This is a genomic window from secondary endosymbiont of Ctenarytaina eucalypti, assembly GCF_000287335.1.
Lineage (GTDB): Bacteria > Pseudomonadota > Gammaproteobacteria > Enterobacterales > Enterobacteriaceae.
The window spans coordinates 980418-1095760 of record NC_018419.1 but is presented as its reverse complement, the minus strand read 5'-3'; the positions used below and the strand labels follow the sequence as shown (position 1 = coordinate 1095760).

Annotated in this window: 47 protein-coding genes, 14 tRNA genes, 1 rRNA gene and 3 pseudogenes (2 of these 65 cut by a window edge); 35 read left to right on the top strand and 30 right to left on the bottom strand. The window is 41.6% G+C overall.

Features of this window, described 5'->3' with window-relative positions; genetic code table 11:
• Both deoD and nadR read left to right on the top strand, forming a co-directional pair.
• Window positions 1-72, top strand: partial view of a purine-nucleoside phosphorylase gene (deoD, locus tag A359_RS03100; RefSeq protein ID WP_014888401.1) — the 3' end only. It extends 648 nt beyond the left edge of the window; 72 of the gene's 720 nt are visible here — the last part of the coding sequence; the start codon falls outside the window, past its left edge; its stop codon occupies window positions 70-72.
• Window positions 73-1593: 1521 nt separating this feature from the next.
• Window positions 1594-2868, top strand: a complete 1275-nt coding sequence (gene nadR / locus A359_RS03095; RefSeq protein ID WP_014888400.1) for a multifunctional transcriptional regulator/nicotinamide-nucleotide adenylyltransferase/ribosylnicotinamide kinase NadR — start codon at window positions 1594-1596, stop codon at window positions 2866-2868.
• Between the two features lie 76 nt (window positions 2869-2944).
• On the opposite strand, the gene ettA is transcribed toward nadR, so the two are convergent.
• The 6 genes from ettA to lolC form a co-directional block, all read right to left on the bottom strand.
• Window positions 2945-4612, bottom strand: coding sequence for an energy-dependent translational throttle protein EttA (ettA, locus tag A359_RS03090; protein ID WP_014888399.1), 1668 nt, complete (start codon window positions 4610-4612; stop codon window positions 2945-2947).
• Window positions 4613-5779: 1167 nt separating this feature from the next.
• A tRNA-Trp gene (locus tag A359_RS03085) sits at window positions 5780-5855 on the bottom strand.
• Window positions 5856-5863: 8 nt separating this feature from the next.
• Window positions 5864-5940: transfer RNA gene (locus A359_RS03080), tRNA-Asp, on the bottom strand.
• Between the two features lie 3868 nt (window positions 5941-9808).
• Window positions 9809-11053, bottom strand: coding sequence for a lipoprotein-releasing ABC transporter permease subunit LolE (gene lolE / locus A359_RS03075; protein ID WP_044104570.1), 1245 nt, complete (start codon window positions 11051-11053; stop codon window positions 9809-9811).
• Window positions 11050-11739 (bottom strand): lipoprotein-releasing ABC transporter ATP-binding protein LolD, encoded by a 690-nt coding sequence (lolD, locus tag A359_RS03070; RefSeq protein WP_014888396.1) that lies wholly within the window; start codon window positions 11737-11739, stop codon window positions 11050-11052. Before lolD ends, lolE begins: the two co-directional genes overlap by 4 nt.
• On the bottom strand, window positions 11732-12937 hold the full coding sequence (gene lolC, locus A359_RS03065) for a lipoprotein-releasing ABC transporter permease subunit LolC (protein ID WP_014888395.1): 1206 nt from the start codon (window positions 12935-12937) through the stop codon (window positions 11732-11734). The genes lolD and lolC overlap by 8 nt, the downstream gene beginning before the upstream one ends.
• 207 nt (window positions 12938-13144) lie before the next feature.
• On the opposite strand from lolC, the gene mfd reads away from it, so the two are divergent.
• Both mfd and A359_RS03050 read left to right on the top strand, forming a co-directional pair.
• Entirely contained in the window at window positions 13145-16594 is a 3450-nt protein-coding gene (gene mfd / locus A359_RS03060; RefSeq protein ID WP_014888394.1) for a transcription-repair coupling factor, read from the top strand.
• Between the two features lie 2992 nt (window positions 16595-19586).
• Window positions 19587-19658, top strand: a tRNA-Arg gene (locus A359_RS03050).
• A 3532-nt stretch (window positions 19659-23190) separates the two neighbouring features.
• On the opposite strand, the gene A359_RS03035 is transcribed toward A359_RS03050, so the two are convergent.
• Complete coding sequence (locus A359_RS03035; protein ID WP_014888387.1) at window positions 23191-23397, bottom strand: hypothetical protein; 207 nt, start codon at window positions 23395-23397, stop codon at window positions 23191-23193.
• A 4676-nt stretch (window positions 23398-28073) separates the two neighbouring features.
• Between A359_RS03035 and fpr the strand changes: the two genes are divergently transcribed.
• The 18 genes and pseudogenes from fpr to truA all read left to right on the top strand — a co-directional run bounded on the left by fpr (window position 28074) and on the right by truA (window position 51462).
• A complete protein-coding gene (fpr, locus tag A359_RS03030; protein ID WP_014888384.1) occupies window positions 28074-28820 on the top strand; it encodes a ferredoxin--NADP(+) reductase in 747 nt (248 codons plus the stop codon).
• Between the two features lie 678 nt (window positions 28821-29498).
• Complete coding sequence (gene tpiA / locus A359_RS03020) at window positions 29499-30266, top strand: triose-phosphate isomerase (RefSeq protein WP_014888382.1); 768 nt, start codon at window positions 29499-29501, stop codon at window positions 30264-30266.
• A gap of 1289 nt (window positions 30267-31555) precedes the next feature.
• Window positions 31556-32521, top strand: coding sequence for a cysteine synthase A (gene cysK, locus A359_RS03015; protein WP_014888381.1), 966 nt, complete (start codon window positions 31556-31558; stop codon window positions 32519-32521).
• Window positions 32522-32927: 406 nt separating this feature from the next.
• Window positions 32928-33185 (top strand): phosphocarrier protein Hpr, encoded by a 258-nt coding sequence (gene ptsH, locus A359_RS03010; RefSeq protein ID WP_014888380.1) that lies wholly within the window; start codon window positions 32928-32930, stop codon window positions 33183-33185.
• Between the two features lie 48 nt (window positions 33186-33233).
• Window positions 33234-34961, top strand: coding sequence for a phosphoenolpyruvate-protein phosphotransferase PtsI (gene ptsI / locus A359_RS03005; RefSeq protein WP_014888379.1), 1728 nt, complete (start codon window positions 33234-33236; stop codon window positions 34959-34961).
• A gap of 40 nt (window positions 34962-35001) precedes the next feature.
• Window positions 35002-35540, top strand: a pseudogene (gene crr, locus A359_RS03000) (PTS glucose transporter subunit IIA).
• Window positions 35541-36575: 1035 nt separating this feature from the next.
• Window positions 36576-37169: a D-glycero-beta-D-manno-heptose 1,7-bisphosphate 7-phosphatase gene (gene gmhB / locus A359_RS02995; protein WP_014888377.1), complete on the top strand. Its 594-nt coding sequence runs from the start codon at window positions 36576-36578 to the stop codon at window positions 37167-37169.
• 317 nt (window positions 37170-37486) lie between these two features.
• Window positions 37487-39028: ribosomal RNA gene (locus A359_RS02990) — 16S ribosomal RNA — on the top strand.
• A gap of 63 nt (window positions 39029-39091) precedes the next feature.
• Window positions 39092-39168, top strand: a tRNA-Ile gene (locus tag A359_RS02985).
• A 64-nt stretch (window positions 39169-39232) separates the two neighbouring features.
• Window positions 39233-39308 (top strand) — tRNA-Ala (locus tag A359_RS02980).
• A gap of 1825 nt (window positions 39309-41133) precedes the next feature.
• Window positions 41134-42540 (top strand): replicative DNA helicase, encoded by a 1407-nt coding sequence (gene dnaB, locus A359_RS02970; protein ID WP_014888375.1) that lies wholly within the window; start codon window positions 41134-41136, stop codon window positions 42538-42540.
• A 1396-nt stretch (window positions 42541-43936) separates the two neighbouring features.
• Window positions 43937-44013: transfer RNA gene (locus A359_RS02965), tRNA-Arg, on the top strand.
• A gap of 61 nt (window positions 44014-44074) precedes the next feature.
• Window positions 44075-44150: transfer RNA gene (locus A359_RS02960), tRNA-His, on the top strand.
• A gap of 14 nt (window positions 44151-44164) precedes the next feature.
• Window positions 44165-44251 (top strand) — tRNA-Leu (locus tag A359_RS02955).
• 88 nt (window positions 44252-44339) lie between these two features.
• Window positions 44340-44416, top strand: a tRNA-Pro gene (locus A359_RS02950).
• A 451-nt stretch (window positions 44417-44867) separates the two neighbouring features.
• Window positions 44868-45563, top strand: a complete 696-nt coding sequence (gene queC, locus A359_RS02945) for a 7-cyano-7-deazaguanine synthase QueC (RefSeq protein ID WP_014888374.1) — start codon at window positions 44868-44870, stop codon at window positions 45561-45563.
• 1850 nt (window positions 45564-47413) lie between these two features.
• The gene (locus A359_RS02940; RefSeq protein ID WP_044104556.1) at window positions 47414-48541 is read left to right on the top strand and encodes a 4-phosphoerythronate dehydrogenase; all 1128 of its coding nucleotides are present in this window, start codon (window positions 47414-47416) and stop codon (window positions 48539-48541) included.
• A 2135-nt stretch (window positions 48542-50676) separates the two neighbouring features.
• Entirely contained in the window at window positions 50677-51462 is a 786-nt protein-coding gene (gene truA, locus A359_RS02935; RefSeq protein ID WP_014888372.1) for a tRNA pseudouridine(38-40) synthase TruA, read from the top strand.
• Window positions 51463-52467: 1005 nt separating this feature from the next.
• Here truA and map read toward each other — a convergent pair.
• Window positions 52468-53256, bottom strand: a complete 789-nt coding sequence (gene map / locus A359_RS02930) for a type I methionyl aminopeptidase (protein WP_014888371.1) — start codon at window positions 53254-53256, stop codon at window positions 52468-52470.
• A 333-nt stretch (window positions 53257-53589) separates the two neighbouring features.
• Between map and rpsB the strand changes: the two genes are divergently transcribed.
• The 4 genes from rpsB to frr all read left to right on the top strand — a co-directional run bounded on the left by rpsB (window position 53590) and on the right by frr (window position 56785).
• Window positions 53590-54315: a 30S ribosomal protein S2 gene (gene rpsB, locus A359_RS02925; protein ID WP_014888370.1), complete on the top strand. Its 726-nt coding sequence runs from the start codon at window positions 53590-53592 to the stop codon at window positions 54313-54315.
• Window positions 54316-54431: 116 nt separating this feature from the next.
• Window positions 54432-55289 (top strand): translation elongation factor Ts, encoded by an 858-nt coding sequence (gene tsf, locus A359_RS02920; protein WP_014888369.1) that lies wholly within the window; start codon window positions 54432-54434, stop codon window positions 55287-55289.
• Window positions 55290-55430: 141 nt separating this feature from the next.
• Entirely contained in the window at window positions 55431-56165 is a 735-nt protein-coding gene (pyrH, locus tag A359_RS02915) for a UMP kinase (RefSeq protein ID WP_014888368.1), read from the top strand.
• A gap of 62 nt (window positions 56166-56227) precedes the next feature.
• Complete coding sequence (gene frr / locus A359_RS02910; protein WP_014888367.1) at window positions 56228-56785, top strand: ribosome recycling factor; 558 nt, start codon at window positions 56228-56230, stop codon at window positions 56783-56785.
• Between the two features lie 446 nt (window positions 56786-57231).
• On the opposite strand, the gene A359_RS02905 is transcribed toward frr, so the two are convergent.
• The 4 genes from A359_RS02905 to A359_RS02890 all read right to left on the bottom strand — a co-directional run bounded on the left by A359_RS02905 (window position 57232) and on the right by A359_RS02890 (window position 58522).
• Window positions 57232-57306: transfer RNA gene (locus A359_RS02905), tRNA-Gln, on the bottom strand.
• Between the two features lie 956 nt (window positions 57307-58262).
• A tRNA-Gln gene (locus A359_RS02900) sits at window positions 58263-58334 on the bottom strand.
• A 20-nt stretch (window positions 58335-58354) separates the two neighbouring features.
• A tRNA-Leu gene (locus A359_RS02895) sits at window positions 58355-58439 on the bottom strand.
• Between the two features lie 6 nt (window positions 58440-58445).
• Window positions 58446-58522, bottom strand: a tRNA-Met gene (locus A359_RS02890).
• Between the two features lie 1493 nt (window positions 58523-60015).
• On the opposite strand from A359_RS02890, the gene A359_RS02885 reads away from it, so the two are divergent.
• The gene (locus A359_RS02885; protein WP_160142732.1) at window positions 60016-60477 is read left to right on the top strand and encodes a TonB family protein; all 462 of its coding nucleotides are present in this window, start codon (window positions 60016-60018) and stop codon (window positions 60475-60477) included.
• A gap of 746 nt (window positions 60478-61223) precedes the next feature.
• On the opposite strand, the pseudogene spoT reads toward A359_RS02885, so the two are convergent.
• The 3 genes and pseudogenes from spoT to gmk form a co-directional block, all read right to left on the bottom strand.
• Window positions 61224-63074, bottom strand: a pseudogene (gene spoT, locus A359_RS02880) (bifunctional GTP diphosphokinase/guanosine-3',5'-bis pyrophosphate 3'-pyrophosphohydrolase); the annotation flags it as partial.
• Between the two features lie 20 nt (window positions 63075-63094).
• A complete protein-coding gene (rpoZ, locus tag A359_RS02875; protein ID WP_014888363.1) occupies window positions 63095-63370 on the bottom strand; it encodes a DNA-directed RNA polymerase subunit omega in 276 nt (91 codons plus the stop codon).
• Window positions 63371-63400: 30 nt separating this feature from the next.
• Window positions 63401-64048 (bottom strand): guanylate kinase, encoded by a 648-nt coding sequence (gene gmk, locus A359_RS02870; RefSeq protein ID WP_044104742.1) that lies wholly within the window; start codon window positions 64046-64048, stop codon window positions 63401-63403.
• A gap of 1439 nt (window positions 64049-65487) precedes the next feature.
• Between gmk and recC the strand changes: the two genes are divergently transcribed.
• Window positions 65488-68868, top strand: coding sequence for an exodeoxyribonuclease V subunit gamma (gene recC / locus A359_RS02865; protein WP_014888361.1), 3381 nt, complete (start codon window positions 65488-65490; stop codon window positions 68866-68868).
• A 2301-nt stretch (window positions 68869-71169) separates the two neighbouring features.
• Here recC and A359_RS02860 read toward each other — a convergent pair.
• The 11 genes and pseudogenes from A359_RS02860 to rpmH form a co-directional block, all read right to left on the bottom strand.
• A complete protein-coding gene (locus A359_RS02860) occupies window positions 71170-71418 on the bottom strand; it encodes a hypothetical protein (protein ID WP_014888360.1) in 249 nt (82 codons plus the stop codon).
• Window positions 71419-71613: 195 nt separating this feature from the next.
• The gene (locus A359_RS04570) at window positions 71614-71727 is read right to left on the bottom strand and encodes a hypothetical protein (protein ID WP_407635084.1); all 114 of its coding nucleotides are present in this window, start codon (window positions 71725-71727) and stop codon (window positions 71614-71616) included.
• A gap of 3168 nt (window positions 71728-74895) precedes the next feature.
• Window positions 74896-75252, bottom strand: coding sequence for a dihydroneopterin aldolase (gene folB, locus A359_RS02855; RefSeq protein WP_014888356.1), 357 nt, complete (start codon window positions 75250-75252; stop codon window positions 74896-74898).
• 737 nt (window positions 75253-75989) lie between these two features.
• A complete protein-coding gene (gene tsaD / locus A359_RS02850) occupies window positions 75990-77015 on the bottom strand; it encodes a tRNA (adenosine(37)-N6)-threonylcarbamoyltransferase complex transferase subunit TsaD (RefSeq protein ID WP_014888355.1) in 1026 nt (341 codons plus the stop codon).
• Window positions 77016-78242: 1227 nt separating this feature from the next.
• Window positions 78243-78319 (bottom strand) — tRNA-Pro (locus A359_RS02845).
• 3745 nt (window positions 78320-82064) lie between these two features.
• A complete protein-coding gene (gene recB, locus A359_RS02840; RefSeq protein ID WP_014888353.1) occupies window positions 82065-85637 on the bottom strand; it encodes an exodeoxyribonuclease V subunit beta in 3573 nt (1190 codons plus the stop codon).
• A 1315-nt stretch (window positions 85638-86952) separates the two neighbouring features.
• Window positions 86953-88320 (bottom strand): tRNA uridine-5-carboxymethylaminomethyl(34) synthesis GTPase MnmE, encoded by a 1368-nt coding sequence (gene mnmE / locus A359_RS02835; protein ID WP_014888352.1) that lies wholly within the window; start codon window positions 88318-88320, stop codon window positions 86953-86955.
• A gap of 95 nt (window positions 88321-88415) precedes the next feature.
• The gene (yidC, locus tag A359_RS02830) at window positions 88416-90053 is read right to left on the bottom strand and encodes a membrane protein insertase YidC (protein WP_014888351.1); all 1638 of its coding nucleotides are present in this window, start codon (window positions 90051-90053) and stop codon (window positions 88416-88418) included.
• 19 nt (window positions 90054-90072) lie between these two features.
• Window positions 90073-90312 (bottom strand): annotated as a pseudogene (yidD, locus tag A359_RS04240) (membrane protein insertion efficiency factor YidD); the annotation flags it as partial.
• Window positions 90276-90635, bottom strand: coding sequence for a ribonuclease P protein component (gene rnpA / locus A359_RS02825; protein WP_014888350.1), 360 nt, complete (start codon window positions 90633-90635; stop codon window positions 90276-90278). The pseudogene yidD and the gene rnpA, both read right to left, overlap by 37 nt.
• 17 nt (window positions 90636-90652) lie before the next feature.
• Window positions 90653-90796 (bottom strand): 50S ribosomal protein L34, encoded by a 144-nt coding sequence (gene rpmH / locus A359_RS02820; protein ID WP_014888349.1) that lies wholly within the window; start codon window positions 90794-90796, stop codon window positions 90653-90655.
• Window positions 90797-92174: 1378 nt separating this feature from the next.
• Here rpmH and A359_RS02815 point away from each other — a divergent pair.
• Complete coding sequence (locus A359_RS02815) at window positions 92175-92411, top strand: hypothetical protein (RefSeq protein ID WP_014888348.1); 237 nt, start codon at window positions 92175-92177, stop codon at window positions 92409-92411.
• 389 nt (window positions 92412-92800) lie between these two features.
• Here the strand turns inward: A359_RS02815 and plsB are convergent, their stop codons facing one another.
• Window positions 92801-95254 (bottom strand): glycerol-3-phosphate 1-O-acyltransferase PlsB, encoded by a 2454-nt coding sequence (plsB, locus tag A359_RS02810; protein WP_014888347.1) that lies wholly within the window; start codon window positions 95252-95254, stop codon window positions 92801-92803.
• Between the two features lie 1637 nt (window positions 95255-96891).
• On the opposite strand from plsB, the gene parC reads away from it, so the two are divergent.
• From parC to fbaA, 5 genes are all read left to right on the top strand, one after another.
• Complete coding sequence (gene parC / locus A359_RS02805; RefSeq protein ID WP_014888346.1) at window positions 96892-99162, top strand: DNA topoisomerase IV subunit A; 2271 nt, start codon at window positions 96892-96894, stop codon at window positions 99160-99162.
• 143 nt (window positions 99163-99305) lie between these two features.
• On the top strand, window positions 99306-100040 hold the full coding sequence (locus tag A359_RS02800) for a 1-acylglycerol-3-phosphate O-acyltransferase (protein WP_014888345.1): 735 nt from the start codon (window positions 99306-99308) through the stop codon (window positions 100038-100040).
• Between the two features lie 1126 nt (window positions 100041-101166).
• A complete protein-coding gene (gene ugpQ / locus A359_RS02790; protein ID WP_014888343.1) occupies window positions 101167-101916 on the top strand; it encodes a glycerophosphodiester phosphodiesterase in 750 nt (249 codons plus the stop codon).
• 3171 nt (window positions 101917-105087) lie between these two features.
• Complete coding sequence (locus tag A359_RS02780; protein ID WP_014888341.1) at window positions 105088-106251, top strand: phosphoglycerate kinase; 1164 nt, start codon at window positions 105088-105090, stop codon at window positions 106249-106251.
• Window positions 106252-106375: 124 nt separating this feature from the next.
• Window positions 106376-107467, top strand: coding sequence for a class II fructose-bisphosphate aldolase (fbaA, locus tag A359_RS02775; RefSeq protein ID WP_014888340.1), 1092 nt, complete (start codon window positions 106376-106378; stop codon window positions 107465-107467).
• A gap of 1874 nt (window positions 107468-109341) precedes the next feature.
• Here the strand turns inward: fbaA and purC are convergent.
• The 3 genes from purC to dapA all read right to left on the bottom strand — a co-directional run bounded on the left by purC (window position 109342) and on the right by dapA (window position 112061).
• Window positions 109342-110055 (bottom strand): phosphoribosylaminoimidazolesuccinocarboxamide synthase, encoded by a 714-nt coding sequence (purC, locus tag A359_RS02770; protein WP_014888339.1) that lies wholly within the window; start codon window positions 110053-110055, stop codon window positions 109342-109344.
• A 73-nt stretch (window positions 110056-110128) separates the two neighbouring features.
• Window positions 110129-111166 (bottom strand): outer membrane protein assembly factor BamC, encoded by a 1038-nt coding sequence (gene bamC / locus A359_RS02765; RefSeq protein WP_014888338.1) that lies wholly within the window; start codon window positions 111164-111166, stop codon window positions 110129-110131.
• 16 nt (window positions 111167-111182) lie between these two features.
• Window positions 111183-112061, bottom strand: a complete 879-nt coding sequence (dapA, locus tag A359_RS02760) for a 4-hydroxy-tetrahydrodipicolinate synthase (protein ID WP_014888337.1) — start codon at window positions 112059-112061, stop codon at window positions 111183-111185.
• Window positions 112062-114992: 2931 nt separating this feature from the next.
• Between dapA and A359_RS02750 the strand changes: the two genes are divergently transcribed.
• Window positions 114993-115343, top strand: the start of a protein-coding gene (locus A359_RS02750) for a DUF481 domain-containing protein (RefSeq protein WP_014888336.1). The gene runs 396 nt beyond the window's last position; 351 of the gene's 747 nt are visible here — the first part of the coding sequence; the start codon lies at window positions 114993-114995; the stop codon falls past the right edge of the window.

Sequence of the window (115343 nt, the reverse complement as noted above, 5' to 3'; positions counted from 1 at the left end):
GATCGCCAAAGCACGTTTAATAATATGATTGAACTGGCGCTAGAGTCTGTTTTGTTAGGAGATTCATGCTAAAGCCTTGTAACGAAGGATTGCTTCCCTACGCAGGGCATGTATTATTTTTTATATGATGATAAATAATTCTATTATATTCAGAATGTTGAGTAAAGCATACTTTTTATTATTGGCATTAAAAATGCACCAATAGTTTTTAATTCTAAAAGTTTTTTTACTATCGACTTGGTGATAGTGCTCCGATTAAAGTATACGTATGTCATTGCCTGATCGGTTTAAGAGATTATTCTCCGCTCTTGTACGCCAGTATGGTTACGTATACGGGGATGATGCATACGATGATTTAAGACAATCACTGTATTTTTAACACGCTATTATTGCATTACTTCTCTTTCTCTTCTAAGACAATAGACCCCCCGAGATTAACATTGCTGCATAACATGATACGAGCATTAGCCACTTTGGCTATTGCCATCGCTTCGATTTAGTAGCATGCTAATCACGTAAAGTCAGATCACATGTCAAAATGACCATGAACGAAAAGAGCTTTTCCGGGGAAGCGTCATGACTGGATAATAGCGCTTATTATGCTACCGCAGCAGGATAAGGAGCTGTATTTTCTTTTTCAACACAGAACTATAGAAGTTAGGTTTTTATTCAGAATCATCCTATCCAGCGCTGAAAAGATTAACCTGCAGATTTTACTCTATTACATACCGAAAAGTACCTGCATCATTAGTACTGCTATCTCATCAATCAGAAGAAACTATTTTATCTATTCAGTTTTTTGACCTCTTGATCCTGACTAGGCCCACTACTATGCGTGTTACGATACTATCCTGTGCTGCACGCCTTATGGTGCTTTCTCAAAAAACTTAAGCTCGGTTCCCTCAATGACTGAAGGGGTTATATCAGGACGTGTTGAGTTTGTTCGTGGATAACATATTACTTCATACGCAAAGAATACAACGGGCCGTTGTGCGGCAGATCCATATATTGCAACATCCAGTCAAGGAATGTTTGTAATACCCTTGGCAAACAATAAAATACCCCATAGCATTATTATCGCAGGTTGATAATGTTTTCATCTGAATACCGACGTGTTAGGAGAGGGTATCTAAGGGCGGCCTGCACTATCTATACAGAAAAATTGCTGACGCATGTCTCTATTCCCACCAGAGAACTATACTGGTGAATGATTTAATTTTAAGTAAACTCGTGCATAGTTATACACTTTTCTTTTTTAGAAAAGACTATCTATAAATTTATTGAATAATAAAACACCATCCTGTTCTTCTATGAAGATTTATTAAAAAATGATCATTATATTAGTTGCATATTTTTCTTAATGAGATCTAACTGTATAATGTTGCGTTAAAAGGATCAATCGGTTCACTCTTTTAGGCAATATACAATCTTTTATAACATCACGATGTGTAAGCGAAAAACATCATTTCTCTACCTCACCTTGCTACAGCTAAACATCTTGCAATAAAGGAAGAAGCGATGTAGATCGTCGCCATAAGAAAACTAAACAGCGCGCGCTGGCGATACTGGAAGCACTCTGATATTGAGGGAGATATGTCGTCTTTCAACTACCTGAATAGCGCTATCAATAAGCATAAATGCATCTTAAAAAAGATGACTGGAGCCTATGGATTCACTAATCGCCCTCTCATCCAGCTAGTGACCGAGAATATCCAGAACCAGAGCACTCAACAACCTGTAGCTATTAACAATTTTCTTGGAATAAAATTTCCCCCAAAGCAGAAAAAAATAGGGATGATATTCGGTAAGTTTTATCCACTGCATACCGGGCATATCTATTTAATTCAACGTGCTTGCGGTCAGGTAGATGAGCTGAATGTGATCCTTAATTATAATGATCAACGCGACCTTAGGTTATTTGAAAATAGCGCCATGTCCAAGCAACCCACACTCAGTGATAGGCTTCGCTGGCTTCTGCAGACTTTTAAGTATCAAAAAAATATCCGCATTCATGCGTTTAATGAACAAGGTATAGACCCCCACCCACATGGCTGGGCTATCTGGAGCCAACGCGTAAAAAGTTTTCTAGTTGAAAAAGGCATTGAGGCTAATGTTATTTACTCAAGCAGACAACAAGAACTAGTCAATTATCGAGAACATCTAGGACTTAAAACTGTTATTATCGATCCTGATCGCTTATTTATACCCATTAGCGGAGAGAAAATTCGCCACAATCCATACCGATATTGGAAATATATTCCTGCAGCAGTTAAGCCGTTCTTTGTCCGTACTGTGGCACTCATTGGCGGCGAATCCAGCGGGAAATCAACTATCGTGAGTAAACTAGCCAGTTTATTTAATACTACCAGTGCCTGGGAATATGGCCGTCATTATGTTTTTACCTATCTTGGAGGCGATAACATGGCACTACAGTATTCTGATTACGATAAAATTGCATTAGGTCACGCTCACTGCATTGACCGTGCAGTGAAATGCGCCAATAAAGTCACTTTTATCGATACTGATTTCGTGACCAGCCAGGTTTTTTGCAAAAAATATCACGGCCGAGAGCATCCTTTTGTGCAGGCAATGATTGATGAATATCGTTTCGATTTAGTTATTCTTATGAAAAACAATACCCCCTGGGTCGCAGATGGTCTCCGCAGTCTTGGAACCCCAAGAGATCGTGATGAGTTTCAGCGCTTGCTTGAGGCATTACTGCACGAAAATCACATTCCATACGTTCGAGTAGATGTTCCGGATTATGACCAGCGTTTTTTAAAGTGCATCATGTTAGTACAAGAGCTGTTAGGAGAACAGCTGACGGTAGTGCAGGAAACACTCTGTCGGCATTCGCCAGATTCGTAGCTAAATAGGTAACCAGCTGGATATCGGGCGTAAAAACCCGCCATCGATCAATAAGTACTTAATAAAAGGAATATTACTATGAGGCTATTTTCTTGTACTTAATGCGATGCCGCTTTAGCGATTCTTCACATAACGTTTTTTTCTTATACTCTTCGTATTCACTGAAGTTGCCTTCAAAAAACCTAATCTTGCCCTCACCATAATAGTCAATAATATGAGTTGCGATGCGGTCTAGGAACCAGCGATCATGAGAAATGACCATAGCGCATCCGGGGAACTCTAATAAAGCATTTTCAAGTGCGCGTAGCGTTTCGACATCTAAATCATTAGTCGGCTCATCTAGTAGAAGCATATTGCTTCCTATCTGCAATAGTTTAGCTAGATGCACGCGACCACGCTCTCCTCCGGACAGCTCACCGACGCGCTTGTTTTGATCCGCGCCTTTGAAATTAAAACGACCCACATAAGAGCGACTCGGAAGTTCAAAGTTCCCGATGCGCATTATCTCCTGCCCGCCAGAGATCTCTTCCCATACTGTTTTAGAATTATCTATTTTATCACGAAATTGGCCTACTGAGGCCAACTTCACAGTATCCCCTAGCACAATACTCCCGCTGTCTGGCCGTTCCTCGCCAGACAGCAGCCGGAATAAGGTGGATTTACCTGCCCCGTTGGGACCGATGATACCGACAAGCGCTCCTTTAGGAAGACAGAAAGACAAATTATTAATCAAAAGACGGTCGCCATAAGATTTACAGAGTTGAATTACTTCGAGTACCTTCTCACCAAGACGGGGGCCGGATGGGATAAACAATTCGCTGGTCTCGTTTCGTTTTTGATACTCCACATTGTTTATTTCTTCAAATCGAGCGAGCCGAGCTTTATTTTTCGACTTGCCGCCTTGAGGGCTTGATTTTACCCATGCTAATTCCTTTGCAATCGATCTGCGCTTTGCCGCATCAGATGAGACCTGTTGAGCGAGGCGATGAGATTTTTGCTCTAGCCAAGAAGAATAATTTCCTTGCCAAGGAAGCCCCTCACCTCGGTCTAGCTCTAGGATCCAGTCGGCAACGTTATCTAAGAAATAGCGGTCATGGGTAATTGCTACGACTGTCCCTGCATATTCACGCAGGAAACGCTCAAGCCAGGCAACAGATTCTGCATCTAAATGGTTTGTTGGCTCATCAAGAAGCAGCATATCGGGTTTCTCTAACAACAATCGACAAATAGCAACCCGACGGCGTTCGCCACCGGATAGGCTGGCAATTTTTGCATCCCACGGTGGAAGGCGCACTACATTAGCCGCGCGTTCCAGCTGATTCTCTATATTATGGCCATCATAAGTCTGGATAATGGCTTCTAATTTCTCCTGCTCTTGGGCTAGTTTATTACAGTCTGCATCAGGTGATGCATAGGCGGAATATACTGCGTCCAGCCTTCGCAGTACCTGCTTTACCTCTGCAACGGCAGGTTCAATTTCTTCGCGTACAGTTTTTGTTTGATCAAACTGAGGTTCTTGCGGCAAATAACCGATATTAATACCGCGTTTCGAACGGGCTTCTCCCTCGATCTCGGCATCAAGTCCGGCCATAATGCGTAATAGTGTCGATTTCCCTGAATTGTTAAGACCTAGTACGCCAATTTTTGCACCCGGGAGGAAATTCAGCGAAATGTTTTTTAATATATAGCGTTTTGGCGGCACTATTTTCCCGACGCGGTGCATGGTGTAGACGAATTGAGCCACGTTGCTATAATTCTCCTATTAATAGGGCCGTGAACTCTTTATTCCACTCAAGGAAGGGAATGAGCCTGGCATTATGACGTTAGTGAGATCAAGCACTTAATATATACTACTGAAACAAGCAATCACAAGCTAAAAATCAGGCGGTAGATATTAAGAAAACTGAGAACCAAGAGCACGGTGGAATAGATGATGCGTTACGGCCCAGCTCTATCGGCCATTTAGTAAAGAGGACCCCAGCCTCTCCCACGAACATAGGAGAGGCTGGGGTTAGCTTCGGCTAGCCGAAATCAATTACAGCCTATAAAAATTAATCGCTACTAACTATATTTCTTTCAAGACATGATCCGTATGAGAGGCATAATTTTAAACTATCTCTTCACGTAAATAGGCTCCATCGACAGCATATATCGATGCGTGAACTCTTTCTACATAGAAAGAGAATTTCGGCTCTTAGAGATGGTGGTTAATGACTCGTCTACTCAGATAGTGCCGTCAAAAAATTGCTAATAATGCAATAGATTATTAGACATGAACGCATAGCTCGCCAAAGATTATTATTTTCATTTTTACACTTATCGGGTTATCGTAAAGCTCTTTATGCTACGATTTTATTAGTAAAAAACTATACTGACTATTAGGAAAAGAACGTTAAAAACGACGAAATCATGAATACAGTCATTAATTACATAAGTGTTAAAATTTAAACTTTCACCATTCCACTTCATTTTCTCAAAAGATAGAAAATAGAATAGCCCTACTATCTAGGAGATAGTAACGCGATACATGACATTACCTATGCTAATTATCCTACGGCGGTGCTGCTGATACGACCCTATTTCAGGACGTCATATAGCAAAATTAGGAGAAAATCTCAGCATCATTGGATGATCAATCTTCCGACAAAAATGCTGGCTAATTCCTTGCGATGCGCACGAGTAAATGAGGTTATTATCATGTTTTCGTATAACCTCATGGCAGAAAAAAAATTTTTTATACTTTAGCGCATTGGATTGTTATGCACCGAACTGACTCAGTTCACCGTATCTACTAATAGACACCTTATGATTTAGTAAAACGTTTTTATATATTTAGCTAATGCAGCGTAGCCTTTTAGAAAATAGGCGAAAATAGTTGCACTTTTATTATTTTTTAGGCCACTCTATGGAGTGGCAGGGGCGGAGAGATTCGAACTCCCAACACCCGGTTTTGGAGACCGGTGCTCTACCAATTGAACTACACCCCTAAATAGGGTGGCGGTGCGGACGGGACTCGAACCCGCGACCCCCGGCGTGACAGGCCGGTATTCTAACCAACTGAACTACCGCACCACCGAATTATGATATACACCAGATGTAACAATGATTAGAATTAAAAGACTAGTAATTCTTTTATGTTTGTATTGTAACTATTATATTTTTCGTCTTGGCATAAAGCGAAAAAGTTTTTTAGATGCCAAATATTTGATTACGCTCGCATGGAAAGCAGGCTCTCCGGCTATCATGATAGCTAGAAAAAAATTTCTGGCTATAATTTATAATTAAATCACGTTTTACTGTAAATAACAACATGTGTGTTGTTAAAGACTACATCAACTCGAGGCTCTAATGAGCGCAATCAAAAGACGGAAAAGACTGTTGAGATAAACTCTTTAATCATCTCATCATACGCTCTTTACAATCACCAAGATCCTCGCAAGATAACTTTTTCATTCAGAATGGCTCTGCTGAATAAAAAAATTGTACTTTCTTTTGTTATCGTACTTCTCTGTTATAAAAAGTTGTCCACATATGCTATGTGTTTCAGACACGTCATGTTCTGATCAGTGACAACTGATTCATTTTACGTTGTAGAGGTCAAGTCATTCACTACACTGATGGCATGAAAGTTTTTACTCAAAAAGCTTTCAGCAGCAATCATATATTGCAACCAGCTTTCTCACCTATTCAAACCTAAGATCTCGAAGTACATCTAGATTATGTGCGTTCACTAACTTGACCACATACTGCGTTGATGCACTAACTCGTAGTTTTTCTTAGTCATATGTTGATGGGGCTGCTCAAGCACAATTACATAGCGGACATACTGCTCAGTTTATGTAACTCGGCTGGGTGAGCTGATCAGCTATACAAGGATTGTATCTCAATAACATTAAAATTTAAACGTGACTTAATATGCGTAACTTCCTGATGGTCAATGTTTAATAACACTAAAGTTAGCAGTAAGCGCCCCTTGATAACATTAGAAAATATTCTAATTTTTTAAATTCTATCACGGGTTAAACATCATTTGCAATAAATAACTTGTAAACATCGAACACTTATACCAGAAAAACTTTGCCTATCGTGCAGTTAAATATACTACCTATAGACGCCGACGATAAAAAACATCTCGACAATTAAGAAGCGTATTTATCAGCTGTTTCCCCCTTGCTGTAAAATACATCATCTTCTACGTTCGCTTTTATATGTTGAAAGTAATATTTTGTATAGTTACATAACATCTACAATCATTCGCAGTCTCGACTTCGCTTATGAAGCACTTTATGCTATTAAATCCGCTCTCTAATTTCAAGCACTATCATTCTCTGATGTGATTACAACTAAACCGATATGAAAATCATGTACTTATCAGTGCATAAAAACGCTCTAATCTAACATCATCAGTTGTTTTTTAGACTTTAGGTAAAGATGATAGTTTAATCTCTAGAGTTAAGCCCGGAGATATAAAACCAGCATTTATTATGCCGTGTCGCAATAGTTGTTGCTTATCATGAGGGCGCTGATGCAGTTCCCTATTATTTACCTAGCGAATGATGTAAATTGCCAGGTAAATAAAACACGTAATCGATTCATCAGTAAAAATAAGATGACTGTGCTGCTGATTTTGCTGGCATCCTAGAACGTAAGGGGGTCCTCAACTAGTCCAATGAGATTGCTATGTTTCCTCTCCCGATAATATTTAGTACTAGAATGCTCACATGAAGTCATGTAGTATTCTTATACCTTTTCTTTAAGGTAACCCCTTACAATAAAGCGTTAGATAGAAACATCGCGTCCTCTATTAGCCGGTGTTAAGCCATTTTATCATTCACTTATGTTAGCAGTATTCATGCTGCTGACACTTCTCCATAATCTTTACATTGTTACTTTCGCTTCCTTACAGAAATTTGTTCTTCCGAACAAACATGCTGCATCTTGCTTTGTTTGTACTGTTACTCTCCTGAAAGTCAGGAAATTGATTCAGTGTAGATGATGAAAGCATTTTAGCGTTGTAAGTAATAATGCCTAGTATCACAGCTATTAGTAGATAGAATTTAAAACCCCAGGTAGTGTTTAGAGCTGCTGCATCTTCCGAACTAACTAAAGCTAAGACCTTCGCGTTCTGTATCTTCCTATATTATTTTCCAATTAACCATGATCATAATACTCGGCACACTTGCCATGACTAAAGCATTTTTCTCAAAAGTCTTAGGTCTTCATCTTATGTACGATGAAGACTAGAATTTAGCAGGTATTGCTTATGTTTGTATGTGAGAGTATTCGCGTCGTTTTTTTTCAGGGTTGGGCATCTAAGATGCGACTACTGATCACAAAAGTAAGTGACCTATTTGAAATGACTTGATGCAATTTTATCTGAAAAATATTAAAAATCAGTAATCTCAAAATTTGATTCATTTATTACTCTTAGTGATAAGTCATGTACTTATTTTTTAACATTAGTCTGCGGGGTTTTTCAATGTAATCATAGCTTATCTCACCTAGTTTTTGCTTTATACCCTGACAATAATCGCTAACTCTAAACCCACGTCTCTTGCTTACACGGCGAAAATTGTTATAAATCTATGATGCATGAAACAATAAATAAGGAGTAGTTTCTAGCCTAAAGATCTCCACCGCATCGCATGACCCGCTTTAAAATGTTTCTCTCATTTTTCATATTAGATTTTTGCTTTTTTCTCACGCTAGTAGTTTCACTATCAGTAGGTTAGTATTTTTTTGGCTTAGTAGTGCTGTCTAGCAGCACAGAGGCATATTTATCATGGAATGATATTATATAGATGCATAATAAAAAATTCCTGATAGACCATTCCTCCTATTTCCAGATGAATTCAGTCGATTTAAAATCTTTTAAGGTGGACTATAAAAGGCCTTAATAAAGTTATCACTAAGGACCCTGCAATTACTGCTTTTATATGCGATATCATCAACCTCTCCTTGCGCTTACACGTATAAGGAGAATACAGCTAAAGCATCATCGCCTGAATGAGGCCATGACATGACCATTCCGCTTACTAACTAATTTTATTTCGCGCTATAAAAATGATCTAGGAGGTATAGCGATCTCTTGGGTTAGCATGACTAAGTGATGCATTATTTTTATGCAATTCATTCATATCGGGTCTATTCTTGTGTTATAAAGGGGGTTAATTTCATCATATTGTATTATAAAGAGAAATACATTCATTCACACGACACTATACAATATTTTATTCAATCAAGAATTAAGGCATCGTCTTAATTTTCGAAGCGCGTTTTCTATTTTTAATCTTTAAGCATATTACTAGACGCTTACCTTATATGTCTTGCTATAAAGTCTTATCCCCTTCTACAAAAAATAGAAAATCGCTTTAGTATGCTTTTATCAAACATCTGTGTTAATTCCGAATAGAACATAACATGCTTTTTAAGGCTCTATTTTTAGGACTAAGTCCCACGAAATTTAATGTCAACTGCTAGATGCATTAAATAGTTCCACGTGCAACGTGATTATCATCGGTACTTCTTGTCATAAAATATAACTATATTAGGATTCCTTGTGTATCAATTAATTAGTTCACTACAGCGCAGCATTCAATCTGATAATTGACGCTAGTCACAGGTAGTATCTAGGCAGATTCTAGACATAAGGCATAATGATTAGAACATTAGGTTATTATTCATGCTTCAAGAAATATGTATTAGTTAACACCCCCTCCCAGTCGTTATCTGAATCTTACTAATCAGGCGCAAGACAAAAGTTAGATGGCGAAAACACTTAAAGTCTTGAGCCCGATAACGCTATTGAGAATATAAAATATAATTAATATTTCCCCATAAAAGCTCTGTTAGAGCCTAACAGAAGTCATAAACGCTAATTTATTCAATAAAATTTATAACATCTAAGTCACGACTCATAGACGCTGCTTCTAATACGCCCTCAGTGGCCGCTTAATATCCGCGCGGGATCAATGCGGCCGGCACGACGAGCAGGATACCCGCTTGCTAGCAGACTAAGCGCTAACGCTATAATCAGCACACTGACGACGTCACTCCAGTGCAGCTCTGTCGGCAAAAAATCAATAAAATACATCTCGCCGGACAACATCTGGTAGCCAAGCAGCTCTTCTAACCCCTTCACAAGGGTAGTTAAGTTAAGAGCTATCAACACGCCAGTTACCACGCCGATAACGCTACCGGTCAAACCTGCCAATAAAGCATACCAAATAAAAATAGCATAGGTTAATCCACCCTGGGCTCCCAGGGTGCGCAAAATAGCAATATCAGCGCTTTTGTCCTTAACTGCTAGCACCATAGCGGACACGATATTGAAATAGGCAATACTTATTACTAATGCCATGGCCAAGTATATCATAACACGAATTATTTGAATATCACGATACATATAGCCATAGGTGTCGATCCAGCTGTGAATTTTAACATAAGCACTAGCTGCTTCCCCCGCATTTCGCACCAGTTTGTTGGCGTTAAAAACGTCACTCACCTTGATGGCAATACCACCTATATCTTCACCATGCTGAAGATAGTTTTGGGCATCCGCCAGCGGCACCATCGCAAAACTATAATCTAGCTGACCGTTTAGCGCTATAATTCCGCAAACCTGTAAAAGAATACTTTTTGGCTGTAGCAACTTCATCTGTGGATCAGTGTTAGGAATCATGACCGTTATCCAGTCACCAGACTGAACCTGCAGTCTATCGGCTACCCCTTGACCGAGGATGACGTGCTGACGACCAGATTGAAAATGCGACCAGGCATCTCCCTGTACATATCGCGGGAGCGCGCTCAAGCGCATCTCTAACGCTGGGTCTACACCTTTTATCTGTATAGCCTGCAACTTTTCGTCGTGCTCCGCTAATCCGGTGAAATTCAGATAGGGAGCGACAACGAGAATCCCAGGGACTGCTTCAATGCGCTTTAACAATGCCGACCAATCAGAAAATGGCGGATTCATCGGTTCGATTGTTCCATGGGGCACCACATCCAAGATACGGTCGTTCAATTCGCGTTCGAACCCACTCATCGCGCTGAGTCCAATAATAAGCACCGCCACACCAAGTGCAATACTGATCGTAGAGATCACCGACATTAATGACACCATGCAGCCCTGACGTCGCCCCCGGATGAAGCGCAAAGCGATGTTCAACGAAAGGGGTGTTTTCACGACACGATCTCTAAAAGAGTACCGTCTCGCATTTCTAACTGCCTGTGCAAACGCTGTGCTAGTTGCAGATCGTGAGTCACGGCCAGCAAGGCTACGCCTTGACGCATATTCAATTTGCTCAATAGTTCAAAAATACTGTCCGTATTTAATTGATCCAGATTGCCGGTGGGCTCATCGGCCAGTACCAACGCAGGGCGGTTCACCAAGGCACGGGCAATAGCTACTCGCTGTCGCTCGCCTCCAGACATTGCCGCCGGGCAAGAGTGGCTCCGGTTCTCAAGCCCTACTGCCGACAGCATTTCCCTCCCTGACTTTTTTGCCTGAGCTGCGCGGACCCCTCGAATTAAAAGCGGCATTGCTACATTTTCTAAGGCTGTGAAGTCCGGCAATAAGTGATCGCGCTGATAGATAAATCCTAACCGCCGATTGCGCAACAGTGCGCGTCCGACGGATGAAAGTGTATGCAGGGGCTGGCCTTCAAATATAACCTCTCCAGAGGTTGCTTTATCTAGTCCAGCAAGAAGATGTAATAGAGTGCTTTTCCCGGAGCCTGAACGTCCTATGATAGCCATCATTTCACCATGTCGCAAAGTGAAACTAACGTTACGCAAGATATCGGTGTAATGCTTACCCTCTCGATAATGTTTGCTGAGTTTAGAGCAGGATAATAAAGGCACGTCAGTCATATCGTAAAGCCTCAGCAGGATGAGAAACTGCGGCACGCCAGGAAGGATAAATCGTAGAAAGTAGCACCATGGCTATAGTGGATAGCGCGATAACTGCTATTTGTGCTGGTTTGATAACTACCGGCAGCGATACCCCCACTTCCAGAAGCGAGCTTAGGACTGGCATCAGACGGCATAGTTGACTAGCCAGAAAGGCACCGAAAGCACTGCCCAGTAACGCACCGCACATTCCGGTGCTTGCACCCTGGATGATAAACACAAGCATGATTTCCCGACGCGTCAGTCCTTGCGTCTGTAAGATTGCCACCTCAGCCTCTTTTTCCATAACCAGCATTCCAAGAGAGGTCATAATATTAAAAGCTGCCACCGCGATGATTAAACTCAACAGCAGGCCTATCATGTTTTTTTCCATATGCACCGCCTGGAATAACGCCCCCTTGGATTCACGCCAATCATGCCAGACTAGGCCTGCTGGTAAAGACTGGGCGCTCAAGCGGGCTACCGCTAGTGGCTGCTGTAGCCATAACCTCCACCCGGTGGCATAACCGGCGGGATAGCGCATTATGCGAGACGCGTCCTGTAGATTGACCAAAAGTTGGTAACCATCGACTTCGCTGTTGGCGGAAAAGGTGCCTGCTACAGTAAATATGCGCTGGAGTGGAATACGTCCTATCGGAGTAAATTGGCTGACGCCAGGCACCATTAGGCGCACTGCATCACCGGGCTGCACGCCAAGCGTGCTGGCAAGCTCATCTCCCAGGATCACCCGGTATTGACCCGCTACCATCTCCTCTTTCTTTGCATCTAACAAATACTCCCAAAGAGGTTCGGGATCCTCTGGGTTAATGCCGAGCATGACACCTACTGCCACACTTCGGGCGCTTTGCAGCACGACATCACTGGTGGTCAGCAGCGCTGCACTCGTTATACCTACCAGATTGTCTAGCAATGAAACTGGAATATGTTTGGGATCCAGCCTCCCCTCAGGGGTAGTCAACAGTACCTGGGGCATCAACCGCAAAATATTACCCTCCAATTCACGCTCGAAACCATTCATCACTGACAATACCGTTACAAGCGACATAACACCAAGTGTTATTCCTAGGGTGGAAAGCCAAGAGACAAAATAGCCAAAGCGATCTGATGATCGCCCATGCATATAGCGAAGGCCAACATATAATACGACAGGTTGATACATGCTTTTCCATCTGGATACTGTTGCGAAAGCAAAGTGATCAAGGATAATAAAGGCTCACATAAAATTATGGAACTATTAAGAACGGAAACAACCCTTTTTATTCCTGATAGTACGTATATTTTAGCCATCGTCTAGGCGCCTCGTATTGTGCCGAAGTCGGTACGGGCGATACCCTCATGATCTGAAAAAAGAGATTGATCATTAACTATGTCAGAAAACGATCGTTATACCTTACCTACCCAAGCAGGAAAAAAATTAATCCTAGGTCAACTTGCTGGCGCCGCCAGCGCTGTAGAGTGCGCTAGCATCATCGACCGCTATCCGGGGCCAATATTACTAATCACTCCCGATATGCAAAGCTCGCTGCAACTATATGTAGAAATCCAGCAGTTCAGCGAACATCCAGTGCTTACACTACCCGACTGGGAGACTTTACCCTACGATAGTTTTTCTCCACATAAAGAAATTATTTCCAACAGAATATCTGCGCTCTGCCGCCTGCCTACCCTTGTGCGAGGTAGCTGTATCCTACCAATTAAGACACTAATGCAACGGCTATGTCCGCCTGCTTTTTTGCATCGCTATACGCTATTGCTAAGCAAAGGCCAACGGCTATCGCGGGAGCGATTATGCGCCCAATTAGAAAGTGCAGGCTACCGCCGCGTCGACCGCGTCATGGAACACGGTGAATTCGCTACCCGTGGCCTGATTCTAGATCTGTATCCCATGGGTAGAGAGGAGCCTTACCGTATCGATTTTTTTGATGATGACATCAGCAGCCTACGTATTCTAAACATGGATACGCAGCGAGTTTTTCAGGAGGTCCCCTCTATTAAGCTGCTACCCGCGCACGAATTCCCGACTGATCAAGCCTCGATAGAGCTGTTCCGCCGCCAGTGGTGCGAGCGGTTCGATGTGCGCAACGATGCTACGCACCTTTACCAGAAGTTAAGCAACGGTATCTTACCAGGGGGTATCGAATACTGGCAGCCGCTGTTTTTCAACGAACCGTTGGTGCCTCTTTTCAATTATCTGCCGCCGGGCACACTGATAGTTAACACCGGGGATCTCGACACTTGCGCTCGTCGTTTTTGGAACGATGCCTGCGTGCGCTTTGATAACCACCGAGTAGACCCTACACGTCCGCGCATGCCTCCTAAAACGCTATGGCTACGAGTTGAGGGTCTGTTCGCTGAACTGAAACGTTGGCCACGAGTGCAGCTCAGCATACAAAAAATTCCGGAGAAGACCGGCCAACATAATATGAATTACCAACCGCTACCGGATGTAGCAATAGAGAAGCAAAGTAAAGAATCCATGGAGAAATTGCGCCGATTCTGTGAACAGTTTAACGGGCCGGTGATTTTCTTAGCGAGTAGCGCAGGACGCCGTGAAATCCTAAGCGAGTTGCTGGCACGGGTGAAGATTCTTCCTAAGCCAATCAGCCGGATTGAGGACGCCACAGAACAGCATGCTTATCTTATCATTGGTTCCAGCGAACGTGGCTTTATCGATGCAACGAGAGCCAGGGCATTAATTTGTGAAAGTGATCTATTGGGGGAATGGGTCAGTAGCGGTCAGAAGGCTACTAAGGGCACTACTAAGACCAATGCCTTAATTTTTAATTTATCTGAACTGCATGAAGGGCAACCGATCGTGCATCTTGAGCACGGGATCGGTCGTTACGCTGGCATGACCCATCTAGAAACGGGGGGGATCAAGGGCGAGTATCTCATTCTGAAATATGCGGGTAACGATACACTATATGTCCCAGTGTCCTCGCTACATCTTATCAGTCGCTACGTAGGGGGAGCGGATGAAAAAGCTCCACTGCACAAACTGGGTGGCGATACTTGGTCTAGAGCTCGGAAAAAAGCGGCTGAGCGAGTGCGAGACATAGCGGCAGAGCTTTTAGATATGTCTGCGCAACGTGCGGCTAAAAGTGGCTTTACCTTCCATTATCATCGCGATAATTATCAATTATTCTGCGAGGGATTTCCTTTTGAGCCTACATCAGATCAGTCTAACGCAATCAACGCGGTACTCAGTGACATGTGTCAGAATTCAGCTATGGATCGCCTTATCTGCGGCGATGTGGGGTTCGGTAAAACAGAAGTTGCAATGCGCGCCGCTTTCCTCGCAGTTGAAAATTACAAACAGGTAGCTATGTTGGTGCCAACCACCCTTCTGGCCCAGCAGCATTTTGAAAATTTCCGCGATCGATTTGCTAACTGGCCAGTACGTATTGAGATGATTTCACGTTTTCGCAGCGTAGGGGATCAGGCGAAAGTGATCGAGCACACCGCCAAAGGAAAAGTAGATATTCTTATTGGCACTCATAAGCTGCTAAACAGCAATATTAAATGGCATGATTTGGGTCTACTGATTATCGACGAGGAGCATCGCTTTGGAGTGCGACACAAAGAGCGCGTTAAAGCGATGCGCGCTGATGTTGATGTTCTCACCCTGACTGCTACTCCCATTCCACGTACGCTATATATGGCGATGAGTGGCATACGCGATCTATCCATTATAGCCACGCCACCGTTGCGCCGACGCGCAGTAAAAACGTTTGTACGCGAATATGACTCACTCGTGGTGCGTGATGCCATACTGCGGGAGATCCTGCGGGGAGGGCAGGTCTATTATCTCTATAACGACGTGGACAATATTGAAAAAACTGCTTTCTACCTGCGAACGCTAGTACCCGAGGCGCGAATTGCTATCGGCCATGGCCAGCTACCTGAGCGTGATTTAGAAAAAGTGATGCATGATTTTCACCATCAGCGTTTTAATGTCTTGGTGTGTACGACCATCATTGAAACCGGCATAGATATTGCTAATACAAATACCATTATTATCGAGCGGGCAGATCGTTTTGGTTTGGCGCAACTACATCAATTACGAGGGCGCGTCGGACGATCGCATCATCAGGCTTACTCCTATTTGTTGACTCCGCCACCAGCAGCGCTCAGTCATGATGCCCGTCAACGATTAGAGGCGATCGCTTCGCTAGAAGGGCTGGGCGCCGGATTTACGCTGGCGACACATGATCTGGAGATTCGCGGCGCTGGCGAACTGCTGGGAGAGGATCAAAGCGGTCAAATGGAAACCATAGGATTTTCTCTTTATATGGAGCTTCTGGAAAGCGCGGTAGACGCCCTAAAAGCCGGGATCGAGCCCTCTTTGGCGGAGATCACGAATCAATTAACCGAAGTAGAATTGCATATGCCTACTCTACTACCGGAAGAGTATATTCCCGATGTCAGCATGCGTTTATCACTTTACAAACGCATTGCCAGTGCTTCAACCAACCGCATCATCGAAGACTTGAAAATGGAGATGATCGACCGCTTCGGTCTGTTACCTGACTCAGCACACTATTTACTAGCAATCTCGCGCTTCAGACAGCAAGCGCAACGTTTGGGCATCCGCCGCATTGAGGGCAGCGATACGGGGGGCTTTATCGAATTCAGAGAAACCCATCGCATCGATCCCTCTTATCTTATTAATCTACTCACGCGCAAGGCGGATTGCTATCGACTAGACGGTCCATCTCGCTTGAGATTTATGCGCAATTTAGCAGATCGCACAGCACGGATAAAGTATATTGATTCGCTATTAGAAGAGTTTCAGCAACATACGCTAAACCCCTAACAATGCATGCCTTAAAAAGAAATCGAGCATCCTTTCTCTTCTATGCTGTTTGAGGGTTTGGTAAACAATACTTGTTGTTATGAGCATGATATCGTATAATGAGTACATAACTATATGACTCTACGTTAGAGAGAGCGTTATTGGATGCGCTAGTAGAGTTTGTGCCGCGTTAGTTTTTAGGAGTGCAATGCTTAAAAAATGCAGGCGATATACCTCACAGTATCATTTATTGCAAGGAATTTAATTATTCCTATAACTTTTGCTATATTCCCTGCCATGATATGACTAGCGAGCAGTCTTTATGAAATAAAAATCTACACCAGAGTATTATTGATGTCAAGACTAAACGCTCTCTACCGCGGGGGAAGAGGTTGATACCTTGTTCAATAGAGCATCATGACAGTAACGTATGTCTTAATAGCCACCATAACGATCTCCTTACATCAAATCTGGCCAAGCCCGTATATCCGTTCCACTAGCCTATGCTAATTTGGTATAGATCTGATGCATGCGTCAGCCTGATCAGCAGAAGATATTAACGTATGCCATTCGCTCTTTTTGTCGACACCATTTTTTCATCAGCTTTCTATTCGCTTTTATGCAAAGTGTTCCTGTTAGGTGCTGATCCGTAAGCATCTTAGTCATTGCACTTGGCGTGAACATTTTCCTGTTGCTGTTAGAGCATGACGCGGAGGGCTTGATTGGTTATGAGTCATGTTTATGAACTCACCGTGGCAAAGATTGATCTCGTCTGTTGATGTGCTCATAAATTCGATTTAGTATGCTCTTTTAGGCATTCGATATTCAACAGTCAACTACTATAACGTTTACCAGAAGATAGCAATCTTCTCAGACGTGATTTTTATCAAATCTAATGTCATAATTTTTGGTTCTAAAGAGCGGCTTATTTTGCTTTCTGAAAGCAGGAAGTATTTTTTAAAAATAAACATTTTTAAAAAATGGTATTATTTAAAGGAAAAATTCACCCAAGATAGTTACACTTTCCCTTGTGACAGTATCAGCATGTAGACGGAGAGGCGCATATTGCATGTTATAAATCGGTTTTCACTAAATCTAGAAAGAGTTAAAGTCAATAAAAAGAAGAATCGATGTAATCTAAATCAAATAAAAAATGGAGTCATATGCTATAATTGAAGACTTTTTAAGAAAAATCATACAGCAAGATGCGTCTTTCCCCAATACTGGAATATTAAAAAGAAAAGCGTAACGTGCCTTCAATGTACGATAATTTATTTTTTAAAGCACTCTAGATCGGGTGGTTAAACCTAATAACGAAATAGGTGTTTTTTGGTGACGATATAGGCTAACGCACTCTTAACCGCTGCAGAAGTGGGTAGGCGCTAACAGAGCAAGGTGCCAAGCGATCCTATGCGAGGGAACACTTTTTCAATAATTGTAAATGCATGATGCCTAGGTCAGTCTAATTATCATTTCTCTAGCGGTTAAGGGTAGACTACTAGCTAATAGACCCCCTTTATGCGAGAAGTTGAAAAATATTCAAGAGCATCAGCAGGCGATACGGTATGCTGTTATCAGGACAGGAAACAGGACTTATGCTGCTTTTTGCGATGTGCGGTACACTATCGACAAACTCTATAAAAGAGAGGACGTCGCATCGAGTAGGTAATCTTCTGGCAATTGATCCTGCACAGCATTCCAGTCAGGAAAGCTAGCTTACTCCCTGATTTTATAGTGAGAAAAACCTTATTATTCGTGTAATTGGTCGCCCTCATGAGGCTCCAATAAGCAATAGGGTTAGGATAAATCCCAATAAGCACTCTGTTCTGTCTAGCGGGTTTCTGTGTCTAAATTTATTTCAAGCGCAATACAATTATGAAATACTATGCTTTCTAGAAGAAAAGCCTAATGCTGCATGTTGTCGTGACGCAACTCAAACTATAGTTATCAATAGTAATGTAAAATTTACCACTCTTTCTGTGCATTGTTGCTAGTCATGAAACATGCAGTGACGTAAAATGTATAATGTCAGTACGTATATAAAAATAATATTGCGCTATATTAGGTACTGAATAAAATTTAACGAATCATTATGCTCGACGATTTTAAGAAAATCGCATGGGATCGATTAATTTTATCCTCTTCCAATATGGTACGCACAATAAAATGTAATATAAGCATCATATGATATTAAAGGCTAAAAATGGCGATATAGAGCCGTATACTTCTTGCATTAAATAGATGATTTTACGCAACATTTTTTTAATCATCTGATATTGCATCAAGATAATCTGCAGGTGAAGGAGGTAATAAAAATCGTTAAATTTCTTAATTAGATTATTTTTTAGGAACATGCGTAGCATCATGCTTGTTACGCCAAAATAGTTTTACCAGAAGAGCACTATTCATGTATTAAAACTCCTGAGTAATAACGTCTTCTACTGTTATAAATATCATGACTGCAACGCAGATGAATAAATGCCTCTCTTTTCTTCAGTACTATAACTTAATTGAATCAACAGATTGTATTCTGTCAGTTCAGTGAACTGACAGAATACAATCTGTTGATTCAATGCAACCTGAGTAGCGTAGCAATCAATGTTGCTATCTGTTCATGCTAGCTTGTCAGACTCAGAGGGGTGATATCATTAATTGTCCATGTATTTTCGCATTCATCGATCCTTCTGCTCGACTGCTTCAAGACTTTCACAACCACCAAGCAGGGCTGTCTGCTGCTTGTCGTGACAACAAAATGACGAGTGAAGCCAGCATGGGCTTTGAGGGGGAACAGCTAGACTGCTAACGCTTGATTGAGAAGACTTACTGCTAAATTTAGTATCATTTCATCGTGGTTTTTCACCTTAAAATCTTGCAAAGATTCCGATGATTTCTCAAAATTGTCGTCTTATGGGCCCAGCAAGCCTGCCCTGAAAGCAGAGGTTCTTAGATAAATGCATCAACAGGGGTGCTTATTTCTAACGCCAGATAACCTATACTGATTGCTAATTAACGTGTCTCTGTAGTTAAACGGATATAACAAACCCCTCCTAAGGGTTAGTTACAGGTTCGAATCCTGTCGGAGACATCATTCCGATCTTACGGATGCTTATTGAAGTGGCCTCAAAGCCCCCTTATAATTAACTGATATCATGGCAGTAAGTGCTAAAAATCTTTTTAAACACTCCTTTCATCTATAGTATCTAATGTTAAAAATGCTTCAAGAGTAAAATGTTTGCTATGAATACGTACATTAAAGGGATGCCTATTTTTTAAAATAAATATTTTAGTCGGTTCAATGATTCCAGTAAACGTTGAAAAGTAAAATCGATTTTTAAAAACTTTTGATAATGATCAGCACAACGAAATTTTTTTAAAACCAATAATTATACTGCTCTAGAATTCTGTGCTAATATTCAATTATCGTAGCATGCGTGTCTCCCGTGTCATGATGAGTTCCCACGTCATAATTGTAAGTTTCTGAAATCTTATATGTTAACTGCAAGAGGAAGGGCGCCTTTATGAGTGATTTAATAAAGCTATGGCCTTGGGTAAATTTAAAGATTTCTTGCAAAAACCAAAAAGGACTTTGTCAAAAATACATTTGTCATATCTTCCCTCACAATCAGCGGGAAGGTTTAGATGCTACGATGTCAATCCACATGCTCTATGTGTAAATAGATAGCAAAATATCACTAAACTATTTTATGTATAGATTTTCCATAATGTTAAAATTATGGCCAAGATAAAATAATCTCAACAAGAGGGCGCGGTATGCGGGCCCATATCGCCCCCGCAGGAAACAGTAATTCTGCAATCTATGGTTTCGTCTTAGCCCCATGAAACTACTTTTATCGTAACGTTCAGCTAGATTCATTTTTTTCGGCCTTATCAGAAGCTGGGGTTGAAAGCAATAGAAAAAGCAAGAGAGAGTCATCATGGTAAAAAAGGGAGAAATATACTATATTTTTCATTAGCCCTCTGCGTATCACCATGTGCCTCGAAGCGGGCTGCCTCTAGCACAATATAAATAAGATCAAAGAGCTTAAAAGCACCTAGATTTTTTTCGTTTATGCTCCAGCGCTAACTTTTTAACTTTATCTACCTTAAAAAATAATCACGTCCGCTAATGTGCATACGCTCTGAGTCACGCGCGCTAGCATGTCAGTTAAACGTATTATAGGTACCCCTTTCCTGTATCTATATCACTGACTGCTTACTCTTCAGCAACTAATCTTTTACTAAACACTAATTAATCACCAGTAAGTTGATTACATGTAGATTATATAAAAAATCTTGCTCTATAGCGTATGATTATCCATTCCTGATAGGCTGCCTTCTCCGCCATCAATCCGTTATCAAAATACGCATCTGGTTGTTAGGAGAAAAAATATACAGATCCCTGATCTCACAGGGAAAAATAATGCCGCTCGAATATTGCGTCACATAGCTCTAAATGAAGCTCATCAATATACTTCAATCTACGTAGGAGGTGCGTAGCCATTTTCTAACCTAATCGCAAGAATAGTTATGTTAAAATAATGAATTGTTCGGGATAGTGCTCATACAAACACGCACTTCATATTGCCAACATACGTTGCTCTTACTATGTCCGTAGACACTAAAATTTTCTAAATTACCAAAAATCGATATTAAGGAACCGCATCAACAATTAGTGTTTAATTTTTGACCTCCCTGAAAGAAAAAAAGAAGAATACCCTGCGCGTGACGGAGGGCTTCTGGCAACTTCCCCGACGAAGCCTCCTTAAAAGTAAAATAGGTTCTTATACGCTATATATCAGACACTCCTATGCTTATTTAAGGAAACACATATACTATGATATCGATTTGCAAAGATTATACAATATCTCTATGTCATCATACCTCAGTTAACACCACGTTTCATTTACTCATAAACCCCATAAGAAGAAATGATTAAAATAGCTGCTTGATGCTATCTGACAGTATACATCACACCCTACAATCACCTCGACATACTGTACTTCAGACAAGCCAGTACCGGACTCCATCTTCCGGCTAACCTCGGCCGTGTCATTATCGGTAGAAGAGAGTTTAAAAAAATTATGGCACTAAAGACTGCAGCAGCGTTCCGCTATATCAGAGAAGAGTAGATAGATTAGAGGCAACGGGAGAGACACTGCGACAGTAGTAGCAAAAGCCGAGTGCATGAGAGTACTATTTGCCTTAGGGTTCGACACAAAAATTTTCAACGACATGAGCTACTCACCGCTGCTCCAGTCGCCCCTCAAAAATCTACCGAAGGTTGCTCAAGTAAATCTATATTTTTTTCTTATCCTTAACTCAGATCACGAAATTCTTTTTAACAACCAACTACCTATGGTGCAGGCAATACATACAATCACTTACTACCTACTTACAATGCATGGGCCCTCACGAAAAGTTCTAATCTTGCAGTTTAAGTAAAAATTAATCCTTATTTTACATGGCGGAAAAGAAAGCTGTTCTTGGGCGACGCACCAACCTACTTGTTTATTCATCGATTCGCATTACGGGGGATATAATAACAAAAAAGTTATTTAATCTTTCGCTACACGCGCTACAGGCATGAGTTGCTTAATGTTTACACTAATACCAAAACCTATAGAACCTCAAACTCTGAACGTTCAGAAAACGAAAAAAGATGCAGCATAATATTAACAAAATCACAATATATCACGAGCAGCATCTAATACAGAAAATGCAATGCAGTGTTTTAAAGATATGAGAAACATTCTGTGATATCGTAAGTGTTTAGCACAACGCCTATTGATATTAGATGCGTTGCTTGCCAGTAAAGCTTAGCCGCATTATTTTATATTATTGCTTGAATGACATAGCGCTTTTTAAGCAAGACGCGCACATCGTTATGATTAATCGGTTAAACATTTTTCTCAGATCGTCTATCTTTTCAGCATGCTTAAGCAGACTAAATCATTTAATAAGAATCTTCTCTACAACAGAATAACGCCATTTATGTCAGTCCGCAGCAGTGATTTTCTAATTTATCAACGCATCATTACCTATTATCATAGTATCATTTTCAACTATATAGTCAACATGCATTATCAACATAATAACTCACATTGGTCACCCTTTCACAAGATAAATAACTGCATTGTCTTGCTTTACACGGCATAATGCCGCTACCATGTATCGTAATCGAAGTCGACCGATCCCACCCTCACACATGCCGTAAATGTCTCTGAGCAAATAAAAGCAATTTCTTAAAATAAACAATGCATAAGAAGATCATACGATGATCTATGACTCTACATGACTATGAGTAAATATGCTGTATGATTGAATGCTATCGCTTTTCTGACCGAGATGATAACGCTTTACATAAAGTTGCTTCGCCATTAGTTGTATGTTTTCTTGAATCCTTACCTTTTACGCTACCTATGCCGCTTTTTTATTGGATGTTCATCAACCCCAAAGCTACACCGGGGTGCTGTCAATACGCCAAAAAGCTGGCCATTTTTAGGCGACTTGAAGTTATTACTTGATATCAAATTCATAGATCATGTTTCAAAAAACTATTTTTAATAAGTGTGCTATGCCATGAGCAATTCATATATGCGCATTATGCTAGATGCTAGCTATGCTACTTGCATCATTTGATCAAGTGTTTCTTTTTTGACAGTGTGGTCACTATGCATTTGGTTATTATCCTCAAACAGGAAATAGACGCCGTATACCAAAACGAGAAAGGGGTGACTTTTATAGGGAGCCATAATGCCTCTATCTATCACGCTTCCGGATTCCTTAAACGCGCCATACTCATCGGCATAAAATTGACACTTCATTTCCCTTAAATAAGGGATAACAGCGATCGCTTCTCCTGCGTTGCTGACAACCTGACAGCAAAAGTGATTTTTTCATGCACAGATCAATTTTTTATATGAGTTTTCTGAGTTTTATTGTAGCCAGATAGCAGAACACAATCCGCTCTACTGTACGAATCGATACCTAGCTGACACCGGCGCGCGATTTCTATAAAAGTATAGTATATGAAATATGAGGAGAAGCGTCTTTAACGCAGACTCACTTCTGTTATATTTGAACGAAGGCTGATGCCGCTTACTTTCATTAACGCAAGGCGATCAAGCCGTTTGACCACGGCTTAAATAATAATACATTCTAGCACCTACAACATTTCCTAGATGTTTAAATTTTTTTATGAAAACACAATAAAGACGGATTGCTAGTGCATCTGTAGTCGTAACCGAATTGTTGAAAAAATTGAAGAGACTTTCGCTGTTCAGCTGAATTTATGCGACCACCTTCAGGTAATCTTGCCAATCAGTACGCCCTTGCATAATCACGGCAACAACTGTGCGGGCTATCGCTATAGTTTTAGTCATGAGATGAATGACAGTTAAGACAGACTTGGCAGAAATAGTTCGGCCCACAAAGTCGATTTTTACGAATCGTAAAGTGCGGAAATATTTTTGATATTTTTATATTTGCGATAAGGTATTTATAAATATTTTACTTGTAGTTTATCAGATTAATGATAGAAAAACGTCTTGAAATCCTGCGTTAAAGATAGACTTTCAGATCACGATCTGCACACCAAGCCCGATTCCTGTGTCATTTGATTTTGAGCCCGACGTTCTTAACATTCAAAGTGAATACAATACTATTACACTCCCAGTGTTTTTACGTGCGACTGAAACACAATCTTTACTTTTGGTTATCGCGGAATAGCATTAGTGCATTATGGCTTTATCGCTTTTCAGCAATAAAATTTATTTTTACCCATTGCCAAAATACTTATAATTAAAAAACATATTAACACGAAAATTCTCACTATGTATTATATTTTTACGTCATTTTAATTTTATTGCAATACTTGCAGTCTAAATGATTAAGCTTAAACTTCATGAGTCATACTTAACGCAAGGGAGCGGTGCGCTTTTAGACATAATGAACACCGCGTAGTAATTTATGCGCTCAGCCTTCAAACTAGACAGACGCATTATTCTCACACCATTCTTGCATCAGCTCTTACGTCCAGCGCTATTATGTTGCCGTTTGGCAGGCTAAGGCATGGTTTGCGGAACGCCCTTGACCTCGAGTAGATTCGCCCACCACACCACATGTTCACACGATCTGTACATAAATGTAACTGTCAGTCCGTGACGCATGACGATCACTCGCCCGTATAATCCGACGCCTATTCATTAATCGCTAATCAATCTTCCTGAAAAAGCGGCGTCAGTTTTTTAGGATGTAAGCTAAAGTATTTTATGGGACTTCACCATAAGAAGTGCCATGAAAGGGTTGCGAGAAACTAAAAGAAAATAAAAGTGTTTATTGAAGCTATAATTATTTATAAAATTTATACGGTAGCTATTGTGCTGTGAAGGATTCATAAATAACAATTTCTATTTTATTTGCAAGACTTTTGCAGACCCGATGTCTTAAGCATATAGATAATGTAAGATGCAGAGCAGTCAGTTGATGCAGGTCTGCAACACACACTCGTGCAATGAAACTGGATAAAAACACTACCACTGATCTTATAAGCATTTACTCCTCAGAGCTCAAAGAAGAAGCGCATCCTTTTCTATTCTGGACTCAATACCGTGCGGTGAAAATACAACAACAGATTATTGTTCAATGAACGCTGGAAACTTGATTAACAATGAAGGGCGTAAACTAATCCTTAAGTCCGTATTAGCGGCTTATCAGTAGGGGAATAAATATTATTCATGATTCCTTAAAAATATAGGAGGTAGAGATTCCCAGCCTTAAAAATCTTTTCTAGGATTTTACCTGTGGATAGTATTAATATAATAAATTGGGTACTATTTTTATCAAGCAACGGCACTGATTTGCTAATTAGCACTTTAGTCCCTCTTTTCTCTTACGCTGCCGTTAGAGCCGATGGTTCAGGAGCGGTGCTATTTTTAATAGCATCAGCGCATCTCCCTATGTGTGAAAAATTTAGCTAAATTGTGTTATTAAAACTTCTTTCAAAACATGTAGGGCTTTTCTCAATCCGAATATAGTATTCTAGTAAGAATAGCGCTGCTGATAATATAGACCTAGAAAGAAGAGTCGATATACAATTATCGGTGTCGACAGATAAGGCTGTTCACTGAGCACGCTGCTTATATCACACGTTTTTCTCATCTAGATTATGCACACTTCAGCCCGTTCATCAGTATCACGCCGTAGGTTCCCCATCCCAATAAGCGTAGATGACCCCCAGCATTTTTACCTACACATGTCTTTTCAATCAGTGATTAAAAGTACGGACGTACTTTACGTCTATAAATCATAACTAAGTGTACGATTGTTCAGCAAATCAATGACAACATGTAAGCTTACTGAACTGAGTGATGATGAGAGTAAAAAAGAGTAACTCTAATCACGATCTTTAAATAGCAGAATCAAGATGCACGAGCATGTTCTACGAGACCTTAAAAAAGACAGAACAGTTGTTTTGTTCTACAAAAACTCTACACTGATGACTAAATAAACATTTAGTATGCCAAGGAGGCATTAATAAACGTTTGTTGACTCAACTGCACAACTAACAGCGCGATCACCACAAGATGCCTAGACTAAATATTTCCTAGAAACTAGCAAAGACAGTTAAGAGAAGCATCAACAGTCAAGACGTCATGGAATTAATATTTTCATTATTAATGCTATTACTTTTAAAGTTTTAGACCAAGGACAATCAAAAACCTGATTGATTATCTCGATCAATGCAAAATAGAGCCTAAGATGCATCTTGCATTTAATAAAGGTACATATGGAATCATCTGTGCTTATTTATCGCATACTGGTATTGGTGATGAAACGGATCTTCCAGAGCTGCGGCAGGTAACGCCCATCGAAAAATAGGGCGGAATCAAATTCCGGTGATGAGCATACAGAGTAGTAGCATCATGCAATCTTGAAAAAATACAGTTAGTGATCTTAGATATAGCAAAAAAGGCTTGCAATATTTCCTCGCTGCTCTTTACAAGGCGCTGCTGCCTAACGACATGATTGAACATCGGTCTTTCAGCAACCTTTCATCACACCTGCGATAAAAGCACAATATCGCTCGCATAAACCGCTAAACAGCTATTTTCTGATTAAAAGCCTAACGCATATGAATTTTGCATGCGTGACTGTTCATGTGTAGGTGTGGTGGGAAATGATAACAATCGCCGTAATTAATTACATGACTCTATAAAAATGTCACACATTATTTTTATAATACCCTAACACGCCCCCACTAGCAGCTAACTCCTTGAACACGCTGCCGCGTTTAATACAATGACCAGTGGTAAAATTTTTTCATCCCCAAGCCTAACTGAACCTTACAGCGGACGCAGAAGGAAATGTACGTCAACGACGACTGCGCTAATGTTTTGTAGAACACAGAGCAACGTCTCCCGAAGGACGACTAGATGAGCATAAGGTTCTATATCCTTATTGAACCATGAGAATCACTATAAAAACCACGCCGAAAACAAGCGCACAACTATATCAATATGCCCCAAAAACAGCGCAGCACTGTCTACTAAATCACAGCACTGTATACACCCTCTACGTGCTTCGTATATCAGAGGTCAAAAGACATGATAGGCAGCAGCAAGATCAATAACGAGCAGTGATGTAGTTATTATAGCTTAGTCACAAGATGCAGCTAACCGACTGCGTAAGAGATAAACCGTCGCCTGGAGCCACTATTCTACATTATTATCGAAATATCAAGCATCTCGCACTAATATCCCCACATCACGCTGCCGACACCGGCACTTATATACCTCGGAAACCCGGAGTCCCAAAAACTAATTTTATGCGTAAAGTGATTTTTACAGCAATGCTAGAAAACATTTTTTTGAGGCGTAATATAAGCAAATCTGATTAATATGAGAGACTTTTACACTATCCAATCAAAAAACAGCTATCAATACGATGATCGCCGATATAACACAGCAGCTGTACGCTTCTTGGCTTCATGCCATATCGCTTCCCGGCGCGCATCGTAAAAATGCCGGACCCTTAGAAACGCCCGGCGTCCTAGCACAAATACAATCTCAGCCATCTATATTATGAATAGCAACCAAAGTATTTAAAAAATTAGCATTAATATTGACTAAAGGCCGATCATCATATATGCATTTCATGTATTATTTATGTTTTATTAGCGTTGATGCGCACATAGTGCAATATGCTATTTTTAGTATGCACACACATCAAAACCATACGCATCACTATGGTTTTTCCGATTGGAATACAAACCATAGTGAATAAAATTTAAATTTTTCTGTAACTGCGTTTTAATTTACGCTATAAGCAGCATGGGTTAATTATCATCAACTAGTATTAAGTAATCACAGTCAGACCCAAGAAATAATAGTTTACGCAGTACGCAGATGCATCCCGAAACGCACATCTTAGCTGCTGTCAGATAAGAGATTAACACATCATGCGCTGGCGAATGAGACATGATCAAGGGGAGTGAAGCGATATGTCTGAGTGGGTAATAGGTCATGTAGTAAAAGTGAATTACTGGACGGCGCGTCTTTTTAGTCTGATCCTGCATGCCCCTGTCGACCCCTTTATTGCGGGACAATTCACTAAGCTAGGAATGGATATAAACGGTGAAAAAATTCAACGAGCCTACTCCTATGTTAATGCTCCGCGAAATAAACACCTGGAATTTTATCTTGTTACAGTTCCAGATGGGACACTTAGCCTACCACTACATCTACTTACGGTTGGCGATAGCCTTCTGGTGTCCAAAAAAGCGTCAGGATTCTTCGTGCTAGACGAGATCCCCCACTGCAACAATCTGTGGATGCTAGCGACTGGCACCGCGCTAGGACCCTATCTATCGATGCTTGAACAGGGTGAGGGATTAGAGCGCTTCCAGAAAATTATTCTGGTACATGCAACGCGCAGCGCAAAAGACCTTAGCTATCTACCTCTCATGCTCAAGCTACAACAGCGCTATGGTGGTAAACTGCAAGTACAAACAGTGGTCAGCCGAGAGAAGGTTCCCGGATCACTCAGTGGCCGAGTACCCACCCTGATTGCCAACGGCGCACTTGAAGCAGCCGTGGATCTTAGGCTGGATGCTGAGAAAAGTCACGTTATGTTGTGCGGTAACCCGAACATGGTTCGGGACACGCAGAAAATGTTGAAAGACACTCATGGAATGCGTAAGCATTTTAAGCACAAACCTGGCCATATCACTAGCGAGAATTACTGGTAATAGCGGAGCCGTCCTCTGTTCTAGAACGAGGCAAGTCCTACTCCCTAATACCACGTTTTTCTAATGCTATTGCTGCATAACGAAAATAAAGATCGACGACTGTCAGGCGACAGTACCAGAACTGCACTAGTTACACCCCATATTCTGTGGTACAGCGATCATGTTGAATACGTAAGTCACGAAACTTATTAAAATTAAGCAATGCAATGACTTGCGTAATGCAGGAGAGCATATGCACGTCACCTGCGCTACAATTGAACAGGTTAATCAACATTATGCGCGATTGCATTGTACTGTAAAAGTTGCGGCAGCGTGCCTTCAGCACATTGACAAGGGCGCCGCCTCTGCGCGAGAGCATAAACACGGTAGCAGATGCTGTAACAAAACACAGTGCGGGTGTCAAATCGCCTAGGTTACTGCCGGAAGGGGTTTCTTTAATAGAGAGATGGACTCTAACTGCGCTCTACGATATCAAAAAAGAGCGATACAGGACATTTATTGCCTATTAATTCCTCTACCTTGCATGAACTTAGTACTGACACATGCACATGCCAGATAGAATAAAAAACATGAAGCTACCTCAGATATATTTCCTATTTGATACTAAAGGGAAGAGGAAGAACATGCCTTCATGACCACTTATGCGTATCTCTCCCCTCTTTTAATAAAGGACTCACAATGCGACATCCGTTAGTGATCGGTAACTGGAAACTTAATGGCACCAAAAGAATGGTCAAGGAGATGAGCGCAGCGCTATGCAATGCGCTTAGCAATTTTGTCGGATGCGACGTTGCCATCGCTCCACCAATAGTGTATCTCGACCTAGCCAGACATTATTTAAAAAACAGCCGCATTGCTCTCGGATCCCAGAACGTTGACGCGCATCTTTCTGGCGCCTTCACCGGCGAAGTCTCCGCCGAGATGCTCAAAGATATTGGTGCAAAATATATCATCATTGGTCATTCTGAGCGTCGTACTTATCATAAAGAAAGCGATGACGTGATCGCCGAAAAATTCGCCGCTCTAAAAGCAGCAGGTTTAATTCCGGTCTTGTGTATCGGTGAAAGTGCAGCAGAAAAAAAATCCGGAAAAACTGAAGCGATATGTGCTTATCAGCTTGATGCGGTACTTAACCGCTTCGGGGCTAAAGTGTTTGAAAATACTGTTGTGGCCTATGAGCCTATCTGGGCTATTGGAACTGGAAAACCAGCTCTACCTGCGCAAGTGCAATCAGTGCATAAATTTATCCGTAGCTATATTGCTCAACATGATACATTCATCACAGAAAAAATGAGTATACTTTATGGAGGTTCAGTGAACGACGAAAATGCCACTGAACTGTTTACTCAACCGGATATTGATGGTGCGCTGGTCGGCGGGGCATCACTAAAATCTGAGGGCTTCGTGCTAATCGTCAAGGCAGCAGCCCGAGAGAAACAAAGATGACTAACCATCTCAAATGAGGGCGTAGTTATCGTCCTAATTAAAACATAAACCAAGTATGATTAAAATCATACGCAATTTTTTTTCTGAAGGAATAAGGATTTATTACACGTATGCTGCAAATCAAGCTATTGGTGCACTAGTCAGCTGATCTTCGATATTACAAAACACAGTAATATGGTCTAGCGTTTTCATCATGGCGAGCCTTTATCTTACTTTGGCGTCATTGCGAATTAGCATCCGAACACTCATCTAGTAATGTTTTCACCTTGAATGCAGAGTGAGTCAAATTAATATCAATTGAGTCAATAAGTCTGAGCATTGCTGACCAGTTTTCTAAACTAGCATGTGTTATCACTAAAGTATCGGTAATGCAACCGGTATGCATCCGTTTTCGGGAGCCTGTATAGGAATACGTTGATTCAAGTTTTGAATTTATAGCGCTTGAGTGGTGCATAAAATCAATCTTAAATTATTTGATGAAATAAAATTGTAGCAATAGCATCTTGGCAATGAAAAATGCAAGTAATGTCGTCAGCTGTATACAGGTAGTATAAATCGCAATACATATAATTCCTAGTCTAGCGTTCGCGCACCTTAGTACTGCTAAAATGAACAAACATTACCGGCTTGCATAAAGCGCATCAACTAGATTATTTAGTCAATATCGAAGAAAGGCAGTGACGATCTAAGTTGCTATGAAAATGCTTTTTAGGAAAAAAGTAACTCTGCGTATTCCTAGATGGCAGGCGGTGCAATATCCTCTATTGATGCAAATATAAATTATCGTTATCACACCGCTGCAGAGTAGTACCTTAACGGCAGAAATGCGCCTTTGAGAAGATAGCTTTTAATCGTTTTTACTTATTCAACTTCCTAAAAAGACTCTATTGCAATGTAACACACCGCCAGGTAATCATTCTTACTCCGTAGCGCTTCTGCACAGGTGTATGCATAATGCTAATTATGATAAACGGGCTTTACCACATTCATCCGTTGGAAACACTAAATACCATCTTCTTCGCCTAACAATAGCCGTGTTAGTAACAAAGCATGATACATTATAATTGAAACAACAAAAATTTAGTGATCTGTTCAGAAACAGCATCGCGTCTTGTTGAACATAACATAAAAACATAAGAATCTTTTAATAGAAGCCGTACTTTATATATTCCTTGAAATGAAATGTCTTAATAACCTAACGATATACTGTTATTTTGCTTCCCTCTGAAAATAAAAGAATATGTGTTATAAAAATCTTTTCCTTTCGCTCCCGAACTATAGGACTGGTCATGAGCAACATTTATAAAGACAATTCAATGACTATCGGTCGCACACCGCTGGTCCGTTTAAACCTCGTAGGGAATGGTAATATCCTGGCAAAGGTGGAATCGCGTAATCCTAGCTTCAGCGTCAAATGCCGAATCGGCGCAAATATGATTTGGGATGCGGAAAAGCGGGGGAAGCTTACGCCAGGAGTAGAGTTAGTGGAGCCTACCAGTGGTAATACTGGCATTGCGTTAGGTTATGTTGCAGCGGCGCGTGGCTATCAATTAACCCTAACTATGCCCGACACGATGAGTAGTGAGCGCCGTAAGCTTTTAAAAGCACTAGGTGCTAGACTAGTTCTAACTGACGGATCAAAGGGGATGAAAGGTGCCATCACCAAGGCTGAAGAAATTGTTTCAACCGATCCAAAGCGTTTCCTAATGCTACAGCAATTCAGCAATCCCGCTAATCCTGCAATCCATGAGAGCACCACTGGTCCAGAAATTTGGCAAGATACCGACGGCGATTTAGACGTATTTATCGCCGGAGTAGGTACCGGAGGTACTATTACGGGAGTAAGCCGTTATTTAAAAAATATTCAGGGTAAGCATGTATTTACTGTTGCAGTAGAGCCACAGGACTCACCTGTCATCACCCAGGCGATAGCTGGGGAAGAAATCAACCCTGGGCCTCATCAAATCCAAGGCATTGGCGCCGGTTTTATTCCTGATAATCTAGATCTAACACTTCTCGATCGAGTCGAGACAATTACCAACGATGAAGCGTTCCACACCGCACGCCGCCTGATGGAAGAGGAGGGCATCCTATCTGGTATTTCCTCCGGCGCCGCCGTCGCGGTAGCGCTTAAACTTCAGCAAGAGAAAGCCTTTGCTAACAAGAAAATGGTCGTGATACTCCCCTCCTCAGGGGAGCGCTATCTCAGCACTGCTTTATTTTCCGATCTGTTTACTACTCCTGAATTACAATAACTCCAGCTATATCCATTTTTTTAAAAAAGCACCCATTAGGGTGCTTTTTTGTGGACTAGGTCATGTTTTCAAATCACTATAAGTTAATTTTGTTGGTCCTATTTTATGTTTAAACCGAAAATGATTTCGAAAGATCAGAACAATCAGGATATTTATTAACCAATTAAAAGAAACGTAGACTGACCTATAGATTTGCAAAGAAAAACGGCATAATAGTTAATATTAACAACATTTATAAATCACAATGCGTAATACAGTAATGAGTCATATGACACTAATAACACAAGCTACCTCTTGATAAGGCGGTGCGAAAAGCTCTACCACAACCATATAAACTAACGTGAATCTTTTAGGCTAAACTTTAGCCTAATAATACTAATATCATCCAATAAGTTGGGGAAATAATATGTACCAGCAAAAAGTAACTATTACTACACCTAATGGTCTACATACCCGTCCCACCGCTAAATTTGTCAAAGAAGCTAAAAAATTTAGCTCAGAAATCACTGTGACCTCCAATGGAAAAAGCGCCAACGCAAAAAGCCTCTTTAAGTTACAAACCCTTTCTCTCACGCAGGGTGCCTGCATCGCTATTCTAGCAGAAGGTGAAGATGAACAAAAAGCGGTAGAACATTTAGTTAAGCTAATGCCAGAGCTTGAGTAGTATACAGCCCGGATTTTAGTTAATATCTATCATGAGTAAGGTGGGGTTATGGTTTCAGGTATTGTAGCATCACCAGGTATCGCCTTTGGTAAAGTGCGCCTCCTAAGGGACGAGGAGATTGTGATCAACCGGGAAAAAATTACTCCAGACCAGGTCGAGGTGGAGATAAAGCGTTTCCTTACCGGGCGAGCCAAAGCCGCTGCGCAGCTAAAAGAAATACAAAATAAAGCGGATAAAATTTTCGGTGAAGAAAAGGAAGGTATCTTCGATGGCCATATTATGTTATTAGAAGACGAAGAGCTTGAGCAAGACATCATATCCCGTATCAAAAATGAACTCACCAGCGCAGATGCAGCCGTTCATACAACAATCCAAGCGCATGCCGCAGCGCTTGAGGCGCTCGACGATGAATACCTTAAGGGACGCGCTACCGACATCCATGATATTGGTAAACGTTTATTGCGCAATATTCTTGCTATGCCAATTCTGGATCTGAACCCCATTAGCCAGGAAGCGGTTCTGGTAGCAGTAGATTTGACACCGTCAGAAACCGCACAGCTAAATATGGATAAAGTTTTAGGTTTTATCACAGATCTAGGAGGGCGAACTTCGCACTCCTCTATTATTGCACGTTCGATGGAACTCCCCGCTATAGTTGGTACAGGCAACATTACCAGCCAAGTCGTTAATGGCGATTATTTAATTCTAGACGCCATTAACAACCGAATTTACATTAATCCTGAAGCATCAACGATTAAAGCACTGCAAGCACTAAAAAATCAATACACTGCAGAGAAAAGTGCACTGAACAAACTCAAAAACCTAAAGGCCGTCACGCTTGACGGGCATCAGGTGTCAATCTGCGCTAATATTGGCACCCTGAGAGACATAGTGGGTGCTGAACGCCATGGCGCAGAAGGCATCGGGCTATATCGCACTGAGTTTTTGTTTATGGACCGTAATTCATTGCCAAGTGAAGAAGAGCAGTTCCAAGCCTACAAGGCCGCGTCACAATCCATGCTCAACCGCTCGATTATCTTACGTACAATGGATATTGGCGGAGACAAAGATTTACCTTATATGCAGCTACCGAAAGAGGAGAATCCGTTCCTCGGATGGCGTGCTATCCGTATCGGACTCGATCGTAAAGACATCCTTCATGCGCAGTTGCGAGCGATTCTACGCGCCTCAGCCTTCGGAAAACTACGTATCATGTATCCAATGATTATTTCTGTAGAAGAAGTTCGCACACTGAAAGATCAACTTTCACTATTGAAAGCGCAGCTCCGTGATGAGGGACGAGTCTTCGACGAAAATATTAAAGTCGGAGTGATGGTAGAAACACCAGCTGCCGCAGTGATTGCGCGTCATCTAGCCCAAGAAGTCGATTTTTTTAGTATTGGGACAAACGACTTAACCCAGTATACTCTTGCAGTCGATCGTGGTAACGCGCTTATTTCTCATATGTATAATCCCATGTCTCCAGCCGTGCTAATGTTAATCAAGCAAGTTATTGATGCGTCTCACGCTGCCGGAAAATGGACCAGCATGTGCGGCGAGCTGGCGGGAGATGAACGTGCTACACTACTGTTATTGGGGATGGGACTAGATGAATTCAGCATGAGCGCTATCTCTATACCTCGCATTAAGAAAATTATTCGTAATATCAATTTTCATGATGCAAAAAAATTAGCAGAAACAGCATTAGCGCAACCAACAGCAAAAGAATTAATGACTCTAGTAAATGAATTCATTGAAGAACACATGCTTTGCTAATTGCACAACACTTGCCGATATAAAAACTTAGGAGCAGATCATGCGTTTTTTCAATAAATTGAAATCTCTCGTTTCTGCTTGCACTCAATATACGGGCAGCATTGAAATAGTTGCCCCTCTTTCAAGGAACATTGTAAACATTGAAAATGTTCCTGATGTAGTTTTCGCTGAAAAAATCGTGGGAGATAGGATAGCCATCAAGCCTATCGGTAATCAAATGTCTTCCCCAGTAAACGGCACGATCGGTAAAATTTTCGACACGAATCACGCTTTCTCCATAACATCCGACACTGGTATTGAGCTATTCGTGCATTTCGGGATCGATACGGTTGAGCTAAAAGGAGAAGGCTTCTTCCGCATCGATAAAGAAGGTCAAAGTGTAAAAAAGGTGACGTTATTATCGAGTTTGATTTGTCCATTGTAGAAGAAAAAACAAAGTCTACCCTAACGCCGGTGGTGATTTCCAACATGAATGAAATCAAAGAACTATTAAAATTCTCCGGCAGCGCTGTAGTAGGTGAAACCTTAATCATGCGTATCCATAAAAATCACCAGGCCTCTGCCTGTATCACCGGGTGAACATAAAGAGGGGCACAAATAAATACATAACCTCATCATCAAGTATAAGCGAAGCGCTCCAAAAGCTTCTCCTAGCAACCACTCCATGTACTGCCCCGATGCCTCTGAATAGAGGCTTAATCTCATCTTAATATTTTGTATCGGCATGCTGCAAAATTAGTTTTTTATCGCAAATAAAGCTTAAAATCAGCAAGTAGCTTATTTGAAATAATACCCTGAACTAGGACTAGTTATCTGAGAATCTAGATGCATGAGGCAACATTAATGCCTCGAAAAACAAGACCAATCTTGAGAAGCGTGAGAGGTTACTTTTAACTTACCAGGGATCGCTAATATACTAATGATAAAATGAATGTTTGATTATGCGTCGAGAGTGTTAGGGATATTTTTGATCTCGATTTATAAAACTTTAAAGATGTTAATAAGCTTCCTTCGCGGTCTCTTTCCTCATTCTGAAAAGATAGGAAAAGCTCGCATCACAACATCAATACACTGCATGATCATTAGTCAATGAATGAGTCTTGCGCTGGGCTGCAATTTTCGGACACAGTCATATGAAGCATCCGGATAAATGGTTTTTAAAATAAAAATCTTTACTGTTCCCTCATTTATCAGCGCAAGAGGTAAACTGATCTGTGTCAATAATCTCTCACGCAACAAAACAGCAGCTACACAAGCGTAACTGGATGTTACGGGACCTTCCTTAGGAACGATAGCAGGATATTCTTTGGATCACGGCGCTCAGCTGTTTTGAACGGGATTCATGAAAAAAATTATTCTCTCAAAGATCCAATTTCTTATTTAACTATACATTTATTCAGAATAATATTACTGTATATTAATATTATGCTGAATAAATGCATGCATTATAGCGAATCGATGACTCGCGATGCAACTCTAACAAAAATTAATTTTAACAAATAGCACAGCATATAACCCTATTATTTTATTGATTTGTATTCAGCGTTATAATGACCTTATCCTGATATCAAAAAATACGATAACTAAATTTTACGTGTAATCAGGAGCGTTGCAGTGACACGGCCTGTGTGTGCAATTTTTTTAGATCGTGATGGTACGATTAACGCTGATACAGGTTACGTACATGAGATTGATAATTTTCAATTTATTGATGGCGTAATCAAAGCCATGCAAGAATTAAAAAAAATTGGCTTTGCCCTTATCGTAGTCACTAATCAATCTGGACTAGCTCGTGGTTTATTTAGTAAAAAGCAATTTATGCGCTTAACTGCATACATGAAGCAATCATTGGCGTACTTTGACGTTCATCTAGACGCTATCTATTTTTGCCCTCACCATCCGAAAGCAGAAGTAAAATTATTACGCCAGGAGTGTGATTGCCGGAAGCCGAAACCTGGGATGTTGCTAAAAGCGCAAAGCTATCTGCATATTGATATGGCTGCTTCTTATATGGTAGGAGACAAATTAGACGATATGCTTGCTGGAAAAGCGGCTGGTGTTGGAACTCGAGTATTGCTTTGCAGTAAAAAAGCTTTATTAGTAGAGCATGCCAGGGCTGAGGCAGATTGGGTCATTGATTCCTTATCCTCGTTGCCAACTGAAATTAAAAAGCGGAAAATAAAACATAATGCATCTTTTATCTATTAGTTGAAAAATTAATGCTATTTCTTGCTATTTTAATCTACCTTCCTATGATACTAATCTGTGCATAAGTTACGTGATAAGCATCAGGGGTAAAAGCAATTCAGAAACAAGAAAAATATCTTGACACTGAATAAAAAAAGTATATTATTGAGCACCTCAGGCCCCAACGGCTTAGAGGTAAAACCGCTCTTTAAAAATTTATCAGACATTTTGTGTGGGCACTCACAAGACAATATCAATACAGGAAATATCAAGTCTTAAAGACTAAAAAACAAACATTCGTTCGAATACGCGTTTTAATTCTTTAAGCATCGAGCTTTTAATTGAAGAGTTTGATCATGGCTCAGATTGAACGCTGGCGGCAGGCCTAACACATGCAAGTCGAGCGGCAGCGGAAAGAAGTTTACTTCTTTGCCGGCAAGCGGCGGACGGGTGAGTAATATCTGGGGATCTGCCTAATGGAGAGGGACAACTACTGGAAACGGTAGCTAATACCGCATAATGTCGCAAGACCAAAGTGGGGGACCATACGGCCTCACGCCATCAGATGAACCCAGATGGGATTAGCTAGTAGGTGGGGTAACGGCTCACCTAGGCGACGATCCCTAGCTGGTCTGAGAGGATGACCAGCCACACTGGAACTGAGACACGGTCCAGACTCCTACGGGAGGCAGCAGTGGGGAATATTGCACAATGGGGGAAACCCTGATGCAGCCATGCCGCGTGTGTGAAGAAGGCCTTCGGGTTGTAAAGCACTTTCAGCGGGGAAGAAGGCCATAATGTTAATAACATTATGGATTGACGTTACCCGCAGAAGAAGCACCGGCTAACTCCGTGCCAGCAGCCGCGGTAATACGGAGGGTGCAAGCGTTAATCGGAATTACTGGGCGTAAAGCGTACGCAGGCGGTTTGTCAAGTCAGATGTGAAATCCCCGGGCTTAACCTGGGAACTGCATTTGAAACTAGCAGGCTAGAGTCTCGTAGAGGGGGGCAGAATTCCAGGTGTAGCGGTGAAATGCGTAGAGATCTGGAGGAATACCAGTGGCGAAGGCGACCCCCTGGACGAAAACTGACGCTCAGGTACGAAAGCGTGGGGAGCAAACAGGATTAGATACCCTGGTAGTCCACGCTGTAAACGATGTCGATTTGAAGGTTGTGGCCTTGAGCCGTGGCTTTCGAAGCTAACGCGTTAAATCGACCGCCTGGGGAGTACGGCCGCAAGGTTAAAACTCAAATGAATTGACGGGGGCCCGCACAAGCGGTGGAGCATGTGGTTTAATTCGATGCAACGCGAAAAACCTTACCTACTCTTGACATCCAGAGAACTTGGCAGAGATGCCTCGGTGCCCTCGGGAACTCTGAGACAGGTGCTGCATGGCTGTCGTCAGCTCGTGTTGTGAAATGTTGGGTTAAGTCCCGCAACGAGCGCAACCCTTATCCTTTTTTGCCAGCGATACGGTCGGGAACTCAAAGGAGACTGCCGGTGATAAACCGGAGGAAGGTGGGGATGACGTCAAGTCATCATGGCCCTTACGAGTAGGGCTACACACGTGCTACAATGGCGTATACAAAGAGCAGCTACCTCGCGAGAGCCAGCGAACCTCATAAAGTACGTCGTAGTCCGGATTGGAGTCTGCAACTCGACTCCATGAAGTCGGAATCGCTAGTAATCGTGGATCAGAATGCCACGGTGAATACGTTCCCGGGCCTTGTACACACCGCCCGTCACACCATGGGAGTGGGTTGCAAAAGAAGTAGGTAGCTTAACCTTCGGGAGGGCGCTTACCACTTTGTGATTCATGACTGGGGTGAAGTCGTAACAAGGTAACCGTAGGGGAACCTGCGGTTGGATCACCTCCTTAACACTAGCGATATGTTAAGTGACGTGCCCACACAAATTGTCTGATAACACCATAAAATCCTATAGGCTTGTAGCTCAGGTGGTTAGAGCGCACCCCTGATAAGGGTGAGGTCGGTGGTTCGAATCCACTCAGGCCTACCAGTAAAAGCATCAATGCCTCGCATGTATCCTAATTAGTAGTAGATAAAAATGGAAAAGATCTATTGGGGCTATAGCTCAGCTGGGAGAGCGCCTGCTTTGCACGCAGGAGGCCAGCGGTTCGATCCCGCTTAGCTCCACCATGACCTGCATAATTATGCAAGATTATTCATTGAATCATTCCAAAACATCATATCACTACCAGTCTAACCTTTTATCACAAAGTCTTTCAATGTCAAAAAATGGCAATATAGCATTCCTGCTCCTGATTGCGCCGCTATAGTCTATAAGATGTCGGCTAAGATCATCTCCACTACTCCTCTAAGGGAAATCTGAAAGTACAGGCCTGGCGCAACCCCTTACCGGTTGATGCTGAACACAAAACCAGAACAAAAACCATGTTAAGGTTAACAAATAGAAAAAAATGATATTTTAATAATACACCACCTGGAACCCAGCATGTATGATACTCCAACGTACGACATATACCAGTCAGTCTTGCACAAAGCAGGCTGACTGAAAAAATAATATTTTACTTATTTTGCGTCAAGTATCGCATGCGATACAATTCAACCGGTACTAGCATAATGCGATGCATGATCCCTTGGCTGGCAGTAGTTGCAGACGGATTTTATGGATTGCATCGTACTAGAGCTGTCTTATTCTCTTTTAAAGAATCTATAGTTCGATATTATATGTCAGTCACTTCATGAGAGTCCGATAGGACGCCCTCACCTACATTACGCTCTATATTAGCGTTACCTTTTACACAATATACCCATCCATGAAAACCGAAAAAGATTGAATGAGTAGCGCCGCAGGAAGAATGACTGAATTAAAAACAATAAGAGATTAACGACAGATTTCTTGAAATTAAAAAGTTTTTCTATTTAACGCATGGTATCTGTCACCAGAAAAACAATGAACTATCTAAAAATCCCCTACTGCTTTTTAAGAGGAAGCAACTAAAGTGATGTTAGCGAAACCATTCTGAGGCGCTTGCTTTATTTCGATAAACAACTACTCTACCTACAGGTTAACAGAAACTAAACTCAGATAATTAATTCGTAGTATAGTAAATTTGATGCATTTTTCAATGCACTAGTGCAGAGGTTCACATGTTTTTGACTGTTTCTAGACATCCCCTTCGGGATTATGCACTCTAGTCCGCGCATTCACTAATCACTGTAACTAAATGTAATTAAGTTAAGGAAAAAAGCTGTAGTACACCGAAGAAGGTGCACCCAATACTACTACATTCTCATAAAAACAGCATGATGCAAACTAATTTAATAAAAACCTTTAAAACTATACTTTCTATTCTTTTTATAAAAAACACACCGTGTTATCTCAAGAAAAAAGATCAAGCATACTGATATTTAACGCTCAGGATCGTATTAAAAAACAAGTTTGAAATGCGTATAGTCCAAAAACTATAACAACTCTAAGGAAATTATTAGTATTTTTAATAAACAGTAATACAACCTTTAACAGTACTGATAAATGGCCCATAAGAACCACTAGAACTTCAGAAGTCGCATAATAAGAAAAACACAACATATAACACTAGGGCAGGGCCCCAATAAATCGCATTTAAGTACTCAGTCATTCGTAAAACCATTAATATGACAACATCAGAAACAATGTATATAGTTCTGAAAAAATAGATGTATTGCCGACCTCGAAGTGCAATCGTTACTACTTGAAATACAAAATCAGAAGGCTTCACCGCATGATATGCAATATGATTGAGATGATTAGCATATACCACGAATGCCTCATCGCCGATTAACATGACTTTGATTATTCTCTAAAAACATCTATGTCTGCAATAATCAACAAAGATTAATCAAAATTTTTAAACAGAAAAATTACATCATTGTTTTTTAAAGCGAATAGGATCTCGCCCTAAGAGGGGATACAATGTGCCTTTATCAAACGACCGCTTAATAGGTACAGTACTCTTTCATGTTAGAAAAAAAACCGTCTCATAAAGCACATGCCCCCTTTGACCGTCAGATAGAAAACCTAAAGATGCCGCCCCACTCACTGGAGGCAGAACAGTCCGTATTAGGCGGCTTGATGCTAGATAACGAACGGTGGGATAATGTCGCTGCACGAGTGACTGGTAACGACTTCTTTAACCGCCCGCACCGTCTTATTTTTAAAGAGATGCAGCGTCTCTTAGAGCTAGCAAAGCCTATCGATCTCATCACTCTTTCAGAATCTCTCGAACAAAAAAAAATATTAGACGCTGTTGGCGGGTTTGCGTATCTAGCTGAGCTCTCTAAAAATACCCCTAGCGCAGCGAATATTTCCGCTTATGCCGATATTGTACGAGAAAGGGCCGTGGTCAGGGAAATGATTGCCGTTGCTCATGAAATTGCCGATGCTGGTTACGATCCACAGGGACGGAGTAGCGGGGAATTACTGGACCTAGCGGAATCAAGAGTGTTCTTGATAGCGGAGAACCGGGCTAGTAAAGATGAAGGTCCGAAAAGCATTGACCGTATTCTTGAAAGTACGGTAGCGCGCATCGAGCAACTTTACCAGAAGCCACATGATGGCGTTACTGGGGTATCTAGCGGATATTTGGATCTAGATAAAAAGACAGCTGGCTTGCAAAAATCGGATTTGATTATAGTCGCCGCTCGTCCCTCCATGGGAAAAACGACCTTTGCTATGAATTTATGTGAAAATGCTGCCATGACTGAGAACAAACCGGTGCTAATTTTTAGCCTCGAGATGCCTGGAGAGCAGATCATGATGCGCATGCTGGCATCGCTTTCGCGTGTTGATCAAACCCGAATTCGTACTGGACAGCTTGATGATGAAGATTGGGCACGTATTTCAAGCACAATGGCTATTTTACTAGAAAAACGCAATATGTATATCGATGATTCATCAGGCCTGACTCCAACAGACGTAAGATCGCGAGCTCGCCGGGTTTTCCGTGAACACGATGGTCTCAGTCTGATTATGATCGACTATCTCCAACTAATGCGGGTACCAGCGATGTCGGATAACCGTACCCTGGAAATTGCAGAAATATCCCGGTCGCTGAAAGCCCTAGCTAAAGAGCTTCAGGTGCCGGTGGTAGCGCTATCGCAGCTAAACCGGAGCCTGGAACAACGCGCTGATAAACGCCCTATTAACTCCGATTTGCGCGAATCCGGTTCAATCGAGCAGGATGCTGACCTCATTATGTTCATCTATCGAGATGAAGTATATCACGAGAATAGTGATATGAAAGGAACGGCTGAAATTATTCTCGGTAAACAACGTAACGGCCCCATTGGCGCCCTGCGATTAACCTTTAATGGACAATGGTCACGATTTGATAATTATGCAGGCCCAGAATATAATGATAGATAATTTATTTTATCAGATCTTTTCTGTTTTCGATCATCACGCAGACTAGATGATGCTTATAAATATTTCTATATTGTTATCATGATCTTTTTATGCCTCAGTTCTTTTTTCAAACCAGGAGGAGCATGATCATATTCACCTCTATCGTAACGTCTCTCATTTGATGCAACTCAGATTATTTGATGCATTGTCTTTATTAAATCTGTTAAAACATATATGTCAGTGGTATTATTGTGCTATTAATTAGAATAGATAATGTTGAGCCTCCTGCTATCTGCCATAGAAAAGCATTGGTTCCATAATTTTTCGTTCTTTCATATTCAGCTCCTACACTTTCGTGTGCTATTCTTTCAATCACCTTTAGCCTAGCTCTCTCAATATAGGTCATTAAACTATGTATGAAAATATTTTTAATAATCTTACCTATCTTTTCTTGCTTTCTGAATAAAGATTCAGAGTCCTATCCCCAGATGGGAAGAGAGATGAGTTTAAAAATCAAGCAAAAAAAATATTCGTAAGGTCTATAGAAATCATCGAAGCGCTATATCACATGATCGTCATCTATGATGATACTTGTCTCGAAATAAATAAGTCTTCATCCGTTTCGTAAGAAATCAGTTTTCTGTCTCCGTAGTTTTATGGAGAAAAATATTTTATTTTATTCCTGCTTCGAACCAATGCATGTCTTTCAGATTTTTTAAAAAGCAATCTCTGTAGTTATCGGATAAGCCTACCACATGAACTTCAAGGAATGATCGCTATGCGATAAGCACTATGTACAATCACTTTCTCGCCTAATTAAAAAAATCAAGCGCTGTTATGTTTAATCGTCATAAGTAGCTTGAATCAGTTTTGAACGGCTCATATAGTTATTGAGATGGGGTCAAAACAGCCTGAAACTGCTTGATATAAGATCGTGGGAGAGTTTAGGGAAGCCGGATATCAACAACACAGAGCAGGACGTCAATACTTTTAAATAGTAGATAGTGCGAAACATAATATTATCTCCGGTCGTTGATAACATCATAATGTTAATACTCAAAATGCTAAGACAGATTACTTTTTTAGTAATAGCGAGACTTAATTTCATTGCGAAATACTTGTTCTAGTATAAATTCGCTCATAGCTAACTCTATTATATTTAAAAAATATATACTTATTATATAACATCTTAATGCCGTATTTCCAGCATCAGATCCGCCTGCTAATGTATATATTTTTGCAGCGTGACTGCGATTTTATTAGTGCTGATTAGTTTTCCTCACCTGCAAGCGGGGCTTACACTGGATATACCGACGACTTAATTCCGTACAGGATAATCAAAAACATTATTTCTTTGAAAAATCACTAGACAGGCGGCTCGTCATTCACATAGTATGATTCTATCAAAGTTAGATACGCGCCCGTAGCTCAGCTGGATAGAGCACTGCCCTCCGAAGGCAGAGGTCTCAGGTTCAAACCCTGGTGGGCGCGCCATACCTTGATTAGTAGAACTCATGCTATCTTTTATTCTACGTTGTAAGCTTAATTAGTAATGGTGATTGTAGCTCAGTTGGTAGAGCCCTGGATTGTGATTCCAGTTGTCGTGGGTTCGAGTCCCATCAGTCACCCCATTCTCAGTGAACATGCGAAGGTGGCGGAATTGGTAGACGCGCTAGCTTCAGGTGTTAGTGTCTTAATGGACGTGAGGGTTCAAATCCCTCTCTTCGCACCACATTTTCATTATTATTACTCCTGCCCCGCTAATGCTCTAAAACCCGTTGATATAGTATGATGAGGGAAGACGTAGAAGAAGATAATATCGGCGAGTAGCGCAGCTTGGTAGCGCAACTGGTTTGGGACCAGTAGGTCAGAGGTTCGAATCCTCTCTCGCCGACCATATTCTGATAAAATTTTATTGCTAAGTCTCTAGCATTGATCATAAAATTCTTGCGTAATGAAAACTAATCATGTTTAAAAAAGCTTAATAAGGCGTAGCGGTTTATTTCAGTTTTTACTTAAGACCCAAAGGCTCAACCTCCTCAGCACTCTTGCGTACGACGATACGACCAAAGCCAAGCGTGGTTAGACTGTGGTTGATTTAGTGATTGCCGTCATGATTTCTCTTTTGTTCATTAACGTGTGATAAGTATTTACTGTTTCTAGGTTTTTTAAATAAACAATCACTACTTTTCTTTCATAAGATATATAATTCAGAATAATTGTCATCTTCAATGCATTCTATTGTATACGCTCTCAGTACATAATCTTATGTTCAAGAAATTTATTCATTTCTTACACTAATAAAAACATCCCTCTCTTAACACTACATTAAAGAGTCACCACAACGCATGAAACGAGCTATCGTATTGTTTAGCGGCGGACAAGATTCAACAACTTGCCTTATTCAGGCCTTAAGTCAGTACGATGAAGTGCATTGTATCACCTTCGACTACAGCCAGCGCCATAGAATAGAAATCACTGTTGCTCGCGAGCTAGCACTAAAGTTGTGCGCAAAAACGCACGAGGTCATTGACGTTACAACGCTAAACGCACTGACGGTTAGTAGTCTAACCCGAAATTATATTCCGGTACCAAATTATAAAGAGCAAAGCAGTGGGCTACCTAGTACCTTTGTGCCTGGTCGCAATATTCTATTTTTGACACTGGCTTCTGTCTACGCCTATCAGGTCAATGCTAGCACAATAATAACCGGTGTGTGTGAAACGGACTTCTCAGGATATCCTGATTGCCGAGATGACTTTATTAAAGCCCTAAATAACGCTGTCAATCTCGGTCTAGCATATGAATTACATTTCGTCACTCCACTTATGTGGCTAGATAAAACTGAAACCTGGGCGCTAGCAGATTATTATCATCAGCTTGAGCGTGTACGTTATGATACAATGAGCTGCTACAACGGTATACGGGGTGATGGATGCGGACAATGCGCAGCCTGTCATTTACGCGCGCGAGGGCTGGAATCGTATTACGCTAAACCAGACTCAGTTATGGCTGCACTGAAAGCAAAAACTGGGCTACGATGAAAAGAAGAGCATATCAGCAAGCTCCCGCTGAGTCGCAGTGGGTTTATTAGGCATCAAGCACTCTCATAAAAGACCTCACTTAGCCTCTACCTTGATTAGGCAACCCATAATCCTAGCTGTCGTGGTTAGGAAAGTTTCCTTTGCTTTTTTAATATTCAACATGCCTAAATGATCTGTGCTGCTTTCTGTACTTAATTATCATCAAGGCCTGGTGGAGCATTAGTGTCCGCTTAATTTTCAATCGGTACAATAAGGAAGATTGCGGGCATTATTGCAATCACAATGGTTGTTGAAATAATTTTTTTATACTAACAATACTACATGCTACTTTATAAAAGACCGCATGAGCATACATCGACTGCATGCCGGGTCCCTGACCATGCGCATTTAAGATGTACGATGCGCTCTATCCTGACTGAATGCAATTTAGTAAAAGATGCGAGACCATTCGCAATGGTACTACCATGTACAATGGTATCTTAAAAAGCATCTATTACATCAAGGACAGACGCTGATAACTAAGGCAGTCCGGTAAAGATCTTGTTATTACGCGATACGTACAAGTATAGGTATGTACTCAATAACTGAGTTCAATGAAGAAAATTGACTATTCCACCGTCTCATCTACACGTGAACCATAGTTCTTCATAGATTCAGATTGCCTTTTAAGAGGATTTTGACGACTGATGGACCAGTATTTGAACCAATAAACGCCAGTCATCACCTGTGATGTTTTCTAAGTATCATTTACTACTGAAGCGGTTCAGATTTATAACTAAGCAATCAGAGCATTTCGTAAGATAGCATGCGTGATATTTTCAAATTTTTTCTGTAAGATCTGAGGTCTTTTGTTCGAAAAAGTTACAGAAGAGCTCATCTTCTCATAGGGAGCTATAATAAGCCTAGGGAGTCCGAAAAACTCCGACGGTTTACTCTTTATAACATCCAACAGAGCCTGGGTTATTAGTAGTACTGTGCAATCAGTCGATATAAAGAATTTTATATGTCACACTGCCTACTACTAGATGGTAATTATTTCATACTCTCGATTTTTTTAACATTACCCTCCTAGACTGGCCGTCGACCTTCTTCAGCCCCTTTTAGTGGGGTGCTATCAATTATTACATCAAAGCTTTTACCTTGCTTTAATGTTTATATTCTTATATTCAATATCCCTAGTCGCGGAATGACCCAAGACTCGTCTTGAATCATATCAGCAATGCAATAGGTTGAAACATTAAGTCCACGAATCTCAGCATCGCTCAAAAAAAATTCATCACTCATTTTATCATTAAATCATCTTGCTCGCGATAAGCCTGAATAGAATGCCGATCATTAACGCCTGAAAAACCATTTCTCTATCTATTCAGCAATAACTAACACTTTTATTGATGCTTTGAGAAAACCCTGTTACTTAAGTAATCTGATGGTTAGTACACTACCTACCGCTACTGTGTAACTTTTTACTTTTCCATCGCAAGATTATCTCGAAATGTATCGCATGAGATTTTTCAAAATATTGCTACATTTTTAATTTTTAATAAAATAGATTATAAAATTCAGATAGTGATCCTATCACCGAATCGAGAGCATGCATTTTTACTAACTTTATGATATTCAGAGGTATTAATATCAGCACATCTAACTCAGAGTCACCAGTTTCAATAAAAACACATTTATTTATTTTTGAACCGAGTAATTAGCGCTCTACCTTAATGACTTATTAAACACTTTTTTAGTTTATGCTACCCATGATTTTTGCCCACGTGATAGGATTAAGATTCTTTCGTCTTCGGTGGCAAAATATTTCTTTCTTAACGTTTTATGGCATTGTCCTGCCGGAGCCTAATGTGAGAATCCTGGTAGATGAGAACATACCCTACGCCGAATCCCTTTTCGGTCGATTAGGAGATGTAGATCGGGTAAACGGCAGGGATATTCCTTCGCCTATGCTAGCGCAGGCTGACGCACTCATAGTGCGCTCAGTGACCCATGTCGATAGTACCCTACTACGCGGCAGCCGGATCACTTTTGTGGGCACCGCTACCTCCGGCACAGATCATGTAGATACAGCGTGGTTAGAACAGGCCGGAATTTGTTTTGCCGCGGCTCCGGGATGCAATGCGATTGCCGTAGCAGAATATGTATTCTCCACACTGCTATGTCTAGCTCAGCGGGATGGTTTCGCTCTACGCGACAAAGCGGTTGGTATTGTCGGAGTTGGTAATGTCGGAGGTCTTCTTCAGCGGCGTCTACATGCGTACGGCGTTCGTACCCTGTTATGTGATCCGCCGCTCGCGGAAGCAGGCACTTTGGGACATTGGCAGTCACTAGCACAGCTAGTAAAGGAAGCAGATATACTGACTTTTCATACACCACTGACCCATCACGGCCGGAATGCAACCTGGCATCTAGTAGACGAGGCTCTTCTCGAGGCACTTCAGGATGACTGCATTATCATTAACACCTGTCGGGGGGCTGTAATAGATAATGATGCATTGCTGAAAACGCTAGTAGCAGGCAAGCCCCTGAGAGTGGTGCTGGACGTCTGGGAGTCAGAACCGGCCTTGTCATTACCACTACTGACCCTTGTTGATGTTGGTACTGCCCATATAGCCGGTTATACACTAGAAGGAAAGACACGCGGTGCTGCGCAAATCTTTGATGCGTACAACGCCTTTATCGGCAGCGAGGTCCGTGCAAACCTAGCGATACTGCTGCCATCTGCGATGCGGTCTATACACCTACACGGCGACATTGATGAGGCAGCCCTGCTCCTATTAGCAAATCTAGTCTATGATGTTCGGCATGATGATGTCCAGTTACGGCGAATGGCTAGTCTACCAGGTGCATTTGATCGCTTGCGTAAACAGTATGATCAACGTCGAGAATGGTCATCGCTCTGCGTAAAAACGGACACCAGCACTGATATGCTATGCCAACTAGGGTTTTCGATCCCGTCCAGCCGTGCTGGTTAAATGCAAAAAATAGATAGGCGCTGCAGCTTGATAAAATTGCTAAGGGGTCGGAACTGGTATCCCGGGGGAGGAGCGTTTCTTACTACCGAATGTTCGAGATCGCTTCCTTAGCCTTGCGCCTGAGCCAGACAATTATGTCATAAAGGAAGGTCTATTAGACTGGTGATAAAAAATATCGCGTTGTAACATACATGAAATGATAATTACTCAAAATGCTTTTCTAATATAGAAGGTAATGCGAGTAATTTTTTATTGAAAATAATTTCATTCTATTCTATATTTTAATGTCTACGCTTTTGACTGACCCCCCGAAGGGCAGTAATCTACAAATGACGCATTCACACGCAAGGCACAAGCCACGTACACAAAACAATATATTGAATTTAATAAACAAACATTATCATTCATGCAACATCCATGTATTTTTCGAACAAATGTGAGAGGCACTTAATTTTCTTGCCACCTCTAAGCGTCAAGAACATATCCTGAGTGATCTTGATGCAAAAAAGTTATCAACCTATGATTTATCTACTACATAAAAGAGAAAACAGCGTTAGTGTTAGGCACTACTCTATCTGAAAGCTATTACAACGTAGTTTTTGCATATATACAAATAGTATTCAGGATCATCCTGTCTTTATTTTTATCTGTGGATGTTATGTTGTCGGTAAAGTGACGCCTACCTTTCTCACAAGGCATAACAAACAGCATTCTATTCTTTCATGGGTAAATAAAATCTATGATGTAGTATTAGTAACAAGTACGTTTTATTTAAAACGCAGTCTGTGCTAATATTATCTCATTGAATATTTTTAAAATATGCACATCCATTAATTCACTGCACGGATAGGATTAAAGATTCTTTTAAAAGAGTTTCTGCATAGTGAAAACAGCGTAGAAGAATCTAACTAAATACAGTTTACTTATATGCCATTGAACACCTCAAGATTCAGTGACCGCAACATCGCACTCTATTTATGACACTAATAAGACCTTAGATACCGTTTATTTTCTATATTTTCTTCTTCATCTCATAAAACATCATAAATGAATACTAATGACAGCAAGAGAACTACACTGGGTATTATAATAACCGGAGACAAAGCATAAGTGATCACAACGAGACTTTAACCCATCTAGGTAAAATGAGCAAAGTTTCTGAATTAATACCAAAGATCAACAGAGAAGACAATGTTTATTTAGAAATATTTTTTATTATAGAATATACTCCGCACCACTGAACCGAGCGGTTCATCAAAAATGGTTTGCAGATTAGGAAAGTAATTTCAGTGGCTTTCCAGACGACACTAACGTTATTGACCTAAACCCCCATACCTCAATGCTTTGCTCTCCGCAGAGAAAACAGGAACGCTCTGGTTGTCTATGTTAGAAATTTTTTCCCTAGAAGAACCGCATAGGATGCGCCCTATGACACCAAGGCAATAACAACATGATGCTAGTAAGAATTCCGGCCGTTTTCGCATGTCCGAACCATCTAATCAACGGTATGACCATCTTTTCCTAACGTATGAAAACCAGCAGTAGAGTATTTATCGGGAACGAGCGATCTCCTATTCAATAACTAAACTACTATTAATAACGGCATTGCTTGATTATCAACAATTCTTCTAGTTGCTGCTGTTAGCATAGCAGATAATTCGCGATCATGGCATCGCTAGCATCGTTGATCATTGGCTGTGCATAAAATATAGGATGATCAGGGAGAAGGATGCAAACTTTAAGGCTGTAGCGTGTAGAAGTAAATTCTTTGCAATCATGCGTTTCAGGTGTGTCTTGAAAAACCGAATAGACTACTGACGACAGAAACAAGCGCGGCGCATATGCCTAGACAAGTGGTAGCCCTGCAGGACACGTTTTTCGCCATCCCATGCGAGTAGCATATATCTCAGGTAGGATACTCTGAAGATGTATTATCTATATCAAGATTATAACATACCTGATATCTTGTCTTTCTACTCAATGGCGGATACCGTTTCCTTAAGAGAAACGCTGATAGCGTTTCTCTTAACTAGAGCGACAGCAATTGTCGAGACCAGTACACGCTGACTGCCCAACCGGCATTCCGCTTTAATAGATATACGAGGCGACTACCAGCGGTAGTCGATGATAGCACAGTGAAGCTAGCGCTCGGCATTGAGTATGACGGTAGTGCATATTACGGCTGGCAGCGCCAGAAGAAAGTACCGAGCATTCAGGACTGTCTTGAGCGCGCACTATCAACAGTAGCCAATGAAGCTATCGCCGTTTACTCAGCCGGACGTACTGATGCTGGCGTGCATGCCACAGGACAAGTTGTTCATTTCGACACTCGGGTTTGCAGGTCAGAAGATGCCTGGACGCGTGGCGTCAATGCTAACTTGCCCGCCGATATCGCCGTACGATGGATGGCACCCATGCCGGAAGACTTTCATGCGCGTTTTAGCGCTATCGCCCGACGATATCGCTATATTATATATAATCATCATTTACGACCAGCGTTACTCGTCCGTGGGATGACTCACTATTACCGTCCCATCGATGCGTCCTCTATGGCACGTGCTGGACAATGTTTACTAGGAGAGCACGATTTTACCTCTTTTCGCGCCCTTCAGTGCCAATCTCGCACTGCCTATCGTAACGTACACTATTTACACGTTAATAGAAAAGGGCTATATGTGGTAGTTGATATTAAAGCAAATGCTTTTATTTATCATATGGTTCGTAATATTGTAGGCAGCCTACTTGAAGTGGGATGTGGAAACCAACCGGAAGGCTGGATAGCCGAACTTCTGGCTTGCCGCGACCGGAGGCAAGGAGGCGCTACCGCAAAAGCAGATGGGTTGTATCTAACGGCAGTAGAATATCCATCGCATTTAGCGCTACCGATGCCGATGTCAGGCCCATTAGGGATGATGGAGTAATTCTCATCTATACAAAATAGCTTTACCAAAATTACTACATACAATATATTATCAAGTTGTATCCTGCAGATCTCTCGTTGATCTAAAAAACCGCTCACGCATGCAGAGTATAAGTAGTTACGCTATCCATAATGATATTTTGCTCAACACATTAACTAGTCGCACTTTTTCCGCCCCAGCTTATCGGCTTCTTATTGTTTACACGCGGGGAATTTTTCTGCAAAAAGACTAGATTTTTATCTAAAAATATAATATTTTATATAAAATACTTTTTCAGAAACAAATCTCAGCAGAAAAATAATTTCTTATAGGCTATAGTTGGGTATTAATGACTAAATAATAATTTTACGATTGCATAAATCGCTTGGTTCAACTGCACAGTTACAACATAGCCCTGCTAGGAACATCACGGGCCATTCATATCGTGAAATCATAACTCTTCTAGCAGCTCTAGCCAGTTAAAAAAATTTTTTTGTTCAAACTTCTTTTCCTGAAAAAGATCTCCCTCCTCTACTTCACAGTCATAGCATGAATAGCATGCTTGCGTATCATCTAATAAAGCTTAGCTATAGCGAGCAGGTTGTCAAGAGCCGTTTAGCGATATAGAGTCGGGTATCTAATCTAGAATGCCTCTTTCTATCAATCCCTAGGCTCCTTTACAAGAGAGCGGCATTATATCAATTTTCACTACATAGTCTTCTTCAAATACTAACGCAAGAAACATATATGAAGCTGATTAACAATCAGATGCTTTCTTAAATTCTTCTAATTTGCTTTTAGAAAAGAAGTTTAAGACAATCATACGGCTAGATAAATAGCAGTGCAGGATAAAACCGACCTCCTCCCCCTTTGTAGGGTAGTATATTAACTAATCATCTCATCCGCCGCCATTGTGTAACCATACATAGCGCAGTAGCGCTGTATGCACCTTGTATAATCTCCGCTTTATTAAAATGTGCCCCGGCTACCTAATATATAGGCGCGGATAAAAAAATCTTAAGGAAGCTAGTGGTGGATCAGCGCCGGAAACTGCTCATCAGTACGTAAAGTCATAATTTCGCAGCCATCCTCGGTCACAACTACCGTATGCTCATACTGTGCTGACAGGCTTCGATCCTTTGTTTTTACGGTCCATCCATCTTTCATAGTCCGTATACGGTGGTCGCCAGCATTGACCATAGGCTCAATAGTAAATGCCATGCCAGGCTGCAACACCACGCCGTTATCATCGCCAGCATAATGTAGCACCTTTGGGTCCTCATGAAAGCCTTCCCCAATACCATGGCCACAATATTCACGTACCACCGAGAAACATTCCGCTTCGACAAACTGCTGAAGCTCTTGGCCGAGAGCACGAAGACGTATGCCAGGCTGCACCATGCTGATAGCTCGATACAGACTTGCTTGAGTTACCCGGCATAACCTTTCGCCAAGAATGGTCGGTTTACCGACGATAAACATCTTTGAGGTATCCCCGTGAAAACCATCATTAATAACCGTAACGTCAATATTCAGAATGTCACCATCTTTCAGTTTTTTCTCATAGCTTGGAATACCATGGCACACCACTTCATTCACCGAAATGCATACTGATTTCGGAAATCCGTAGTACCCGAGTGACGCAGCAACAGCTTGCTGTTTTTCAGTAATATGCTGGTGGCAAAAACGATCTAACGCTCCAGTGGTTATACCAGATTGAATATAAGGTTTAATTATTTCTAGCACCTCAGCGGCCATCCGGCCGACAACGCGCATTTTAGCAATATCGTCTGATGTTTTGATAGGAATGGGCATGTAAAGATCCACAATCGGCGAAAAAATCAATAAGATCATATTAAGATAAATAAACAAGTAGCATAATAATATCAGTACAGCTTTTGAGTTCCAAATGATGATTTTTTATCTTACGAATAAAGTTTTGTGGAATCTTTATGTAATTTATGGCATAAATTATTTTTTGATATAAGATCCGGTTTTTAGGTCGTGTGTTGTTCAACGCAACTAAATTTAATTGTGCTATTCAAAACGGGTATCAACACATGTGACTGACTCCGACCTAACAGTCGGAGTCAGTCACATGTGTTGATACCCGGAGGCATAACCCTACCCCCACTTAGAGGTTTTATCATGGTAACTGTTTCCATGCGTGACATGCTCCAGGCTGGTGTTCACTTTGGTCACCAAACCCGTTACTGGAACCCAAAAATGCAGCCTTTCATCTTCGGTGCCCGTAATAAAGTCCACATCATCAACCTAGAACAAACCTTACCAATGTTTAACGAGGCTATAACTGCTTTACGCAAACTCGCTGCTCGAAAAGGTAAAATCCTATTTGTCGGCACTAAGCGTGCTGCAACTGAAGCGGTCAAAGAAGCGGGAAAGAGCTGTGATCAATTCTTCGTTAACCATCGCTGGTTGGGTGGAATGTTGACCAATTGGAAAACAGTTCGTCAGTCTATCAAGCGTTTAAAAGACCTAGAAATGCAGTCTGAGGACGGTACTTTCGAGAAACTAACCAAGAAAGAGGCGCTGATGCGCATGCGTGAACTATCTAAGCTAGAAAACAGCCTTGGCGGTATCAAGAACATGGGAGGGCTTCCAGATGCGCTGTTTGTTATAGATGCGGAACACGAACACATTGCTATTAAAGAAGCCAATAATCTGGGCATTCCAGTTTTCGCTATCGTTGACACAAACGCTAATCCCGACGGTGTAGACTTTGTGATCCCAGGCAATGACGACGCCATTCGTGCAATTAAGCTCTACCTGACCGCCGTTGCAAATACTGTACGCGCCGGCCGTTCTCAAGACCTGACGCGGAAAACTGAAGAAAACTTTATCGAATCTGAATAATCAAAAAAAGGTGAAGACGCGCCCGCGTAACTAATCTTACAATATATGCTTTACAGGGCCTATTACAAACCTTCTTCTTTAGCTTCTCTACAACACGGAATAACGAGGAACATATAATGCCCGATATTAGCGCTGCCCTGGTTAAAGACCTGCGTGAACGTACTGGCGCAGGCATTATGGAGTGCAAGCAAGCCCTAGTTGCAACAAAGGGAAATATCGAACTAGCTATCGACAATATGCGCCAATCAGGCACGATGAAAGCTGCCAAGAAAGCCGGTCGTATTGCAGCTGAAGGCCTTATCCTTAATCAAATCTCGCCAGACGGAAAATACGGAGTCATCATCGAGTTGAATTGTGAAACCGATTTTGTTACCAAAGATAAAGCATTCCGGTCCCTTGGAGAAGCAATAATCACCTTTGCACTGAAACAACGCATACCCAATCTTGAGGAAATAAAGGCCAGATTTGAAGAAAAACGTATCGCCCTCGTTGCTAGGCTTGGTGAAAACATTAGCATCCGCCGGATGGGTGTTCTAGAGGGGCAACTCATCGGCTCTTACCTGCATGGGCTGCACCTTGGTGTCATAGTTTCTGGAACCGACGCGAACGAAGAACTTTTGAAGCAGGTCGCGATGCACATCGCCGCTAGCAATCCAGAATATATGACAGGACATGATGTACCGGCCGACATGATATCCCGTGAGCATAAAATTCAACTAGCAATAGCTATGCAGTCCGGTAAAAAAGTTGAAATCGCAAAAAAAATGGTTGAAGGTCGTATGCGTAAATTCATTGATGAGCTTTCTCTGACTGGCCAGCAATTCGTTATGGAACCGAGCAAGACCGTGGGGCACGTTTTAAATGAACACGGCGCCAGAGTGAATCATTTCCTTCGTTTTGAGGTCGGTGAGGGCATTCAGAAAGCGGCGGTTAACTTCGCCGCTGAAGTAGCTGAAATAAAGCAACAGTGTTAATGCGGTATCGTAAAATCACCTATAGGTAACATCCCTTCAATAAGCCAAAATAATATCTATAACATATACTTCCCTAATTTTACTCTGACACAGCACTAGGTTAATGCTATACGATAATATTGGGTTCAAGGAATAAATCACATGGCAACCAACACAACACCTATGTACCGGCGTATACTGCTCAAATTGAGCGGAGAAGCACTGCAAGGATCTCAAGGTTTCGGTATCGATGCTAGTATGCTTCATGACGTTGCTCAGGACGTGAAAGAACTAGTAGAGCGGGGTATTCAGGTGGGTCTGGTGATAGGAGGCGGCAACTTGTTCCGCGGTGCGGAGCTGGCAACGTCTGGCATGAATCGAGTGGTAGGAGATCATATGGGGATGTTGGCAACTGTTATGAACGGTCTAGCAATACGCGATACCTTGCATCGTGCCCATGTCAACGCCCGCCTGATGTCAGCAATACCGTTAAATGGTGTCTGCGAAAACTACAGCTGGACAGAAGCTATTAGCCTACTTCGCAATAATCGCGTGGTGATTTTTTCTGCCGGTACGGGGAACCCTTTCTTTACTACCGATGCTGCAGCCTGTCTACGTGGTATTGAAATTAAAGCTGAAGCCGTTCTTAAAGCTACAAAAGTAGATGGCGTGTTTTCCTCCGATCCAGTAAAATATTCAGATGCTACACTTTACGAGAAATTAAGCTATCAGGATATGCTAGAAAAAAAATTAAAAGTTATGGATGTAGCTGCCTTAACCCTAGCGCAAGATCATAATATGCCAATACACGTGTTTAATATGAATAAACCTGGCGCACTAAGGCGGGTAATCATGGGTGATAAAGAAGGCACTTTAATTACACACACCAATGCATAAAAAATCCTCGAAATTAATGCCCGAGGTCCTGACCAGATAACAAAATCTCAGGGGGTTTGAACATGATTAATACAATCTCTACAGATACCGAGATGCGCATGGAAAAATGCATCGGTGCGTTTAAACACTACATTAGCAAAGTCCGTACAGGACGAGCTTCTCCGAGTCTTCTTGACGGTATTCGAGTTAAGTATTACGACACGCTGACCCCCTTACGTCAGGTAGCCAATGTTGTCGCTGAGGATTCACGCACTCTGGCTATCACCATCTTTGACCGCACGATGACACCAGCGGTGGAAAAGGCAATTATGGCTTCGGAGCTTGGGCTAAACACCTCCTCTACTGGTTCCATTATTCGCATACCCCTGCCTCCGCTAACTGAAAATCGCCGCCGAGATCTAATAAAAGTAGTGCGTACTGCTGCGGAACAGGCAAGAGTATGCGTACGCAATGTCCGTCGTGATGCCAATGAGAAAGTGAAGGCACTCTTAAAAGACAAAACTATTAGTGCAGATGCGGACCACCTATCGCAATACGAAATCCAAAAACTCACGGATGCTTGGATTAAAAAGCTCGATAACGCTCTAGCGGAAAAAGAACAAGAATTAATAGAAACGTAATTTAATACAGCTTTGACAATACATTTCTCAGTTCACTTAGCTGACCGTTCTATCAAAATAACCACATCCCTCATCTCCTCAAGATAAGGGATGTGGTTATTTTGATATTTGTTATTTTTTCTGAATTCATGAGCGCAGTATAACCTACTGATGCTAGGCTGCACTCTATCAATTTACACCTTATATCAACAAAACTGACTGAATTTTCTCAGTAAGCAAATAAAGTACCGTGCATCATTCGTAAAATAATTGATCGCCCCCTTTCATCGCATAGATGAAAGTGCATATACTTACACCTGCCTAGATCATCTTCACACCTTTATATTAAGCCAATAATACATATCAGTAAGAAATGGCAATTGGTACCTGCAGTTTTTTGCGGTGTGAATTTTATTCACTATCTAAGCAGTAGATAAGATTTTTATTATGGCTTGTGAGTATTGAAATGGCTGGGATACCAGGATTCGAACCTGGGAATGCCGGAGTCAGAGTCCGGTGCCTTACCGCTTGGCTATACCCCAAAAATCATGGCTAATATAAAATGCAAAAAAATAGCTCTAGTATTTATGTTTTAGCCATACCATCTCACTCACTGAAATAGTATGGCGAATGTTACCTATTATTTCATTAATAGAGCTTGCTATCGGCACCTAGCATAAGCTTATAATGAAGATTGCTTGCTTTTACACGCTAGCATATTAGCGAATATACTACTATTTTTACACACCCAAAAGTAACTACCGCAGCGTGTAGTTATCACTGATAGCAGTTGATGTATTTGATGTGATATTATCATGCGATATCAAAACTTTACATCAACATATATAAAAAGATTACTCACATAGTAATGAATAATGATAAACACAACAATCTGCTTTGAGGGATTCAGTGTGAACCTAAATATTAATTTAATAAATTGAAAAATAATAAAAAGCACGATGAAACTAGCTTATTACCTAAGTATAGATATTTTCTCTATAAAACGTTCACCTAAAACAATTTTATGTACTGCATCGGAATAATCATTCATGCCTAATTCTTGTGTAATCGAAAAAGAAAAAATACTTTCTATTATGTTAATGCTCCTAAGTATGCATACGCTCTACAAACCCATTAGTATTAATCAGTAAATGACATATAGACATGGAGATCACTGATGAAAAGACTATGCGTCAGGCATTTTTAGACTACAGAAGGTAATGTGGTAAATAATCATATCCCTATCCAGGACATCTAACGACCCAGCTTGAATATATTCACCTAGGATTTCCTCCTGTATTGGTGCAATATCTGTTTTTAACCTGAGATCAACTTCAGAGAGAATAGATTCTCATTGAGCATGTCATGGTCTATCGGTGTGCTTGAGTATCCTTACGCCTGATCCATGCAAGCTCTTTCATTAGGAAAATAGCGCCTGCATAAAATTAAGGTTAACGAAACATCAATACCAACATTCTGCAGACACATCTCATCTTGACTGGGGTACCAGGATTCGAACCTGGGAATGGCGGGATCAAAACCCGCTGCCTTACCACTTGGCTATACCCCATTAACTACTAACTACAGGGGTGGTGCGGAAGGCGAGATTTGAACTCGCACACCTTGTGGTGCCAGAACCTAAATCTGGTGCGTCTACCAATTTCGCCACTCCCGCAAAGTATGGTGGCTACGACGGGATTCGAACCCGTGACCCCAGCATTATGAGTGCTGTGCTCTAACCAACTGAGCTACGTAGCCAACTTTCCGCATGATTGATATTTAGAAATTGACTTGGCATTTTAAGGAGTAAAAAAGAGTCCGTCAACTTGTTTCGCTTCACTGATATTAAACGGCCGACGTGAGCTGCCAAGAAAGGAGAAAACACAATTTAAAAGAAAAGTCTCATATAAAAAAGACTACATGTTACTTTTCCACTTGCAGTAAACAAGTGATTCATCAAATGATGAAAAAATCAACACGAACATACATCATAGTAAAAGAAGTCAAGTTTCATGACGCTAAGCATTGGAAAAATACTTGATAACTTAAGTAAAAAGATGAGACTTCATGATACCTTTCTGCAATAACTAAACTATTGCTATACGATACGCACTATGTGCATAGTGCCGAACAACATCATCTGCTTCAGTCCTTTGACTATGTCCCTTTCTGAGATGATCTGAGCATCATCCTCCCCTAAACTGCACTGAATATCCTACAGTGTTTTGAACTAGTACTAGACTATTTTGGAAATGCACGGTTCTGATTTCTTTCTTTCTATTCCTTGACGTTATTACGACCACATAGATACCGTTTTTCAAATACCTAATGACCTTCTTAGATTAAGTAGCCAATATGAACCAAAGCAGGATCAAAAAATGTATGTTTTCTTTCAAGCAGGAATTATTACACTAGCCCGTGTCTTGCATACGATCTTCCGCAAAAGGCCAACCGAGAAGTTGCACTTCTTTCTCACATCTGATAGAGCTCATGCAATAATAGTGTTTTTTATAATCATTCAGCATAAAGCGTATTATACGTTGTGCGCTGCTCATCTGTTAGATCGGACTTACGTCTTATCTTACTTTCTCTACAATATACTTCCAACCTTGCTATTCTTTTTCGTAACTATAAGGAAATGGGAAAGTAAACTATTTTAGCATGAGAATTTAGCAACATGTCTTTTTCATTTTGAACATGATATTTTCTGATGCAGCCTAGCTCAATGATGTTATTTTGTAGAGACGAATTCTTTTACTGATACAGTATAGCATGACGTTCCTTAATATAACCAAAACAGTGTTAATTAAAAACTCTTTTGGGTTTTCTAAAGAGCCTGTTTGCTTATGATTCACCCACGGGCGGGTCCAATGGGACTGATCACAAGGCTAAATCACATTACGATTTTAGGCATTCTGCACGCCATTTATGTTGCGTAAAAAAAATCACTGCTAGCCGCTAGCGCATCAAATTGCGTAGGTTATTCAACAAAAATTGAAAGTAATGTAATAAAAAAGCCTGATAAGCAACGTCGGGCTAGATACAAGTAATGCTATATGATTGATATTGAAATTAAAAATCTACTTTCAACTACGACTGCCAATGATGTGGAGTAACCTATTTTGCATCAGACCCGTTGCGTGACCTGGTCTTTGATTCTATCAGCTGGATTACACGCCTTTGTCATCCTAGCCTTGCTGTATATTAAAAGCCCTACAATGCATATACCCTCAGCCGTTGAGCAGCAGCACATGATCGTTATGCTAAACGCACCTAAACTACAGCAAGAGCCAATGAAAGAAGCAAAACCGGCGCCAAAGCGCAAGCCAAAACCTAAATCCGAGCTACGCCAAAAAGAGAGACGACCTCAAAAAAGGCCACCCAAAATATATACAAAAGCTCAATATCCGATCACGACGGCAAGCAATGGGCTAAAAAACGTTAACCATATACCGAGAGCAATACTACGCATCAATCCCATTTATCCTCTGCAGGCTAGAGCCTTAGGAATTCAGGGTAATGTTAGCGTAATATATGATGTGAATATTCATGGACGAGTAAGAAATGTGCGTATTGTGTTTTCCCAACCCCGTAACATGTTCGAGCGCGACATTCGTTTAGCAATGCACAGGTGGACCTATGAAACCGGAAAACCTGCGAATAATATGATAGTGAAGTTTCAATTCGATCTTAAAGGCGTCAGGTACCGATAAAAATGTATCGATGACGACATAGATAAGCTAACACACCGAGGGTACACGAAGAACAAAGAATTTGGTTCACCTTTTATTCAAAAAAATAGCAGAAACAGGCTCCTCAGTAGCTCTTTTACTAAATAAAGCACGGTACATAGTAAGTAATTAATCATATTTACTAATACTGGTAAATAGTCTTGCACATACTTGATGAAAGAATCAGCCGTCATGCTATTACGCGGTCAATTTTAGTAAGTAATGATTATCATCTTGAGTTTATCCCATCGAACACGCGATCTAAATATAAGAGTCTATCTTATATTAATCAATAGATTAAAGATGTTAACAGTATAATATAGTCCATTCAAAAAACGGGAAGAAAACGAGCATGAGTGTCATATGAGTACGGGAATGTGATCAAAGGAATAAACATAACATCGCCAAATCAAGGGGAAGCCGAAGGTCTGATATCCTATAAGATAAGCAGTTATACCAATGTCATCGGTCTCATTGTCATTATAGTTTACTCAGATGACTGCACGTATAATATTAATTATACGCATCATGATACCTAGATAGCTGAGGCGCACAGATCATCAACTAATAAATGTACTTGCCACACTATATTAATCTTCAGCAATAGGCGTGGAGATATTAAAATTCCCGGTGTTCATCAACACACCGGAGTCACACTAGCTAACGCGCCCGTCATGCTACAATATCCCGCCTTTACTTGCACACACTACATTCCTTTTGGATCACCATTCCCACTCAACAAAAATGCGTCTCTCTTCCTTCTTCCGGTTGCCTCTGATATTGAGGCAACAGTGGTGGTGAATGACTACCTTTTTACCGAAGCTAACGTAGCTGATTATAGGATCAGTAGAAATAGGCGTACAACATTTAGCGAAAGTAATTCGTACATCATCAACATTTTTAAGCAACATCCGGCGCAGGCAGATGCTAGGAATTAAATTAGACCGATCACCTTCAAAATCCCTAGCAACCACCATGCTGATAGATTTACCGAGACCGATGTCAGCCAGAGGGTCTTCAAAAATCACCCGCTTCATTCTCCCCCACTCTTTTTGGATATTTCCCTGGGGTCTTTCAACAAGGTTACGACCCTCGTCTAAAACATTGTCAAGAAAGCGTCGGCCGAGGATCGCGGGATCATCATGCTTTAAGGTTTGTAGCGTCTGCCGAATTTTGGCCAATGCTTTAGAACTTACAACGAAATTTAACCAGGTTGAATTAGGTCGGGCACCGGGAGCGGTAATAATCTCCACAGTTTGGCCGCTGATTAGCGACTGGGAAATGGGATAGAGCTCTCTATCAACCCTAGCGCCTACACAGGTGTGACCAATGTCAGTATGTACGGCATAAGCAAAATCCACTGGTGTAGCACCTGCTGGTAACTCTATTATACGCCCTTCCGGAGTAAACACATAAATTTCATCAGGGAAAAGATCGGATTTAACACTTTCAATAAACTCAAATGAGCTACTGGCGCTTTGCTGTAGCTCTAACAGGCTTTGCATCCAGCGCTGCGCGCGGATTTGCGCCGTAGTACCGGTTGTACCTAGCTTTTTATACGCCCAGTGCGCCGCTACTCCCATCTCCGCCATCTGATCCATGTCCTCTGTGCGAATCTGCACCTCCACCGGCACACCATGAGGACCAATCATCGAAGTATGGAGTGATTGATATCCATTGGCTTTAGGGATCGCGATATAATCTTTCACTCGACCGGGGCGCGGTTTATAAAGGCTATGCATCTGACCCAGAACCCGGTAGCAAGTATCAACTTCTCTGATGATGACCCGAAAAGCATATATATCCATAATATAATGAAAACGTTGTTCTTTTAAATGCATCTTGCAATAAATTGAGTATAGATGCTTTTCCCTTCCGCTAACACGACAGGGAATACCTGCTGCTGTTAAACGACCATCTATCTCTCCAAGAATTTTTTGGATCATTGCCTTTCGGTTACCACGGGCTACTTTAACTACATCTTTGATAATACGGTAGCGATTTGGATACAGCGCCTCAAATCCCAACTCTTCCAGCTCAGTTTTTAGGTGATGCATACCTAGCCGGTGAGCCAGCGGGCTGTAGATTTCCAAGGTTTCTCGTGCAATACGACGCCGTTTGTCTGGTCGTAGAGCACCTACGGTACGCATGTTATGCGTGCGGTCAGCAAGTTTTATTAAAATAACACGTATATCTTGCACCATAGCCATAATCATTTTACGAAAATTTTCTGCTTGAGCTTCTCTCTTGTCGCGAAATTTTAGCTTATCCAGCTTTGATAGACCCTCTACCAACTCAGCGACGCTTGTGCCAAAAAGTTTTTCCATGTCTTGGTAAGTGGCTGGGGTATCTTCAATAATGTCATGTAGCAGTGCCGCCATAAGCGTCTCATGATCAAGACGCATCTCAGCTAGGATACAAGCAACGGCGATAGGATGCGTGATATAGGGTTCACCACTAGCACGAGTCTGCCCCTCGTGCGCATCACGAGCGACAAGATAAGCCTGCCGGAGCAGTTTTATCTGATCCTCGGGCAAGTAGCATTGAATCAGAAGATTCAGAGTTTTGAACAGATACAAGATAGGTTAATAACCTGCTGTTAGCGGCGGCCTTCAGCGATTGCAGTGACTGCCTGAATCTCAGCGACTTCCTGCTCTTGCTGCTCCTGCCGATCACGGATATCCAGAATCTGGCTCGTGATCAGACCGTCTTCAATTTCACGCAAAGCGATCACTGTGTGTTTATCGTTTACTGCCTCAACCAGAGGATCTTTTCTACCTACCTGCATTTGACGCGCACGCCTAGCGGCGACCAGCACCAGGTCAAAACGGTTCCCAATTTTCTCAACAGCGTCTTGTACAGTTACGCGGGCCATATATGCGCTACTCCACAGATAAAGAAATGACTAGAGATCATACTGAAAGTTGTAGCACTCTGCCAACAATTTGCTGATTAATGCATGATGGCGTATATTCTGCCGATCAAGACGTAGTCTATCGGCGCGGATTAGGGTTTTCAGATCAAGCAATGCGGTATTAAAGTCGTCATTGACGATGAGATAATCATACTCAGCAAAGTGAGTAATTTCAGCTACTGCCTTCGCCATGCGACTGCTAATCACCTCTTCGCTATCCTGACCACGCCCCCGAAGCCGTCGATCTAGCTCCTCTTTGGATGGCGGTAAAATAAAGATGCTGCGAGTAGCTGGTATTTGACCTCGGATCTGCTGTGCTCCCTGCCAATCAATATCAAGGAAAACATCACCGCCAGTAGCCAGCGCCTGCTCTACAGGTTCACGCGAGGTACCATAGTAATTACCGAAGACCTGCGAATATTCCAGAAAAAAATTTCTGGCAATCATACCAACAAAATCTGCCTCTGAGACAAAAAAGTAATGCTGACCATGCACGTCACCCGGCCGCATGGCGCGGGTGGTGTGGGAAATTGAGACCTGCGTGTTATAAAGCGGCTGGGTTTTCAGCAACGCCTGAAGTAGGCTAGATTTCCCCCCCCCGCTTGGGGAAGAAACGATATATAACGTACCTTGCATGATCATGAAATGGTCAGATGAAGTTAAAAGAATAGAGAAGATTTTTTATATTATACGCGGTATTGACAGGAGATGCATCTCTCCATATAAGATGTTGAGTAAACTAAAACATGCAATACGTTACCCCATAGCTGCACTATTCTTATGTGATGCTAATCATATTTAATACTCCTGACAGTTTAATTTGGTTAAGCGCTGTAACTATTACCATCCCCACCACCATGCCTCATGGTCATTCAGGCTGATTTATCCACACCGTAGTATTTTGAGTAGACACGGGGTCGCGTTATTGGCAATTGCTCTAAGAGATGCAACCCTACTGTTTTATTCGTATTGCAACTTTCGCTCAGATTGAGATCTTATTTATTTTAAGATAAACATCTTAGCAATCTACTATATATTTTTAATGAAAATCATTCAGCTGTCAGGTGACCGTATGGTTCATGCGGTCTTATTATAAGAGGGTTAGAAAAATCAATCGATATACTAAATCTTAATCATCGATTAATTTTATTAAATAAAACTAAGCTAGCTTTCAATGATATTGGTATCTACATAGTATGGCCCTGACCTATACCACACGCGATATAGAAATAGAGTAACAGTTTGTATTGTTTTTTTTGACACAGCATGATGCAAATAAAATGTATTGTACGCACAATCTGCTAACCCTTGTCTGATTTTTAAAGGGAGGTGAGTTTTCCTAATACAGTTGAGCATATCCAGCGTATCTTTGGCACTACTATGCGATATATCAGCGAAAATCATTGTATTTTCTGAGCTATTTACTATCAAATAAAGCAGATTTTAGACTCAATGCTTTGCGACACTATACGTACTAAGATAGTACGTTTCATGTATCATGACGTTCCAGACAACTCTGAAAACTTTGCTATATTAACAACATCTCTTATCGTTACTAGCTTCCTGCTGCTTGTATCTAGCTGAATCAGTAGTCGGGTCAGCCGTCGAAGAGCGGTTTTTATGCACGCAGAAATGGCAAACTTATACATCTATCGTATCAGTACAGCATGTTGCTTGAATAACTTTTTATAACTATTTGTCATATTGAAATATTTTCAATTACATCAAGACTATTATTTGCAATTTAGCTAAAAATCTAGGCCGATGATTATAAAAATTTTTTCTTTTTTAAAAACACCACTGTTGGTGTAGTAAAAATAATTAGATAAATACATCGACAAAATAAAATATATTTATATAAAAGGAGCGGTTATTATGTTGGAAGCAGTTGGGGTCGTTACCAACCAGACTGCCCGTCCCGACAAAAGTTCCTAAAGGGTCTATATATCAATTAATCAGCATTCAACGCCCATACCCAAGCATGTCTTGATCTCTTCTATTTAAAACAAATTACGCTAAAGTAGCCGTAGTGATAAGAATAATGTTTGGAGAAAAAAGACTTCATCGTAAGGATGAGTATGTTTACTGTTTATCATTCCAACCAAATAGATGTCTTGCAAGCCCTTACCGCTAGGCTAATCGCGGGGAAGAGACTTCACGATCCATTCCAGCCAGAAGTGATTCTGGTACAAAGCAACGGTATGGCACAGTGGATGCATATAGAATTAGCAGAACACTTTGGCATTGCCGCTAATATTGAATTTCTAGTGCCTGCTCGCTTTATCTGGAAAATGTTGCACTGCGTTCTTCCAGACATTCCTAAAGCAAATGTTTTTTCTAAACCAGAGATAACTTGGAAGTTGTTGTCGCTTTTGCCACGCCTGTGTAAACGACCTGATTTTATAGAAATACACCAATATATTCGTGATGACCACGATCAACGTAAAAGTTTTCATTTCTCAAATAGAGTCGCGGATCTATTCGACCAGTATTTGCTATACCGACCTGACTGGCTGGAAGCCTGGCGAAATGAAAAAGTAATTGACGGTGTGGGCGATGCACAGCGCTGGCAGGCACCGTTATGGAGAGCCTTGATCGCGGTAACAGAAAAAGACGAGCTATCACTATGGCTCCGGACTAATCTTTATAAGCGTTTTATCCAGACCTTAGCACAAATCCAGACACGGCCGCCTGGATTGCCAGAGAGAGTATTCATCTTCGGCATCTCAGCACTACCTCCTATCTACCTGCAGATGATAAAGGCTTTATCACGTTATATCGATATGCATCTACTTTACGCTAATCCTTGCCGCTATTATTGGGGAGATCTCTGCGATCGGTCTTTTCTTCCTCAGATCCTACACTGCCATCGCCGTCAGCATCAAGCAAAAAAAGAACAGATGATGTCCCGCTGCCCGGACGCATCTAAGGCGATAAAATTAGGGGAAATAGGAAATCCACTACTGACCTCCTGGGGAAAACAAGGGCGAGATTATTTGTATTTGCTAGCACAGATCTCCGGCATTACCGAAGTAAATGCATTTGTTACGCCGTCAGGGAATAACCTACTCAGTCTGCTACAGCATGATATTTTAGAGCTCGAAGATCATACTGTTCTGGGCATGCATAACCAGTCTCTCACACAGCACGGCTGCAAGAGGCTGCTAAGACTCGATGACCGGTCACTGAGCCTACATGTCTGCCATAGTCCACAGCGAGAAGTAGAAGTACTATATGATAGACTGCTGGCGATGATTGAAGAAGACCCGACGCTTCTTCCACGCGAAATAATTGTCATGGTAGCCCAGATCGACCATTATACGCCTGCAATTCAGGCCGTCTTCGGCAATGCCGATAGCGAGCACTGTCTACCTTTCACTATCTCCGATACTCTAAGGCAGCATATTCATCCCGTAGTGCTGGCATTTCTTAGTCTACTAGATTTACCGAAAAGCCGCTTTACCCCCGATCTAGTGCTGGGATTGCTCGAGGTGCCAGCACTAGCCACCTGTTTCAGTATCAATGAACAGGGGCTGCAGCTGCTACGGTTATGGGTGGTACAGTCCGGGATTCGTTGGGGGCTGGACGATGATACACCTCGCGGGTTAAATCTGCCTGCTACGGGCCAGCATACCTGGCAATTTGGCTTAACTCGCATGCTACTGGGTTATGCCATGGATAGTGATGGCGGCGACTTTCGGGGTGTGCTGCCCTACGACGAATCCAGTGGCTTAACAGCTATCTTGGTCGGTCAACTTGGTGAGTTATTGATGCGACTCCGCCAGTGGCGAGACCACCTCGCCCAGTCCCGCTCACTGGATGCCTGGCTTTCGTGCGCCCACGAAATGATAACGGATTTTTTTTCACCCGATCCAGAAGAAGCAGTGGCACTAACGATGCTAGAAAATCAATGGCAGCAGTTACTGCAGTGCGGTTCTCGGGTAAGATACAATGAGCCGGTGCCTATATCGCTCTTGCAAGATGAACTAGTTAAGCGACTCAATCAAAAGCAGCAGAAAAGTCAGCAATTTCTCGCCGGTGCTATCAACTTCTGTACACTAACACCAATGCGCTGCATTCCATTTCGGGTGGTCTGTTTACTGGGCATGAACGACGGAGTTTATCCGCGCACACTACCGTCGGTGAGTTTCGATCTGATGGAAGGGCAGACCCGACGAGGCGATCCTAGTCCGCGAGAAGATGATCGGTATCTGTTTCTACAGGCGCTCTTATCCGCAAAGCAACGACTATATGTCAGTTTTGTCGGTCGCGCGATCCAGGACAACACCCCGCGCTATCCTTCGATTTTAGTGAGAGAGCTAATCGATTATATTGCAAAAAGCTTTCACCTACCCGGCGACGAGCACGCTGATTCTGGGAGTAGTACTGACCGAGTATGCGCACATCTTTGGCACTGGCATAACCGGATGCCTTTTGCAGCAGAAAATTTTCTACCCGGAAGTGAGTACCAGAGCTTTGCTAAGGAGTGGCTTCCGGCAGCAGGCTCCTCAGGCAAAAAGCCACAGCCGGATTTTGTCGTGCCGTTGACATCGTCACCCCGAACAGCGCTGGCGTTAGATGCGTTAGTTAGCTTTTATCGCCATCCGGTACGGGCATGGTTTATGCAGCGGATGGCAATTTCCTTCCATCATACGTCTCTCATATTAAAAGCTTCTGAACCGTTCATCATAGACGGGCTGACCCGCTATCAGCTCAATGAGCAGCTACTAAATAGCCTCATTGACGGACACAGTCCTGATAAACTTTTCCGTCAGGTGCGTGCAGCTGGCCTATTGCCTTATGGCGCGTTTGGAGAATTATATTGGGATAGACAGTCTAGGGAAATGTCGGGACTTGCTGAGCAGGTACGAAAATTTTACTTGTCGGAAACGGATAGTCTTGAGGTCTCTTTAATGCTAGACGATGTAATACTTTCTGGCTGGCTTCCAAGAGTCCAGGCGAATGGTTTATTACGCTGGCGTCCCGGCGTGCTATCGGGCAGGGATGGTATGATGCTATGGGTAGAGCACCTTGCTTACTGCGCCATGGGTGGTGCAGGCGAGAGCCGCATGATTGGAAGGCGAGGTCAATGGCATTTCGTAGCACTGCCTCCCTCTAATGCAAAGGCCTGTTTGCTGTCTTTGGTTGCCGGCTACTATCAGGGCATGACGTCACCGCTACTACTGTTACATCGTGCAGGTAGTGCATGGATCACCCACTGTTATAACAAGGAAACGCAGGGCATAGACTTTGATGCCCGTCGGCAATGTCAAGCACGTGATAAAATCATCCAGGCTTGGCAGGGAAAGGGCCATCTTCCAGGCGAAGGAGAAGACCTCTATCTGAAGAGGTTAATGCACACACTAGAAGAAAAACGTATTCAAGAGATTATAGAGGCTGCTGAACGGTATTTATTGCCGCCTTTTATGTTCAATTTAGCAAAGAGTTCTCTTTACTAAACAAGACAAACGAGCATAAAGCAAGCCGCTCTACTACATTTGTGACAGCGGTAAACTCTATTGTTCTTTCTTATGCATAACTCATGCCTCTACAGCCCTCTGATGAGGTACTACTTAAAAACAACGATTAGAGAACAGCATGTTATATTACTGAACAGGTTATAGGATTTAGCGCTAATGATTTTAGTGTAGTAGCGTAAAAGGAGCACTAAAATAATGAATAGCGAAAGTAAGCATCACATAAGAATGCCAAGAAGATTTCTTTAACTTGCCGACTAATGCGCTGAAAAAACGCATCAAAGTGATTTGAACACATGAGATAGAGGCGCGTATGTGCACTCTCAACGGTGGCTTTACCCGCGGTATCATCAATGACGCGCCCAAAAAATCAACTTCGCTACCAGGCATATAATCTAGACCATAGAATTTTTAATCAACAAAGAGTAGTTCATGTCACTTACTAATGCACTAACAACCTTGATCCTCAAGCAGCACTGTTGCCTAACTATATAGATGAATTTATCAACTATTTTACTATATAAAACATAGTTACTTATTCTTGTATGGCACAGCGACTACCATTTTACTCAGATAAGTCCTTCAGGACCGCTCTAATGATGAATGAATGGTTGAGCTTTTGTTAAAAGTTGTATAAAAGGATCAGTTAATGCAATACGTAAACCCTCTACTGCCTGTTATCAAATCTCCTGACCCGTTTTTTCTCATAAAAAATAAAGCAGTTTTTTATTGATATCAAAACGTCAAGTCCCTATAGAATAACGCATAAAATATTGAGATAAGGAGTATTTCAGTGTTGCTTGAAGAAAAGTGAATGATCCAGAATTAAAATGTTGATAAACGAAAAATTTTCGTAGATAACGCAACACATGCAATCATCTGTAGAGATTGATTATATAGAAAAGTAAATTTCATTAATAATAGTGTATGACTAGCGAGCTGATAGAAAGCGCCATTGCTATCACTGCACCTACTAGGAAGATCCTGGTCAAGCCGACTCAGATGATTGTTTAGAGGCATGCTTAACCAAAGTATCACTGACACATTAACTAAAGAACGGGAGAGCTTACTATCTTTTCTAAAGAAAACTGCTATTCAGATGCTTATGTTAAAAAATCTTTTGACTCTCATGATATAAGTTTTGCCACCATTGTGCACTATGAATAAAAAAGTAGTATCTTTCTTTTGCTCTTTAAGAGCGCCTGACGAAAAAAGTTTTAAAAAATATTATTTATTTAGTTAAGAAATGATTTATATAAATAAATATTTATTTTTTTTGATATAGATATTACTTGTATTTCACGATTTTTAAACTTCGCCTAGAACGAGTATTTAAGCAGCAAGAACGTCACTTACATGTCCAGCATAAAAAAAGCCTCTGTCACCGAGCTCGACCCGGCCTCTAATTCGCACGCGCCATTTACATTATGTTTCATTCATGTATAGCTGAACAGACACGAGACCGCTATGCTGTCTAAAGGGCGTGCGCTCTTTACATAGAAAAATCGCTAACCCATTTATTCATACTGTTCACTGACTACTGTAATTACATTGCTTTTTGTAAGTTAGTGAGTCACTGGTGTTGCATCTTGAATGAAATTAACGAAGCTAACCCTTGCCTAAATAATGTCTTTTTTTAAAATAATTTAGTTTTATGATTTCATAAACATATTGAAAAAATTGCACCATTAATAGTGCTAGCCTGCGACGCGCTCTTCAAGAGCGGCAGGCATCAAGCCTGCGTATCTAGTTATTTTTTGCAAGGCAAAAGGATCTGTGAATAGCGCACGCAAACCGTGCAAAAAAGACACGATAGTGTATGCCTTCGGTAGAAGGCAAAGTTGCAGGCACATGATACTCTAGCATTACTACTCACCTCTCAGACCGCTTGTTATTTTTAAGCGTTCTGGTGTCGATACTATCAAGACCCTATCAACGGCAGGCGTAGGGCGCAGGGGGCCTGCGTGCCCGCGCGGTCTAATATCAACACGGCACCTCTAACTACATAGGTCGACATATTACACCCTTTTAGGGCAGCCTTTGTAGCTAGTGGTCTAGCAATATGATGAAGATGTTAATACAAAGAAAGATACATCTGAAAAACCTAGTAGTATTAGGAAGGTAAGAAATAAACTCTTGACCACAAGCACCGACACAATCACCGTCTCTCTATAAAAAATGATCTGAAATAGAATGTGGTCTACCTAATAACACAGCGCTGCTAACGAATAGGGTGCATTCACGCCTTATAGTGAGACCAGTAGCATGTAGCTGTGGCTGCTTTCACGACAAATAGCTACTAGGACGGCAATACAAAGGACACATGAAAAGTAAATAACCATATACGTAAAGGCAGTAATCATAGAATTTTGCTCTTTCAGCCGCTCCTAGGGTGTTTGTCATAACAGCAGAGATTCCATCTAAAAGCTCGAACGTATTCGGTTCACGCAGGGCGAGGATCCTCTGATCAGCTGCATAAAAAGTCTTTAGCATGCCCACTAGTACCACTTGTTTAGCTATCGCTCGGCTCATTATCCGCGCCGTAGCTTGTTAATGATTTTCATGGATTCATCAACTTGAGAAGAAATCTCAAGTTTTTTCTTACGGCTGTTAGCACTGACTTATTGATGCTATATAAAGCTTTATGGTGCACAATGCGGCTGTTAAGGACTGTGATAGTGTACTGATTAGTACGGTAGTTTTACAGGAACATATCAACAAAACTTTTCAGAAATTGCTCTTTTTAGCAGTAGATTTTTTTATTTTCGGTACGTGATACACCGAAAATGTCATCATGAACGGAATCGATTCTTCGCTCATGAGCGAATATTGCAGTATCAACCCGGTAAAGCTAGCGACTAGAAGCCCTACTAAATAAAGCGCAAACAATTTTTACCGAAGGACATGAACAGTCGCATTCTCATGATCATTAGGACCTCACGCAGGCCATGAAGCGTGCAGACACCTATCACTGAGAACAGATTAAAGCTGCATCCAATAATTCACGGAAAAAAGATATGCCCAGTACGCCGAGAGGCTCCGTCGGCGTATGATGATAAACGCAACGCGCGCCGTATAGCCAGAATCTTCTAAAAATAATAAATATAGACGAGTACATAATACTAAGTTAGGGGATCACAGAGGCAGCGAGGTAACGATGATACCGCTGACTACCCCTCAGGCAGTAGCAGCGTCAACCGAATCAGATCATTTAGTTGACAATCCAGCTACTGTATTTCGCTAATCGATCATGCTGGGATGAGCTACTAAAAGCAGCTTCGGTCTAGCTATTGCGTGTCATAGTGATCATGAAGATGAGGTGCATCAGTACAAAAGCAGGAAGCACACGCAACTAGCGATTAAACAACGCGGTATTAAAAAGCAAAGTCAGACAATATTACTCTTTGTCAAATGGTTTTTACTCTTTAGGTTTAACAAAGGGTAATAATCATGCGCTAGATAGCATCCGCGATCGCCAGCACCACATCCAGCAGCAAGTCAGGGCAACGGATTGCAAGCCATGTCCGAAAAACTCATAAGCTTCGACTGTAAATATTTCCTTCCAGTATACATAGCACTTGAATGGTTAAGCGTGAGTAACAGAACAACTAGCATAAAGCCGTATAGCCGTGCCTATAACATTTTAATATCTTGAGCGAGCGGCTTATAGGCAGTGGGATCACTCAGGTGCCGAGAGTTGATACCCAAGAGGGCATATCGATGGTCATTGCCCTGACTTCGGATAATATCTAACATATTCACTCCGACTATAGAGGGAACGCTGATTTCTAGCAACTCTAGCGTCAGATAAAATGACTCTCTAGATTGGAGGCGTTGACCACATTAACCAATGCATTGTACTATCGTGTTAGGCTATGCTGCCATTGGGATTTATTTATGTAACGATACTTTTAAAGGAGCATCATGAGCAAATAAACGCCCAGCAGATTGACGATCATAAGACGTTGTTCGGGGGTGGTAAAAGTCTTATTTACGTTCGACTATAACGACTGCCCAGTTAACCAAACTGCTAGCGGGATCAGGTTCTCTGCTAAAAGAGAGTAGCGTTTCCAGCATAAAATGCTGCATCAAGGCTAAAGCGCGTGTAATAATTGTTTTATAAATCCATGCAGCAGTAAAAATTACCATATTCATAGTTCTCATTCGAATCAAAAGATAGATCAATGGCTAACAAGGCTCAATCGTAACAATGATAAATGTTTTTCGCCATATCAGATGTACTCGCTGCATCTCAATTTTCACAGAAGCGCCTAGCAGGGTAGAGCTCGGAGCCTGGGAAAAGGCCAGACAACATAAGCAAGAGATGTCTTTCTTTTCCAGAAGGTAGGTGATATTGAAGTATTGTAGGCAGTAATTTCATAATAATTATGACACTGCGGGTACATAATGTTTTGAATCGTGACCGACAGCAAGGCCTGATAATCATGTTCTCAATTCCTAAGGTGTCGTTTCCAGTCAGAAGCTAATCTGGAAAGCAATGCCCGCCATAAAGACACCTCTTCTCAAACACGCTGATTTTCTGCATCATCTGCAAAACAATAATACTTTGCTAAGCAGTACATTATGTTTTCAACGAAAACCTATTGTCTTCCGTCGTATATTTTTTCTTGCGAGCGTGAAAAGAAGATTTAGTGTTTGGAGTAGTGATTGCATGCATGTAAAAAAGCTCTTACACCTACTCAATAGTCGGAGCATAACTGCTTCAATTAGTACAGCAAGAGTAGTACTGCCGGTACTGGCTATTGCGGGCATTATGACTGTAGTGCAAATCAGTTAATCAGAGCTGAGGCCCCGGTCAGGGCTACTTTTGAAGGCTATGGTGACTCTTATAATAGTCAGGAGAAGTTAATATTGCATCCGCACTAAGAGGCAACCGCAGGCGCTGCATTATTTTCCTCAAGATAGAATCTTTTTGCTAATATGCATTATTATCGCTATCAATCGACGCAGCCGAGACATCCCGGTAAGTTTTCTTTAGATAACTTGGCAGAATTGTTTCAATATTGATACTGCTCTACAAGGAATCAATACGGATAATTGTATATGTAGTATTGTTTAAGACAACATGACGCTAAGGTGCTACTAAGCATTTCTCCATACCATAATACTAGATTTTGCTATTGTCTTTCTCTAAAAAGTTTAAAGCCGGTTTTAAAAACAGCACTATTAATCATAGTACCGTATGTGAACGTTTATTGCCGATATTAACATCTTTTTTTCTAGCTGTGTTAATAGTCTTATCGGGGGCTATATAAGTGCTAACATCAAGTTATCTCATTTTTTCAAGGGCTTATAAAAAAGCGAAATCTAATTATATTCTATTAAATATAGGCACTTTGCGATGAGAGTCGTTCTCTGAATATAACGGTAATTAGCAATTCTGTTCAAGAACAATCTTCGCTGAAGATATATTCATGAATTTCTAACTTATTCATCCATACAACATAACTTCCTCATTACTTGATGCAACGTCTTCTAAGTAAGCATTAGTAATGTTAATTATGTCCTTAATCATAGACAGCATTGCTTCTAATGCAAGCAGTGAGTTAAGGTCAGGATTATTTAAAAACTCGCTGTATTGAACTCAGCTGTTATATGATTAAACATGTCAGATCTGGTATCTTGCGTACTATTTATAGTAACGAACTTCAGAAGCATCTTAATTAGATAATACACCCATATGCTCTAGTGAATAAAAAAACGGTTAATAACATGCGGGCTTATTGAAGATCAACGTTTTATGTGGTCTGCTGATTGCAGAACTAAAACGTTAAAATATATCTGTTGAATAACAGAGCATCATACTGTTTTTTATGAAGTTTAGTAAAATTTTTTTACATTAGCCATGCTTTAGATTACTACTCTATATTTCTGTCATTTGACATTACTAATATCTACTTTATCGAAAATATAACATCATAAGATTCATATATTTCACATAAGTATATCATTTCAGCTGGAAGCCTTGTATAAAATTATTGAATACAGCTACTTTCCCCGCTCCCGCATAATTACAACACCCACATTACCCGCCTGTAGTATAGCGCTCGGTTTACCTATCTTTATGCGTATCCAGGGCAATGAAAACTGCATCATTAGTCGCTCTGCTATCTCTTCGGCTACGCGCTCTACTAGAGCGAACCGCTTTCCCATCACGATGGATAGCACAGCCTCAGCAACATCTGCATAGCTCAGACAGTCGGCGACATCATCGCTACGTGCTGCTATTCGGTTGTCCCAGCCCATTTCTAGGTCGAAAACCAATTTCTGTAGTTGCTGCTGTTCCCAGTCATGAACACCTATTAACGCCATGACTGTTAATTGCTCAATAAATACAATATCCATGTGATCTTCTCGATTTTTCTAATTATTAGATAATATGAGCCTCAGCATTCTGTATGTTATTCACAGAATGTACAATAAAATGAATGTTAATAAAGAAACTCGAGTTATGAACGCTATTGCGCTATCTATGATAGGCTTCGGTTACCTGTTAAACTTAGTCTTTAATGTGATTTTCATATGTAGGTTTTCTCACTAACACGATCCACGCAACAGAGGTATAACCATTCCTAGCGCCAAAAATCTCCTATGGCTTAGCGGTAATCTGACCGCTGATAGCGTGGCAGTATTACATATCCTAAAAAAGGGTTTATTCTAATTTTAGATAACCTACAATCTCGAATTAACCACATTTTCACTTGCTTACATGGCAACTGTTACCGTTTTCGTCCATGGGTGTTTTTTCTTTAACGTTAGTTGTATGCAAGGGATCGAAAATTCAATAAGATGGTGTGTCCTCCGATTGGGCATGATCTTTTTTAGTATAATACTGAGCACATTGGCTTCTAACTGTATTCCTCTCTGGCTATTCTTCATAAGGCGATCATAATGCCCTGCATTGCGCTATTCTATGTATAATAATTCAGGCTGTCTTTCAGATTCTCGGGCTCAACACTCTCCTAGCGCTGATACTTTAACGCTACTACGATAACATGCAGCCTTTTTGGCACATAAAAAAGCGGAATTTGTTGATCTCGATAACATTCGGGATATTATTCCACTAGATCAATTACCGTCTCTCAGGTGCTAAGGGACGGTAATTGATCTAGTGGCCAACGCGGCCGTACGGATATATCTAGATTTTCCCGGGCTCCACCTTGTAGTCGCACCATTCCAGCATAAGCAATCATAGCGCCATTATCCGTACAAAACTCAGGGCGGGCGTAGAATACCTCCCCGCATCGCTTGTGCATCATTTTTCCAAGACATTCTCTTAGGGCTTGATTAGCACTGACCCCACCCGCCATCACTAATCGCCGGAAGCCGGTGATATCGAGCGCACGGCGGCATTTTATCATTAAAGTCTCTACCACGGCGTCTTCAAATGCACGAGCAATATCTGAACGAGTCTGCTGATCATCAGCCCCAGAAAGAAAAGTATTAGCAGCAAAGGTTTTTAACCCCGAGAAGCTGAATGATAACCCCGGCCGGGCAGTCATAGGACGCGGAAAAGTATAACGTCCCGGCACGCCCTGCTTTGCCAGATCCGCTAGTAGCGCTCCCCCAGGATAATCTAGCCCAAGAAGCTTGGCGGTTTTATCGAATGCTTCACCGACGGCATCATCCATAGACTCTCCTAGAACTCGATAGTCGCCAATCTTTGTCACTGCGATAAGCTGGGTATGCCCACCAGAAACCAGCAACGCTACAAACGGGGGGGTGGGCACCCTTTCTTCTAGCATAGGTGATAGAAGATGTCCCTCCATGTGGTGCACAGCGACAGCCGGTACGCGCCAGGCATAGGCTAGCGCGCGGCCGATAGTAGCCCCCACAATCAACGCCCCTGCCAGCCCTGGTCCGGAAGTATAGGCTACCCCGTGGATGTCCGATGCTTTTAGGCCGGCCTGGGACATCGCCGCCTGAATAAGCGGTACAGTCTTACGGACATGATCTCGGGACGCTAATTCCGGAACTACTCCGCCATAAGGGACATGCAGTTTCACCTGGCTATGCAGTTGATTAGCTATCAATCCTTTATTCTGATCGTAAATTGCCGCGCAGTTTTCATCGCATGAGGTCTCAATGCCTAATACGCACGTAATCATTAACCACCTTTTCGGCGAACATGTAATTATATTTTTGCCGCTGAGGATCGTATAGATCACATTTTAGGGGTAAATCAGCCCGTTTTTTCGGTTATTATGAACGCTTACTTACCCATAAATGACAGATTTTACAGGACGATTCCATGTCGAGCGACCGCGATTCTGCTATTGTTATCCGTTAGTTTGATGATACAATACTTTCATTAATCGCGATCGTATCATACATCATAATGTGTGTAAGTAACTTTCCTTGTATAATAAACTCATACTGTCCCAAAAAGCGAATGTTAGTAAAAAATATTTTGTTGAATAAACATAATTATGATTTTCGATTCAAGGAACAAGTGACTCTCTAAAAAAGTTTTTTTAATAATTCGGTATCTAAGTAGAGAACTATAGATTCGAGATAGTAAGATTTGTCTTGTAAAAAACTTTTTTATCAGCATAGCATTCTACTATAGTGTTAAAAACAGCTTATGAAGGCATAAGTGATAATGCGTAAAAAGACATGATATTATCAATAATCTTCGGTAGCTAAAATAGCCAGTTTTCAGGTGCAAGGCCCATCTATTAAAATTCAAATGTATATGAATCATCAGTATGGTTACAGCGATTCATTAGATGACGCTTGTAATAATACCGAAAAGTTAAATCTCAGAATATTACCATGCAATTAAATCTGCGTTACACGCTCTTTTTTATGTAATAAAAATTTTCTCACGCAAATGAATGCCAGCCGTACTGGGAGTTGCGTTATCAGAAGCCTGTTTTATAGCTTTATTGTTTACATCGATGACTGTATGTAATATAGAAAATATATTTACTAAAAAGATAGCAAAAAATTGATTCAACATACGTCCCTGCATCGAGCGCTATTTATATCTATATCGACAATGCTTTGAGGCATATATAGTTGCACTTTACCGAGTAGCATTAACCGAGTGTAGCATATTTAAACACATCTTGTAGTCTAAGCAGTGAGCGCCTGAGATCGTATCGGTATTATTAAATCTAAGCATCTCTTCCCTTGTTCTACAGAGGGAAGAGATGCTTCATCTTTGTTGTATTTTTTTAAGAATCCTAAAACAACATCAAGAAAATACTATTTTTACGCTACTTTATATGAGCAGACTGATGAAATTATTATTCCTATACTAGGATCGTATAAGAATTCACATTGCTTAATTTATATTAAAAAGAAAATTATTAAAATCTTCAAGGGTAATCTGGTCGGCATGAGAGGATTTGAACCTCCGACCACCGCCACCCCATGACGGTGCGCTACCAGGCTGCGCTACATGCCGATGTCTTTATATATTAATACTAGCTTGTCCTGCTATGCGTGCAGCACCTGACCTTAACTGCTGTTTGAGTGTTAAGTATCTGTTTGACCATAAAATATTGTTATTGATTAACCTCTTCGTTATATTATCGCCTATGATAGTATAATGTATTGCATTTTTTATAAGAGTAACCCGCACCGTTGACCTGAGTCGAAAGATAACTGTGGTTGTTTTTCAAGGAAAGCTTTTTTAACTGTCTGATAGTACAAATAGCTTGATGCCTATATTATAGAGCAATTTCTACCTCAACTCAAGATTGAATTATCACATATTCTTGAGAAGTATAAAAAACCCTTGGTCTATATTATATACTATCAAAGATAGCTGCTGACAGGCATGAACGCATCATCAAATTTTTCTCAGATATGAGTTTCAACCCAATCTTCAGCTGGGTTCTGAGCTCACGAATTAATAGCGCCACTCAACTGCTATGGGTGATTGAATAGCAGTGATGCGCCTATATTGCATGCAGCTATTTTTTCAATCCCGGCATGGTTCAGCTATAATTATGATCGTGCATCATCTCAATACCTGCGATCGAATAATATACCCAAAAGATGCTCTAGACTATATGCAAAGAGATGCATATTTTCTAATACTTCGAGGCAATACCAGAGGCCCCTCCAAGGGAGTAGAAGGTTTTTCCGTTTACTGAAAAGTACTCTAGACTAAAGTCTTTATTCTAAGCTATAGCAATATTATGACATTCTCTGACTATCTAAAATGCGGATTGTGCTTACAAGCAATATGTGAAATGAAAATTTCATGCTGTCAGCATAGTAAGTCCCTTGCTCTCCAAAAACTCAGATGATGAAGAGTTAAGTTTCATAACAATTAGGTGCATCTGAGATGAGGCATATATGCCACTAAAAATTAACACCAGAACGACAGTGTGATCTATAAAAAACAAAGATGTTTACGAAATGACTACACCTGTTATATATGCGCCAATACTGAACATGCCTAAACGAATTCCAACAAGCGCTTCATGGGAAGCAGTTCATCTAATAGTGCGCTCGATGACAGCATAATTCGGTTCCCTAGCATCTTTCCTTCACATAAACAGCAACATGCTGTCATGGACCGCATGAATCTATGTCCACTGTATGATCAATAAAAAATGACTGTATGCAGCCTATTATGGTTTTCACACAGCGCTTAAAAAATCGGTCCTTACTCCGTATAGCGAAAAAGTACTCGTTATGTTGTAGGAGGTTATCGTGCATAGCATCAAGCAATGACCTCTATTGTCCTGCACACTGATTAGTATCAAGGACGTATGCCAACAAGACCAGCTCTGGGTTAAACTACTAACCAGATTTTTCCCTTAGTAATCGACATTGATTACTTCTATAACGTTTTAAAAAACTCAGAGTTATGATATAGGACGTAACCTAAACGCATCAGTTATCATTAGACACATGAAAATACCGATACAGATGAATCCGATTAATTTACCGGCGCAATAGAAATTGAAGCGATGCAGAGTTTTAACAATCTCCAAGCAGCGGAAACTTTTCGGTGTTTAGTCGCAAGAACCTCAGTGCTTCGGGTCTGATAATATCAAGAATAAATACAGTAATAGTCACTTGAATAGCAAAATTGCATACATGAGGTCACACTTAAGACTAGCCCACTACAACATGAAACAGAAAAATCTGTAATGACTTAGTCAACTACGAGCACCAATAATTATTTCGAATAGTGTATTACGTTAAGGCTTTTATTGCTCACTATAGACTATCTCTTTTTTGATTAACTTCATTCGTCGTCAGAAAGACGCGGGAAATTATATAAAGCATCCTTAAATAGATTTTACTAACGTGCTGCGCATTTCACCGTGCGTTGAGTTTTAATAATATTTCTTTATGCAACAAGACTATCAGAGCGAGCGCTATAGGGCTAGTATGTTGTTCTAACGCTCTTAATGAAATCAGACAGTAGAGTCTTAATTATTTTGCTGCAATAAGTTCTGGTGGTATACAATCATTTCTATAGCTGTTGAAGATGAGGTATATTATCGTAAAAGCTATTCTTTATTTATGTTAATAGCTGAAAATCTTTGTAAAGTGTTTAGTGTAACGGGCATCAGCGATGCTAGCATGTTAGCGGTGTTCTCTTCGGTCTTAGGCTACGCAGTGGCACTGGCCTTGAGGATAGATCATGGGTCGTGATTTATCTTGAGCGCGTATAATTGATAGTCATATCCTGTCAAATACTCTTCCCATGCATTGTTTTGCATTAGCTATATTGCATCAATTAGTACTGATCAAGAATAAATTTTAAGAAACTCTTTATGAGGGGATGCATATGTTCTGAAGGATTCCTAGAAATACCCTTCGGTACGGTTCCCTCATCATCTCTATCACCAATACCCTTAGCTGAACACTATTATAGTCATGCCCTCTTATATGATTAGGCAGACCTCCTTTTTAAACTAAAAGAGGGCACTATACTACCTTGCCCCCGAAGTAATAACTTGCCTTCTTCGCTAAGTCGCTAGATTTATGAAAAGCAGAAAACAGCTCATGATGAGCTATGCTTTCTGAGTCTATGTTACCCACTGGTCTCGATGACCAGGTGATCGTTACATAACACTCACTCTAGCAAACTTAAAGAGATTTCTACACATTGTTACGTGTTCTGGCGGTGCTCAATAGATCAGTCAACTATTGCTAGATACAAAAACGTTGATTGCGATAACAGAGTGTAAGCTATCAGCTGTATCAGCCGATTAATCTTTGTATTACATTGCATTGCAGTTATTATAAATATAACGTAGAAGACTCAACATTTTTAAAATTCTTACTAACTGTTATGCGAGAATGGCATGATTCTTGATTATTGATGCAATCCGCGTCAATGCTGGACATATCCCCTAGACGGCATCGCAACCCACTTTTCTAGACGGGTAGGACCATTAAAATCTGATAATAACTAATTGATTATTTCACTGTTCTTTGAGGGCATTACAGCATGTCTCTTCCCACATTTTAAACGCAGCAGGTCTGCCGCTACAATAGACAAGCTGGTATTTTTGGGAAAAATCAAAAAAAAGATATTGCATGTCCGCATACAACCGCAACGCGTGATCACAGGATCTATTGAATTATGTATCACACTATTCTTAACGTTTTTTAAGTAGCACTTCCTGTCTCTGTCAGCATCATACGACAAGCCCAGACAAAGGCATTTTCCTCATCGATCGGTAGATGGAAAGATAAAATAAAACATGTGTGCTGTGATTTATTATTTTGTATTCATCTTCCTGATAGCATCGGCTTTGCTAGCTATAATTACGATATAGGTTACTGTCATAATGTCTAGTACAGGGGATTACACTTGAAGAAGAAAATAAGGCTCCTTGTTTTACTGCGGCGAGGTAATCAATGTTGACCAGCTAACAAACTATGCGCCCCATAGAGCGGTTAAAAATAGCTTCAGAAGGAAGTTATGTGAGCTTTTTCAAAGATACCAGGCCTAACGGAAATATTTTACACTGCATGGAAAAAGTATGTGCTAATTCATAAAAAAAGGTGAGAGTTATGTAAGTTTTGATAATGATCAAATGCGCATCGTTTGAAATAATAAGTGTCATCAAAGCGCTTTTTTAGTAATACTTCCAGGGTCACTTGACAATATCGGCATCCTCTACTATTGAGTATGCATAAGATATCTAATGATCAAAAATAATTATTTATTAGATTCACTCCATGCTTTTTGAAAGGCTTTCGCCATCGGTAGCAATTTTATTACCGATAAATAAGTTGTCCAGTCCATCGACTAAGGCTATGTCTGGCCGGCAATAGAAAATACTATTTCCTAGGGTCGGTGCATCGAAACCACGCAGAAAAAGATAATATACTCCGCCAAAGTTACGATGATACTCATAATTCACCAAACGATGACGTAAAAATCGATGTAGCGCCACTGTATAAAGCTGATATTGTAAATCATACCGATGAAGGATCATTGCTTCCTCTATTGCCGACTGCGTGTAGGCGCTACTATCTTTTCCCAGCCAGTTAGCTTTATAGTCTAATAAGTAATAACGATCCTGCCAGTGAAAAACTAAGTCGATAAAACCTTTTAGTATTCCTTTGACCGGAGGAAAAGCCAGCTGAAGGCAACGTGCTGAAAGTGCATCATGGCGTTTGCAAAGGCGGTCCAGATCGCGCGCCTGCACTGTTGCATCGATAGACATATAAAACGGCAATTCAGAATATCGCCTGTTAGGTCCTAGGTGCGCTAAAGTGAGTGAGTTACCATCCAGCGGCATAGCAATAACACATTCCAGCCAGTGAGTTATCGCTGGAAGCCAAAGCGCTTCAATGCCCTGCTCCGCTAATTTTTGATTCAGCCACTTTGGGTCTACGGGGCGGTTGAAATCTAGCGTTTTAAATAGATCATGCAGAAATAGCCCCGGTAATACACCGCGTGGAAAGGTATGTGGTGTCAACGAGAGCCTTTTCTGCTGCCTACCAGAACTCCTGACGCCCACATCTAATCTGGACGACTGCTTCAGCGCCATTACCGCGGGACTAAAGTACCGCTGAAGTCCGGTATAGCTAGTCACGCGCCAGGGATCGCGCTGAAGTCCAGGAAAACTACGCGCACCGAGAACGGGCAAAGGTGCAGGTGCGGCCGTAAGCGGTGTCCCCGTTACTTTTAGGGTCTTTCTTAATGCTATATCGCCGCCGGCACGCCTCACCAGCGCCGCGAGGCGCTTATGCAAAACATTTGCATCACATGCCTTCCCCTGCTGAATGAGGTAGCCAAGTGCACTTAAATGCAGATCGCTAACTCCAGTTTTTTTACGTCTACTACGGAATAACGGTGCAATGCCGAGACTGCAATGGTAGATAGAGCGTGTTAGCGCCACGTATAAAAGACGCACATCTTCTGCCAACCGCTCTTCTTCTGCCAACCGTAAACTTTCTGCATCCTTACTGAGATCCAGGCAGGCGGTGTAAGACGCACGATTGTGAAACAGTGGTTGCTTGTTCAATCGAAAATCAGCCGGAAACGGCAAGAACACTATGGGGAACTCCAGCCCTTTAGATTTGTGTACCGTTATAATTTGCACTAGATGAGCATCGCTTTCGAGCCGTAATTGCTGATTTTTCACCTGTGGTTGTGGAGATTCCACTTGCAGAATAAGCCAACGGACCAGTGAAAATTCGTTTTCGAGCTTCATAGAGGCTTCCTGCAGTAGTTCTCCTATATGCAGTACGTCAGTCAGTCTGCGTTCGCCTCTCTCGCTTGCTAAAAGTCTTTCAGCAAGCCGATAGTTAATCAGTATTTGGCGTAGCATGGGCAGTACACCGTGTTTTTTCCAGCGCTCACGATAGCGGGAAAACTCTTCAAACCACTTCTCCCATCGGTCTTCATCATTATTCAGCACATCAAGAGCTGCGGCATTCAATCCCAGCAGCCTGGTGGATAGGGCAAGGCGCATCCAGGTATTGTTCTCAGGTGCTAAGACTGCTTGCAGGATAAATTGCAATTCACGGGCCTCGAGTGTTTCGAAGACACTATCCCGGTTAGATAGATACACCGCGGGGATCTTGAGAGCCGCTAACGCTGTGCGTACCAGTGTGCCCTCATTACGATTCCGCACCAGTACGGTAATATCTGACGCCCGTAGGGCCTGATTTCCTTGTCGCCCTTCAAGCCAGGCTTTACCTAAGCGTGCTGCATCTAGCCATTCTCGAATGGTTACGGCACACTGATGCGCCATGCATTCTTGGTACTCCCTTATACTTACAGCACCGCCTGATTGTAGCCAGATGCGTAGCGCCGGTTGAGACTGCTGTTGTACTACTAGGCGCAGGCCGGTATTTCTGTCGACAGACCTCACAGAAAAAAAAGGAATAGCGCTGAAAATAAACGGCATATAAAGATTTTGGAACAGTTGATTTACTGCATTGATCATCCCTGCCGAAGACCGCCAGTTTGTGTCAAGGGTATAATAAGCATCTACTTCACTACGAGCTCGCATGTAGGTGAAAATATCGGCTCCACGAAACGCATAAATAGCCTGTTTTGGGTCGCCTATTAATAACAACGCACAGGTGATATGGCTACTATAAATCTGGCGGAAAATACGGTACTGCTGTGGGTCAGTATCCTGAAATTCATCGATTATTGCCACTGGATAGCGCGTGCGCAGTGACTTACACAAGGCTGAATCACCTGCTGACAGCGTACGATCCAGAAGACTCAGCAAATCGTCGAATCCGATCTCTGCTCGCTGCTTTTTTTCCTCCTCAAGAGACCGGCGTATTTCTACTAGAGCCATGACGAAAATCAGCTCGCGTAGCGAGAGCTTCTGCTGAAAAAAAGCTTCTATTGCGAAAAAAAGTTCATGCTTAGGTGGCTCACCGTCAGTGATTATTTTCCCTAATGCGGAGATTTTAAAATTCGCTAACTCATCCGGCACCTGATAATCTATAGTTGAGTTACTCGCCCAAAAATCGATTTTTTCAAGCCAAGTTGATAGATTCTTCTTATTAGAGATCAAGTGGTTGAGTGTATAATTATCAAAGATTTCCCTAAGTGCAACGGACGACTCGCGCCATTTTTGCTTTAGGGCGTCGATGGCAGCGATGATACGCGCATGCCGCGCAATGATCGGCTCGGTTATATCAGGCGGGTTAGGAAAAACCGGCATCTCGCCTTGGAGATACGGTAGCAGTTCTGCAAGAAGCTGCTCCGGCCCCTCCCAATATTTCTGTACTATGCGTGCAATGTCTAGCGGTAATAAATAACAATGCCGGCGCCAAAAGTCATCGCTTACTTGCTGGCGTAAAAACGATTCATCCTCTATCAATGTTTGCTGAAAAAACATACCGGACTCCATAGCATAGTGATGAAGGATTCTCTGGCAGAAGCCGTGGATGGTATGAATCGCTGCCTCATCTATCTGTCGCTCTGCCGCCAAAAGATAACATGCTGCAAGCCGAAAATCGTTGATCTGCGCCAATAGAGATGACAGTAAGGGATCTTCGCTGGTACCCTGTAAACAGGCTAACCGGAGATTATGTATATTTTTACGGATACGGCATCGCAACTCTTCGGTAGCAACCTCGGTAAATGTCACCACCAATATTTCTTTCACGCTTAGGGGGCGAGAATATGCAGCTTCGCCCCCTAAGCCAAGCAGTAGTCTAAGGTAGAGCACAGCAAGAGTGTAGGTTTTTCCGGTTCCCGCCGAAGCTTCAATAAGACGCACTCCTTGCAGCGGCAAGGTGAGAGGGTTAAGACTCTCAGCATTCATCAACGAAATAGCTTTCCTATGTTATTTTTTTCATCAAATAAATCGCATGCACACTGTGCTATTAGCAACGCTCCTCCTGCGTCATGCCAGGAGGATAATCTTAATTATTTTTAAAAGCGTCATAAGGTGAGATCTTTAGTCATATTTATGTTTTTTCTCTTACCTACACAGTATCGTCAATGAGCATCGGATGCTGCTCCCAATAATCTTGGGAACTAAGATAGACATATCAAAAAGTTCTGCTGCTCGTGAACGCCAGAAATAACCTACTTTTCGTGACTCAATTTAACACTGCAGCTTAACTTTTGCTTCAAAAGCACATGATTATGGCCATACTATATCGACTAGCTTAATCGATTTTTTTATACGTCATAAAGGCATACCGAAGGATCGTCTTGATTTTCTTTAACAGAAAATCATGATAGTGCATTGCGTCTTCAATGCCTATTAGCTACAGATTCTTTTAGAATAAGTCAAATCTTCTGTATCAAAGCCGGCAGGGCTCATGTATAGCTGCTACTGCTGTGCGATCAAGCAACAACAATCATTTCTTATCTCACGCCATGTGCTATTATACGACGTTGATAATATTCTATAGTCTTAGAAACACCACACTTCTAAACAGTCAAGTCTACTGTACTCTACATTCAACGATCAGTGCTAACAAGAGCGCAACACTTAATCCTGTCATTTCTTGATGTTTATATGCTGATAGACGCTATTTTCATCTCTATTTTTCAGGCACGAACAATCTAGGCATTTTAGCAGACGGGGAGTAAGGCTACAGCACGCTTCACATCAATGATGTACTGTAAACATCCTTAGCTAAAACTAAACATACGCTTCATCATGATCACTGTGATTCATGTCCGCAGCTGAGTAACGTTCTGTCATTTCAGTTTCTATAAAAGTAAATTTTTATTCATAAAGCAATAGGGTTTTATAGATAGATACGCTTAGAGCGCCTCACAACTTTGGAAAATACGCTGTCAGTTGATCTGGACAGTAATGTTAAAATTTTTTTATGAAAAGATACGTTACACTACTTTTGGTGACCTCATCATATCATTACCTAAAAGCGCGTTGCTTCACATCACTCCCTGACTGATTGTCAGGAAAATTAAAAAAACGGTGTAAATGATGAAAGGTATTAACAATATGATTATATTAGACTTTATCCGTATAGAAGAGAGTTTTGTAGAGAACATCTTTACGATAACAGATAAGATGTCGTCATTTCTTATGCATGCAAAAAGCACTGTAGTTTTATCGTTAGTTATGACGTAGTATGAAAGTATGTCTTAAAAAATGAGATTCACTTTCCAATGCAGAAACTAGAAAAAATCCTTCCTAGCAGGTCATCAGCACTGACTTCACCGGTAATTTCACTCAGCATTGATTGCGCTAGTCTCAATTCTTCCGCTAGAAGCTCTGTAGAATAAGTAAATACGAAGTGTTCTTTCCCTTTCTGCAAGTGCGTAGCAGCATTTTCTAGCGCGTTCAAATGGCGTCTTCGGGCTAAAAATCCCCCCTCATGGCTACCGGTAAAACCTACGCTTTCTTTCAAATGGTTACGCAGTAGGTCCACTCCAACCCCCGACTGAGCACAAAGAGTGATCAGTTTGTAACAATTGCATTGCATAATAGAAATTCGTTCACCAGTCAAGTCGACTTTATTGCGCACTAATGTCATTGGCATGCCGGGGGGCAACCGGGCAATGAACGTCGGCCAAAGCATATCTGACTCATTCACAGGGGTAATAGTCGCATCTACTATTAGTAGAACATGATCCGCCTGTTCGATTTCACGCCAAGCATGCTTAATGCCGATCTTCTCCACTTCATCTTGAGCCTCACGCAAGCCTGCGGTATCTATAATGTGCAGAGGCATTCCACCGTCTAGATGGATATGTTCACGCAACACATCCCGTGTTGTACCGGCGATTGTCGTAACAATGGCAACTTCGCGACCCACTAGCGCGTTTAGCAGGCTAGATTTTCCAGCATTCGGCTTACCGGCAATCACTACTTTTATGCCTTCACGTAAAAGACTACCCTGGCGTGCTGCGATACGTACGCCATCAAGGCTGGCGATAATCGCGTTCAAACTCGCTTCAATTTTACCATCAGACAGGGGATCAATATCTTCATCAGGGAAGTCTATAGCGGCTTCGACATAGATTCTTAGGCTTGTGAGCATCTCCACTAAGTCATGAATACGCCGGGAAAACGCCCCTTGTAATGAGTTCATCGCGGAGCGGGCAGCTTGCACCGAGCTCGCATCAATGAGATCTATAATTGCCTCTGCCTGCGCAAGATCTATCTTTTCATTAAGAAAGGCGCGTTGCGAAAACTCACCAGGATGGGCAATGCGCACCCCTGGCGTTGATACAATGCGCTGCAGCAACAGATCTAGGATCACCGGGCCGCCATGCGCTTGTAATTCTAAGACATCTTCACCGGTAAAGGAATGGGGGCCCGGGAAGAAGAGGGCGATACCCTGATCAATCGTAGAGCCGTCCTCGTTACGAAACGGCCAATATTCTGCCCTCCGAGGCTGCGGCAGCTTACCGAGTAGCATACAAGCCACCTTAGCAGATAGGGCGCCAGAGACGCGGAGAATGCCGACTCCGCCACGACCTGGCGGAGTGGCAAGAGCAATAATAGTATCCATCTGACTCATTCACATGCTCAATTATCGCCGCGCGGCGCGTTTCAAAAAAAAAGACATGCAATATGCCTCGTCAACTTAAATAGAGATAGGGGCTGCACGCTTTATTAAGCTTTTTTATTACTGCTATGCAGCCCGTGCTTTTCTAGGCCGCGATAAATCAACTTCTGCTGAATAATGGTCACCAGATTGCTGACAATGTAGTACAGCACAAGACCAGATGGGAACCACAAGAAGAATACAGTAAATATTATCGGCATAAAAGCCATGATCTTCTTTTGCAAAGGGTCAGCAATAGTGGTCGACGACATCTGCTGAATAAAGAACATGGTCATCCCCATCAGTAAAGGCAAGATATAGTAAGGATCCTGGGTCGAGAGGTCATGGATCCAAAACGCAAACGGCGCATGGCGTAATTCGATAGAGCTTGATAGCATATAATACAGCGCTAGGAAAATCGGCATCTGGATCAGAAGGGGCATGCAACCGCCCAATGGGTTCACTTTTTCAGATTTGTACAACGCCATCATTTCCTGGCTCTGGCGCTGTTTATCATAGCTGAGGCGCCCCCGCATCGCCGCCAGTTTCGGTTGCAACATTTGCATCTTAGCAATCGCTGTGTACTGCGCCTTAGTTAAGGGGTACATGATGCCGCGTACAATAAAAGTAATGATAATAATGGAGAAGCCCCAATTATCGATATAGCTGTGGATAAATTTTAGCAATTTAAACAAAGGTTGTGAGATGAACCATAAGTAGCCGTAATCAACCGCAAGATCTAGGTGCTGGGCGATAGATGCCATTTTGTCCTGAATTTCAGGACCTAACCATAACATAGCCTTAAGCTCGGCATGGCTTCCAACTGGCACAGTGATAGGCGAGGCTTTAAAACCAACAACCGCTTGTCCATTACCTAAATCCGTAGTATAGAAAGTGTTGGTTCCTTGGGTGCAAGGTACCCAAGCTGTGGCAAAATACTGCTGCAGCATCGCGACCCATCCTCCTACTGTGCTAACAGAGAGGTTTTCTTCCTTGATGTCTCTAAAGCTGTATTTCTGATATTTGTTGTCAGTAGTGGAATAAGCGGTGCCGCGGTAAGTCTGCAATGCGAAGTTTCTGCTACCAGCATTGTAAGACTTGGGATACTCTATCGACTGCTTTAGTTGACCAAACAATATTAACTCAAGCGGATTTTCGCTGGTGTTATGAACCTCGTAATTGACATTTAATGCAAAAGCGTCGCGTTTTAAGATAAAAGTCTTAGTATATATCGCTCCATCCGGAGCGCTATAAGTCAGTGGAACGTGAAGAAATTCACTCTGAGTATCCTCCAAGACATAGCTGTCCTTCTTGCTAGCATACAGTGGGCGTTCGCCGTTATCTGGATTATCCGGGCCGCTGTTACCTATTAGGCCGCTTTGTGCCTGATAAACGAAGTCTTCAGAGGTTTCCAGCAAATGAAAAGGCTGTGGCGAACCCAGTTTCTCAGGATAAGACAGAAGGCACGCTTGTTCGATGTCACCGCCGTGAGTATTAATTTTTAGTGATAACACGTTAGTTTTCACCGTAATTATCTTTCCTTGTTTGCTAGCAAGTACCTCTTTCCTGTCTGGGTCTACCGAAGGGGTGGCATGGTTTGCAGGCTGAGAGGTAGAGCGGGAAGCGTTGTCCGTCTGCCAGGCTTGCCAGATCATAAAAGACAGGCAAAGAAACGTGATAGCAAGAAGATTGCGTTGCGAATCCATTATTAGTGTTCTCTATTATAAAGGGGTCTGGCGGCACGGGATCGTCGCCACCTGGATTCAAAGGATGGCATTTTAAGACACGTTTTAATGTCATCCAGCCGCCTTTTAAGATACCAGACTTGCGTATCGCTTCAATTGCATACTGCGAACAACTGGGCTGGAAGCGGCAATGAGGTCCCAACAATGGGCTGATCACGCGTTGATAACCGCGTATCCCCCCAATCAGAAGTTTTGAGACTGGCGACAATGGCGGCACCATGATTTTTCTAACACTTTGTTTAGGGTATGGTTATCGAGATTGGCCAGGCCGTTTTTAGCGATAACGACGAAATCCATAGAGGGCAGCGTATGCTGATGTAAGCGGAAACTTTCCCGTGTCAAGCGCTTAATCCGGTTGCGTTCATGAGCCCGTTTTACATGTTTTTTAGCTATAGCGAAACCAACACGGGGGTGTCCTAGCTTATTCAATCGCCCAAGGATAGTAACGTGCGATGTTCCAGACCTCTGAGGTTGCTGGAAAACGAAAGTAAAATGATGTGGAGTTAATAAACGTAACTCCCGGGGAAATTCAAGCCGAGGCATCCGGTGGGCAATCTTGCTTACTTAGAATATACGGTCAGCCGTGTACGCCCTTTTGCACGGCGCCGCGCTAAAACCTTACGACCGTTCTTAGTTGCCATACGCGCACGGAAACCGTGGGTACGATTACGCTTCAATACAGACGGCTGGAAAGTGCGTTTCATAGCGATTCTACCTAAGCTTGATAATTACTGATCAGTTTACACGTTTAACCGCGTGGTGTAACGAGGTAAACGCGCCAATCTTTTTAAGATACATAAACGCTTATGATAATCATTTTACCCGCTCGAGTCAATGAAAAGTGTGCATGTCATCAAGTATTAACATATTTATACAGTCTTTGTTTAAGGCAGCCGGCGCGATACGTCGTGATAAAACGATACAGGGTTCATGACGCGGGCCTAAGGCGTCCGCAGACTTTGTAATTAAAAAATTTCATACTGTAATATTATTTGAATCGCATATAACGTGCTTTATAACGACGTTGGTTATCGTTTTTAACGATATGATCTCGTTAAGCATATTGATATTGTTATTAACAGCTCCTATCTTTACATCATGTTTAACAGCAGTCTTGTAAATAAGAACAAAACTATTGCAGTAAAGTAGCGTTCGGAATGCTGTGCTGTATGTAATTTAATGATTATTAATGGCACTCACATACTGATATTTTAGCAGAAAAAATGCGCTTTCCGGCGCGTGGTGACTCTTATAGCACAAGACTCGCTAATATATGCACTGCGCCGCTAAGAGAAAAATCAATGTATTCTCTTTTTTTGATAGAACGTTTTGCTAGTATAATCTATCATCAGAAAAGTCAGTCTACGCTGTAGTGAGTGTGTAGGCTTTCTTGCTTTATCAGATTTATCAGAGAGCTCGTGTTAGCGAAACCGCTGTCTAGGACATCGGAATAGCACATCTTGAGTATCGAGTTGTGCCTTTCTAGGTGTTCATTACACTATCCAGTATTTTTTACAAGACAATGTCTATACTTTTCATTTTTATTCAGTCAACCCTTTAAAATCGGTGCTCTCAATTAGTTTATGAATTATTGCAGGGCATCCTGACATGGGTGGCTGATATTAAAACCATTTTTGCTCGCTAACGGTTTAAAGACTCTTTCTGAATGTCTTTCAGCAGCGCTATCAGATTAACAGTTGAGCCAACGCAGACCCATTTTACTATCAAGCTCAATGCACAACAACATCGATCGCATGATTCGCAGTGTAGGGATATTCTGCGTTGTATTATCGTGCATACATCACACGGCAGCACAAGCTTTGCGCACTGTAGTGAAAGCAATGATACTGAAAAATAGGGAAGAGACAGATAACGATCTTGGTAATATGTGTTAATGTGATATATGTTATCTAACCATTAAAATAGAAAATCGTTTACCTCAAACACAGAAGTAATCTATAAGAAATTAGTGAAGCATTGTTAAATACAATGAGCTTCATCATTTTGTAGAGCAGTAGTGGGTCTGCTCAATAGCGGTAACAACATTTGGCAACCTAAGCTCTTTTCATCGACCCTCTTGGTATGAAACCCCGTCTCTTTCTACTACAAACACTGCTTGATTTGCGTCTTTCTTTTCCTAATTCTGATGCCGAAGATGAGAAAGGCGACGGAAATGGCGCGATCGCTTATATAGTTGTTAAGCCCCTCGAAAGAGGCGATAGGGCCGAAAGGTGTTCAGGCACAACTGGTTTCTGCACCTTTAATGCTCCTAATATTAACAGCGAGCATATTACACGCTCTCAGTTATTTTTTATATGAAAGGTGATAACTGCAATCTTGAAGATTGTGTTTCTGAACAGAAAATCTTTTATATAGCGCTTTCTTAAATAAGCATACTGTTTTAACACCAAGATGTTAAGACTTGTTCCTAAGAAAAAACAGCTAAAAGCGCTATCTTTGAAACTGTTTAACTATTTTTAAAAATGCTTTAAAACGTTAACGAGAAGTTACGCGCCTAAGAACTAGCATACAGTTAGCTTTAAAGTCGTGAGTATCATGATCTATAAGGTTCTGTGCTAGCCCTTACATGGATTGCTTCGTCTAGATAGAATATGGTGGGTTAATGTCTTCTTTTAGGCCATAAATGCTCTCCTGCTATATAGTTTTCCTAAAATCTTAGGGGGTAGTACCTTCAAGCAGTTTCTTAGTTATTTTGTTAATGGATTCAGCATAGCAGGGCTACATGCCAGAAAAATTGCACGTTTGATAGTATTGATGATGCCCGGCGTGATCAGCTCACTAAGAATTTCCCATAGCTCACTGGGTTTCTCATCGCAAGCATCGCAGGCATCTCTGAGATATTCCTCCTTTCGTAGCGTTGCTACAAGGACTGAGAATACCGCTGTATCAAAAAACTCCGGCGCATTAATACCATGCAGTAGAGCAAGTGTGCGTGCCATAATACGACTCGATTTTTGAAGTGTTCTGCAGTTAGCTTCTGGGTTAGCGCGTAATAACAAAAAGGTAATAGCATAGCGCTGTAACGTTTCACTAACGTTTTCAGCCAACAGTTGCAGAGAATAAAGACGTGTGTTCGCCGGGTACAGTAGCATTCCCTGAATTTTTACTAAGCCCTGGCGAGCTAATTCCCTAATGAGACAATCGATCACCGGAAGAATCTGTTTTTTACTGTAGCGCATAAACAGCTCCGCCTTCAAGAGCGGGTATAGTAGCGTAACTTTTTGCCGCAGCTGGACACGCAAGATGCCCGGACAGGAACAAATAATGCTCGCCACCAGCGATGGTAGAATGAACAAGTGCTGGATGTTATTGCGGTAATAGGTCATTAATGTAGCCTGATCACGTGACAAACAGATGAGATCGTCGATAGTGTCATGCTTGACGGTACATGTGTTCATCTCTATAGCACGTGATAAAATCGCCTCCGGCGTTAAATTAGGTATTGTAATGTCCGGTGCATAAGGAACCTTGCGTAGTAGATCGAGATAACACGCTAACTGTGAAAGTAATTGCAAGCGGGTGAGCCCACGCCGGTGCGCAGACAGAAGGACGGTGGAGAAAAGATTAATCGCATTAGCCGCAGCAGCATTGTTGATTCTCACCATCAGAATAGCAGCAATATCATCTGCCGCCTTCGCCAGCCACTGTGGGCGCTGAGCCTCGACGGGATCACGCCATTTCGGTACCTGTTTTGATAGGTAGGTCGCTAGGGGAAGGGGAACGCCAAAATTGACATACGCCTGCCCGAAATTGCGTAATTTACGTAATCCAAATAACATTTTCCACAGCCCTTCTTTCTCTTTTTCCGCGCCGCATAATTCTTTAGCGTAGTCCTCTACCTCCAACACGTGTTCATAACCAACATAAATTGGCACAAGCGTAATGGGTCGATTACCGCAGCGTAACATGGCTTGAATAGTCATAGTCAGGGTGCCGGTTTTAGGCTGTAACAGTCGCCCCGTGCGGGAGCGACCCCCTTCGATGAAGTACTCCAACGAGTACCCCTGGGCACACAACTCAACGAAGTATTCTCGGAAAATAGCAGAGTAGAGTTTATTCCCTTTAAATTTACGACGAATAAAAAACGCACCTAAACGACGAAAAATCTGGCCTGCCGGCCAAAAGTTGAGGTTAATGCCTGCAGCGATATGTGGCGGCACTAGCCCTTGATGATATAGAACATAGGACAGCAAAAGATAATCCATATGGCTGCGGTGGCAGGGTACGTAAACAATTTCATGCCCCGCTTCAGCTAGTTGACGGACCCGATCGGCGTTAAACACGTTCAAGCCTTGATATAAGTGATGCCAGGCCCAACTCAATACTCGATCAGAAAATCGGATCGCTTCATAAGATACCTGAGCAGCAATTTCATCCATGAGCTTAAAAGCGTTTTTTGTGGCTTGTTTCGTTGAGATTTTTTTGCTACTTGCCTCATATTCTATCGCCTTGTCAAGTGCCGTAGAGGTTAATAGCTTTTTGAACAGAGCATGGCGTACTGGTAACGGTGGTCCTACCGCCGCCAGTCGCCGCCGGGCAAAGTGTATGCATGCAACCCGGTAAAGTTTTTGGGAAATAAATGTGTCCGCACCGTGCTCCGACACTATATCACGTAGTGATAGCGGACGGGAGAACCACACAAAACTATCTCGTCCCATCCACAACACATTGAAAAACTTATTAATACTGTTTATTAATCGCCCTTTCGAGACTCGTTTATTAGACTGCGACTCTCTACCCGGCGCACGGCCGAACATAACTAATACCGGCACTAACTGTACATCCAGAGTAGGATTTAAGCGATGTAACTCAAGATAGTTCTGAAACAACGCAACTGACTGCGCTTGCTTATTGTACGAGGGCAGTAGGGGCGGTTTATTATGAATACAAACATAGCGCGGAAGGGTGATTCCTCTAATATGCAGCGGTGTCAGAGGATCACAAAACCCCTTTTTCAGGCACTGCCTGCGTAATGTTAGTAGGTCCGATTTAGAATGATGAGGTAGCAAATACATCATCGGTTTTCGGGGATTGATGCCGGCTTCTGCAGTACACAGATTAGACGGAATTATTTTACTTCTTACCAGGCACTGCAGGAGTACATCTAAAAACATGTAATACATTCTACGCCAAACTAACATGTCTTTTTGCAGCCTCTGTTGAGTAATACAATCCAAAAAATGCTAGAATGGTTCCGCGGTATCTTTGGGGCGTTAAGGTTAGTGGCAAACAGCGGAAATTACTATACCATCACGTGAACAACTCATGCTCGCCACTTGCAAAGTTTATGAGACTTATGGGTTAAAAATTCAAGTGGTGACCAATGCATCAAAGATGTTGGGTCATCCTCATTCCCGCTACGAGAAGTTATTATGTTTCTGGGCATCCAGTTACAGCGACGGCACCGCAAAAGCTTATATGATTGTGATCAGGTTTTTAATTTCGTGTATTTTATCGTTTTTATGCGCAACCACCTCTAGATGCTTGAAGCGAAAAATAAAAACAAGAAAAGCATACAAGCGCTCGCCGCAATGCACATAAGAGAATTGACCCGCTCTACATTTTTTAAATAAATATAGCGTATCACGCGTTACCCCCCCCTCCTCAAAAAATGCTATTTACCCAATTTTAACGACATGCTTTTTCACTAGCAGTAATCACCTAGCTTAAGCGCTTGCAACCTTGCCAAAATCTAGCGTTACAGTATTGTAAAATTACATACCCTTAGATGACTAACTAGCAATCTTCTCCACTCGCAACACAATCTCTCTAACCAGTAGCCTCTAGCTGAGCACTTGCGTTCTTTATCTTTATTTTGATTGCTATTACTGTAATGTTACATGTTCAACTGCGTTGTTGTACGCATAGGGATGCAACGGATTAAGATTGTGTAATACAACGCAGAGGGGGATCAGTAGATATACGCGGCTTAATCCATTAAAGAGGTCTGTCACTAATCTTTTGCATCGTAAGCGCTTTGATCCTCGACTGTTTTTTTGTTTCAGTGATTTTACTATATCGCATTATGTCAAGACTATGCGTAGCTAGCACTGCTGTTCGATAGCTTAGTAAAGCACATTTGATGTATTTTACTCTTGACTAATAGAGGTTAGCTGAGACCCTCTTCGCTCTTGTTCAACACCATCTGGCCAGGGACTGTCTATGCGCTTTTACCACATACTGTAAAAATCAGCACCATGCATCACGCAAACAGAAATCGCACAGTGTACTAACTGTATATCAGTATATTTCAACGAAAGATCAATCAGTTTAAAACATGGATCAAACCTTATCCTGCCTGATCATAATAGATAAAGTGTTTTTGAAAAACACTATCATTGGTCCTCAATATCTCTTCGCCTCATCCGTATGGGACCAATAGGTTCAGTATGCGCTCTGCGATAGAAGATCTACTCCTCCAATGCATTCCGACTTAACAAGCCTTGCTTATACATAAGCATGAATATTATTTCCTGTGCTTCACATGGCGTAAAGGACCGCAATACGTCAAAAAAGACCCAAATTAATACTGCTTATATTGTGTCGAATCTATGATACAACAGCGTCATTTGGCGGCGAAGGACTGGGGCTCGTCTGGTCCTCCTCAGTACACTAAATGCATCAACGCATGAATCGTGCTAACGTTTTTGTTACTACGTCAGTCCTATTACAGCAAGGTTCAGATAAGCGTGAATCATATTCACAAATACCATATCCGCGATATATTTAATATGGCGGTCTAAATAAGCATATCCGCGGTCAGAGGAAGTAATCATCAATGAGCGAGATGACTAATGGCGGCGCCGAATGCATGGCGTTGCATGAATTTACTGAAAATGCCTACCTTAATTATTCTATGTACGTCATTATGGATCGTGCGTTGCCGTTTATCGGCGATGGCCTCAAGCCCGTACAACGCCGCATCGTCTACGCGATGTCTGAGCTAGGACTGAACGCCAACGCAAAATATAAAAAGTCTGCGCGCACTGTTGGAGATGTCTTAGGCAAATATCACCCGCATGGCGATAGCGCATGCTATGAAGCTATGGTCTTGATGGCGCAGCCTTTCTCTTACCGCTACCCCATGATCGATGGCCAAGGTAACTGGGGGGGGGCAGACGACCCCAAGTCCTTCGCCGCCATGCGCTACACTGAATCTCGCCTTTCCCGTTACGCCGAAGTGCTCCTGGGAGAATTAGGGCAGGGCACGGTTGATTATGTGCCAAACTTTGACGGCACTCTGGAAGAGCCTAAAATGCTACCGGCGCGGTTGCCTAATGTATTGCTAAACGGCACAACAGGCATAGCCGTTGGGATGGCGACAGATATACCGCCACATAACATCATTGAAGTGGCTGCCGCAGCGATTACTCTGTTGGACAATCCTTCCGCAACATTAGAGCATTTACTAGTGCACATAAAAGGCCCAGATTTTCCCACCGCGGCAGAAATCATTACTTCTTATGAGGATTTGCGTAATATTTACGAGACTGGCCGAGGATCCTTACGCATGCGTGCGCTATGGACGGTCGAAAAAGGCGCAGCAGTTATCAATGCACTACCGTATCAAGTCTCAGGGGATAAGCTGCTTAAACAGATCGCTAGTCAGATGCGTGACAAGAAACTACCAATGGTAGGTGATTTGCGAGACGAATCAGATCATGAAAATCCGACTCGATTAGTGATCATCCCGCGCTCAAAACAGATTAATTTAACGCAGGTCATGCATCATCTATTCGCTACCACGGATTTGGAACGTAGCTATCGTGTCAATATGAACATGATTGCACTAGATGGTCGTCCGGCAGTAAAAAACCTGCGTGAGATTTTGTCGGAATGGTTAGTGTATCGTCGTGATACTGTGCGCCGCCGGCTAAACTTCCGCCTAGAAAAAGTTCTACGTCGGTTGCATATTGTAACTAGCCTGTTAGTAACATACATAAACCTGGATGAGGTGCTCCACATTATCCGCACCGAGGATGAACCGAAGCAAATGCTAGTACAGCGCTTTGCGCTTAGCGCAGCTCAGTCTGAAGCCATTCTTGAGTTAAAACTCCGGCATTTTGCTAAACTCGAAGAAAAAACGCTACGCGAGGAACAGGGTGCGCTTGAGAAAGAGCGCAACAGGATTAAGGAATACCTATCCTCGGAACATACGCTAACCACACTAATAAAAAAAGAAATTAAGGCAGATGCGGTAGCTTACGGCTATGCGCGTCGATCGCCTCTCGTTGCACGAAACGCGGCGCGCTCACTCCAAGAACATACGCTTATGCCATCCGAGTTAGTAACGGTGACTCTCTCCACTATGGGTTGGGTGCGTAGTGCTCAGGGTCACGATATTGATCCGAACGGGATCAATTACCGCTCTGGCGATAAACACATGTTGTCGGTGCGTGGTAAGAGCAATCAACCTGTAGTGTTCATAGACTCTACCGGCCGCAGCTATGCGTTAGAGCCCGCCAGCCTACGTTCAAGGCGCGATCAAGGAGAGCCCCTGACTGCTAAGATAATGCTACCTCCTGGCGCATCAGTAGCGCAAATGCTGACTGGTAACGCAGATCAGAAATTGATCGTAGCATCAGATGCGGGCTATGGTTTTGTCTGCAGATTTAGTAATTTAGTGGCGCGTAATCGTGCAGGTAAGGCGATATTGACATTAGATAAGAACGCAAAAGTGATTCCGCCGTTATGGATAAAAGACTACGCCAGTAAGCTATTGGCGCTCACGGAAGCTGGTCGGCTACTGATCTTCCCTCTTGAAAGTCTTCCCCAAATGTCAAAAGGAAAAGGTCATAAAATCATTACTATTTCGCCTAGAGATGCCGATAAAGAAACGGATCGACTCTTCAGATTATATCTGCTGTCTACCGAGACTTCTATCACATTTTATGTAGGAAAACGTAAGCTTACTTTACATCCAGAAGATTTACAAAAATTCATCGCCGAACGCGGGCGTACTGGAACCTTTTTACTAAAGGGACTAAAGAAAATCGATCGAGTAGATATCTCCGATCCCTTAATCAGTTCCGGGGACAAATCATCCTAGCTTGCACATGTTATTCACGTTCGTCACGCTCATAGATAATGATCGTCTTCGATGTCCATACATGCCTGACGACGCGAGAGGTAATAGCTGTGTATTTTGTACGGGTTCCTATACTATAGAGAGTTATAATTTAAGAAGGCGCCATGCTTGTGATTCTTCGCACCATGCTGGTGATGCTATTGTCGATAAGCATCTGTGTTGTTGGCTTGATTTATTGCTTTTTTAGCCCGAGAGACCCTCGTCATGTTGCCACTTTCGGTCGATGGTTTGGCCGGATGTCACCCCTATTTGGTATTCAGGTGGAGGTTCGCCGTCCGGCAGGTGTGACGCTACCGAAAAATTGCATTTATATTGCCAATCACCAGAATAACTACGACATGGTCACCGTTGCTTCTGTAGTCCAGCCGCGTACTGTAACCGTAGGAAAAAAAAGCCTGCTATGGATCCCACTATTTGGGCCTCTTTACTGGTTGACCGGAAATTTACTGATTGATCGTAACAATAGCTCTCGCGCTCATACCACGCTCAGCAAGATGGCACTAAAAATAAAAAAACAAAATATTTCTATCTGGATCTTTCCGGAAGGAACCCGAAGCCGAGGGCGCGGTTTGCTGCCTTTTAAAACCGGGGCATTCTATACCGCGATTGCAGCAGAGGTTCCTATTGTGCCGATTTGTGTTTCTAACACCTCCAATAAAATTAAACTCAATCGCTGGTCAAACGGTTTGGTCATCATTGAAATCCTACCGCCGGTCGCAACAACAGGTTATAGCCCTGAACAAGTGCGTGCGTTGACTAGAAACTGCTGGGAAGTGATGAAAAAAAAGCTAGATGATTTAAACGCGGAAGTTACCAAACGGGACATTCTGAACCGCTGAAGATTTCAAACTCCTGCGAGGAGGCCATAGGGTCGGCTTGACAACATGAAAGCAGAGAGCAAAAGACGGGGATAACGTTAGCACCGCTAGCTAAAATGCTATGCGCCATGATGAGCGCTCATAGAGAATAAGCAGCACTAGGTCTATGCCTCGAGTCTCGGCCTGATTCAGGATAACTAAGAAGACTATTTTTCTATACACATCCCTAGAAGATAAAGCGTTCATTAAAGGCAATAGAATTTTCTCTTTTCACCACACTGTCATAAAATTAACTAATGCAGTCATATTTCTATTACAGTGAAAAATCGCTTCAGACCGGTATTAAACTCATAAAATATTACATAGAACGTCTTCAGAGAATGAGTAAAAAGCCTTTCTAGACTTGAAAGATCATCTATATCACTGATAGTAAAGAGCCTATTAATTCGGTTGCTATTTTCTTTTCTCTAGAAAATGCAAAAAATCATCATCCCGAAAATCACATCCACTCGTGCATTGTTAAATCTAGACATTAGGGCGGCGAAATATAATGTCGCCCAGAATAGCGCTGTCAAAACACGCATCGTGAGACAGCAGGAGACATCGGACGCTTATATGTTTCTGCAGGAACATGCTGGCAATGTTAATAAAAAATATACGGTGATAATAACGGCCTAGGTATGTCATTAATGAATACTGGGGAAATGCGCCAAGGTAGTAAAATAGCTAATGAGCTAAATGTTTTATTTACACAGTCTTCAGAGATTTACTACTTTTAAAGTAATAGACTATTGTTAGTATACTAGAAAAATAAACGCGTGATTGTCATAAGAAGGTAACTTTAATCATGATAACAGGCGATAGCACGACCGAACAAACGCCTATTTTTTGGTGCGACGAGGAAGTATTAGCAGCCTAGCCTCTGATACTTCTGTGCTAACAAGATGCACGGCAATACTCCGCCTATGCGTGTGATAAGATCTGAATGTTGATCGCTTATTATAATCATCAGTAGGCGGGCTACTTGACTTCTGTATGCATTAGATTCATGCAAGCCTTTCCTTGCCCGAGGCTCAATGCTGCATTTGCATTGTCCTGGCAACACATGGCACTATTTCAATCCTCAACATGAAACCTGGGTAGCAATATGAGCAGAGAATGGCTGTATCCGACCATCATTGCCCATCGTGGCGGGGGATCGCTAGCACCAGAGAACACCCTTTCCGCTATTGATGCTAGTATTTGTTATGGTCAGAAGATGATTGAAGTGGATGCTAAGCTATCCGCTGATGGTCAAATCTTTCTTTTGCATGACGATACACTAGATCGAACCAGTCAAGACAGGGGAATTGCGGGTCTGCTGGATTGGCATGCTTTGTCAACAATTGACGTCGGGGTGTGGTTTGATCAAGCGTTTCGGGGTGAGCGGCTACCGTTGCTATCATCCATAGCGAAGCATTGCCGGAAACACGGCCTGGCGATTAATATAGACATTAAACCCACCTCCGGCACTGAGCAGGAGACAGGCCGCGCTGTGGCACTAGCCGCACGTCTTCATTGGGAGGGCATGACGCCGCCACCACTCTTGTCTTCCTTTTCCCTATCGGCACTTTTGGCAGCGAAGCGGGCCGCGCCGGAGCTGCCGCGCGGATTGCTTCTAGAAGAATGGCGGGATGACTGGAAAGCTTTGTCAGAGACATTAGCATGCCGGGCCTTGCACTTTCAGCATGAGGCGCTCACAGAAAATCGGGTCGAGGCCATTAAAGCTAGCGGACTACACGTCCTGGGATGGGTTGTTAACAGCCCTTACCGTACCCGAACCCTCCTGGGATGGGGTGTCGATACAATTTGCACCGATCGCATTGATCTCATTGACGCTGACTTCGCTAATTCCTGACAGTCACTGACGTCAACAGTGAGCCTCACGTGTTGCCTAGTGAGTGCTGGCGGCATCCCAGAATTATATATAGCCATTGCGTGGTCTATAATCAATGGAATGCTGTTTTATAAACACTTCTCATGAAACCCATAAAAATAATTTTCGGTGTTTGGGACACGCAGGTACGCCGATTGCAAATACTCTGCATAAGCGTTTTTCACAACAACACTATGTTGCACAGTTTTTTTGATTAAAAGTTAGCCATGGCTTGGCTTGATTTGTCAGATCATGAGTATTAATTTAATAATAGAAAAAGATAGTCATAAACAATTGAATAATCTTGTTATTTATCTTTCCGTATTTTAAATAAGCACGTAACAAAAAAATTAGGTTAGACTGGATGTAGATGTACTACGTACATCACCACTGATGATCCCTATAGCAACTCTAAATTTTCAAGTTACAAACTAGAGCATGTATAAAAAATTTCGCAAGATACGTAGTGCACTGCAATCATGTATGCATGCATGCTTCAAGTATTGCTGTATGGCAAGCGAGCGCTTTGCGTAGACACAGTAGCTGAACACTGTGACACTCAGATAAAACTATCAATAAATACACAACACCGATCATACAAGCAGTGCTTGGGACGATGATAAGAGCCTAATGGGGTTGCGTTGACCAAACGTTAAAACTTCTGAGCTATCGCTTAGATACCGACTCTGCGTTACTCCGTACATATAAAAAGACAATGAAGATTCAGTATAAACACGTTTTGTGAAAACATTAGCGTTTATGAGAAGTGCCTATACAACAAAATTGTTCTGAAACGAACTGGACGCGCCTCTAGAGGGATAAAAGCTGAATATGATGACACAGTGTGACAATATATATCTTTACCCTGCGCCATATATGCACGTCATAGTCACTAAAAGCTACATAATCCACCGAAAAGTACCGTACACCAAATAATAACGGTTTGAGTCAGAAAGCGTCATAGATAACTGACACTTCATCTCCCAAGTATCGCGAATGCAGATGATGCAATGCTGATTTTAACCACGTTAATACGCTTAATAAATATGGGTCTATTTGCTATTACACACAACGCACTTCGCCGAGACGGGCGCTAGGCCGCATTATCTTTCTCAACCGAGTCTGATGACATGTCGGTATATTACAGATATGGTCAAAAAGACGTTTTCTGAATTTTTTTGGTGGAGTTCAGTTTTCTGAAATTCGGTAGCATTTATGTATCAATTGCACTGCTGTGCTATCAATCCGCGAAGATACGTGTATATCTCTTACTATACGTTGCTAATTAGCAGAGTAAACGAAACTATTTTTTTATTAATATTATGAAATTTGAATTTCATTCACGTTAATTTAACAGTAGAAGTAAAGTGACATTATGCCGAATATTCACATTTTTAAATGCTAATCTTCACTATGTTTAAGCTCTTACTGTGCAAAAAATAAGTCTCTTGGAAATTTAATCGGGCACTTTGCTAAAGTTTAAAAATCGAGTCAACGTGGTCTTTGTAAATCTGCAATGGAGAGCTAAATTCCCAGCCTTGATGTTTTCATGACCGCGAATACCTTTGAGATCACCAAACACACAGTTAGATTGCCTGTTCAAGAGCAGTGCTCTATTGAGATAAAGCAATCACTAACGCATACATCCATCGCTATCCGTGATATATGCGATCTAAAAGGTAGCGTTGTAAGCTAAGAAGTAAGGAATGCTAAGGATTTACTTTGGTGTAAAAGTGTAGGTTTTAAAAAACACTTCATCTCATGCTTAAAAGACTTTTTATTTAACCGCATTTAATGCTATCTTGCCACCGTTTAGATACGGTCTAACAATGTTGCTTTTAATGCAACGTACCTCATTTGGATAACCGAAGAAGAGTCAATATATAGCGCATGTATCATAAATGTTACTAGTATTTAGTGCTAGGGCGTTATTACTGCGTTGTTGTTATAAGCTGTTATCATATCATGATTGTATATATACGTTTTTTGCTTTTCATACAGAAAAATTACTGTATCCTACCTTATAGGTATCAATAAGTTTAACAAAATAACAGCATTCAATCCCTTTATTAAAAAACACGTGACCGATCCTTCCACTGTTGCAGAAAATCAGACACTCACTGCGCCCGCCGAAGTGGCGTAGCAGTACTTATTAAAATTATATCTTGAGAGACATTAAGTACTGAAACAACCTCTGAGCAGAATTCATCATTCTGAAAAAATATGTTATCATTGGTTAATAAGTAGATGCACTACTCATGAGCGTAGTGACAAATACTTGCTAGGTAGTCATCTGCGCCTGATGAATGCTTGACGCGCAGCCAAGAACCGTAGCTAGCAATGCTTAATATTCTAAACTAGAGAACACTTTTAGTAATGCCGCATGCTGGTTCAATTTTTTATCAAAAACGCTTTTCTACCGACTGACACCCTAATGGCGTCTAATATATTCATCACCACTAGACGGCTGGGATGACCATCATATAATCTAAGCACATAAAAACTCTTATCCAGAACAATTATCGGAACTATAATCGCTACGACATGATCACTGACCTTATTGAAGACGATGGTAATCATAATAAGTAAAACAGTCATTTCTGCCGCTTATAGATTCATGTATTCTAGAGCGATTGATGCAGCGAGCATATTAGCGATCGCGATGGTCGTTGCCCAATGAGGGCAATCTTTTGGAGGCAAATGCTCACTCAGCCCGGTCGCTCAATTGGGAACAGAAGCTACATACTCTCTTTATAGACATCGCTGACAAAAAAAGTAGTTTAATCAGGCTAACGTAATTGACGCGCTTTCCTGCTGCCTTTATTAGCCCTCTAGCCTAGAATAACGGATTTTATATTGAATCGTCTCAGCCAGCACAGTGAACGCTATAATGTAAAAGGATCAAGCGAGCCCTCTTGAAAACAATGCCCGCAAGATTAGCAGTGTTTTCTGTCTCCTAAAAGGCAACTGTAATCTACTACCATGCAATATAAGGACTGTAAAAACAATAATTGTGTTAATGTGCGAGCAATGCAGATTTGATGCATAGACGTTAAATGGGAAAAGAACATAATCCACTATCTGATTTGGTGTGAAAAAAACTTTTCGCCACTGCTCAGGTAATGTAAAAAGCATCAAATAAGAGGGTTCGCCATGCCTATAACTAAGATGATGGATCTAAATCTTTCTGGTCAACGTGTTTTTATCCGCTCCGATCTGAACGTACCGGTTAAAGACGCAAAAGTGACCTCTGATGCGCGTATCCGCGCATCACTACCCACTATAGAGGCAGCACTAAAACAGGGGGCAAGAGTCATGGTGGCCTCACATCTCGGCCGCCCCACAGAAGGAGAATACAGGTCCGAGTTTTCTCTAAAACCAATAGTCGATCATTTAGAAAAGACGTGGTCTTTCCCGGTCCGTCTCGTTAAAAATTATATTAATGGTGTGGATGTTGAAGGAGGAGAGGTAGTCGTTTTAGAAAACGTGCGCTTTAACAAAGGTGAGAAGAACAATGACGATGCGCTGGCAAAAAAATACGCTGCGCTATGCGACGTATTCGTCATGGATGCTTTTGGCGCCTCCCATCGCGCCCAAGCTTCTACTCACGGCATAGGAAAATTCGCTCCCATAACCTGCGCCGGCCCGCTACTATCTAATGAACTAGAGGCGCTTGCTAAGGCCCTAGAAAACCCAGAAAGACCGATGGTGGCTATTGTTGGCGGCTCCAAAGTCTCTACCAAACTAGGCGTACTGAAATCTCTATCAAAAATTTCCGATCAGATAATTGGAGGCGGTGGAATCGCCAACACTTTTCTTGCTGCACAGGGATATAATATTGGTCAATCGCTTTATGAATGCAATCTTCTGCCGGAAGCTAAACATCTCTTAGAAAATAGCAAGATTTTTGTACCGACCGATGTCCGGGTTGCCACAGAGTTTTCTGAAAACGCGACCGCCACACTGAAGCCCGTCAGCGAGATTCAGGATCATGAACAGATCCTCGATCTTGGGGATATTAGCACTGCCCGTTTAGAAAACATACTGAAAAATGCTAAAACTATTCTATGGAATGGCCCAGTAGGTGTCTTTGAGTTTATAAATTTTCGCACGGGCACCGAAATGGTGGCACGTGCTATCGCGAATAGCGAGGCGTTCTCGATCGCCGGCGGTGGTGATACGCTAGCTGCCATCGATTTATTTGGCATTGGCGCTCAGATCTCCTATGTTTCCACGGGCGGTGGTGCTTTCCTCAAGTTTGTAGAAAGCAAGACACTGCCCGCGGTAGTCATGCTAGAAGAACGAGCAAAAGCCTAATGATACAGAAGGGAGATGCTTATGGTGTTTTCCGTCACTTATGCATGCCTAGGTTACATGATATGCACAAGCCACGGCAGTCATTGACCTTTTATTCATGACCTAAAACATAGGACAAAGTCATATGTCTAAGATTTTTGATTTTGTAAAGCCAGGCGTCATCACTGGTGATGATGTACAAAGTGTATTCTCTGTTGCGAAAGAAAATAACTTTGCTGTACCGGCCGTTAACTGCTTGGGGACTGACTCTACTAACGCTGCACTAGAAGCAGCGGCTAACGTGGGCGCGCCAATTATTGTGCAGTTCTCTAACCAAGGCGCCGCCTTTATTGCCGGTAAAGGTTTGCGGGTAAAAGGCCAACAACAAGCAGCGGTGCTTGGCGCAGTGGCTGGCGCACTACATGTGCATCATATGGCTGAGCATTACGGTATCCCGGTTATTCTACATACTGATCATTGTTGCAAGCATCTACTACCTTGGCTCGACGGTCTACTAGACGCTGGTGAGCAGCATTACGCAGCTACCGATAAACCTCTTTTCTCCTCCCATATGATTGACCTGTCTTCAGAGTCACTAGCAGAGAATATTTCAATCAGCGAAAAGTATATGGCGCGTATGGCTAAACTCGATATGACACTAGAAATAGAATTGGGCTGCACTGGGGGAGAAGAAGACGGGCTTGATAATAGTCATCTAGACAACTCTGCACTGTATACCCAGCCTGAAGATGTCGCCTATGCTTATGAGAAACTCCATACTATCAGCAAGCGCTTCACTATTGCGGCGGCTTTCGGTAACGTTCATGGTGTATACAAACCTGGCAACGTGAAACTAACGCCAAAAATACTTGATAATTCACAAAAATACGTTTCAGAAAAATTTGGACTACCCGCTAAACCTTTAAACCTAGTATTTCACGGTGGGTCAGGTTCTACACCGGAAGAAATTCAGGAAGCTATCAGCTACGGTGTAGTGAAGATGAACATTGATACTGATATTCAGTGGGCAACATGGAAAGGAATTCTGAACTATTACCAGAAAAACGAAAATTATCTTCAGACCCAGCTGGGAAATCCTGAAGGCAAGGACAGCCCTAACAAGAAGTTTTACGATCCTCGTGTATGGATCCGCGCCGGTCAAACATCTATGGCTAGACGTTTAGAGTTGGCCTTTAAAGAACTAAATGCTATCAACGTACTGTACGATGCTTTCTGATACACTAGACAAGCTTCTTTAACAGTAAACATCCATACTAAAAAAGTAAACCTTGCTCTCTAGCTGCGGTAGACAGGAATTATATCTAGCGATAGCAATTCCTTCATAAGCACAAGTCGGGGTAAAAAACGTATAGTACATTCCAGTAAACATTGATGATTATACCTGAGATACTCGTTTCTTCCTGATCAAGCAATAGGAACATAACAAGTAGCAGTCAAGAGCGCCCACCTGCGATGAGCGTTCGGTGGACATTCGTTCGTGCAACAGGTGAAAAAGATAGCAGCGAACGAACATCATTGAGTTTTAACGTGGGAAGGATGTTCTGCGATCCGGAAGAGATTATGAAATCAAGATTCAGGGGCCGGATTACTGCAGCAGATCCACAGTCAAAGATTTTACTATTTTTGGAATAAAATAGCTAATCTGGGCTCGGAGGAGAATCCAGAAATATTTTGCAAGTAGCAAAAAAGTGAAAGTGTAATCAGCGCATATCAGTCTGATAGACTATGTTATTTCTAAAATAATGACTGTTGATTCTAGATGTGCCTGCAACTAAACCGTGATGCTTATAAAATTTTTAGATAGCCCACGTTTTACATCCCCCAGCGCAGGAATAGGCAGTTATTCTATGACATGACAAGGGAGTGGGTGAAAACAGATAAATATGTAATACTTAAAAATCTTTTATAAAGCCAAAATGTCACTCTTTTCTAATTATCACTTACATCTACAATAGATAAAGAACCGTGAGACATGATGCATTGATAGATAGATACGACATCTCTAATATTTCCATTATCGGAGTTGTCAGCGGACAGTATTTTAAAGCATGCACTAAGAGATGCGTGTTGTTAAGAAAATTATACATTATTGCCGCGTATTGCCTTATTTTCTTTTTAATAGAGAGTCTCCATGAGTAAGTAAAAGTTTAAAAGAACCTGGTAATGTACTTAGAAGACAGCTTTCTGGTGATCAAAATACGTTTCGCCTATTATAAAAGCGTTAGAGGTATGTGTTGACATGATATTTGAACGTATGGCGAACATCGATCATTGCATTCCCGGATGATGCTTTTCCCATGGTCCCAGAAAAAACCGCTCATATGAGCAGATAAAGTAAAAACGCAGTGACAAGCCCTACGTTGTCAGTACGAGTATCAGACTTGAAAGATGCATAAAAGGGAAATAAAAAGTTTGATCAGTTAGTATCAACTAATATCTGTTGATACACCACATCAGATAAACAATTTCTAGCTTAAAGTAAGTTTTTCTTATGCAGCGTCTTGATAGTTTGGGGAAAAAATGCAACGTAAGATTTTCGAACTTTTCGCTAACAACGCTTAGGGTACACGTAAATGTCACGATACTCTATATAAAGAAAAATTTTCTTATATGCTCTTTTGGCATAATAGAATATTACATAGTCATCGCGCTCAGCGTGAGAAATGCTCATGCTTCGGTTCACAACACGTCTTGGTATGATTTAAAATCAAGTCACTATGTTGCGAAGCTAAATGAAGAGATGCGAATAGCTATAAAGCGCAAATAGCTTACCTTCTTAAAAATACTAAACATTTTCCGAATCACTTAAAAAATTTTATTAAAGTAAAATCAGATACATTACTGCTGATGTGCTAATATTATCAGCACTCATTTCACTCTTATCGAAAAAGATTAATGATCTTCAGACGAGAAAAGTCTGACTACAACTAAATTGCTTAAATATATAGGGTGCTTCAATTTTAAGTCATCATCTACCCTGCCCTTCTCCTTCTTATATAAAGTATTTTAATAGACTGGCCAGAATAGTACGTCACCTTTTCAAAAACAAACACCTTTTCTTCTGCGCTTAAGGTAACTGCTTGCAAGTTATTAGTCCAACTTGACGCCGATACGCTTAGCAAGTGACTCGTAAGCCTTAATAACATCGCCAAGATTCTTCCGAAAACGATCTTTATCCATGTTGTCTAGCGTTTTTTTATCCCAAACACGACTTACATCAGGAGAAAACTCATCCCCTAGAACAATCTCACCGTTGCATAGCCCAAATTCCAGCTTAAAGTCTACTAGAATAAACCCTGCATTATCAAATATTGTACTGAGTATATCATTTACCTTATAGGTCAATTGCTTCATCCGTGACAAGTGGTGTGCGCTAGCCCAACCAAAGGTAATGCAATAGGACTCGTTGATTATTGGATCGTGCATAACGTCGTTTTTCAGAAACAGATCAAAGATCGGTGGATTTAACACAAGCCCTTCTTCAATGCCTAGCCGCCTTACCATACAACCGGCTGCAATGTTACGCAGGACACATTCAACGGGAATCATAGCAAGCTTCTTGACTAAGACGTCATGATCTGAGAGCAACCTGACGATCTGGGTAGGAATACCAACATCGGCTAATTTATTCATAATAAAATAATTAAATTTATTATTGATCATTCCCTTGCGCTCGAATTTCTGAACGCGCCTGCCATCCAGCGATGATGTATCGTTTCGGAAAGTCAGAATCAAAAAATTGGGATCCTCGGTGGCGTAAACTGTTTTCGCTTTTCCGCGATATACCTCGGCTAACTTTTTCATTTTGACACACTCCCGTGACAGAGAACACTATAACGTAGGTGCTGCGACACCGTGTAAATTAAGAACCGTGTAATTAACTGAATGCTACCTGCAATACGGTTACTAGCGCATCGTTTTTCGCCTGAGTTAAGGCGTGTCCTTTCGGGTCAGTAAACTGCAGTATGCTACGGGTCCCAAGATCACCAACTTGTAATTTATAGTTGCCGTTATGCAACGCTAGATCTTCAATCCCTAAATGAAGCCAGATTTTTTTAGATGAAGCGTCATAGGTCGCCGTGATGCTTCCCAGCGGTTGGCTGACATTTTTAACCCTTATCCCTATGCGAGATAAGGCTTCCGGAAGATGTGCCCACACAGTTTTGTATGGTGCGAGTATTAGTATTACTGGTAACCCGCTTTCGCTTACAGCGCTTTTCACGCTCACATTGGAAAGATCATGCTCAGATCTATGGTTAACATGTTGAATGTTAATCTTCTGGAGTTCGCTTGCTATACTGTTGAGCATTTCAACAGTATAGCGCTGTACTAATTCTGGGCGGGTAACTAGCTGCTCCTGCTGGCGAAGATCAAGAGAGGTCACCTCTAAAAACGATTGATATCCTGATAAAGTGAGGCTGATTTGGTAACGACCGCTATACTGTTTATCTTCATCAACACGAGTCCATAAGACCCAATCCGTCTTCAGGCGTTTTTGTTCGTTCTGAGATGACGCGATAGGATAACCCTTACTTTTCACGACCGATATTATCTTCGACCAGATAACGTAACTATGTGCGTTATTATCAAATTGGATGATAGCCCTATTATTAGCATATTTTGAGCTTGAACCCTTTAGCAATGCTAACGGTTGAGCGGGGGGACGGATGTCAAGGCTTGCGCCTATCTCACCAGTAGACGAAACCAAAGGAATATCATAGTCGCTATTCTTCACAGGCAGCGTTATACCAGCAGGAGCGCTAAGCGCGTGTAGAGACGGTGCTTGTAGGTACTCTTCATTGCCTCCATTTACCTGATGTTGGTGGCGATGCTCGCTAGCACATGCGGATAAAAAAAATATAACCGTGACACCTATCCCCTTCGGTATCCTGGATTTTTTCTGTAATTCAGCCATTAAAGATACCTAAAAATTACAGAAAGCCTGCGTTTTTTAAGGCACGTCTGAGCACCCATCTTCCCCCCTCGCTCAAGGGGGTCATTGGTAGGCGCAGGGCGTCAGACGTTATTAATCCCAATGCTTTACAGGCCCATTTTACAGGTATGGGGCTAGGTTCAAAAAATAAGTTTTGATGGAGCGTCATTAATCGATGATTGAGACGTCGGGCTTCAGAATAATTTCCAGAAGCCGCCAAAGCACACAGCTGGGTCATTTCTTGCGCAGCTACGTTCGCCGTCACAGAAATCACACCTATGCCACCGAGTCGCATGAAGTCTAATGCGCTAGCGTCGTCGCCACTTAGTAGAAGGAAATCAGCATTAACGAGCTCTTGAATCTGACTAACGCGACTCAAATTTCCTGTTGCTTCCTTAATGCCAATAATGTTTTTGATCTCTGCTAGACGAGCTACTGTCCTCGGTAACATATCGCAGCCTGTGCGAGCTGGAATATTATATAAGATCTGCGGTAAATCACTGCTTTCAGCAATAGCTTTAAAGTGCTGGAATAAACCTTCCTGGCTCGGACAGTTGTAGTATGGTGTTACGCTAAGGCATGCCAAAATACCGCTATCATTCAAGCGATGCATTAGTGAGATAGCCTCGTAGGTAGAGTTGGCACCAGTACCTGCGATGACCGGAATGCGTCCGTCGCTGATCTCCAGGACCCACCCCACCACATTACGGTGCTCTTTTTTGCTCAGAGTAGACATTTCGCCTGTCGTTCCAACGGCCAAGATTGCTGAGGTACCGCTGACAACATGATAATCAATTAATGTTTTCAGACTGATCTGATCGATAGCCCCCTTCTCATCCATAGGAGTAACCATGGCAACAATGCTTCCTCTCAACATTAATAATCTCTCCTACATCACAGTTCATTGTTTATGGTCGTATCGCCCTGTCAGAAGCACTACAACACCAATACGGTAATAAGGGACAAGCATCCTATGATTTATGCTTGACTAAAGCGACCTATTTTTTGAATGTATGACTCCATTTCAGCCGCAATAGCTTACGCTAAATACGATCTTTTTTTGGAAAGAATTTTATTTTCTTTAGTGAAAAAAAATATTTTCACTGTAATCGTGTTTTTGCCATAATCAACACTCATCCTATGATCTCATTGTGATCGTATATGCTCATTAAAAGATACAATGAGATATATTTTTAATTACTTACTGTACTGTCGAGTACAATATTCTTATAATATGTATGTGATAGTGACTCCTATTTATTTATTATACTCTATAATATCATGAACGCACTATGGCAATAAAGTATGATGTAAAATTTGTTGAATAAAAAAATTTTTTACACGTGAGAGCCTAATAGAGGTATTGTTACATAAGCTTAAGAGTGTTTGTTATTTTTAACAATTATATTTGAGTAAGTATTTTACCAGCATCATTACCTCGCATGCGTTCGTATTATCATCATGTAAACTCCGATGCGTGCTTAGGAGTATAAAAGATAGTTTTTCAGGCATTGTCTCTTCTGATGATAAGCAGCAATATGTGCCCCGAGTATCATCTATGATCGCCGCATACACGATAATGATTATCGGTGTATTTACGCTGAATCTATGCCTAACATCGGCATAAGGCTGGTGCTGAATATTGAGCAATGATCTGCAGTAGGATTAACCACTTCCATCTTCCTCGAAAGAGGAAGATGGAAGTGGTTTTTATAGTAAATAGATTTCAGTCGACACTGAACGGATGGCTTAGCGTGTGTGATTTATAAAAAGCTTCTAGAGGCTAGCTATCATTTCTAGTGAACAGATTATGTCACATATCGCGAAAAAGTGTTAAATAAAGAGATGTTACACTATTGTCTCAGTGAGCACGATACATCACTACAACATTTACTACATGCAGGCAGAAGTGATAAGAAGTAGTGTACTCGCAATGAAGAAGCATATTTTTTGCGAATATTTCATAGAAAAGTATAATGCTCTATATATACCATATCGGTTACGTGATCTATAATAACACCGAAAATCTATCATTTCACCACGCTCTGTTTTTCAATACAAAGACATTAGACTGTTTATGCTACTGCGCGAACTAGTTTAAGACTGCTGCTATCTATGAGGTGATTTAACTGCATATTGACGTTTTTATGCTGATAAAACTGTCTTTTTCTATAATCAAGCTAAGAATAATTTGAGCATTTTAATAAACATGCAATAATTTTAAAAAGTGCTTCAGACCGTCAAGAGGCCTTATGTTGTCGCATACACCCATGTACTCATGACCTACTGCTCCATTCTCACCTTCAGCGAAGCACGCTATTTGAAAAATTGTATCAATATGCCAGTTAGTGGTTGTAAAATATCGTTGAATGAATATAGAGTCTTAATTAGAAACAACAGCCATCGTTAGCTTAGAGAATGATATATAAATTTTGATTTATTTAACAATATGCAGAAGTAAGAAGAACCTTTTAAAAACAGTTGATTAGCTTTTTTCTTACTAGCCAACACAGCCATGCAATAATTAAACATAAACTTTTGGGTGGCTATCTGAAGCCATATAATTATGTGTCACAGGGACATATAGAGATTCAATAGTGCAAGTGCTAAACCGACTTATAAGATTAAGCCTGTTAAACATTACCAGCATCGCATTAACATTGGTTAGCTAGCTAACATTCGATGTGTGAAACACTATTCGTGATCAAAAATATATTTTTTTGAATTGATAACAAAAAAGCATTCATTGTTAAATAAATAAATTTTTAATAGAAATTAAAACTTAAATCATTCAATAAAATCGATTTTTAGTTATACTCAACTAACATCTATCGATTAGTTATCATCCGATTCCTACGCATGATGCGCTCATTCGGGCAAGAGAGGAGTAAGTGCATCTAACCTGAAGACAGTGTAGTCTGAAGATTAAGAAAAAAGTAGACGAATGCATTAATGTATTCCCATGCTTAGAATCTTGATTCTCTCTCGGAAAGTCTTAACAAAGGTATATTGTATGAAAAATTAGTTTTTAACTACAGCCAGTATCCTAGTTTTTCTTCTCATTGTTAATGTATTCAGCTATCTGAGACTAGTTTTACCAAAACAGAAAGCGCTATAGTGATACTTCCTTGAAAAAAGAAACCTAATAGTAGCTTTCAAATATAATAAACAGGATTACATTTCTCCTCTAGCGTGCGATATTTTCCCGAAAAAACACTAGGTTTTAGCAGGTATACACATCGATATTTAACAAGCTCGTACGAAGTAATGAATGCAGCGACTCAACATACGATCGAGAATAAGAAGAAAGAATATTATGAGCACTTTCGATGCATGTAGAGATGTAAATACAATTTTACTGATAGAAAACAGTCCCCCTAACTTTTTTGGTTTAAGGTATCATTTTGCTAAAGTTCAGAAAGAATCAAGCGTTAAAAGCATGTCTTTCCAACAAGAAACGATAGCGCATTATCAGAATGCCGATGCTACAGTACCTTGGTACATATAGATATTGGGCGCTTTAATAAAACGCGTGTCATCAAAAGTAAAGTGGATAAAAATAAAGATTTCTTTTTTCTGCTATAAATTTTTCGTAGAACATGCTGGTCATTTCTGATGCGCTCTTTTCGTGATGCCTAACTACATGATGTGATAGTGCACTCAGTAATAGATTACCTTCACCGAAAAGAGAACATGTTTTTTATTAATATTCATTAACATAACGAGCGTTATGATGAGCGTGATGGTTTTTTTACAGCTATCATGAAGCTTTTCTGATTTTACATTATCTATAAATTTGGAGAGTACTATGAAAAAAAAAATGATTTACTCATTGGCTTTGATGCCTATAGCCAGCTTCTCAGCCTTCGCTGATACAGATGTTTTTATGGTGATAGATGATCCTGCTACAACACGGCGTGATTTTGAAGGTAATTTTGAAACAAACTATAACGCCCAGAGTGGAAATATTTCTAAATCTAATCTATCTATTAATACAACGCTCACGTTTTTTCAGACAAACAACGCGTACAGCGCGTGGGGAGCAGTAGATAAGAATGCAGAAGATGATCATTTAAATTTAGAAAAATATAAAGCTGGAGCCAGAGCAAGACATAATATCAATGATGATCATTATCTTTTTACGCAAGCCGACTGGTTA

What these genes read in the sequence shown, in the direction of transcription:
- nadR (WP_014888400.1), top strand. Translation starts at nt 1,594, where the DNA reads ATGTCGTCTTTCAACTACCTGAATAGCGCTATCAATAAGCATAAATGC.
- lolD (WP_014888396.1), bottom strand. Translation starts at nt 11,739, where the DNA reads ATGACTGACGTGCCTTTATTATCCTGCTCTAAACTCAGCAAACATTAT.
- lolC (WP_014888395.1), bottom strand. Translation starts at nt 12,937, where the DNA reads ATGTATCAACCTGTCGTATTATATGTTGGCCTTCGCTATATGCATGGG.
- mfd (WP_014888394.1), top strand. Translation starts at nt 13,145, where the DNA reads ATGTCAGAAAACGATCGTTATACCTTACCTACCCAAGCAGGAAAAAAA.
- A359_RS03035 (WP_014888387.1), bottom strand. Translation starts at nt 23,397, where the DNA reads ATGAAGTGTCAATTTTATGCCGATGAGTATGGCGCGTTTAAGGAATCC.
- fpr (WP_014888384.1), top strand. Translation starts at nt 28,074, where the DNA reads ATGTCTGAGTGGGTAATAGGTCATGTAGTAAAAGTGAATTACTGGACG.
- tpiA (WP_014888382.1), top strand. Translation starts at nt 29,499, where the DNA reads ATGCGACATCCGTTAGTGATCGGTAACTGGAAACTTAATGGCACCAAA.
- cysK (WP_014888381.1), top strand. Translation starts at nt 31,556, where the DNA reads ATGAGCAACATTTATAAAGACAATTCAATGACTATCGGTCGCACACCG.
- ptsH (WP_014888380.1), top strand. Translation starts at nt 32,928, where the DNA reads ATGTACCAGCAAAAAGTAACTATTACTACACCTAATGGTCTACATACC.
- ptsI (WP_014888379.1), top strand. Translation starts at nt 33,234, where the DNA reads ATGGTTTCAGGTATTGTAGCATCACCAGGTATCGCCTTTGGTAAAGTG.
- dnaB (WP_014888375.1), top strand. Translation starts at nt 41,134, where the DNA reads ATGTTAGAAAAAAAACCGTCTCATAAAGCACATGCCCCCTTTGACCGT.
- queC (WP_014888374.1), top strand. Translation starts at nt 44,868, where the DNA reads ATGAAACGAGCTATCGTATTGTTTAGCGGCGGACAAGATTCAACAACT.
- map (WP_014888371.1), bottom strand. Translation starts at nt 53,256, where the DNA reads ATGCCCATTCCTATCAAAACATCAGACGATATTGCTAAAATGCGCGTT.
- rpsB (WP_014888370.1), top strand. Translation starts at nt 53,590, where the DNA reads ATGGTAACTGTTTCCATGCGTGACATGCTCCAGGCTGGTGTTCACTTT.
- tsf (WP_014888369.1), top strand. Translation starts at nt 54,432, where the DNA reads ATGCCCGATATTAGCGCTGCCCTGGTTAAAGACCTGCGTGAACGTACT.
- pyrH (WP_014888368.1), top strand. Translation starts at nt 55,431, where the DNA reads ATGGCAACCAACACAACACCTATGTACCGGCGTATACTGCTCAAATTG.
- frr (WP_014888367.1), top strand. Translation starts at nt 56,228, where the DNA reads ATGATTAATACAATCTCTACAGATACCGAGATGCGCATGGAAAAATGC.
- A359_RS02885 (WP_160142732.1), top strand. Translation starts at nt 60,016, where the DNA reads ATGATCGTTATGCTAAACGCACCTAAACTACAGCAAGAGCCAATGAAA.
- rpoZ (WP_014888363.1), bottom strand. Translation starts at nt 63,370, where the DNA reads ATGGCCCGCGTAACTGTACAAGACGCTGTTGAGAAAATTGGGAACCGT.
- recC (WP_014888361.1), top strand. Translation starts at nt 65,488, where the DNA reads ATGTTTACTGTTTATCATTCCAACCAAATAGATGTCTTGCAAGCCCTT.
- A359_RS02860 (WP_014888360.1), bottom strand. Translation starts at nt 71,418, where the DNA reads ATGAGCCGAGCGATAGCTAAACAAGTGGTACTAGTGGGCATGCTAAAG.
- folB (WP_014888356.1), bottom strand. Translation starts at nt 75,252, where the DNA reads ATGGATATTGTATTTATTGAGCAATTAACAGTCATGGCGTTAATAGGT.
- tsaD (WP_014888355.1), bottom strand. Translation starts at nt 77,015, where the DNA reads ATGATTACGTGCGTATTAGGCATTGAGACCTCATGCGATGAAAACTGC.
- recB (WP_014888353.1), bottom strand. Translation starts at nt 85,637, where the DNA reads ATGAATGCTGAGAGTCTTAACCCTCTCACCTTGCCGCTGCAAGGAGTG.
- mnmE (WP_014888352.1), bottom strand. Translation starts at nt 88,320, where the DNA reads ATGAGTCAGATGGATACTATTATTGCTCTTGCCACTCCGCCAGGTCGT.
- yidC (WP_014888351.1), bottom strand. Translation starts at nt 90,053, where the DNA reads ATGGATTCGCAACGCAATCTTCTTGCTATCACGTTTCTTTGCCTGTCT.
- rnpA (WP_014888350.1), bottom strand. Translation starts at nt 90,635, where the DNA reads ATGCCTCGGCTTGAATTTCCCCGGGAGTTACGTTTATTAACTCCACAT.
- rpmH (WP_014888349.1), bottom strand. Translation starts at nt 90,796, where the DNA reads ATGAAACGCACTTTCCAGCCGTCTGTATTGAAGCGTAATCGTACCCAC.
- A359_RS02815 (WP_014888348.1), top strand. Translation starts at nt 92,175, where the DNA reads ATGAAACCCCGTCTCTTTCTACTACAAACACTGCTTGATTTGCGTCTT.
- plsB (WP_014888347.1), bottom strand. Translation starts at nt 95,254, where the DNA reads ATGTTAGTTTGGCGTAGAATGTATTACATGTTTTTAGATGTACTCCTG.
- parC (WP_014888346.1), top strand. Translation starts at nt 96,892, where the DNA reads ATGAGCGAGATGACTAATGGCGGCGCCGAATGCATGGCGTTGCATGAA.
- A359_RS02800 (WP_014888345.1), top strand. Translation starts at nt 99,306, where the DNA reads ATGCTTGTGATTCTTCGCACCATGCTGGTGATGCTATTGTCGATAAGC.
- ugpQ (WP_014888343.1), top strand. Translation starts at nt 101,167, where the DNA reads ATGAGCAGAGAATGGCTGTATCCGACCATCATTGCCCATCGTGGCGGG.
- A359_RS02780 (WP_014888341.1), top strand. Translation starts at nt 105,088, where the DNA reads ATGCCTATAACTAAGATGATGGATCTAAATCTTTCTGGTCAACGTGTT.
- fbaA (WP_014888340.1), top strand. Translation starts at nt 106,376, where the DNA reads ATGTCTAAGATTTTTGATTTTGTAAAGCCAGGCGTCATCACTGGTGAT.
- purC (WP_014888339.1), bottom strand. Translation starts at nt 110,055, where the DNA reads ATGAAAAAGTTAGCCGAGGTATATCGCGGAAAAGCGAAAACAGTTTAC.
- bamC (WP_014888338.1), bottom strand. Translation starts at nt 111,166, where the DNA reads ATGGCTGAATTACAGAAAAAATCCAGGATACCGAAGGGGATAGGTGTC.
- dapA (WP_014888337.1), bottom strand. Translation starts at nt 112,061, where the DNA reads ATGTTGAGAGGAAGCATTGTTGCCATGGTTACTCCTATGGATGAGAAG.